Origin of the sequence: Citrobacter tructae (genome assembly GCF_004684345.1) — a bacterium.
Lineage (GTDB): Bacteria > Pseudomonadota > Gammaproteobacteria > Enterobacterales > Enterobacteriaceae > Citrobacter > Citrobacter tructae.
Window position 1 is genome coordinate 2,409,220 of the sequence record NZ_CP038469.1, and the last position, 115,343, is coordinate 2,524,562.

101 protein-coding genes, 3 tRNA genes, 3 rRNA genes and 2 pseudogenes (2 of these 109 only partly in view) are annotated in these 115,343 nt (G+C 51.3%); 49 read left to right on the plus strand and 60 right to left on the minus strand.

Features of this window, described 5'->3' with window-relative positions; genetic code table 11:
* Positions 1 to 858, plus strand: partial view of a nucleotidyltransferase family protein gene (locus E4Z61_RS12355; RefSeq protein WP_135323028.1) — the 3' portion only. It extends 195 nt beyond the left edge of the window; 858 of the gene's 1,053 nt are visible here — the last part of the coding sequence; the start codon falls outside the window, past its left edge; the stop codon is at positions 856 to 858.
* A complete protein-coding gene (locus E4Z61_RS12360) occupies positions 855 to 1,553 on the plus strand; it encodes an acylneuraminate cytidylyltransferase family protein (RefSeq protein ID WP_135323029.1) in 699 nt (232 codons plus the stop codon). Before E4Z61_RS12355 ends, E4Z61_RS12360 begins: the two co-directional genes overlap by 4 nt.
* 57 nt (positions 1,554 to 1,610) lie before the next feature.
* Here E4Z61_RS12360 and E4Z61_RS12365 read toward each other — a convergent pair whose 3' ends face one another.
* Genes E4Z61_RS12365 through E4Z61_RS12405 form a run of 9 tightly spaced genes read right to left on the minus strand, consistent with a single transcriptional unit; the run spans position 1,611 to position 11,424 of the window.
* Positions 1,611 to 2,744 (minus strand): hypothetical protein, encoded by a 1,134-nt coding sequence (locus tag E4Z61_RS12365; protein WP_135323030.1) that lies wholly within the window; start codon positions 2,742 to 2,744, stop codon positions 1,611 to 1,613.
* Positions 2,745 to 2,752: 8 nt separating this feature from the next.
* Positions 2,753 to 4,819 (minus strand): glycosyltransferase family 9 protein, encoded by a 2,067-nt coding sequence (locus E4Z61_RS12370; protein WP_135323031.1) that lies wholly within the window; start codon positions 4,817 to 4,819, stop codon positions 2,753 to 2,755.
* Positions 4,820 to 4,859: 40 nt separating this feature from the next.
* The gene (fliJ, locus tag E4Z61_RS12375; RefSeq protein WP_135323032.1) at positions 4,860 to 5,300 is read right to left on the minus strand and encodes a flagellar export protein FliJ; all 441 of its coding nucleotides are present in this window, start codon (positions 5,298 to 5,300) and stop codon (positions 4,860 to 4,862) included.
* Positions 5,301 to 5,302: 2 nt separating this feature from the next.
* On the minus strand, positions 5,303 to 6,643 hold the full coding sequence (gene fliI, locus E4Z61_RS12380; RefSeq protein ID WP_135323033.1) for a flagellar protein export ATPase FliI: 1,341 nt from the start codon (positions 6,641 to 6,643) through the stop codon (positions 5,303 to 5,305).
* Complete coding sequence (fliH, locus tag E4Z61_RS12385; RefSeq protein ID WP_135323034.1) at positions 6,636 to 7,346, minus strand: flagellar assembly protein FliH; 711 nt, start codon at positions 7,344 to 7,346, stop codon at positions 6,636 to 6,638. The genes fliI and fliH overlap by 8 nt, the downstream gene beginning before the upstream one ends.
* A 3-nt stretch (positions 7,347 to 7,349) precedes the next feature.
* Positions 7,350 to 8,366: a flagellar motor switch protein FliG gene (locus E4Z61_RS12390; RefSeq protein WP_135323035.1), complete on the minus strand. Its 1,017-nt coding sequence runs from the start codon at positions 8,364 to 8,366 to the stop codon at positions 7,350 to 7,352.
* The gene (gene fliF / locus E4Z61_RS12395) at positions 8,344 to 10,023 is read right to left on the minus strand and encodes a flagellar basal-body MS-ring/collar protein FliF (RefSeq protein WP_135323036.1); all 1,680 of its coding nucleotides are present in this window, start codon (positions 10,021 to 10,023) and stop codon (positions 8,344 to 8,346) included. Before fliF ends, E4Z61_RS12390 begins: the two co-directional genes overlap by 23 nt.
* 4 nt (positions 10,024 to 10,027) lie before the next feature.
* A complete protein-coding gene (fliE, locus tag E4Z61_RS12400) occupies positions 10,028 to 10,390 on the minus strand; it encodes a flagellar hook-basal body complex protein FliE (protein ID WP_135323037.1) in 363 nt (120 codons plus the stop codon).
* 47 nt (positions 10,391 to 10,437) lie between these two features.
* Positions 10,438 to 11,424: a sigma-54 interaction domain-containing protein gene (locus tag E4Z61_RS12405; protein ID WP_135323038.1), complete on the minus strand. Its 987-nt coding sequence runs from the start codon at positions 11,422 to 11,424 to the stop codon at positions 10,438 to 10,440.
* A 591-nt stretch (positions 11,425 to 12,015) separates the two neighbouring features.
* On the opposite strand from E4Z61_RS12405, the gene E4Z61_RS12410 reads away from it, so the two are divergent.
* Genes E4Z61_RS12410 through flhA form a run of 7 tightly spaced genes read left to right on the plus strand, consistent with a single transcriptional unit; the run spans position 12,016 to position 18,263 of the window.
* The gene (locus E4Z61_RS12410; protein ID WP_135323039.1) at positions 12,016 to 12,879 is read left to right on the plus strand and encodes a FliM/FliN family flagellar motor switch protein; all 864 of its coding nucleotides are present in this window, start codon (positions 12,016 to 12,018) and stop codon (positions 12,877 to 12,879) included.
* Positions 12,872 to 13,243 carry a FliM/FliN family flagellar motor switch protein gene (locus E4Z61_RS12415; RefSeq protein ID WP_135323040.1) on the plus strand — a complete coding sequence of 124 codons (372 nt, stop codon included), beginning with the start codon at positions 12,872 to 12,874 and terminating at the stop codon, positions 13,241 to 13,243. Before E4Z61_RS12410 ends, E4Z61_RS12415 begins: the two co-directional genes overlap by 8 nt.
* Positions 13,240 to 13,998 (plus strand): flagellar type III secretion system pore protein FliP, encoded by a 759-nt coding sequence (gene fliP / locus E4Z61_RS12420; protein WP_135323041.1) that lies wholly within the window; start codon positions 13,240 to 13,242, stop codon positions 13,996 to 13,998. The genes E4Z61_RS12415 and fliP overlap by 4 nt, the downstream gene beginning before the upstream one ends.
* Positions 13,999 to 14,000: 2 nt before the next feature.
* Complete coding sequence (locus tag E4Z61_RS12425; protein WP_045440110.1) at positions 14,001 to 14,273, plus strand: flagellar biosynthetic protein FliQ; 273 nt, start codon at positions 14,001 to 14,003, stop codon at positions 14,271 to 14,273.
* 1 nt (position 14,274) lies between these two features.
* Entirely contained in the window at positions 14,275 to 15,057 is a 783-nt protein-coding gene (gene fliR, locus E4Z61_RS12430) for a flagellar biosynthetic protein FliR (RefSeq protein WP_135323042.1), read from the plus strand.
* A complete protein-coding gene (gene flhB, locus E4Z61_RS12435; protein WP_135323043.1) occupies positions 15,047 to 16,186 on the plus strand; it encodes a flagellar type III secretion system protein FlhB in 1,140 nt (379 codons plus the stop codon). The genes fliR and flhB overlap by 11 nt, the downstream gene beginning before the upstream one ends.
* A complete protein-coding gene (gene flhA, locus E4Z61_RS12440) occupies positions 16,170 to 18,263 on the plus strand; it encodes a flagellar biosynthesis protein FlhA (protein ID WP_135323044.1) in 2,094 nt (697 codons plus the stop codon). The genes flhB and flhA overlap by 17 nt, the downstream gene beginning before the upstream one ends.
* A 38-nt stretch (positions 18,264 to 18,301) precedes the next feature.
* Here the strand turns inward: flhA and E4Z61_RS12445 are convergent, their stop codons facing one another.
* Complete coding sequence (locus tag E4Z61_RS12445) at positions 18,302 to 19,063, minus strand: C40 family peptidase (RefSeq protein WP_135323045.1); 762 nt, start codon at positions 19,061 to 19,063, stop codon at positions 18,302 to 18,304.
* Positions 19,064 to 19,411: 348 nt separating this feature from the next.
* Here E4Z61_RS12445 and dpaA point away from each other — a divergent pair, with 348 nt between their 5' ends.
* Positions 19,412 to 20,152, plus strand: coding sequence for a peptidoglycan meso-diaminopimelic acid protein amidase (gene dpaA / locus E4Z61_RS12450; protein ID WP_135323046.1), 741 nt, complete (start codon positions 19,412 to 19,414; stop codon positions 20,150 to 20,152).
* Here the strand turns inward: dpaA and E4Z61_RS12455 are convergent.
* A complete protein-coding gene (locus E4Z61_RS12455; RefSeq protein ID WP_135323047.1) occupies positions 20,123 to 20,890 on the minus strand; it encodes a class II glutamine amidotransferase in 768 nt (255 codons plus the stop codon). The genes dpaA and E4Z61_RS12455 overlap by 30 nt on opposite strands.
* A 284-nt stretch (positions 20,891 to 21,174) precedes the next feature.
* Positions 21,175 to 21,753 carry a D-sedoheptulose 7-phosphate isomerase gene (gene lpcA / locus E4Z61_RS12460; protein ID WP_135323048.1) on the minus strand — a complete coding sequence of 193 codons (579 nt, stop codon included), beginning with the start codon at positions 21,751 to 21,753 and terminating at the stop codon, positions 21,175 to 21,177.
* A 239-nt stretch (positions 21,754 to 21,992) separates the two neighbouring features.
* Between lpcA and fadE the strand changes: the two genes are divergently transcribed.
* From fadE to E4Z61_RS12475, 3 genes are all read left to right on the plus strand, one after another.
* Complete coding sequence (gene fadE / locus E4Z61_RS12465) at positions 21,993 to 24,437, plus strand: acyl-CoA dehydrogenase FadE (protein WP_135323049.1); 2,445 nt, start codon at positions 21,993 to 21,995, stop codon at positions 24,435 to 24,437.
* 110 nt (positions 24,438 to 24,547) lie between these two features.
* Positions 24,548 to 25,315: an amidohydrolase gene (locus E4Z61_RS12470; protein WP_135323050.1), complete on the plus strand. Its 768-nt coding sequence runs from the start codon at positions 24,548 to 24,550 to the stop codon at positions 25,313 to 25,315.
* A gap of 154 nt (positions 25,316 to 25,469) precedes the next feature.
* A complete protein-coding gene (locus E4Z61_RS12475; protein ID WP_135323051.1) occupies positions 25,470 to 25,880 on the plus strand; it encodes a Spy/CpxP family protein refolding chaperone in 411 nt (136 codons plus the stop codon).
* A 99-nt stretch (positions 25,881 to 25,979) separates the two neighbouring features.
* Here the strand turns inward: E4Z61_RS12475 and E4Z61_RS12480 are convergent.
* A tRNA-Asp gene (locus tag E4Z61_RS12480) sits at positions 25,980 to 26,056 on the minus strand.
* Positions 26,057 to 26,190: 134 nt separating this feature from the next.
* Positions 26,191 to 26,919: a DNA polymerase III subunit epsilon gene (gene dnaQ / locus E4Z61_RS12485; RefSeq protein WP_205746867.1), complete on the minus strand. Its 729-nt coding sequence runs from the start codon at positions 26,917 to 26,919 to the stop codon at positions 26,191 to 26,193.
* Between dnaQ and rnhA the strand changes: the two are divergent.
* Positions 26,873 to 27,449 (plus strand): annotated as a pseudogene (rnhA, locus tag E4Z61_RS12490) (ribonuclease HI). The gene dnaQ and the pseudogene rnhA sit on opposite strands and share 47 nt — an antisense overlap.
* Here rnhA and E4Z61_RS12495 read toward each other — a convergent pair.
* Positions 27,446 to 28,168 (minus strand): class I SAM-dependent methyltransferase, encoded by a 723-nt coding sequence (locus tag E4Z61_RS12495; protein WP_135323054.1) that lies wholly within the window; start codon positions 28,166 to 28,168, stop codon positions 27,446 to 27,448. The pseudogene rnhA and the gene E4Z61_RS12495 sit on opposite strands and share 4 nt — an antisense overlap.
* A 33-nt stretch (positions 28,169 to 28,201) precedes the next feature.
* On the opposite strand from E4Z61_RS12495, the gene gloB reads away from it, so the two are divergent.
* Both gloB and mltD read left to right on the plus strand, forming a co-directional pair.
* Positions 28,202 to 28,957: a hydroxyacylglutathione hydrolase gene (gloB, locus tag E4Z61_RS12500; RefSeq protein ID WP_135323055.1), complete on the plus strand. Its 756-nt coding sequence runs from the start codon at positions 28,202 to 28,204 to the stop codon at positions 28,955 to 28,957.
* A 71-nt stretch (positions 28,958 to 29,028) separates the two neighbouring features.
* Positions 29,029 to 30,387: a murein transglycosylase D gene (gene mltD / locus E4Z61_RS12505; RefSeq protein WP_135323056.1), complete on the plus strand. Its 1,359-nt coding sequence runs from the start codon at positions 29,029 to 29,031 to the stop codon at positions 30,385 to 30,387.
* A gap of 50 nt (positions 30,388 to 30,437) precedes the next feature.
* On the opposite strand, the gene E4Z61_RS12510 is transcribed toward mltD, so the two are convergent.
* The 3 genes from E4Z61_RS12510 to E4Z61_RS12520 all read right to left on the minus strand — a co-directional run bounded on the left by E4Z61_RS12510 (position 30,438) and on the right by E4Z61_RS12520 (position 33,392).
* Positions 30,438 to 31,208, minus strand: a complete 771-nt coding sequence (locus tag E4Z61_RS12510; protein WP_135323057.1) for a class I SAM-dependent methyltransferase — start codon at positions 31,206 to 31,208, stop codon at positions 30,438 to 30,440.
* Between the two features lie 76 nt (positions 31,209 to 31,284).
* Positions 31,285 to 32,085, minus strand: a complete 801-nt coding sequence (locus E4Z61_RS12515) for an endonuclease/exonuclease/phosphatase family protein (protein ID WP_135323058.1) — start codon at positions 32,083 to 32,085, stop codon at positions 31,285 to 31,287.
* A 131-nt stretch (positions 32,086 to 32,216) separates the two neighbouring features.
* The gene (locus tag E4Z61_RS12520) at positions 32,217 to 33,392 is read right to left on the minus strand and encodes an MFS transporter (RefSeq protein ID WP_135323059.1); all 1,176 of its coding nucleotides are present in this window, start codon (positions 33,390 to 33,392) and stop codon (positions 32,217 to 32,219) included.
* A gap of 104 nt (positions 33,393 to 33,496) precedes the next feature.
* Between E4Z61_RS12520 and yafC the strand changes: the two genes are divergently transcribed.
* Entirely contained in the window at positions 33,497 to 34,411 is a 915-nt protein-coding gene (gene yafC, locus E4Z61_RS12525) for a DNA-binding transcriptional regulator YafC (RefSeq protein ID WP_135323060.1), read from the plus strand.
* Between the two features lie 21 nt (positions 34,412 to 34,432).
* On the opposite strand, the gene dkgB is transcribed toward yafC, so the two are convergent.
* The 7 genes from dkgB to gmhB all read right to left on the minus strand — a co-directional run bounded on the left by dkgB (position 34,433) and on the right by gmhB (position 41,503).
* Complete coding sequence (dkgB, locus tag E4Z61_RS12530) at positions 34,433 to 35,236, minus strand: 2,5-didehydrogluconate reductase DkgB (protein ID WP_135323061.1); 804 nt, start codon at positions 35,234 to 35,236, stop codon at positions 34,433 to 34,435.
* A 164-nt stretch (positions 35,237 to 35,400) separates the two neighbouring features.
* Positions 35,401 to 35,477 (minus strand) — tRNA-Asp (locus tag E4Z61_RS12535).
* A 56-nt stretch (positions 35,478 to 35,533) separates the two neighbouring features.
* Positions 35,534 to 35,649, minus strand: a 5S ribosomal RNA gene (gene rrf / locus E4Z61_RS12540).
* 92 nt (positions 35,650 to 35,741) lie between these two features.
* Positions 35,742 to 38,651: ribosomal RNA gene (locus E4Z61_RS12545) — 23S ribosomal RNA — on the minus strand.
* Between the two features lie 217 nt (positions 38,652 to 38,868).
* Positions 38,869 to 38,944, minus strand: a tRNA-Glu gene (locus E4Z61_RS12550).
* Between the two features lie 85 nt (positions 38,945 to 39,029).
* Positions 39,030 to 40,569 (minus strand): 16S ribosomal RNA (locus tag E4Z61_RS12555).
* The 16S, 23S and 5S rRNA genes sit together here with 2 tRNA genes alongside, the layout of an rRNA operon.
* Before the next feature lie 367 nt (positions 40,570 to 40,936).
* Entirely contained in the window at positions 40,937 to 41,503 is a 567-nt protein-coding gene (gmhB, locus tag E4Z61_RS12560) for a D-glycero-beta-D-manno-heptose 1,7-bisphosphate 7-phosphatase (RefSeq protein ID WP_135323062.1), read from the minus strand.
* A gap of 189 nt (positions 41,504 to 41,692) precedes the next feature.
* Between gmhB and metN the strand changes: the two genes are divergently transcribed.
* The 6 genes from metN to proS all read left to right on the plus strand — a co-directional run bounded on the left by metN (position 41,693) and on the right by proS (position 47,288).
* A complete protein-coding gene (metN, locus tag E4Z61_RS12565) occupies positions 41,693 to 42,724 on the plus strand; it encodes a methionine ABC transporter ATP-binding protein MetN (protein WP_135323063.1) in 1,032 nt (343 codons plus the stop codon).
* Positions 42,717 to 43,370: a methionine ABC transporter permease MetI gene (locus E4Z61_RS12570; protein WP_003018471.1), complete on the plus strand. Its 654-nt coding sequence runs from the start codon at positions 42,717 to 42,719 to the stop codon at positions 43,368 to 43,370. Before metN ends, E4Z61_RS12570 begins: the two co-directional genes overlap by 8 nt.
* A 45-nt stretch (positions 43,371 to 43,415) precedes the next feature.
* Positions 43,416 to 44,231 carry a methionine ABC transporter substrate-binding lipoprotein MetQ gene (gene metQ, locus E4Z61_RS12575; protein WP_135323064.1) on the plus strand — a complete coding sequence of 272 codons (816 nt, stop codon included), beginning with the start codon at positions 43,416 to 43,418 and terminating at the stop codon, positions 44,229 to 44,231.
* Positions 44,232 to 44,347: 116 nt separating this feature from the next.
* Positions 44,348 to 44,752 carry an Rcs stress response system protein RcsF gene (gene rcsF / locus E4Z61_RS12580; protein WP_043018504.1) on the plus strand — a complete coding sequence of 135 codons (405 nt, stop codon included), beginning with the start codon at positions 44,348 to 44,350 and terminating at the stop codon, positions 44,750 to 44,752.
* Positions 44,749 to 45,456, plus strand: a complete 708-nt coding sequence (gene tsaA / locus E4Z61_RS12585) for a tRNA (N6-threonylcarbamoyladenosine(37)-N6)-methyltransferase TrmO (RefSeq protein WP_135323065.1) — start codon at positions 44,749 to 44,751, stop codon at positions 45,454 to 45,456. The genes rcsF and tsaA overlap by 4 nt, the downstream gene beginning before the upstream one ends.
* A gap of 113 nt (positions 45,457 to 45,569) precedes the next feature.
* The gene (gene proS, locus E4Z61_RS12590; RefSeq protein ID WP_135323066.1) at positions 45,570 to 47,288 is read left to right on the plus strand and encodes a proline--tRNA ligase; all 1,719 of its coding nucleotides are present in this window, start codon (positions 45,570 to 45,572) and stop codon (positions 47,286 to 47,288) included.
* A 45-nt stretch (positions 47,289 to 47,333) separates the two neighbouring features.
* On the opposite strand, the gene nlpE is transcribed toward proS, so the two are convergent.
* Genes nlpE through E4Z61_RS12605 form a run of 3 tightly spaced genes read right to left on the minus strand, consistent with a single transcriptional unit; the run spans position 47,334 to position 49,028 of the window.
* A complete protein-coding gene (gene nlpE, locus E4Z61_RS12595; protein WP_135323067.1) occupies positions 47,334 to 48,032 on the minus strand; it encodes an envelope stress response activation lipoprotein NlpE in 699 nt (232 codons plus the stop codon).
* A gap of 31 nt (positions 48,033 to 48,063) precedes the next feature.
* Positions 48,064 to 48,486: an alternative ribosome rescue aminoacyl-tRNA hydrolase ArfB gene (gene arfB, locus E4Z61_RS12600; RefSeq protein WP_135324935.1), complete on the minus strand. Its 423-nt coding sequence runs from the start codon at positions 48,484 to 48,486 to the stop codon at positions 48,064 to 48,066.
* Positions 48,486 to 49,028 carry a YaeQ family protein gene (locus E4Z61_RS12605; protein ID WP_135323068.1) on the minus strand — a complete coding sequence of 181 codons (543 nt, stop codon included), beginning with the start codon at positions 49,026 to 49,028 and terminating at the stop codon, positions 48,486 to 48,488. Before E4Z61_RS12605 ends, arfB begins: the two co-directional genes overlap by 1 nt.
* Before the next feature lie 188 nt (positions 49,029 to 49,216).
* On the opposite strand from E4Z61_RS12605, the gene E4Z61_RS12610 reads away from it, so the two are divergent.
* Both E4Z61_RS12610 and rof read left to right on the plus strand, forming a co-directional pair.
* Positions 49,217 to 49,417, plus strand: a complete 201-nt coding sequence (locus E4Z61_RS12610; RefSeq protein WP_096758222.1) for a YaeP family protein — start codon at positions 49,217 to 49,219, stop codon at positions 49,415 to 49,417.
* Positions 49,404 to 49,664 carry a Rho-binding antiterminator gene (gene rof / locus E4Z61_RS12615; protein WP_135323069.1) on the plus strand — a complete coding sequence of 87 codons (261 nt, stop codon included), beginning with the start codon at positions 49,404 to 49,406 and terminating at the stop codon, positions 49,662 to 49,664. Before E4Z61_RS12610 ends, rof begins: the two co-directional genes overlap by 14 nt.
* A gap of 54 nt (positions 49,665 to 49,718) precedes the next feature.
* Here the strand turns inward: rof and tilS are convergent, their stop codons facing one another.
* The 20 genes from tilS to rpsB all read right to left on the minus strand — a co-directional run bounded on the left by tilS (position 49,719) and on the right by rpsB (position 73,323).
* Entirely contained in the window at positions 49,719 to 51,011 is a 1,293-nt protein-coding gene (gene tilS / locus E4Z61_RS12620; protein WP_135323070.1) for a tRNA lysidine(34) synthetase TilS, read from the minus strand.
* Between the two features lie 61 nt (positions 51,012 to 51,072).
* Positions 51,073 to 51,462 carry a VOC family protein gene (locus E4Z61_RS12625; protein WP_135323071.1) on the minus strand — a complete coding sequence of 130 codons (390 nt, stop codon included), beginning with the start codon at positions 51,460 to 51,462 and terminating at the stop codon, positions 51,073 to 51,075.
* 65 nt (positions 51,463 to 51,527) lie between these two features.
* Positions 51,528 to 53,666, minus strand: a complete 2,139-nt coding sequence (ldcC, locus tag E4Z61_RS12630) for a lysine decarboxylase LdcC (protein ID WP_135323072.1) — start codon at positions 53,664 to 53,666, stop codon at positions 51,528 to 51,530.
* A 99-nt stretch (positions 53,667 to 53,765) separates the two neighbouring features.
* Complete coding sequence (gene accA / locus E4Z61_RS12635; RefSeq protein WP_135323073.1) at positions 53,766 to 54,725, minus strand: acetyl-CoA carboxylase carboxyl transferase subunit alpha; 960 nt, start codon at positions 54,723 to 54,725, stop codon at positions 53,766 to 53,768.
* A gap of 12 nt (positions 54,726 to 54,737) precedes the next feature.
* Positions 54,738 to 58,220, minus strand: a complete 3,483-nt coding sequence (gene dnaE / locus E4Z61_RS12640; protein WP_135323074.1) for a DNA polymerase III subunit alpha — start codon at positions 58,218 to 58,220, stop codon at positions 54,738 to 54,740.
* A 36-nt stretch (positions 58,221 to 58,256) separates the two neighbouring features.
* Positions 58,257 to 58,853 carry a ribonuclease HII gene (rnhB, locus tag E4Z61_RS12645; RefSeq protein WP_135323075.1) on the minus strand — a complete coding sequence of 199 codons (597 nt, stop codon included), beginning with the start codon at positions 58,851 to 58,853 and terminating at the stop codon, positions 58,257 to 58,259.
* Positions 58,850 to 59,998: a lipid-A-disaccharide synthase gene (lpxB, locus tag E4Z61_RS12650; protein WP_135323076.1), complete on the minus strand. Its 1,149-nt coding sequence runs from the start codon at positions 59,996 to 59,998 to the stop codon at positions 58,850 to 58,852. Before lpxB ends, rnhB begins: the two co-directional genes overlap by 4 nt.
* Entirely contained in the window at positions 59,998 to 60,786 is a 789-nt protein-coding gene (gene lpxA, locus E4Z61_RS12655; RefSeq protein WP_135323077.1) for an acyl-ACP--UDP-N-acetylglucosamine O-acyltransferase, read from the minus strand. Before lpxA ends, lpxB begins: the two co-directional genes overlap by 1 nt.
* Positions 60,787 to 60,789: 3 nt before the next feature.
* Positions 60,790 to 61,245, minus strand: coding sequence for a 3-hydroxyacyl-ACP dehydratase FabZ (fabZ, locus tag E4Z61_RS12660; protein ID WP_000210739.1), 456 nt, complete (start codon positions 61,243 to 61,245; stop codon positions 60,790 to 60,792).
* A gap of 104 nt (positions 61,246 to 61,349) precedes the next feature.
* The gene (lpxD, locus tag E4Z61_RS12665) at positions 61,350 to 62,375 is read right to left on the minus strand and encodes a UDP-3-O-(3-hydroxymyristoyl)glucosamine N-acyltransferase (protein WP_135323078.1); all 1,026 of its coding nucleotides are present in this window, start codon (positions 62,373 to 62,375) and stop codon (positions 61,350 to 61,352) included.
* 3 nt (positions 62,376 to 62,378) lie between these two features.
* Positions 62,379 to 62,864 (minus strand): molecular chaperone Skp, encoded by a 486-nt coding sequence (skp, locus tag E4Z61_RS12670; protein ID WP_096758233.1) that lies wholly within the window; start codon positions 62,862 to 62,864, stop codon positions 62,379 to 62,381.
* A gap of 120 nt (positions 62,865 to 62,984) precedes the next feature.
* Positions 62,985 to 65,399, minus strand: a complete 2,415-nt coding sequence (gene bamA / locus E4Z61_RS12675; RefSeq protein WP_135323079.1) for an outer membrane protein assembly factor BamA — start codon at positions 65,397 to 65,399, stop codon at positions 62,985 to 62,987.
* 29 nt (positions 65,400 to 65,428) lie between these two features.
* Positions 65,429 to 66,781 carry a sigma E protease regulator RseP gene (gene rseP, locus E4Z61_RS12680; protein ID WP_135323080.1) on the minus strand — a complete coding sequence of 451 codons (1,353 nt, stop codon included), beginning with the start codon at positions 66,779 to 66,781 and terminating at the stop codon, positions 65,429 to 65,431.
* An 11-nt stretch (positions 66,782 to 66,792) separates the two neighbouring features.
* Positions 66,793 to 67,650 (minus strand): phosphatidate cytidylyltransferase, encoded by an 858-nt coding sequence (gene cdsA / locus E4Z61_RS12685; protein ID WP_135323081.1) that lies wholly within the window; start codon positions 67,648 to 67,650, stop codon positions 66,793 to 66,795.
* A gap of 12 nt (positions 67,651 to 67,662) precedes the next feature.
* Positions 67,663 to 68,421, minus strand: coding sequence for a (2E,6E)-farnesyl-diphosphate-specific ditrans,polycis-undecaprenyl-diphosphate synthase (ispU, locus tag E4Z61_RS12690; RefSeq protein ID WP_135323082.1), 759 nt, complete (start codon positions 68,419 to 68,421; stop codon positions 67,663 to 67,665).
* Between the two features lie 312 nt (positions 68,422 to 68,733).
* Complete coding sequence (ispC, locus tag E4Z61_RS12695) at positions 68,734 to 69,930, minus strand: 1-deoxy-D-xylulose-5-phosphate reductoisomerase (protein ID WP_135323083.1); 1,197 nt, start codon at positions 69,928 to 69,930, stop codon at positions 68,734 to 68,736.
* A 110-nt stretch (positions 69,931 to 70,040) separates the two neighbouring features.
* Positions 70,041 to 70,598 carry a ribosome recycling factor gene (gene frr, locus E4Z61_RS12700; RefSeq protein WP_005132113.1) on the minus strand — a complete coding sequence of 186 codons (558 nt, stop codon included), beginning with the start codon at positions 70,596 to 70,598 and terminating at the stop codon, positions 70,041 to 70,043.
* A 139-nt stretch (positions 70,599 to 70,737) separates the two neighbouring features.
* Positions 70,738 to 71,463, minus strand: a complete 726-nt coding sequence (pyrH, locus tag E4Z61_RS12705) for a UMP kinase (protein WP_135323084.1) — start codon at positions 71,461 to 71,463, stop codon at positions 70,738 to 70,740.
* A 147-nt stretch (positions 71,464 to 71,610) separates the two neighbouring features.
* The gene (tsf, locus tag E4Z61_RS12710; RefSeq protein ID WP_135323085.1) at positions 71,611 to 72,462 is read right to left on the minus strand and encodes a translation elongation factor Ts; all 852 of its coding nucleotides are present in this window, start codon (positions 72,460 to 72,462) and stop codon (positions 71,611 to 71,613) included.
* Between the two features lie 135 nt (positions 72,463 to 72,597).
* Positions 72,598 to 73,323 carry a 30S ribosomal protein S2 gene (gene rpsB / locus E4Z61_RS12715; protein ID WP_103768347.1) on the minus strand — a complete coding sequence of 242 codons (726 nt, stop codon included), beginning with the start codon at positions 73,321 to 73,323 and terminating at the stop codon, positions 72,598 to 72,600.
* A 449-nt stretch (positions 73,324 to 73,772) separates the two neighbouring features.
* Here rpsB and map point away from each other — a divergent pair, with 449 nt between their 5' ends.
* The 4 genes from map (at position 73,773) to E4Z61_RS12735 (ending at position 78,653) form a co-directional block, all read left to right on the plus strand.
* Positions 73,773 to 74,567 carry a type I methionyl aminopeptidase gene (gene map / locus E4Z61_RS12720; RefSeq protein ID WP_135323086.1) on the plus strand — a complete coding sequence of 265 codons (795 nt, stop codon included), beginning with the start codon at positions 73,773 to 73,775 and terminating at the stop codon, positions 74,565 to 74,567.
* A gap of 61 nt (positions 74,568 to 74,628) precedes the next feature.
* Positions 74,629 to 77,301, plus strand: coding sequence for a bifunctional uridylyltransferase/uridylyl-removing protein GlnD (glnD, locus tag E4Z61_RS12725; RefSeq protein ID WP_135323087.1), 2,673 nt, complete (start codon positions 74,629 to 74,631; stop codon positions 77,299 to 77,301).
* Positions 77,302 to 77,332: 31 nt separating this feature from the next.
* Positions 77,333 to 78,157, plus strand: coding sequence for a 2,3,4,5-tetrahydropyridine-2,6-dicarboxylate N-succinyltransferase (gene dapD / locus E4Z61_RS12730; protein ID WP_135323088.1), 825 nt, complete (start codon positions 77,333 to 77,335; stop codon positions 78,155 to 78,157).
* 109 nt (positions 78,158 to 78,266) lie between these two features.
* Positions 78,267 to 78,653 carry a DUF3461 family protein gene (locus E4Z61_RS12735; RefSeq protein ID WP_096758245.1) on the plus strand — a complete coding sequence of 129 codons (387 nt, stop codon included), beginning with the start codon at positions 78,267 to 78,269 and terminating at the stop codon, positions 78,651 to 78,653.
* Between the two features lie 62 nt (positions 78,654 to 78,715).
* Here the strand turns inward: E4Z61_RS12735 and cdaR are convergent, their stop codons facing one another.
* The 3 genes from cdaR to dgt form a co-directional block, all read right to left on the minus strand.
* Positions 78,716 to 79,873: a DNA-binding transcriptional regulator CdaR gene (cdaR, locus tag E4Z61_RS12740; RefSeq protein ID WP_135323089.1), complete on the minus strand. Its 1,158-nt coding sequence runs from the start codon at positions 79,871 to 79,873 to the stop codon at positions 78,716 to 78,718.
* A gap of 151 nt (positions 79,874 to 80,024) precedes the next feature.
* Positions 80,025 to 81,458 (minus strand): serine endoprotease DegP, encoded by a 1,434-nt coding sequence (gene degP / locus E4Z61_RS12745; RefSeq protein ID WP_135323090.1) that lies wholly within the window; start codon positions 81,456 to 81,458, stop codon positions 80,025 to 80,027.
* Positions 81,459 to 81,587: 129 nt separating this feature from the next.
* Entirely contained in the window at positions 81,588 to 83,105 is a 1,518-nt protein-coding gene (gene dgt, locus E4Z61_RS12750; RefSeq protein WP_135323091.1) for a dGTPase, read from the minus strand.
* Positions 83,106 to 83,188: 83 nt separating this feature from the next.
* Between dgt and mtnN the strand changes: the two genes are divergently transcribed.
* Genes mtnN through E4Z61_RS12765 form a run of 3 tightly spaced genes read left to right on the plus strand, consistent with a single transcriptional unit; the run spans position 83,189 to position 85,339 of the window.
* Complete coding sequence (gene mtnN / locus E4Z61_RS12755) at positions 83,189 to 83,887, plus strand: 5'-methylthioadenosine/S-adenosylhomocysteine nucleosidase (RefSeq protein ID WP_135323092.1); 699 nt, start codon at positions 83,189 to 83,191, stop codon at positions 83,885 to 83,887.
* Positions 83,880 to 84,680: a vitamin B12 ABC transporter substrate-binding protein BtuF gene (gene btuF / locus E4Z61_RS12760; protein ID WP_135323093.1), complete on the plus strand. Its 801-nt coding sequence runs from the start codon at positions 83,880 to 83,882 to the stop codon at positions 84,678 to 84,680. Before mtnN ends, btuF begins: the two co-directional genes overlap by 8 nt.
* 35 nt (positions 84,681 to 84,715) lie before the next feature.
* Complete coding sequence (locus tag E4Z61_RS12765; RefSeq protein WP_135323094.1) at positions 84,716 to 85,339, plus strand: TRIC cation channel family protein; 624 nt, start codon at positions 84,716 to 84,718, stop codon at positions 85,337 to 85,339.
* Between the two features lie 43 nt (positions 85,340 to 85,382).
* Here the strand turns inward: E4Z61_RS12765 and erpA are convergent, their stop codons facing one another.
* The 3 genes and pseudogenes from erpA to clcA form a co-directional block, all read right to left on the minus strand.
* Complete coding sequence (erpA, locus tag E4Z61_RS12770; protein WP_003018581.1) at positions 85,383 to 85,727, minus strand: iron-sulfur cluster insertion protein ErpA; 345 nt, start codon at positions 85,725 to 85,727, stop codon at positions 85,383 to 85,385.
* Positions 85,720 to 85,785, minus strand: a pseudogene (yadW, locus tag E4Z61_RS23955) (small protein YadW). Before yadW ends, erpA begins: the two are co-directional and overlap by 8 nt.
* A 23-nt stretch (positions 85,786 to 85,808) precedes the next feature.
* The gene (clcA, locus tag E4Z61_RS12775; protein ID WP_135323095.1) at positions 85,809 to 87,230 is read right to left on the minus strand and encodes a H(+)/Cl(-) exchange transporter ClcA; all 1,422 of its coding nucleotides are present in this window, start codon (positions 87,228 to 87,230) and stop codon (positions 85,809 to 85,811) included.
* A 168-nt stretch (positions 87,231 to 87,398) separates the two neighbouring features.
* Here clcA and hemL point away from each other — a divergent pair, with 168 nt between their 5' ends.
* Positions 87,399 to 88,679 (plus strand): glutamate-1-semialdehyde 2,1-aminomutase, encoded by a 1,281-nt coding sequence (gene hemL / locus E4Z61_RS12780; RefSeq protein WP_135323096.1) that lies wholly within the window; start codon positions 87,399 to 87,401, stop codon positions 88,677 to 88,679.
* 36 nt (positions 88,680 to 88,715) lie between these two features.
* Here the strand turns inward: hemL and fhuB are convergent, their stop codons facing one another.
* The 6 genes from fhuB to hrpB form a co-directional block, all read right to left on the minus strand.
* The gene (fhuB, locus tag E4Z61_RS12785) at positions 88,716 to 90,698 is read right to left on the minus strand and encodes a Fe(3+)-hydroxamate ABC transporter permease FhuB (protein ID WP_135323097.1); all 1,983 of its coding nucleotides are present in this window, start codon (positions 90,696 to 90,698) and stop codon (positions 88,716 to 88,718) included.
* A complete protein-coding gene (gene fhuD / locus E4Z61_RS12790; protein ID WP_135323098.1) occupies positions 90,695 to 91,585 on the minus strand; it encodes a Fe(3+)-hydroxamate ABC transporter substrate-binding protein FhuD in 891 nt (296 codons plus the stop codon). Before fhuD ends, fhuB begins: the two co-directional genes overlap by 4 nt.
* A complete protein-coding gene (gene fhuC, locus E4Z61_RS12795; RefSeq protein WP_135323099.1) occupies positions 91,585 to 92,382 on the minus strand; it encodes a Fe3+-hydroxamate ABC transporter ATP-binding protein FhuC in 798 nt (265 codons plus the stop codon). The genes fhuD and fhuC overlap by 1 nt, the downstream gene beginning before the upstream one ends.
* A gap of 47 nt (positions 92,383 to 92,429) precedes the next feature.
* The gene (fhuA, locus tag E4Z61_RS12800; RefSeq protein ID WP_135323100.1) at positions 92,430 to 94,682 is read right to left on the minus strand and encodes a ferrichrome porin FhuA; all 2,253 of its coding nucleotides are present in this window, start codon (positions 94,680 to 94,682) and stop codon (positions 92,430 to 92,432) included.
* Positions 94,683 to 94,914: 232 nt separating this feature from the next.
* Complete coding sequence (gene mrcB / locus E4Z61_RS12805) at positions 94,915 to 97,452, minus strand: bifunctional glycosyl transferase/transpeptidase (protein WP_135323101.1); 2,538 nt, start codon at positions 97,450 to 97,452, stop codon at positions 94,915 to 94,917.
* 80 nt (positions 97,453 to 97,532) lie between these two features.
* Positions 97,533 to 99,962, minus strand: a complete 2,430-nt coding sequence (gene hrpB / locus E4Z61_RS12810) for an ATP-dependent helicase HrpB (protein WP_135323102.1) — start codon at positions 99,960 to 99,962, stop codon at positions 97,533 to 97,535.
* A gap of 73 nt (positions 99,963 to 100,035) precedes the next feature.
* Between hrpB and thpR the strand changes: the two genes are divergently transcribed.
* The 16 genes from thpR to panC form a co-directional block, all read left to right on the plus strand.
* Positions 100,036 to 100,566 (plus strand): RNA 2',3'-cyclic phosphodiesterase, encoded by a 531-nt coding sequence (thpR, locus tag E4Z61_RS12815; RefSeq protein WP_135323103.1) that lies wholly within the window; start codon positions 100,036 to 100,038, stop codon positions 100,564 to 100,566.
* 16 nt (positions 100,567 to 100,582) lie between these two features.
* A complete protein-coding gene (sfsA, locus tag E4Z61_RS12820) occupies positions 100,583 to 101,287 on the plus strand; it encodes a DNA/RNA nuclease SfsA (RefSeq protein WP_135323104.1) in 705 nt (234 codons plus the stop codon).
* 177 nt (positions 101,288 to 101,464) lie between these two features.
* Complete coding sequence (gene dksA / locus E4Z61_RS12825) at positions 101,465 to 101,920, plus strand: RNA polymerase-binding protein DksA (protein ID WP_003829221.1); 456 nt, start codon at positions 101,465 to 101,467, stop codon at positions 101,918 to 101,920.
* 72 nt (positions 101,921 to 101,992) lie between these two features.
* On the plus strand, positions 101,993 to 102,889 hold the full coding sequence (gene gluQRS / locus E4Z61_RS12830; RefSeq protein WP_135323105.1) for a tRNA glutamyl-Q(34) synthetase GluQRS: 897 nt from the start codon (positions 101,993 to 101,995) through the stop codon (positions 102,887 to 102,889).
* 71 nt (positions 102,890 to 102,960) lie between these two features.
* A complete protein-coding gene (pcnB, locus tag E4Z61_RS12835) occupies positions 102,961 to 104,358 on the plus strand; it encodes a polynucleotide adenylyltransferase PcnB (protein ID WP_205746898.1) in 1,398 nt (465 codons plus the stop codon).
* Positions 104,355 to 104,831 carry a 2-amino-4-hydroxy-6-hydroxymethyldihydropteridine diphosphokinase gene (gene folK, locus E4Z61_RS12840; protein WP_135323107.1) on the plus strand — a complete coding sequence of 159 codons (477 nt, stop codon included), beginning with the start codon at positions 104,355 to 104,357 and terminating at the stop codon, positions 104,829 to 104,831. The genes pcnB and folK overlap by 4 nt, the downstream gene beginning before the upstream one ends.
* A gap of 558 nt (positions 104,832 to 105,389) precedes the next feature.
* A complete protein-coding gene (locus E4Z61_RS12845; protein ID WP_135323108.1) occupies positions 105,390 to 105,959 on the plus strand; it encodes a fimbrial protein in 570 nt (189 codons plus the stop codon).
* Positions 105,960 to 106,042: 83 nt separating this feature from the next.
* Entirely contained in the window at positions 106,043 to 106,774 is a 732-nt protein-coding gene (locus E4Z61_RS12850) for a fimbrial chaperone (RefSeq protein WP_135323109.1), read from the plus strand.
* Positions 106,775 to 106,860: 86 nt separating this feature from the next.
* Complete coding sequence (locus E4Z61_RS12855; protein ID WP_135323110.1) at positions 106,861 to 109,452, plus strand: outer membrane usher protein; 2,592 nt, start codon at positions 106,861 to 106,863, stop codon at positions 109,450 to 109,452.
* Positions 109,453 to 109,475: 23 nt separating this feature from the next.
* A complete protein-coding gene (locus E4Z61_RS12860; RefSeq protein WP_105266796.1) occupies positions 109,476 to 110,039 on the plus strand; it encodes a fimbrial protein in 564 nt (187 codons plus the stop codon).
* A gap of 12 nt (positions 110,040 to 110,051) precedes the next feature.
* A complete protein-coding gene (locus E4Z61_RS12865; RefSeq protein WP_135323111.1) occupies positions 110,052 to 110,633 on the plus strand; it encodes a fimbrial protein in 582 nt (193 codons plus the stop codon).
* Positions 110,590 to 111,243, plus strand: coding sequence for a fimbrial-like protein (locus E4Z61_RS12870; protein WP_240703822.1), 654 nt, complete (start codon positions 110,590 to 110,592; stop codon positions 111,241 to 111,243). Before E4Z61_RS12865 ends, E4Z61_RS12870 begins: the two co-directional genes overlap by 44 nt.
* 9 nt (positions 111,244 to 111,252) lie before the next feature.
* Positions 111,253 to 112,533 carry a fimbrial protein gene (locus E4Z61_RS12875; protein WP_135323112.1) on the plus strand — a complete coding sequence of 427 codons (1,281 nt, stop codon included), beginning with the start codon at positions 111,253 to 111,255 and terminating at the stop codon, positions 112,531 to 112,533.
* A gap of 222 nt (positions 112,534 to 112,755) precedes the next feature.
* On the plus strand, positions 112,756 to 113,979 hold the full coding sequence (locus E4Z61_RS12880; RefSeq protein ID WP_135323113.1) for a fimbrial-like adhesin: 1,224 nt from the start codon (positions 112,756 to 112,758) through the stop codon (positions 113,977 to 113,979).
* Positions 113,980 to 114,251: 272 nt separating this feature from the next.
* On the plus strand, positions 114,252 to 115,043 hold the full coding sequence (panB, locus tag E4Z61_RS12885) for a 3-methyl-2-oxobutanoate hydroxymethyltransferase (RefSeq protein ID WP_135323114.1): 792 nt from the start codon (positions 114,252 to 114,254) through the stop codon (positions 115,041 to 115,043).
* Positions 115,044 to 115,054: 11 nt separating this feature from the next.
* Positions 115,055 to 115,343, plus strand: the 5' portion of a protein-coding gene (gene panC, locus E4Z61_RS12890) for a pantoate--beta-alanine ligase (protein ID WP_135323115.1). It continues 563 nt past the right edge of the window; the window shows 289 of its 852 coding nt (coding positions 1–289); the start codon lies at positions 115,055 to 115,057; its stop codon lies off the right edge, out of view.

Here is a 115,343-nt window from a genome sequence, read left to right on the forward strand (position 1 = left end):
GTAATGAATCGTCAACCGATAACCGTATCGGATAACACCCCCCATCAACAAATGCTAAAAATGATGCAAAAGCAAAGTATTCTGGCATTACCCGTGGTGGATCGTGAAGGACATATACTAGGGCTTGAAACCTGGGAGCAAGCAGTACAAAAGCCCATCTATGAAAATCCAATATTTATTATGGCCGGAGGATTAGGCACACGTTTACGTCCATTAACCAATGATTGCCCAAAGCCGATGCTAAAAGTCGGTAATAAACCAATCCTTGAAATATTACTCACGCAATTTATAAAGGCCGGGTTTAAAAACATCTATATATCGACATACTATATGCCAGAGAAAATCATTGACTACTTTGGCAATGGTTCTGCCTGGGGTGCAAATATAAATTATGTACATGAAGATATGCCACTGGGAACCGGCGGGGCATTAGGATTATTACCCCAGAACATCCAAAAACTACCATTAATTATGATTAACGGTGATGTATTGACAAATACCGATTTTGTCCGACTACTTGAGTTTCATATAGAACATAAACCGATTGCCACAATGTGCGTCAGGCAGTATGAGCACCAAATACCCTATGGAGTCATTAACAGTGATGGTAACCGTATTGTGGATATAAATGAAAAACCAGTGTATCAATATTTTGTTAATGCCGGGATTTATGTTATCAGTCCTGAGTTATACCTAAACGTCCCCAAATATCAAAAAATTGACATGCCTTCTTTGCTTGATAAACAAATCGCGGAATCACAGGACGTACTCATGTACCCACTTCATGAATATTGGTTAGATATCGGTCGCATGGACGATTTCAATAAAGCACAACATGATGTAAAGGAACTGGCATGACCACATTGAATATCGCCATTATTCCGGCCAGAGGGGGGAGTAAACGCTTACCCAACAAAAATATAAAACACTTATACGGCAAGCCATTAATTACCTGGACAATTGAAGCCGCATTAGCCAGTAATGTATTCGATTTCGTATTAGTCACCACAGATTGTCCGGAGATAGCAAACATTTCTCGCATCGCGGGTGCCAGCGTTCCTTTTTTACGCCCCGCAGAACTCGCCACAGACACGGCGTCAACCAATGATGTGATCAGCCATGCCGTCGCCTGGGTTGAAGAAAATATTGGTAACGTTTCTCGCGTGACGCTATTGCAACCTACATCACCTTTACGCAGTGCAAGTGACATTTCTCACGCAATGGCATTGTATGATGCTAAACAGGCATCGGCGATTATTTCAGTATGTCCAACTGACCATCCAATTCAATTTTGTAATACACTATCCGCAGATTTAAGGATGGATGGTTTCATCAAGACTTCTGATAACAAGCGAACTCAAGAACTGGAAACCACCTATCGATTGAATGGTGCCATTTATATTTTCGCCAGAATATACGCAGATAACATTGCAGGGATATACACAAAAAACACCTTTGCTTATATAATGAAAAGAGAAAACTCCATTGATATAGACCAGGAATTAGACTTTATATTAGCGGAAGCGATTATATCCCAGACCAAAATACAATAGCAAAACAGACAGTCGATTTTGTCGTCCAGTCTGCTTTACCATCTTAATTTTCAATTACTATATATAGACTATTTTATTGGTATCGAAAGCTTTATACTTATTAGCGATATTACAAAATATTTCATTAGCCTTATCGCTTTCCTCACCTTTCAATATAATAAATTCAGCATTAATATCTTCCATGCAAAAAAAAGTTGAACTAAATTCCCCACCAATTTTCCGTGGTAATAAATCAAAGGAACTCAAAAATTCGACAGGAATCTCATCTGGCACTCTGATAACATCTGAGCCTATCGCTAGACAAATTTCGTGATTTAATTTTCTATTCTCAGGGTGCCCTTTGAAAATCACTTTCGATGAGTCGGGTATTTTACCACTGGATTTTAATATGCTGATCAGCGTAATCAGTCGTTGATGATACGTCAGTACCTTCAGCGGGTCAGGACAATAGCTGGTAATAAATAACAACACATCCGGTTCTTTTTTTATTTTTTCCAACTTTTTATAAAGCTCTACAGGAAAACTGACCAGTTTTAGTAAAAGTGCTTTCTCTTTTACTGAATACTGTTCTTGTATATTAAAATTAGAATAGATAACATGTTGTTCTAATTTTTTATAAAATTCGTTCGTTGATATTCTTAATCGTGGGGGAATGAAGTAATACGTCACATCGAGAATATAATGCCAAATATAGTTATCAACAACATTCCATTCATATTCCTTCTTACTTCCCCTAGTCAAAACACCTAACAACTGCTCCCTGCGTTTGAGCATCAGTCGATCAAGTTCTCGCGAGTCTAGTGATTCAATCGCCGCACGCTCAATTAATGATCCGGAACCATCATCATAGAGATGCAACTTAATATCGACAAGCGAGAAAGATACCGCCAGCAACTTCATCAACGGAAATAGGATATCCCGTTCACGATGAATATTGGTATGAATCTCAATCAGCAACGGCTTAACCCCGTTGATAAACTCCGCTATCTTGATTAATTTTTCACTCAGACCAATATTTATATTATCAATAAAAGCAGTATTTTTCTTATTAATATAATCCATATTAAGTTTTAAACGTTGAAAAGCCACAATATTAATAACACTATCATCTTCATAACTTCTGATGTAATTCAAAAGCTGCTGAGTCAGCGGCAATGATGCAGGTTCAATATACAGTTTTACGGTTTTCATTGTATACTCTAGAGACAATCATAACGTTGATCGACAAATTTCTTTGACGCTACAAACTGATTAATTTCGCGATAAAAATCATCCACATTGTATTCTGTCATACAGGAATAAGTTTTATTGTTTGGACACCAGGCATCAAACGTACCACGGGTATCAGATAGATAATATTTAGCACAGTGCCCATACTGACAGGACAGATTTACCGCCAACGCATTCCAACCTAAAAAACCATGTCGATACGGTAGGCGATAGCGGCCCGGTACCACAGAATAAATAGCACAAATCGCAATATCAGTTGCGGCAGCCAACGCAACAGGCCCCGAGTCGCAGGCCACAAGCAGCGATGATTTCGTCATCAGATAGACGGTTTCAGCCATAGTAAATCGATCAATTGCATTGAATACTCTGCTATTTCCAATCTCTACCGTTTTTTTATGTGCATAAAAATTCTTATTAGCACCAATCAACACCACGGACCAACCGTCATTCAGGAACAATTCGATCAATTTTTCCCAAGATGTCTTAGGCCAGGTTCTGTTTGGAACCCCTTCATTAGGATGAATTAAGACCACTTTACCGGCTAATTTATTTGTCTCAATAAAGCTATCGACTTTGCTTTTATCTATATTATCTAAAGATAAAACAATTTCTTTTCTAGCATTACTGACATTTTTTCTTCCATAGTTTTCTAGAATTGAGTCAATTTGATGCCTGTCAGCGAAGATATGAGTTCCGGAACACGGGGTATGGTACTGTCCCAGCACTTTCGCGATATAGATATCCTCTTCCATTTTATTGTCCAGCTCATCATACGCCCAGACGGCGTCAACATATGGACACATGATTAGCAGTCCATGATAAATTTTCGGTGCCAGCAGAACAAATGCCCCAGAAAGTTCATGTCTAAGCTCATTCATACTGCCAATCGCAAAAAGTGCATCCCCCATCGACTCACCAATTGAGAAAATATGCTTCGCCGTTTTCTCTTTTTCTAGTAGATTCAGAGTTTCATTAATAAATATAAAAGGGATGCTATCACTGTGATGTGAACGAATGAAATGGCTCAGTTTAATATTAACAGGGAATCGTTTATGTTCATGAAAGAAAATTTTTTGCACTGCCGCTTTTGTATAAGAAAATAGCGCCAATGAACATATTCCATAAATAAATTTCGGAGACACGCCCGCAACTGACAATAAATCAAGAGTAAGAATATCAGGTAAGCGGATGAAATTTACACCTGGATGGCGTTTACTGTCCAGGTTTCCTGTATAATTGATTAAAAAAACAAATTCAAAATGCTGCTCAAGGATCTCTTTCATTAGGCAAGCATCTTTTCCCTCTTCACTCAAAGGAAAATCAACGCCATCGTCGATAAAGAAAAGTGTTTTCTTCTTTTCACCGATCTCCTTGATTAAATCCACTAAGCTCATTTTCAGCTCTAACAATGAAAACACTTTCATTATCAGTGAGCTATCATACATCGCAGCGCTTTTATTTATATACTGGAAATATGGCGCCGAGAATAATGTCGTATTAGCATTTATATAGAAATCGTCAAAAAAGTATTGTACATCAATTATTTCGCCCAAAAGGTAATTATAAACAGCATTCCATTCTTTGCTATCATTCGATACTTTTTTATTAAGATTTTTAACGTGTTCATGATAGTGCAAACCTTTGTTCAGAAGATTATTGAACTCTTGTCGATAAGCAATATCATTAAAATTAAATTCATAGAGATGAAATGATAACTGTAACCCCGTCAAGACATTCTGATGAAATGCTTTTATCAAGGGAAAGTTTATAGTCTCAGAATAGCTAATTGCTGAATGAACTCTCACTGATGTTGCCTCGATCTTACCGGCAATAGCATATATGACATCGACCCACGCAGGCGTTACATACGCGGGATAATCAAAGATATAAACATTTTTTTGATTGGATAATTCGCGAGGCTTTTTATTTAAAAAAAACAACGATACATCATTATCAGTTGAATTTTTTGCATAATCCATAAAATGATAAATGTTATATTTTTCATTGCCCCATATATAAATATTTAAGTTACGCAAAAATACCTCTGATATTATGTCTCAACCTTCATCGTAATGGCTACAGCCCCAGCATCTTCTGCCTTAACCAACACTGTGTTGCAACCTCATCCACCGCCTTCTGCTCCTTCGTGGAGACTTCATCCCGTAGATCGTGCCGTTTTTCATCGAGCGTCATGGCGACCACTTTTTCCTGACAGGCGGCAGCAATCAGGTTTTTCTGGATGCGAGTTTCTTTAATTTTAGCCAGCGTTTTCTCCTGCTCTTGCCAGGCAATAACCGTGCGCAGCGTGCCTTTGTATCCGGTCACGTTTTTGAGTGATTCAACAGAAGGGGTATCAACGCCGGTACCGGTTTTTTGAATGAGATAGCCGAGAGCTTTGATGTTATTTTCAAACCCCGTACAAACCTGCTGCTGCTTAGCCAACTGTACCGTCATGTCTTTGACTGATTTATCCCGCAGACGCTGCAATTGCGCCAGGGTATCAATAATTTGCCGCATGATTATTTACCTTCCGTTTTCTTTGCCAGCGGAAAAAGGGTCTGTAAACGACTTTGCACCAGCTCCAGAGAGGCGGGTTCACTGACTTCCTGGCGCAGAAAACGCTCAATGGCGGGGAACACTTTAACGGCCCTGTCGACGCCGGGGTCGGCACCTGCCACATATCCACCTAGCGGGATCAGCGGTTTAATTTCCATATAGGCGGCATAGTTTTGCTTGAGCAGTCGAGCCGACTGTTGGTGCTCATGGGGAGTCACCTGGGTCATACATCGGCTGATTGACTGCCCAATATCGATAGCCGGGTAATGGCCAGCCTCCGCCAGCTTGCGGGTCAGTACAATGTGTCCATCAAGTACCGCACGTGCGCAGTCAACGATCGGGTCCTGCTGATCGTCCCCTTCAGCCAGAACCGTGTAGATTGCGGTCATTGACCCTTCGCTTTCACTGTTGCCCGCGCTTTCCACCAGCTTCGGGATCATGCCAAACGCCGATGGAGGATAGCCTTTGGTCGCCGGTGGCTCACCCAATGAGAGGGCAATTTCACGCTGCGCCATGGCATAACGCGTTAACGAATCCACCAGCAATAGCACGTGATGACCACGGTCACGAAACCAGGCGGCAATCGAGTGACAAAGTTCTGTCGCTTTCAAACGCATGAGCGGAGATTCATCCGCTGGGGCAGCCACAACAATCGATTTTGCCAGCCCTTCCGCGCCCAGCGAGTGATCGATAAATTCTTTCACTTCACGACCACGCTCACCAATCAACCCAACGACGACGATATCTGCTTTAGTCTGGCGGGTGATCATCCCCAACAACACGCTTTTCCCCACACCGCTCCCGGCCATCAGCCCTACGCGCTGGCCCTTACCGATGGTCAGTAACCCATTGATCGCCTTCACGCCAACGTCCAGCGGCTGATTCACCGACCGACGCGTAAGAGGGTTGATAGACGGCGCTTGCGGTGGCAGTACGTCATTACCGGTCAGGCGTCCTTTGGCATCCAACGGTTCGCCCAAACCATTAACTACCCGACCCAACCAGCCTTCGCCTATCAGGATCTCTTGTGCTTTTTCTTCAGGAAATACGCGCGCCCCCGCCATTAAACCGACGGGGTGCTTGAAGGGCATCAGGTAGGTGATATCGCGGTTAAATCCCACCGCCTGCGCATCGATGAGCGTATGGTTGGCGCTTTCGACGCGGCACAACTGTCCGGTCATCAGCGGACAGCCCACGCTCTCCAGTAGAATGCCGTTCATCCTCACTAGTCGCCCGGCAACCCGGGCAAGCGGTATCGACTCAATAGAACGCAGCGCGTTGTCAAAGACGGAAAGGTCACTCACCCTGCGGCTCCGGGAGCAGTGTCTCTTTAAGTGCCGTCATGCATTGCTCAAGCCGATGTTCGCAGCCAATATCCAGTTCGGACTTATCGGTAATCACCCGGCACTCACCCGCATGCAAATCAGGTGATGGCGTCAGCCCCCATTCGGTAACCTTTTCCGGCGCGGCATCTTTGATACGGTTAAATTCTTCATTACTCAACAGAACCTGTAACGACTCGGGCGTGGTCGGAAAGGCCGAGATCGCCTCTTCTACCAGCGATAGTAACTGTGTCGGTTGCAGCGCCAGTTCACAGCGAATCACCTGACGGGTGACCTTTTCAACCAACTGCAACAGGTCTTCCCGCTGTTTACGCTGAATATGCGCCAGATAGTCATTCACTTTGCCGGAGATGCCGTCCAGAGGTTGTGCTGCCTGGGTAAACTGTTTACGCCCTTCCTGCTGACCCGCAAGGCTACCTTCGGTATATCCCTGGCGCGTACCCTCCTCGTGGCCCTTTTGATGCCCTTCCTGAAAGCCCTGCTCCTGACCTTCCGTCATGCCCTGTTCAAAGCCTTTTTGCAGCCCTTCCTGGAAACCGTCCATTAACTGACGTTGATAATCCGCCGGTGTAATCCCCGGAGTGAGCTGTTCAGCCTGCAGATGACGCTGACGCGGAGGAAAGCGGTGCAGTCGGTAACGACCACGAATGGTTTCAATCGCCATGCTTTACTCCGCCGTCTGTTCAGCAAAAAGCTGTAGCTGAATTTCACCCGCTTCTTCAAGCTCGCGGGCAATCCCCATAATTTCGCGGCGGATTTGTTCAATACGACTTACCGGGACTGGGCCCAGACGTGAAGTTATCGCCTCCAGCTGTTGTACCTGGCGCTTAGGCATCACCGCATAAATAGAACGACGTAACAGTGCTTCGGTACCTTTCAGCGCCACCGCCCAGTCTTCCATCGGCACTTCGTCGAGCAGACGGCGACGCACTTCGTCGCTTTGGCGACTCAAAATAAAGAAGTCGTACATTTCATCCTGAAGTTGCTCGAGGACGTCTTCATCGCGTTCGCGAAGCTGATCGAGGATCTGCTGTTGGTTGCCCTGGAAGCGGTTGACGATATCCGCCGCCTGCTTGATACCTTTCACCTTCGAGCCATGTTCGGACAGCACCGACAGCCCGCGTTCGATCAAACGATCCAGTTCATCCACGACATCACGGTTCACATCGTTCAGCTTGGCAACCCGATAGAGGATCTCGTTTTGCACCGACTCGCTCATATAAGACAGCACTATGGCGGAGATTTCCGGTGTCAAAAAGGCCAGAAATACGGCCTGCAGTTGCAAATGTTCTTCTGAGATCAATATCGCCAGTTGACGCGGCTCTACCCATTGCAAACGCGCCATTCGGGAGCGGATCTCATCGCCGTAGATCCCATTGATCACACTGCTTGCGATTTCGGTCCCCAGTGCTTTATTGAGGATCCCTTGCAGCATGGAGCGCGACGCACCGTTGATGCCGCTCTGCTCGCGAAACTCATCAAAAAAGTTATTGATCACTTTTTTCGCCATACTGGTTTTCACCCCAGACAGACGCGCCATATTTTCACTCAGACGAACCACCTCTTCGCGGCTGAGCTTCTGCATCACCGTGGCTGCCGCCTCCTCGCCCAGACACAGCAATAAAATTGCGGCCTGTTCCAGGTAGCTGTTGTTTCCGCCGTTACTTGTTGTCAATTCGCTCATTGCTGGTTATCCATTGTCTGAGAACTTCAGCTACGCGATCGGTGTCGCTCATCGCCAGTTTTTGCAGGAACTCCAGCTTCACTTCCAGACCGGAACTCTGCGAAGGCAGACTGTCGTCGCCAGGGAAAGAAGGCAGTTCGATATTTTTGCGTTCATCTTCAGCGACCGCAAAATGGGGTTTATCCGCCGGAATAGCGATCGGTACGGCATCCAGCGCCAGTTCTGGCGTCGACGTCCTGCGACGTTCTGCCGTCAGTCGTTTCATTACCGGGCGAACCACAAACAGAAGCAGCAGCAGAGCAAGCAGGCCACAGCCAATCAGACGAACCCATGACAGAATGCTGTCATCCTTCCAGAACGGGAGCACTGGCTCGACAGGGGTTGCCTGCACAACAAAACTGAGTAACGAGAGTGAAAGATTATCGCCACGCTTAGCATCAATCCCGGCGGCATTATTCAACAGCGCCGTCAGCTGTGTGGTTTGTTCCGGCTTCCAGTTTTTCAACGCTGGCGCGCTCTGGTTTAGCACCACCGCCACATTCAAGCGCTTAATATCAAATCCAGGATGTTGAATATGTTCGACGCTGCGATCCCAGGAGTAGTCGCGCTTGTTTTCACTGTGCTTCGACAGGGCAGCAGGTTCGCGAGGTTCCTCTGGTGCATTCGGATTGGCACCATTTCCGATCTGATTTGCCGCCAGCGGAGGACGGTTGCTCAGCGAGCCAGGAATGCCCATGGCGATTTGGTTGGTATCGCTATCGAGCACCGTTTCTTCACGATTAACCTTCGGCGTGTCACCGTAATGCTCCTGGGTTTCATCAATATTGCTCAGATCGAGATCCGGCATCACACTCACCCGATAATTTCCCGGTCCGACCAGGGAGTCGAGGACATTCGCCATGCTGGCACGGGTCTTATCCTGGATATCTTTCAGGATCTGATCGCGCTTACGCGTTGTCGCAGAAATCGCTTCACCTGCGCCAATGCCGTCGGACAGTAAATTTCCCGCCTGGTCGACAACGCTGACCTTCGAGGCATTCAGATTGGGTACGCTGCCGGATACCAGATGCACAATGGCATTAACCTGGTCCATATCCAGTTTGCTGCCATAATGCAGGCGAACAACAACCGAGGCGCTGTTTTGCGGCTCGTCGCTGACAACAAATGAGCTATCTTCATTCAGCGCCAAATGCACGCGGGCGGTTTCGACAGCATCCAGCGTCATGATGCTCTGCGCCAGTTCGCCTTCCAGGCTCCGCTTATAACGGATGTTCTGTACAAACTGACTGGCTCCCAGTACTTCATCTTTGTCCATCAGTTCATAGCCGCTAGGCAACATCGCCTGAACGCCTTTGGCTGCGAGTGCCATCCGCGTTTTGGACAGCGCGTCTTCCGGCACCAGAATTTGCCCACTTTCAGGGTCAATACGGTATTCCAGTTTTTCGCCATCTAGCACGGTGACGATCTGCGAAACCGGGAGATTCTCCTGGCGACCGTAAAGCGAAACATAGCCGTGGTTCCCATTCCACAGCACGCTGACAATAATCGCCGTGGCCGCAATAGCGGCTGCCGCCAGTAACGCCAGTCGTTTATTACCATCGAGTTTGAAAGAGAGCGACGGTAAAAACTGAGTGAGTTTTTTTATTAATTCATTCATAGCGTTAGACTGACATGCTCATCAGGTCATTGAATCCGGAAGCGACTTTATTTCGTACCTGCACCAGTGCGGAAAACGATAGCGATGCCTGCTGGCTGGCGATCATTGCTCCTGCCAGGTCATCGCTTTTCCCCATCTCAATGGCCGTTTGTTTTTGCTCAGCAACCTGTTGAAATTGATCAACATGATTGAGTGCGCCTTGCAGGACACGATCGAATGAGACCGGTGATGATGCCAACTGCGCGCCGACGGCGTTAATTTGCATCGGCGAAAGTACGGGTGCCTGGGCGACCGCTTGCATCTGCTGCATGTCCTGCATCATCTGCGTCTGCATCGTACTGGCTGGGGCTATCGTATTTATGCTCATGACCTACTCTTAAAATGAAAAATGCGCTCTCTGTACCACATACTGATTCAGGAGAAGATTTCGATTCCCTGTTTTCGCATTGACGCCAGACGATAACGAAGTGCGCGCGGGGTAATTCCTAATAAATCAGCAATTTTGGTTTTATTGCCCTGATATTTATGCATCAGGTCGGCGATATATTGATACTGTGCACTACGCCCATGCTGGCCCAGGTTGTCGCTTTGGGTAATTTTCAGACCTGGTTTAGGTTGCCATTCCGGTTCGCTCCAGGAATCCGATCCCACTGATGGCAGACCTAAAGTATCGGGATAAATCACCCCATCACGATTAAGGATCATTCCTCGTTGGATCGCGTTTTCAAGCTGGCGCACGTTGCCCGGCCATGCATAGCTGAGTAATGCACGGCGTGAGGACTCAGAGAGTTTGATATTCTTGACCAGCACCGTGGAGTATTTTTTTATGAAGGATTCTGCCAATGGAATAATATCTTCCATACGTTCACGAAGCGGTGGCATGGTTACAGGAATAACCGACATACGATAATAGAGGTCTTCTCTAAAACGACCCGCAGCAACTTCTTCCTCAAGATTTTTATTCGTACAAGCAATTAAACGGAAGTTAAGTTTTATTAACCGATTACTGCCTAAACGTTCAACCTGTTGTTCCTGCAATACACGCAATATCTTGGCCTGTAGCGCCAAAGGCATATCACCGATCTCATCGAGCAGTAATGTGCCATTATTGGCTAATTCCATTTTCCCCGGTACGGTAGCCACAGCCCCCGTAAATGCACCTTTGTCATAGCCAAACAAAGTCGCTTCTAGCATATTCTCAGGAATAGCGGCACAGTTAACACCAATATAAGGTGCGGATGGATCCTGTGCAAACGCAATAGAATGTATAAACTTTGCAACACATTCTTTACCTGTACCCGTTTCACCATGAATAAGGACAGGAACATTAAAATCGGCAATACGCCTGGCCAGCGCAAAGGCATTGATGCTGGAAGCCGCTTCGGCAATAAGTTCAAACATGATTATTTTACACTTAGAAGTAAAGTTAACATCCGTTACGAGAAATATACAAATCATTCCAAAGCACAATCATCGAATAATAGATATCGCCCGTGCCATGTTTTAATCCCATCCTTGCTCATGTTTTACCGTTATCTCAATAACGGCCCACTCAAGACTAAACTCAAGTAAGGTTTTTCCTAAAAAAATACTACCACTAGTACTGTTAACAATCTTAAATTAAAAGATAATAAAAATATTATCACATAAAAAACAATGACTTATAAAATAATGAGCATGAAAAACAAGCACAAAAGCGAGATAAAGGGGATAGCGCGAAAAGAGGGAGGCATCGCACTTACGCAATTAATTATTTTTTAATTACAGTTCAACACCATTAATAACTTGCAGAGCAACTGGACAAACTATCTAATATCCAGCCCTACATCAGAGAAGATCGTAGGCAACGCATTCCGTACCTAATGGACTCCAACAATATGAGAATAGCGTCAAGGATGAGCAATAAATTAAATGGATTTGTATTTACTTTGATAACTGCGGGATTTGATATCAATTCATCCGCCCCCAAAATTACAGCTGAGAAAGTGTACCATGCTGAAATATAGTCAAACGCCCGGGATCTTTAAACTTGAAGGAAACCGGCTTGGGCGTCCATATCATCGTTTACCGACTATGTTCACAGGTAATTTTGATACAATTGAATCACATCTCGGAAACTATTTTCTGAAAAAACATCGCACAAATATAACACTCCGAAAAATACATTGTGAGATGGATGTTATCAATAAAAGCGCTGAACTATTAGTTTCTCAGGTCGGCCATCTGGCCTTCGATATCGATCGCGCATTATTGTTAATGCTGTTAGGCAACTTTTATGGTTTAGCATCATCTCTTAGCGATGAAAATCCACAGGATGATTTACCGACTAAAACAGAAACCCGGTTGAAAAGTCGATTGGCTCAAGATATTAGCAATCTCATTTTTAATAAGAATACATCAGGCATTCCACTGACGCTCAAACCTGATAGCAGTACCGTCCAAACGCATTGGGCCTATCAACTAACATTTATATTAGGTGATGATGAAAATTGCAGTTTTAGGATCTTATTGGATGATTCACACACTGATTACATTCTGAACTTAATTCGTCGTAGCGAGCACGGTGATAAAAAAAAGCAGATTGATAAAACCAATGCCGATGCGCGTAAAAAAACGCTGATAAAAGAAATCATTAATACACTACCGCTGACAATGAACGTCAAGATTGCAGAGATCCCCTTAAACGTTGCCGACCTGACAACGATTAAGCCCGGAGACATTTTACCTATTGCGATGCCTGATAGTTTCCCTGTTTATATCGGGAAATCCGAACTATTTAATGCCCTGATCGTAGAAGATAAAGACAAACTGTTTTTATCCGAGTTAACGAATAAGACTGAGAAATCCTATGAGTAAGCAAGAAGATATTTTAGAGCAAGGTTTTGAATTAGCCCCTGAAGCCAGCTCCTCGCCAGCACCGTCGGTTACCGAAAAGCTGGTCGCACGGTTAGAGGATCGTTTTTCCGAGTCCATGTCGCTACTCAAACGCATTCCGGTGACGTTAACGCTGGAAGTCTCTTCAGTGGAGGTCATGCTGTCCGACCTGCTAAACATTGATGATGATACCGTCATTGAGATGGACAAACTCGCGGGCGAACCGCTGGATATTAAGGTGAATAATATCCTGTTAGGCAAGGCCGAAGTGGTGGTGGTCAATGAAAAATATGGCCTGCGCGTCCTTGAATTCAACACTCATGAAATCAACGATCTGGCACCATGAAAATCGCACCAAAACTCACTCTCATACTGGGTATCTCTATACTTCTACTGCCCCCTTTTGCCTGCGCGCAAGGGGGAGATATCCCGTTATTGAATGTGATCTCGCACGGTAACAGCCAGGAATACAGCGTCAAAATTCAGGTCCTGCTTCTGATGACGCTGGTAGGCATTCTGCCGACTCTGGTGCTAATGATGACCTGCTTTACACGTTTTATTATTGTTCTTTCTCTGCTGCGCCAGGCGCTGGGCCTGCAGCAGACACCGCCTAACCGCATCCTGCTTGGCATTGCGCTGTCCTTAACCATGCTGGTTATGCGCCCTGTTTGGCTCAACATTTACGATCACGCCGTAGTACCGTTTGAAAACGACCAGATCACGCTTCCTGACGCACTGAGCACCGCTGCCTCCCCCCTGAAGCGCTTTATGTTGGCGCAGACGAACAAAAAAGCGATCGCACAGATCATGACGATTGCCAATGTGAAAGGGAATGCCGCCGATCAGGATCTCTCCATTGTGGTTCCTGCCTATGTGCTGAGCGAGCTGAAAACAGCCTTTCAGATAGGCTTTATGATTTACATCCCGTTCCTCGTGATCGACCTGATCGTTGCTAGCGTGCTGATGGCGATGGGGATGATGATGCTATCGCCGCTGATCGTTTCTCTGCCTTTTAAGCTGATGCTCTTCGTGCTTATTGATGGCTGGGGGCTTACCGTCGGTACGCTCACCTCCAGTATTCGTGGTCTGGGCCTGGGATAAGTATGTTAACTATTGATGTAGCAGCTGATATTGTCGCCAGCGGTATAAAAGTCGTGATTATCCTGGTCTGCGTATTAGTCGTTCCCAGCCTGCTGGTCGGTATTCTGGTCAGCATTTTCCAGGCGGTCACGCAGATTAACGAACAAACGCTCAGCTTTTTACCCAGACTGATTGTTACCCTCGCGGTATTGGGGATTTGCGGGAAATGGATGATCGTCCAGTTGAGCGATCTCTGTGTGCATCTGTTCACTCAGGCCGCCATTCTGGTGCACTGACATGCGCGAAACAGACATTACGCAGCTAAGTAACCTGATCCTGGGCATGTGGTTTCCTTTCGTGCGCATTATGGCGTTTATTCGCTACGCGCCGGTACTGGATAACGCGGCACTGACGGTGCGTGTACGCATTATTTTATCGCTGGCGCTGGCTTTTATCATTACCCCATTGATCCCGCATCCCGTTCCCACCAGCCTGCTGTCGATGAACAGTATTATTCTGAGCGTGGAACAGATCCTGTGGGGCATGCTTTTCGGCCTGATGCTGCAGTTTTTGTTTCTGGCGCTGCAACTGGCGGGGCAAATCCTCTCGTTTAATATGGGGATGAGCATGGCGGTGATGAACGATCCCAGCAGCGGCGCATCGACGACGGTACTGGCGGAAATGATCAACATTTACGCGGTAATCCTGTTCTTTGCGATGGACGGGCATCTGCTGCTGGTGAGTATTTTATTCAAAGGCTTTACCTACTGGCCGATTGGCAATGCGCTGCATCCACAATCTCTTCGCACCATTTCCCTGGCGCTGGGCTGGGTGTTCGCCGCAGCCACACTGCTGGCGCTGCCAACCACCTTTATCATGCTGGTTGTACAGGGCTGTTTTGGCCTGCTTAACCGCATTGCGCCTCCGCTCAACCTGTATTCCCTGGGCTTTCCTATCAATATGCTGGCGGGGCTGGTTTGCTTTGCGACCTTGCTTTACAACCTGCCCGACCACTATTTGCACCTGGCGAATTTCGTCTTACAGCAACTTGACGCGCTGAAGGGCCACTATGGCAGATAGCAGCAGCGAAGAAAAAACAGAAAAACCCTCGGCGCAAAAACTTCGCAAGGCCAGACAAGAGGGGCAGATTCCGCGCTCAAAGGACATGGGGCTTGCCGCCAGTCTGTTTGCCGCGTTTATGGTGATCTCCAGCAGCTTCCCCTGGTATGAAGATTTCGTGCGCGAAAGCTTTATCAGCGTGCATCAGTACGCGCAGAACATTAATGACCCGGACATCATCGGTCAGTTCCTTGAACATCATTTGCTGATTTTAGCGAAATTTATCCTGACGCTGTTACCGATGCCGGTCGCCGCCCTGTTTGCCTCACTGGTACCTGGCGGATGGTTATTCCTGCCGAAGAAAATTTTACCGGACTTCAGCAAGTTAAGTCCGCTCAAAGGGATCGGGCGTCTGCTTTCAACCGACCACCTGGTTGATACCGGCAAGATGACGCTGAAGGCACTGGTCCTTTTGGTCATGTTGTGGATTAGCCTGCGCAATAACTTCGCGGCGTTTCTCGGGTTACAGGAGTTGTTCTTTAAGCAGGCGATTGTCGATGGTTTGTCGCTATATAGCAGCGTGATGCGCAATTTCGTCATCCTGTTTATTTTTTTCGCCCTGATCGACGTTCCTTTGGCTAAGAAAATGTTCACCAAAGGGCTGAAGATGACCAAACAGGAAGTTAAGGAAGAATATAAAAATCAGGAAGGTAAGCCGGAAGTTAAAGCCAGGATCCGCCGTTTACAGCGTCAAATGGCGATGGGACAAATTCGCAAAGTTGTACCGAAAGCCGATGTGGTGATCACTAACCCGACGCACTACGCCGTGGCACTTCAGTATGACCAATCGCGCGCCGCCGCGCCTTTCGTTGTCGCAAAAGGGACGGACGAAATTGCGCTGTATATTCGCCAGGTGGCGACAGAGAGCAAAATTGAAATCGTCGAATTTCCAAAGCTGGCACGTTCGGTCTATTACACCACCCAGGTGAATCAACAAATTCCGTTTCAACTTTATCGGGCGATTGCCCACGTTCTGACCTATGTCCTGCAAATGAAACACTGGCGTGACGGTTCACAGGCACGCCCTTCACTGAACAGACATATTTCCATTCCAAAAGAGGTTCTTAAACTGGATGCCGAAGACAACTAAGCAATTTCTGGCACTGCTGCGTAACGGTAATATCGGCGTGCCGCTGGTGATCCTGTGTATTCTGGCGATGGTGATCCTGCCGTTACCGCCTGCCCTGCTGGATATTCTGTTCACTTTCAACATCGTGCTGGCGGTGATGGTGCTGCTGGTGGCCGTTTCCGCAAAACGACCGCTTGAATTCAGCCTGTTTCCGACCATTTTGCTGATAACCACCCTGATGCGACTGACGCTGAACGTGGCGTCAACGCGCGTGGTTTTACTGCATGGGCATATGGGCGCAGGTGCAGCCGGTAAAGTGATTGAGTCCTTCGGTCAGGTGGTGATCGGCGGTAACTTTGTGGTCGGTTTTGTGGTGTTCATCATCCTGATGATCATCAACTTTATCGTTGTCACCAAAGGTGCGGAACGTATCTCCGAAGTGTCTGCCCGCTTTACCCTGGACGCCATGCCCGGTAAGCAGATGGCGATTGATGCCGATCTGAACGCGGGGTTGATTAACCAGGCTCAGGCGCAAACGCGACGTAAAGACGTGGCGGGTGAAGCGGATTTCTATGGCGCAATGGATGGTGCGTCGAAGTTCGTGCGTGGTGACGCCATCGCCGGGATGATGATTCTGGCGATCAACCTGATCGGCGGCGTGTGCATAGGGATCTTTAAATATGATTTAAGCGCCGAAGCCGCGTTCCAGCAATACGTACTGATGACCATCGGTGACGGCCTGGTTGCTCAGATCCCATCTTTGTTACTGTCGACGGCGGCAGCAATCATCGTTACCCGCGTGAGCGACAGCGGTGATATCGCGACTGATGTGCGTAGCCAGCTATTGGCCAGCCCTTCCGTGCTGTATACCGCCACCAGCATTATGTTCGTGCTGGCGGTTGTGCCCGGGATGCCTCACTTTCCGTTCCTGATTTTCACTGCTCTGCTGGGGTTTACTGCCTGGCGTATGAGCAAGCGCCCGAAAGTCGCCGAAACTGAAGAGAAAAACCTCGAAACGCTGACCAAAACCATCGTTGAAACCACCGAGCAACAGGTCAGTTGGGAAACCATTCCGCTGATTGAACCCATTAGCTTGAGTCTGGGATATAAGTTGGTGTCGCTGGTAGATAAATCCAAAGGAAACCCGCTGACCCAACGTATTCGTGGCGTGCGACAAGTTATCTCGGATAGCAATGGCGTTTTGTTACCTGAAATCCGCATCCGTGAAAACTTCAGGCTCAAGCCCAGCCAGTACGCCATTTTTATAAACGGCATTAAGGCAGATGAAGCAGATATCCCATCGGATAAGCTGATGGCACTGCCGTCCAGCGAAACCTATGGTGAGATTGATGGTGTTTTAGGTCACGATCCGGCATACGGCATGCCCGTCACCTGGATAGCCCCGGCGCAAAAAGCAAAAGCGTTAAATATGGGGTATCAGGTCATTGATAGCGCCAGCGTTATTGCCACGCATGTGAATAAGGTCATTCGCAGCTATATTCCCGACTTGTTTAATTACGACGATATTACCCAGTTGCACAACCGACTGTCTTCAATGGCCCCTCGGCTGGCGGAAGATCTCAGCGCGGCGTTGAACTACAGCCAATTGTTGAAGGTTTATCGGACGCTGCTTATCGAAGGCGTTTCATTACGCGATATCGTAACGATTGCAACTGTGTTGGTCGCCAGTAGCGCCATCACTAAGGATCATATTCTTTTGACGGCAGATGTTCGCCTGGCGCTTCGTCGCAGTATTACCCATCCGTTTGTGCGCAAAGATGAGTTGGCGGTATATACGCTCAATAACGAGTTAGAGAATTTGTTGGCAAACGTGGTCAATCAGGCGCAGCAAAGTGGCAAAGTGATGCTCGACAGCGTACCGGTCGATCCGAATATGCTTAATCAGTTCCAGACCAATATGCCGCAGATAAAAGAACAAATGAAAGCAGCAGGTAAAGAACCGGTATTGTTGGTCGCTCCGCAGTTACGTCCACTGTTAGCACGGTACGCACGCCTGTTCGCACCGGGGTTACAGGTGCTGTCTTATAATGAAGTTCCTGATGAGCTGGAATTAAAAATTATGGGGGCGTTGAGCTAACGCTGGATTAGGCGGCATTTTAGGTGCCGCCTTTTTTATTAAAGAATTGTATTTTCGGTAAGAATACGACGGGCACCGAGATAATGATCCTGCCAGAAAGGTTCGGACAACGTGCTTACCCGAATCGTTTCGCCGGTACGTGGCGATTCAATGAATTGTCCCTTCCCCAAATAGACGCCCATATGATCGGCAATATCCCGACTGTGAATATGGAAAAACAGTAAATCACCGCGACGCAAATCACGGTTAGCGACGATCGTCCCCCGCCGATAGTGATACATTTCATTCGCTGTACGGGGCAGTTTCGCCGCCAGGATTTTATTGTAGGCGTAGAACACCAGCCCACTACAATCAAAGCCGTCTTCAGGATTCGTCCCTCCCCACAAGTAGGGTTTACCCAGTTGCTGCTCAAGACGATGGATAGCCACTTCAGTGATGTTGTGCAAATGATCGCTACTAAGAAAATGATCGTTCTCAGCCAGTTCTTGCCAACGATGATCGCTGGCTTTTAACGGACCGGGGAACCATTCTGGGTGCTGCTTAATGAGGCTCCGGTTCTGTAGACGTAGCGCTTTTTTACTTTCCGCATTGCCTTCCACAATGTAACTCGCCTGCTTTTTTAACCGTGTGTGATACTGCTTCAACAGTCGGGCGCGGTTACGCATACGCTCATGCGCCGCATAGCTTACATGCGCGTCGGATAAGGAAGGCTGAACTTTGGCTACAGACGGTAGTGAAAACACAACACACAAAGACAGCAGACCCGGCAAAAGGCGTCGGGGTGCAGTGGCAAATGACATGAAAAAAGAATACCTGATCAAACACGTTCGCCGCAGTCTACCGCTATTACTGGGAGTTCCGTTTTAATATTCAATTATTAAATAATTAATTTTTTAAATTCAATACATTAGCCATTCTGCATTAATAAGAGGAAATGAAGTACGGCAACCAGCAAAATAGGCCAGTGTCTGACTGCCTTTAAGCGCAATTTTCCGTATAAAGAAAAACTAAAGTGTAAACGCTGCACGAGAGACTTGCGAAAAACTCTCTTGGTGCTAATGTGAGCGCTCCAAATCCAGATTTATCCGATTTGGGGACTCTATTTGCCGTCCTGGCGTGTGTAACCGTTTTATCAAGGAATAAGCAGTATGCGTAAAATCGCATTTTTTCTTGCGATGCTTTTATTACCGTGCGTTTCATTTGCCGGTTTGCTGAGCAGTAGCAGCCCAACCACGCCTGTCAGCAAAGAATATAAGCAGCAATTGATGGGTTCCCCTGTCTATATTCAGATCTTCAAAGAAGAACGCACGCTGGATCTTTACGTCAAGATGGGCGAACAGTATCAATTGCTCGACAGCTACAAGATCTGTAACTATTCCGGCGGGTTAGGACCAAAACAACGTCAGGGTGATTTTAAAAGCCCGGAAGGGTTTTACAGCGTACAGCGCGGGCAGCTCAAACCGGATAGCCGCTTCTATAAAGCGATTAACATCGGTTTTCCTAACGCCTACGACCGCGCTCACGGCTACGAAGGTAAATACCTGATGATCCACGGTGCCTGTGTTTCCGTCGGCTGCTATGCGATGACCGACAATGGCATTGATGAGATCTTCCAGTTTGTCACCGGTGCTCTGGTGTTCGGCCAGTCCAGCGTTCAGGTGAGCATTTACCCATTCCGCATGACTGACGCCAACATGCAACGCCATAAGTTTTCGTATTACAAAGAGTTCTGGTCGCAGCTAAAACCGGGATACGATTACTTTGAACAAACGCGTAAACCACCGACCGTTTCCGTCATCGATGGCCGTTACGTCGTCAGCAAGCCGTTGAGTCATGAAGTCGTCCAGCCGCAGCTGGCATCAAACTATACGCTCCCCGAGACAAAATAGCGCCCACTCACCAGGCATAATCTTTTGCCAGGTTTCATTGCCCGTCAGCGGTTGAGTGGCAATCACGGTGACCACATCATTGGGTGTGGTCTCTGAGCTAAAATCGATTTCCACATCCTGGTCCAGCAACGTTGCCACGCCGAATGGCGCACGACGCGTGATCCAAAACAGATTGGTCGAACAGAAGGCCATCACGTAGCGACCGTCGGACAGCAGCATGTTGAAGACGCCCTTCTCACGCAATTCCCCAGCCAGCACTGCAATATATTTAAACACCGCAGCCATGTTACCAGGCGTGCGCGGATACCGCTCAACCAGTTTATGTAGCAGCCAGCAGAACGCTTTTTCGCTATCGGTTTCACCGACCGGGCGGAAATTACCGGTTTCCAGCGATTTGTAGCCGCCGAGCTGTCCGTTATGGGCATAGGTCCAGTTGCGTCCCCACAGTTCACGTGTGAACGGATGGGTATTTTCCAGCGCCACTTCCCCCCGATTCGCCTGACGAATATGGGCAATCACGGAGCAGGATTTGATGGGATAGTCTTGTACCAATTTGGCGATAGGCGAATTAAAGCTGGGTTGCGGATCTTTAAACGTACGGCAGCCCTTACCTTCATAAAACGTAATACCCCAGCCGTCTTTGTGCGGCCCAGTACCTCCCCCACGCTGAACCAGCCCGGTGAAGCTAAAGCAGATATCGGTTGGCACATTGGCGCTCATCCCGAGCAGTTCGCACATACATCACCTCCACAAACGCCTTAAAGCGGGAAGGCGTAATTGTTGCAGCCAGTTTGGATTCAAAGTAGCAAATAAAACCGCCTCCTATACCCTAAATAATTCGAGTTGCAGGTAGGCGGCAAGGGAAGGACAAATTCGTCTGGAACGAATTTGAACAGCCAAAGGCTGCCTTCGGTGAGGGACATGGATGTCCCTCATTAAATCCCCAGGAGCATAGATAACTATGTGACTGGGGTTTCTGAGTGCAGCCAACGCACCTGCAGCTTGAAGTATGACGGGTATAGTTATTTAACCATCTCTTTTTCGATAAGCTGAATCAGGATATGGATAACTTTGATATGAATTTCCTGAATACGGTCAGCATAGCCAAAATGAGGGACACGAATTTCAATATCTGCGCTGCCGGCCATTTTGCCGCCATCTTTGCCGGTCAGGGTTATGACTTTCATTCCTTTCTCGCGCGCAGCGGCAATTGCTTTGATCACGTTTGCCGAGTTACCGGAGGTCGAAATGCCTAACAGAACATCCCCTTCACGCCCTACCGCTTCAACATAGCGAGAGAAAATATAATCGTAACCAAAATCGTTGCCGACACAGGAGATATGGCTAACGTCAGAAATGGCGATTGCCGGATAGCCTGGACGGTTTTCGCGATAGCGTCCGGTCAGCTCTTCAGCAAAGTGCATCGCGTCGCAATGAGAGCCGCCGTTACCGCAGGAAAGTACCTTACCACCAGCTTTAAAGCTGTCTGCCAACAGGACCGCCGCGCGCTGAATGGCGTGAATATTGGCGTCATCTTTAAGAAAATTAGCCAGCGTTTCCGCCGCTTCGCTCAGTTCGTTACGAATAAGATCCTGGTACATGAGGATATCCTTCAGCATGAATGTAAATGACAAGATGCAGTGTACCGGATAGCGCTACACGCGAGAAGCACAAGCCAACGGAATGCAGTGGGCTTTTGATTTTTTGTGCCGGTGAAAACAACAACAATGTGAGCGTTGTTGTAATTATTTTGTAAACACATTGCTAAAAGAATTCACATATACTACAACCATATCATCACAAGTGGTCAGACCTCCTACAAGCAAGGGAGCTTTTCGATATGATGATTTTGAGTATTCTCGCAACGATTGTTCTGCTCGGCGTCCTGTTTTATCACCGCGTGAGCTTATTTCTCAGCAGCGTAATTTTGCTCGCATGGACGGCGGCGCTTGGCGTCGCGGGCCTGTGGTCAGTCTGGCTGCTGGTTCCTCTGGCCATTATTCTGATTCCGTTTAACTTTACGCCGATGCGTAAATCAATGATCTCTGCGCCGGTGTTCCGCGGTTTTCGCAAAGTCATGCCGCCGATGTCGCGCACCGAGAAAGAAGCGATTGATGCCGGTACCACCTGGTGGGAAGGCGATCTGTTCCAGGGCAAACCTGACTGGAAGAAATTGCACAGTTATCCGCAGCCGCGCCTGACAGCAGAAGAGCAGGCTTTTATCGATGGTCCGGTCGAAGAAGCGTGCCGCATGGCAAACGACTTCCAGATCACCCACGAATTAGCGGATCTACCGCCAGAACTGTGGGCGTATCTGAAAGAACACCGCTTCTTCGCGATGATCATCAAGAAAGAATACGGCGGTCTGGAATTCTCCGCGTATGCACAGGCTCGCGTTCTGCAGAAACTCTCCGGCGTTTCAGGGATACTGGCGATCACCGTCGGCGTACCTAACTCATTAGGCCCAGGTGAACTGCTGCAGCATTACGGTACCGAAGAGCAGAAAAATCATTATTTGCCGCGTCTGGCGCGTGGTCAGGAAATCCCATGCTTTGCGCTGACCAGCCCGGAAGCAGGCTCCGACGCAGGGGCGATCCCTGATACCGGCGTGGTCTGCATGGGTGAATGGCAGGGCCAGCAGGTGCTGGGTATGCGCCTGACTTGGAACAAACGCTATATCACACTGGCACCTATCGCCACCGTACTGGGTCTGGCGTTTAAACTCTCCGACCCGGAAAAACTGCTGGGTGGTGAAGAAGATCTGGGCATTACCTGTGCGCTGATCCCAACCTCAACGCCGGGCGTGGAAATTGGTCGTCGTCACTTCCCGCTGAACGTCCCGTTCCAGAACGGCCCGACGCTGGGTAAAGATGTCTTTGTCCCTATTGATTACATCATCGGTGGCCCGAAAATGGCCGGTCAGGGCTGGCGTATGCTGGTGGAATGTCTGTCTGTTGGTCGCGGTATTACTCTGCCGTCGAACTCAACAGGCGGCGTGAAGTCGGTCGCTATGGCAACGGGTGCCTATGCGCATATTCGCCGCCAGTTCAAAATCTCTATCGGCAAGATGGAAGGTATTGAAGAGCCACTGGCGCGTATTGCTGGTAACGCCTACGTGATGGACGCTGCGGCGTCACTGATTACCTACGGCATTATGCTCGGTGAAAAACCGGCTGTTCTGTCCGCTATCGTAAAATATCACTGTACCCACCGCGGGCAGCAGTCAATCATCGATGCAATGGATATCACCGGCGGTAAAGGCATTATGCTTGGCGAAAGCAACTTCCTTGCCCGTGCTTATCAGGGCGCACCAATCGCCATTACCGTTGAAGGTGCCAATATCCTGACCCGTAGCATGATGATCTTCGGCCAAGGGGCGATTCGTTGCCATCCATACGTGCTGGAAGAGATGGCGGCGGCACAGAACAACGATGTGAATGCGTTCGACAAACTGCTGTTTAAACATATTGGTCACGTTGGCAGCAATAAGGTACGCAGTTTCTGGCTCGGCCTGACACGTGGCTTAACCAGCAGCACGCCAACCGGCGATGCGACCAAACGTTACTACCAGCACCTGAACCGTCTGAGCGCCAACCTGGCACTGCTTTCAGATGTGTCCATGGCCGTATTGGGCGGTAGCCTGAAGCGTCGCGAGCGTATCTCCGCTCGTCTGGGCGATGTGTTAAGTCAGTTGTATCTGGCTTCTGCCGTGCTGAAGCGTTATGACGATGAAGGCCGTAATGAAGCCGACCTGCCGCTGGTTCATTGGGGCGTACAGGATGCGTTGTATAAAGCGGAACAGGCGATGGACGACCTGCTGCAAAACTTCCCGAACCGTTTAGTTGCCGGGTTGCTGAATGTGGTTATCTTCCCGACCGGTCGTCACTATCAGGCTCCCTCTGATAAGTTGGATCATAAAGTTGCGAAGATTTTGCAGGTGCCGAGCGCGACCCGCTCACGCATCGGTCGGGGTCAGTACCTGACACCGAGCAAATACAATCCAGTCGGCCTGCTGGAAGAAGCTTTGCTGGACGTGATTGCCGCCGACCCTATCCACCAGCGTATCTGTAAAGAGCTGGGTAAAAACCTGCCGTTTACTCGCCTGGATGAACTGGCTCGTAACGCGCTGGCAAAAGGGCTGATTGATAAAGACGAAGCCGCCATTCTGGTGAAAGCCGAAGAAAGCCGTCTGCGCAGTATCAACGTGGATGATTTTGCACCAGAGGAGCTGGCGACCCAGCCGGTAAAGCTGCCAGAGAAAGTGCGTAAAGTCGAAGCCGCCTGACGCTTACGCACGACTTTTCAGCCCCGCTTAACGCGGGGCTTTTTATTGCCACATTTTCGCTAATGCTCATGCTACAGTGTAAAAATGCTGTTCAACGAGGAGCCTCGATCGTGCCAGGTTTGAAAATTTCGCTTCTGCAACAACCGCTGATCTGGATGGATGGCCCTGCCAACCTTCGCCATTTCGACAGACAACTGGAAACCATCACCGGACGTGACGTCATTATATTGCCCGAGATGTTTACCAGCGGGTTTGCGATGGAAGCGGCCAATACGTCGCTTTCGCAGGAAGAGGTTGTTGACTGGATGCACGCCAAAGCGCAACAGACGAACGCCCTGGTCGCGGGCAGCGCCGCAATCCAATCTGAACGCGGCCCGGTAAACCGCTTTTTACTGGTTGAACCCGAAGGTAATGTACATTTCTATGACAAGCGCCATCTGTTCCGAATGGCGGATGAGCATCAGCATTATCAGGCTGGTGAGGAGCGCGTTATCTTTGAATGGCGCGGATGGCGCATTCTGCCGTTAGTCTGTTACGACCTGCGTTTCCCGGTATGGTCACGCAACCGCAACGATTACGACCTCGCATTGTATGTCGCCAACTGGCCTGCGCCGCGTTCGCTGCACTGGCAGGTTTTGCTCGCCGCGCGGGCGATTGAGAATCAGGCTTATGTAGCAGGATGTAACCGTGTGGGAACTGACGGTAACGGCCATCATTATCGCGGTGACAGCCGGGTCATTAACCCACAGGGCGAGATTATTGCCACCGCCGAACCGCATCAGGCCACGCGGATTGATGCAGAGCTGTCACTTACAGCATTGCGCGAGTATCGCGAGAAGTTTCCTGCCTGGCAGGATGCCGACGCTTTCATGCTCTAGCTCCCCTCAGCTCTCCCGCTGCGGAGCGTTTTTCACGTGGCGGGATTGTTTCACTCCGTAACTAACCGCAAAACAAATTCGCGTGGCGACATGCCTCAGGCAACGTATTCTGATTAAGATAATCACACATAAATTTCCTTATCAGGATATCAAAATGAAGAAATTCGTACGCATGACTTTGCTGGCAGCGACCCTGGCAGGTGCCTCTTTTAGCACACTTGCAGCAAACGTATCCAACGTTCCGGCCCCGGCCCAGGATCCGGTGGTACAACACCTGAAACTGAGCAACGACCAAGTGGCACAGATCAAAAAACTGCACCAACAGTTGGAAACCAATGTCAGCCAGATCTCGGTGAACGACGTTAAAGACGGCGTACTGATTGACGTGATCAAGTCCGGAAAATGGGATGAAGCCGCCGTCAAGAAGCAACTTGCCGCATTTGGCAACATCGAACAGCAGGCGCGTTATTACCGTGTGAAATACTACTTTGACCTGAGCAAAGTCCTCACACCTGAGCAGCGTAAGCTGGTGCAAAAAGACATTGCACAGACGCTGGGCGAGTAATAACCAAAGCCCACAATTATGCTTAATTGCGGGCTTTTATTTTTGGCGAGCTAAAACGACGAAAGCCTGAATCATTGCTGATTCAGGCTTTCTGAATAGTGGCGGAATGGACGGGACTCGAACCCGCGACCCCCTGCGTGACAGGCAGGTATTCTAACCAACTGAACTACCACTCCGCGTTGTGTTCCGCTTGGGAACGAAGCGAATATTACGGATTGCCACACGCCTCGTCAACGCTTTTTCTCACGTTTTTTAATCGTTTGCTGCAAAAATCACCCGAATAGCCATTTCTTCATGCTAAACGCGCAAACTATGCTCGCCAGAGGCAACTTCCACCCTTTTTCTGTACCAGGTCGAGGCGCGACTCATGGGCCGCTAACTCTTCATCAGTGGCAAAAACAACACGTAGCTTGCTGGACTGACGGACAATACGTTGGATCCCGGTATCATTCTGCTGCTGGCTGTCGCCTTCCATTGAAAATGCCATGGTGGTCTGCCCGCCGGTCATCATCAGATAAACGTCGGCCAGAATCTGGGCATCGAGCAATGCGCCGTGCAATGTACGCTTGCTGTTGTCTATCTCATAACGCGAGCATAGCGCATCAAGGCTGTTACGCTTACCAGGAAACATCTTCCTCGCCAGCGCCAGGCTATCGGTCACTTTACAGAAGGTGTTGGTTTTCGGGATATCGCGATGGAGCTTAGCGAACTCATAATCCATAAAGCCGATATCAAACGATGCGTTATGGATGACCAGCTCCGCACCGCGGATATAGTCGAGAAACTCATCGGCAACATCAGCAAAAGTGGGTTTATCAAGCAGGAACTCATCCGCGATACCGTGTACACCAAACGCTTCCGGATCCACCAGCCGATCGGGCTTCAGGTAAACGTGGAAGTTATTGCCGGTCAGGCGTCGGTTCACCACTTCAACCGCACCGATCTCAATGATCTTGTGGCCTTCGTAGTGGGCGCCGATCTGGTTCATACCGGTGGTTTCGGTATCGAGGACGATCTGTCGTGTAATTCCAGTGCTCATAGCGGTCATTTATGTCAGACTTATCGTTTATATCGATCTCTAAAACAGGAAGTCTACCAGAGATGCTTAAACAGGTAGAAATTTTCACCGATGGTTCTTGCCTGGGAAATCCAGGGCCCGGCGGTTACGGGGCTATTTTACGCTATCGCGGACGAGAAAAAACCTTCAGCGAAGGATACAACCTCACCACCAATAATCGCATGGAGCTGATGGCGGCCATCGTTGCGCTGGAAGCCCTGAAAGAACAATGCGAAGTGGTGCTCAGTACCGACAGCCAGTATGTGCGTCAGGGTATTACCCAGTGGATCCACAACTGGAAAAAACGCGGCTGGAAAACGGCAGATAAAAAACCTGTCAAAAATGTCGATCTGTGGAAACGTCTGGATGCCGCGCTAGGGCCGCACCAAATCAAATGGGAATGGGTCAAAGGCCATGCGGGCCATCCGGAAAACGAACGCTGCGACGAGCTTGCGCGCACCGCGGCGATGAGTCCCACTCAGGATGACGTTGGGTATCAGCCCGAGGCTTAAGCGTCCGGTTTCCGGTATTGCCGGGTTGCACCAACGGCCTGGCGGATACGCGCTTTGCTTTTATTTTGTTTCATCGGGTTAAGCGTAAGCGGGATGGTTCGCTTGCGCGCGATAACCAATTGCATACATCCCAACGCCGGAATATGCGCACTTAACATTTTTCCCCCGTGCTTCTTCCAGGGTAAAACGTGAAAACGGCTGGAGTGCAGTACTTCAAAGTTCAACAAAGAGAGCCAATCCAGTTGGCGCATCAGCGTAAACATTCGACTGTTATAAGGTGACGTTTTACGTAATACCGGCACCAGTTTGCGCAATCCCATCAGGCTAACTGGGTTGAATCCGCTCAAAATTAACCAGCCATCGTCGATAAGCACACGATCGGCCTCGCGCAGTAACCGATGCGGATCGGAGCACCAGGGCAGCGTATGAGCCAGCAAGCAGACATCAACGGACTTATCGGCAAAGGGAAGATGCAGAGGATCCGCCAGCACCTGCATTGGCGTACCTTGCGAAGAAACATTTACCTGATGAGAAACCGCGCACGCTTCGGAATTGATTTCTGCGCTTAAATTACCAATCTTAAGCAGATGAAAACCGTACATTTTTGCGAACCACGGGTTAAGCTGATACTCCAGCGCCTCACGGTAGTGCTCGCCCCAGGGTAAATCATCCCAGCTAACGGGCGCTACGACAGTTTGAGGGATCCTTGCCGGTTTCATCACAACCTTCCGTTTCGCATTGAGAGGTAATTAATGAATCTTAACAGTATTCCCGCCTTTCAGGACAATTACATCTGGGTCCTGACAAATAATGAGAACCGTTGCTTGATTGTCGATCCTGGCGAGGCGACTCCGGTGCTGCAAGCCATTGCTGAGCACAACTGGGTGCCTGAGGCCATTCTCCTGACCCATCACCATCACGATCACGTGGGTGGCGTGAAAGAACTTGTGCAGCGCTTTCCACAAATAGTGGTATACGGTCCGGCAGAAACACAAGATAAGGGAGCGATGCACATAGTCGAAGATGGCGATACTGCACTCGTTTTAGGGCATGAATTTAAGGTAATTGCCACCCCGGGTCACACTTTAGGACATATCTGTTACTTTAGTCATCCTTATCTATTTTGCGGCGACACTCTTTTTTCTGGTGGCTGTGGCCGGCTTTTTGAAGGTACAGCATTACAGATGTATCAATCACTTAAAAAAATAAGTGCGCTTCCGGATGATACGTTAATTTGTTGCGCACATGAGTACACTTTAGCAAACATGAAGTTTGCCTTAAGCATCCTTCCACACGATTCGTTCATAAATGATTATTATCGTAAAGTTAATGAGTTACGTGTAAAAAAACAAATTACACTCCCCGTAACTCTGAAAAATGAGCGGAGAAATAATATCTTTTTAAGAACAGAAGATATTGATTTAATTAATGAAATAAACAAAGAAACAATATTGCAACAACCTGAGGCGCGTTTTGCATGGTTAAGGTCAAAGAAAGATACGTTCTGACAATTCCGGGTTGCCTTTTGAAAACTTCGCCGTTATGATCGGTCGTCTTTTAAGCAACTATTGACACACACATGAAGGCAAAAGCGATATTACTCGCCTCTGTCCTGCTTGTTGGGTGCCAGAATACTGGTAACGTCCAACAGCACGCACAGAGCCTTTCTGCAGCTGGTCAAGGGGAAGCAGGAAAGTTTACAAGCCAAGCGCGGTGGATGGACGATGGGACATCTATCGCTGCCGATCAGGATTTGTGGGCTTTCATTGGTGACGAGCTAAAGATGGGAATTCCGGAAAACAACCGGATTCGCGAACAGAAACAGAAGTATTTACGCAATAAGAGCTATCTCCACGATGTAACTTTACGGGCAGAGCCGTATATGTACTGGATAGCCGGGCAGGTTAAGAAACGTAACATGCCGATGGAACTGGTACTACTACCCATAGTGGAGAGCGCTTTTGATCCTCACGCAACGTCTGGCGCCAATGCCGCAGGTATTTGGCAGATCATTCCGAGCACGGGGCGCAATTATGGTTTAAAGCAGACCCGCAATTATGATGCACGTCGCGACATTGTGGCTTCCACCACTGCCGCGCTGGACATGATGCAGCGTCTGAACAAGATGTTTGATGGCGACTGGCTGCTGACCGTTGCCGCTTATAATAGCGGTGAAGGTCGCGTGATGAAGGCAATGAAAGCGAACAAATCTCGTGGCAAGCCCACCGATTTTTGGTCACTCCCTTTGCCTCAGGAAACGAAGCAGTATGTGCCCAAAATGCTGGCATTGAGCGATATTCTCAAGAACAGCAAGCGCTATGGTGTGCGTCTGCCAACTACAGACGAAAGCCGAGCGTTGGCACGTGTTCGCTTGAACAGTCCGGTTGAGATGGCTCAGGTTGCCGATATGGCGGGTATTTCCGTCAGCAAGCTGAAGACCTTCAATGCAGGCGTGAAAGGCTCCACGTTGGGTGCCAGCGGACCACAATACGTGATGGTGCCAAAGAAGCATGCAGAGAAGCTGCGTGAGTCTCTGGCTTCAGGCGAAATTGCAGCCGTACAGTCAACGTTAGTCGCGGATAACACACCACTGAACAGCCGTAGCTATAAGGTTCGCTCTGGCGATACGCTTTCCGGCATCGCTTCACGTCTTGGCGTGAATGCGAATGAGCTAAAGCAGTGGAATAATCTGCGTAGTTCGACCCTGAAAGTGGGCCAAAGCCTGACTGTCGGCGCAGGAACCAGCGCACAGCGACTGGCAAAAAACAGCGATAGCATCACCTATCGTGTACGTAAAGGCGATTCGCTTTCGAGCATTGCCAAGCGTCACGGGGTTAACATCAAGGATGTGATGCGCTGGAACAGCGATACCGATAATCTGCAGCCAGGCGATCAGCTGACGTTGTTTGTGAAGAATAACGGTATGCCGGACTCCTGATAGCAGCATAAAATATTAAGGCACTGGTTTCCCCCCAGTGCCTTTTTTATTTATTCCGCTTTATGTGCCTCAACCATTATCGTGTCACTGGTGAACGAACCGTCCTCCTGTAACGCGAAGTAGGCCTGCACTTCAGCAGATGCACTCTGCTGATATAAACGAATCGCCTCATCCAGCACCTCGGGGGTGCGCATTCGTGCTACCCATGACCTGAACTCCAGCGGCAGGCGATCGGTTAACAAAGCATCGGTAATCAGATTGGCGCCATTGATTAACGACAGCCACTCTCCGCTGGAATAGTTGCGTACGTGCGAGGTATCGCGTAACGCTTCCACGGTTTGCAACCAGATATCACGTACAGGATGGCCTGGCGACATCACATCCATCACAATCAGCACGCCGCCGGGCTTCAGAACACGATTCACTTCCCGCAGCGCACGCCCGACATCATGCCAGTGATGTGCGGAATATCGGCTAATCACCAGGTCAAAGGCATTATCTTCAAACGGCAGACTTTCGGCATATCCCTGTCGGGTTACGATATTATCTAACCCCTTATCTTTTGCCGCCCGTGCGACTACTTCAAGCATTTGTGCCGATAAATCATACGCCACAACCTGCTTTACGTTTTGCGCCGCCGTAAAACTGGCGTGCCCTGCACCGCATCCCATGTCGAGAACGCAGGCCAGTGGAAATGCAGACAATCTTTCCGCCAGGCGTTGTAAATCACGTCCAGAGGCGTGTACCGCGCTGGTTAAATAGGCATTAGCCTGAGAGCCAAACTGTTTTTCGACGTTGTCGTGATGAGAGCGTGTTGTCATTGTGTTGTCCTTCGGTTGTGGTGAAATATGAAGGGCAACCATCACAGGCCTGCCCTACGGCAGACCTGACACACCGTTATTGTTCAGGTTTGCCGGGACTGAATTCAACGAGTAGCGGGTTGTGATCGGATGCGCGGGTGACCAGCACAGAGGCTTCACTCACGTTCAGACCGCGATAGAACACAAAATCGAGAGGACGACCAAACGCGCGTCGGCGCTGATCGTCGGTAAAGCGCACCTGGCGCAGCGACATTTCACGTGCAAAACGGTACAACGCGTTCATCCGTCGACGGCTCCAGGCATTAAAATCGCCGGCCATAATCACCGGACCGCTGTGATGAGCAATCTGATCGCCAATGGGTAATAACTGCTTACTATAGACATCAACCCCGAGGCTGAAGTTAACCGCATGGATGTTCACCACCATCAATAAACGCGAGTCAGGCAGGGGGTATACCGTCACCAGAGCGGACTTTGCCAGCCGTAAAATAGGCTCACGCTCGCGCAGAGGACAACAGTAAACAGGATGGGCGGCGGAGAGCGTCATGACGCCAGAGGGATGCTGAGGCAGTACAAAGGCGGGAACCTGGTCGGCAGCAAGATAGTTAGTGGTCGCGAACTGCACCAGTTCAGGGGTGGTTTGCGCCTCCTGCAATAACACCAGATGCGCGTCTTTGCCAAAATTCTTCAGCACCGACAACCATTCTGCCCGCTGCTGTTTAAAAATATTCCATACCAGCACGCGAATACGGTCTTCGCTGCTTAACGGAACGCCGGCGGGTAATGCCTGGCCAATATGCGCGAACGACCCTGGCGGTAAAATCCGCTCAGCGGGTTGTCCGGCAACATAACGCATGGCATAGGTGTTTTTTCGCACTGTAGACTTTCAAACCTCTGTAACGTCAACCAGTCCGCAGCCGGACTGGTTCTTCTGTTATAGGGATTTTAGCACTCACTTTCAACGGACAATTGCAGTTTGTTTTGTAAGTGGGTACTTACATCAATGATTTATCCCAGCGCGATACGCGCAGGTTTATCAAGACGGCCACTGACGCCCATCAGTAAGAAAGCAGCCAGTACGATTAGCGCGCCAATCCACGGCGTCTGTGCCAGACCGTAATGCTCTACTGTTTGCCCACCAATCACCGACCCCAACGCAATACCAACATTAAATGCTGCAATGTTCAGTCCTGAAGCAACATCAACCGCATTGGGGGTAAATTGTTCCGCTTTCTGAACAACATAGACCTGCAATCCGGGTACGTTACCGAAGGCAAAGATCCCCATCACCAGAATGGTAGCCAGCGCAGCGTACTGCGTGGAGGCCGTTAACTGGAAGATCATCAGCAGAACAAACAGCGCGGCAAAAATGAATTTCAATGCCGGGACGGCACCATGTTTATCCGCCAGTTTTCCGCCCCAGATATTACCAATGGCCACAGAGACACCGTATCCGAGTAAAATCCAACTTACCGCTGTCGGTGAGAACCCAGCCAGATCCTGCATCATCGGAGCAAGGAAGGTAAACGCCGTAAAGACGCCACCATAGCCCAGCGCCGTTACCGCATAGATCAACAACAAACGAGGATGGGTTAAGACTTTCACCTGATCGCGAATGCTGGCAGCTGCCCGACCAGGAATATTAGCCGGAATCAGCAGTTGGCTACTGATCAGCGCAATCACGCCTAACATTGATACCGCAAGAAAGGTTTCGCGCCAGCCAAAATGCTGACCAATGAATGTGCCCAGCGGAACCCCCGTCACCAGTGCGACCGTTAAGCCGCCAAACATAATGGCGATAGCGGAAGCCGCTTTCTCTTTTGGCACCAGGCTTGTCGCGATGGTAGAACCAATCGAGAAGAACACGCCGTGTGCAAGGCCGGTCAGCAAACGGGCAATAATTAATGTCATATAGCCCGGCGCCTGCCATGCCAGCAAATTACCGGCGGTAAACAACACCATCAGCGCAACCAGCAACTGTTTGCGCGGCAGGCTCCCGGTCAGGGCGGTCAGTACCGGAGCGCCAATTGCCACGCCCAGCGCATAAATTGAAACCAGCATCCCCGCAGAAGGCAAAGAGATCGCCAGCTGTTCAGCAATGGTCGGCACCAGCCCAACAATCACAAATTCAGTCGTGCCAATAGCGAAGGCACTTATTGTCAGTGCAAATAAAGCGAGAGGCATAAATAACTCCATATCATCAGTAATCGGATGACACGCAGTATGCAGGGATGTTTTAATAACAAAAATATTCAAAATCTCAATATAATTTTGCTTCAGGTGCAAAGATGAAAGCAACCTCAGAAGAACTGGCGATTTTTGTGGCCGTTGTGGAAAGTGGCAGCTTTAGCCGCGCCGCTGAGCAGTTGGGACAGGCCAATTCCGCCGTCAGCCGGGCAGTAAAAAAGCTGGAGATGAAGTTGGGCGTCAGCTTGCTTAACCGAACTACCCGACAGTTAAGCCTGACAGAAGAAGGTGAGCGCTACTTCAGACGTGTGCAGCTAATACTGCAGGAGATGGCTGCGGCAGAAACGGAAATAATAGAGTCGCGTAATACGCCGCGCGGCTTGCTACGCATCGACGCCGCAACGCCGGTCATGCTGCATTTCCTGATCCCTCTAATCAAACCTTTCCGCGAACGCTATCCTGAGATGACGCTGTCGCTGGTCTCTTCAGAGACATTCATCAATCTTATTGAACGAAAAGTAGATGTTGCTATACGCGCTGGCACTCTGACTGACTCAAGTCTGCGCGCACGTCCACTGTTTACCAGCTACCGTAAGATTATTGCTTCACCCAACTATATTGCACAATTTGGTATGCCGGAGAGTGTAGAAGCGCTTAAACAGCACCTGTGCCTAGGTTTCTCCGAACCAGTTTCACTCAATACCTGGCCGATTGCCTGCCGCGATGGACAGCTTCATGAGGTTGAGTGCGGGCTGTCTTCTAACAGCGGCGAAACTCTGAAACAGCTTTGCCTGAGCGGTAACGGTATTGCCTGTCTTTCAGATTATATGATTGATAAGGAGATCGCGCGGGGGGAACTAGTCGAGTTGTTGGCTGATAAACGCCTGCCCGTAGAGATGCCGTTCAGCGCCGTTTACTACAGCGATCGGGCGGTAAGCACACGCATTAGGGCATTTATCGACTTTTTGAGTGAACATATAAGAACAGCTCCCGTAGGAGCTGTTAAAGAGGGTTAAAGGCTACAGAAGGTTCGGCAATTAGTCCCAGGAGGGGGCCAGACCTTCCGGGCTAACCAGACGATCATTGCGATCCAGTGCCGCGATCGCTTTTTTATCTTCGGCATCCAGATGCAGGTCCTGCGCCAGCAGGTTGCTTGCCAGGTTTTCACGCCTGGTAGATGAAGGGATCACGGAGTAACCTTTATCCATTGCCCACGCCAGAATAACCTGCGCCGAGGTCGCATTATGTTTGGCGGCAATGCGCGCAATCACTTCATCTTTCAGCGCCTTACCGTAAGCCAGCGTCATGTAAGAGGTGATGTGGATACCGTGCGCTTTTGCCCAGTCAACCACCTGGCAGCTTTGCAGGTACGGTGACAGCTCAATCTGATTGGTCGCAATATTCTCTGCGCCCACTACAGCAATGGCTTTTTCCATCAACGGGATGGTGAAGTTAGAGATACCTATTTCGCGGGTCAGTCCCTGCGATTTGGCTGCCAGTAACGCCTGCATAAACTCTTCAACAGAGACTGCATCGTTTGATGAAGGCCAGTGGATCAGCGTCAGATCAACATAATCGGTACGCAGTTTCTTCAGACTCTCTTTCAGGCTCGGGATCAGCTTATCTTTGCTGAGATTCTCAACCCAGATCTTGGTGGTGATGTACAGTTCGCTGCGTGGTACGCCGCTTTCAGCAATCGCCTGGCCCACAGCCGCTTCATTATCATAGATTTGCGCGGTGTCGACAGCACGGTAACCTAACTCAAGTGCCGTTTTAACAGAAGCGATAACCACGTCGTCTTTCAGGCGAAAAGTGCCTAAACCAAATGCAGGGATAGTCATAAAACTCCTCTTTTTAATCACAGTATTCGTTAACTGGGAGGAGTATGACCTTCTAATTTGTAGAGAGAAAGGGCGTAAAATGCAGAGGATTTTTGCGGATGGAGCAACAATTAAATCGCAGATAAAGAAAAAGCCCTGAGCGTTAGCTCAGGGCTTTTAATAAGTGGCGGAACGGACGGGACTCGAACCCGCGACCCCCTGCGTGACAGGCAGGTATTCTAACCAACTGAACTACCGCTCCACCGAATTTCTTTGTCACTACCCGGATTATTCATCCCGGTTACTGCTTAATTTGATGCCTGGCAGTTCCCTACTCTCGCATGGGGAGACCCCACACTACCATCGGCGCTACGGCGTTTCACTTCTGAGTTCGGCATGGGGTCAGGTGGGACCACCGCGCTACAGCCGCCAGGCAAATTCTGTCTATCAGACCGCTTTTGCGTTCTGATGTTATCTGTATCAAGCCGAATATCGTGTCTCTTCACCAAAACATCTTTGGCGTTGTAAGGTTAAGCCTCACGGTTCATTAGTATCGGTTAGCTCAATGTATCGCTACACTTACACACCCGACCTATCAACGTCGTAGTCTTCAACGTTCCTTCAGGACTCTCAAGGAGTCAGGGAGAACTCATCTCGGGGCAAGTTTCGTGCTTAGATGCTTTCAGCACTTATCTTTTCCGCATTTAGCTACCGGGCAATGCCATTGGCATGACAACCCGAACACCAGTGATGCGTCCACTCCGGTCCTCTCGTACTAGGAGCAGCCCCCCTCAATTCTCCAGCGCCCACGGCAGATAGGGACCGAACTGTCTCACGACGTTCTAAACCCAGCTCGCGTACCACTTTAAATGGCGAACAGCCATACCCTTGGGACCTACTTCAGCCCCAGGATGTGATGAGCCGACATCGAGGTGCCAAACACCGCCGTCGATATGAACTCTTGGGCGGTATCAGCCTGTTATCCCCGGAGTACCTTTTATCCGTTGAGCGATGGCCCTTCCATTCAGAACCACCGGATCACTAAGACCTGCTTTCGCACCTGCTCGAGCCGTCACTCTCGCAGTCAAGCTAGCTTATGCCTTTGCACTAACCTCCTGATGTCCGACCAGGATTAGCTAACCTTCGTGCTCCTCCGTTACTCTTTAGGAGGAGACCGCCCCAGTCAAACTACCCACCAGACACTGTCCGCAACCCGGATTACGGGTCTACGTTAGAACACCAGCCATTAAAGGGTGGTATTTCAAGGTTGGCTCCATGCAGACTGGCGTCCACACTTCAAAGCCTCCCACCTATCCTACACATCAAGGACCAGTGTTCAGTGTCAAGCTATAGTAAAGGTTCACGGGGTCTTTCCGTCTTGCCGCGGGTACACTGCATCTTCACAGCGAGTTCAATTTCACTGAGTCTCGGGTGGAGACAGCCTGGCCATCATTACGCCATTCGTGCAGGTCGGAACTTACCCGACAAGGAATTTCGCTACCTTAGGACCGTTATAGTTACGGCCGCCGTTTACCGGGGCTTCGATCAAGAGCTTCTCCTTACGGATAACCCCATCAATTAACCTTCCGGCACCGGGCAGGCGTCACACCGTATACGTCCACTTTCGTGTTTGCACAGTGCTGTGTTTTTAATAAACAGTTGCAGCCAGCTGGTATCTTCGACTGATTTCAGCTCCACGAGCAAGTCGCTTCACCTGGTATCAGCGTGCCTTCTCCCGAAGTTACGGCACCATTTTGCCTAGTTCCTTCACCCGAGTTCTCTCAAGCGCCTTGGTATTCTCTACCTGACCACCTGTGTCGGTTTGGGGTACGATTTCGTGTTACCTGATGCTTAGAGGCTTTTCCTGGAAGCAGGGCATTTGTTACTTCAGCACCGTAGTGCCTCGTCATCACACCTCAGCGTTTAATAAGAGTCCGGATTTACCTAAACTCTCCGCCTACATGCTTAAACCGGGACAACCGTCGCCCGGCTAACATAGCCTTCTCCGTCCCCCCTTCGCAGTAACACCAAGTACAGGAATATTAACCTGTTTCCCATCGACTACGCCTTTCGGCCTCGCCTTAGGGGTCGACTCACCCTGCCCCGATTAACGTTGGACAGGAACCCTTGGTCTTCCGGCGTGCGGGTTTTTCACCCGCATTATCGTTACTTATGTCAGCATTCGCACTTCTGATACCTCCAGCAACCCTCACAGGCCACCTTCAACGGCTTACAGAACGCTCCCCTACCCAACAACACATAGTGTCGCTGCCGCAGCTTCGGTGCACAGTTTAGCCCCGTTACATCTTCCGCGCAGGCCGACTCGACCAGTGAGCTATTACGCTTTCTTTAAATGATGGCTGCTTCTAAGCCAACATCCTGGCTGTCTGTGCCTTCCCACATCGTTTCCCACTTAACTGTGACTTTGGGACCTTAGCTGGCGGTCTGGGTTGTTTCCCTCTTCACGACGGACGTTAGCACCCGCCGTGTGTCTCCCGTGATAACATTCTTCGGTATTCGTAGTTTGCATCGGGTTGGTAAGTCGGGATGACCCCCTAGCCGAAACAGTGCTCTACCCCCGAAGATGAGTTCACGAGGCGCTACCTAAATAGCTTTCGGGGAGAACCAGCTATCTCCCGGTTTGATTGGCCTTTCACCCCCAGCCACAAGTCATCCGCTAATTTTTCAACATTAGTCGGTTCGGTCCTCCAGTTAGTGTTACCCAACCTTCAACCTGCCCATGGCTAGATCACCGGGTTTCGGGTCTATACCCTGCAACTTAACGCCCAGTTAAGACTCGGTTTCCCTTCGGCTCCCCTATACGGTTAACCTTGCTACAGAATATAAGTCGCTGACCCATTATACAAAAGGTACGCAGTCACCCTGATAAATCAAGGCTCCCACTGCTTGTACGTACACGGTTTCAGGTTCTTTTTCACTCCCCTCGCCGGGGTTCTTTTCGCCTTTCCCTCACGGTACTGGTTCACTATCGGTCAGTCAGGAGTATTTAGCCTTGGAGGATGGTCCCCCCATATTCAGACAGGATACCACGTGTCCCGCCCTACTCTTCGAGTTCACAGCATGTGTGATTTTGTGTACGGGACTATCACCCTGTACCGTCGGACTTTCCAGACCGTTCCACTACCACATATGCTGATTCAGACTCTGGGCTGCTCCCCGTTCGCTCGCCGCTACTGGGGGAATCTCGGTTGATTTCTTTTCCTCGGGGTACTTAGATGTTTCAGTTCCCCCGGTTCGCTTCATTACGCTATGTATTCACGTAATGATAGTGTGACGAATCACACTGGGTTTCCCCATTCGGAAATCGCCGGCTATAACGGTTCATATCACCTTACCGACGCTTATCGCAGATTAGCACGTCCTTCATCGCCTCTGACTGCCAGGGCATCCACCGTGTACGCTTAGTCGCTTAACCTCACAACCCGAAGATGTTTCGTAAAACATTTCGACTTGCGAAAATTTGAGAGACTCGAACACACCGCTTATCTGTTCTTATTACGGAGAACAGACACAGTGTGTCGTTTCAATTTTCAGCTTGATCCAGATTTTTAAAGAGCAAATATCTCAAACATAACTCAGGGAGTCAGTTTTGAGATATTGAGGTCGGCGACTTTCACTCACGAACCAGCAAGTGGCGTCCCCTAGGGGATTCGAACCCCTGTTACCGCCGTGAAAGGGCGGTGTCCTGGGCCTCTAGACGAAGGGGACACTGAAGTCTCAATCGCAAGACGCCTTGCTATTTACTTTTCATCAGACAATCTGTGTGAGCACTACAAAGAACGTTTCTTTAAGGTAAGGAGGTGATCCAACCGCAGGTTCCCCTACGGTTACCTTGTTACGACTTCACCCCAGTCATGAATCACAAAGTGGTAAGCGCCCTCCCGAAGGTTAAGCTACCTACTTCTTTTGCAACCCACTCCCATGGTGTGACGGGCGGTGTGTACAAGGCCCGGGAACGTATTCACCGTAGCATTCTGATCTACGATTACTAGCGATTCCGACTTCATGGAGTCGAGTTGCAGACTCCAATCCGGACTACGACATACTTTATGAGGTCCGCTTGCTCTCGCGAGGTCGCTTCTCTTTGTATATGCCATTGTAGCACGTGTGTAGCCCTACTCGTAAGGGCCATGATGACTTGACGTCATCCCCACCTTCCTCCAGTTTATCACTGGCAGTCTCCTTTGAGTTCCCGGCCGAACCGCTGGCAACAAAGGATAAGGGTTGCGCTCGTTGCGGGACTTAACCCAACATTTCACAACACGAGCTGACGACAGCCATGCAGCACCTGTCTCAGAGTTCCCGAAGGCACCAAAGCATCTCTGCTAAGTTCTCTGGATGTCAAGAGTAGGTAAGGTTCTTCGCGTTGCATCGAATTAAACCACATGCTCCACCGCTTGTGCGGGCCCCCGTCAATTCATTTGAGTTTTAACCTTGCGGCCGTACTCCCCAGGCGGTCGACTTAACGCGTTAGCTCCGGAAGCCACTCCTCAAGGGAACAACCTCCAAGTCGACATCGTTTACGGCGTGGACTACCAGGGTATCTAATCCTGTTTGCTCCCCACGCTTTCGCACCTGAGCGTCAGTCTTTGTCCAGGGGGCCGCCTTCGCCACCGGTATTCCTCCAGATCTCTACGCATTTCACCGCTACACCTGGAATTCTACCCCCCTCTACAAGACTCTAGCCTGCCAGTTTCGGATGCAGTTCCCAGGTTGAGCCCGGGGATTTCACATCCGACTTGACAGACCGCCTGCGTGCGCTTTACGCCCAGTAATTCCGATTAACGCTTGCACCCTCCGTATTACCGCGGCTGCTGGCACGGAGTTAGCCGGTGCTTCTTCTGCGAGTAACGTCAATTGCTGCGGTTATTAACCACAACACCTTCCTCCTCGCTGAAAGTACTTTACAACCCGAAGGCCTTCTTCATACACGCGGCATGGCTGCATCAGGCTTGCGCCCATTGTGCAATATTCCCCACTGCTGCCTCCCGTAGGAGTCTGGACCGTGTCTCAGTTCCAGTGTGGCTGGTCATCCTCTCAGACCAGCTAGGGATCGTCGCCTAGGTGAGCCGTTACCCCACCTACTAGCTAATCCCATCTGGGCACATCCGATGGCAAGAGGCCCGAAGGTCCCCCTCTTTGGTCTTGCGACGTTATGCGGTATTAGCTACCGTTTCCAGTAGTTATCCCCCTCCATCGGGCAGTTTCCCAGACATTACTCACCCGTCCGCCACTCGTCACCCGAGAGCAAGCTCTCTGTGCTACCGTTCGACTTGCATGTGTTAGGCCTGCCGCCAGCGTTCAATCTGAGCCATGATCAAACTCTTCAATTTAAGTTTGATGCTCGTGAATTAAACTTCGTAATGAATTACGTATGTTCACTCAGAGACTTGGTATTCATTTTTCGTCTTGCGACGTTAAGAATCCGTATCTTCGAGTGCCCACACAGATTGTCTGATAAATTGTTAAAGAGCAGTGCAACGCGGCTTTCGCTCACCGTTGCGAGGTGGCGTATATTACGCTTTCCTCTTTCAGAGTCAACCTCTTATTTACAGGTTTTTCTCTTCAACCGAACCGGCTGTTTGTGTGAAGTGATTCACATCCGCCGTGTCGATGGAGGCGCATTATAGGGAGTCGACTCAGGAAGACAAGCGGAAAAATGCATTTTTGTTTCAACCGCTCACCTTTTATCCACAACGCTTATTTTTGCTGCTTTTTTATCGCCAATGGCAGGTCTGCCAGGCTATTTATCACCAAATCAGCCGCATTTTCTGCTTCTGGCGTGACAGGCTTGCCCGTACGTACCAATACCTTCGTCCCTACGTTAGCAGCTGCAGCTGCCAGCATATCTTCTATTTTATCGCCCACCATATAAGAAGCAGCCATATCGATGTGCAGGAAATCTCGGGCAGAGAGCAGCATCCCTGGATGCGGTTTACGACAGTCGCAAACCTGGCGGTACTCTTCTACGGTACCTTGTGGGTGGTGAGGACAATAATAGATGCCATCCAGATCAACATCACGATCGGCCAGCGACCAGTCCATCCACTCCGTCAGCGTTTCGAACTGCGCTTCAGTAAATTTACCGCGAGCAATACCAGACTGGTTAGTCACGACGATAAGCGCATAGCCCATCTGTTTAAGTTCACGCATGGCATCAATAACGCCGTCGATGAACTCGAACTCGTCAATCTCATGTACGTAACCGTGGTCCACATTAATGGTACCGTCACGGTCGAGAAAAATTGCAGGTACAGACTTTGCCACCTTTTATAGCTCCTGAATAAGGCATGTTGCTCTAGTATCGCATGTTTCGGCAGGCAAGAAAGTGCTCATCTTGCAAAGCCCGATTGATTTAGACGTCTGGATGCCTTAACATCCATCTTATTAACAACGTCGACCGTACCAGACAGACGAAAATGCCACGGCTAACTTAATTACGATAATAAATAACCAATGATTAAACTTTCGAATATCACCAAAGTGTTCCAGCAGGGGACGCGCACTATTCAGGCACTGAACAATGTCAGCCTGCATGTTCCTGCAGGACAGATTTATGGCGTTATTGGCGCCTCAGGCGCCGGTAAAAGTACGCTAATCCGCTGCGTTAACTTACTTGAACGCCCAACGGAGGGCAGCGTACAGGTAGGCGGTCAGGAGCTAACCACGCTTTCTGAATCCGATCTGACCAAAGCTCGTCGCCAAATTGGCATGATTTTCCAGCACTTTAACCTGCTGTCTTCCCGCACGGTATTTGGTAACGTCGCGCTTCCGCTGGAGCTGGACAATACACCAAAAGAAGAGATCAAACGTCGCGTAACGGAGCTGCTGGATTTAGTTGGCCTTGGCGATAAACACGACAGCTATGCAGCCAATCTTTCAGGTGGCCAGAAACAACGTGTCGCCATTGCCCGTGCGCTGGCAAGTAATCCCAAAGTGCTGCTGTGCGATGAAGCCACCAGCGCGCTCGATCCGGCAACTACCCGTTCGATTCTGGAATTACTTAAAGACATTAACCGCCGTCTTGGGTTAACCATTCTGCTGATTACCCATGAGATGGACGTCGTAAAACGTATTTGTGACTGTGTGGCGGTTATCAGCGACGGTGAACTGATCGAACAGGACACAGTGAGCGAAGTGTTTTCACACCCGAAAACCCCGCTGGCGCAGAAATTTATTCAATCCACGCTACATCTGGATATTCCGGAAGATTATCTGGCGCGTTTAAAATCAGAGTCGACAGCCGACAGCGTCCCGATGCTGCGTATGGAATTCACCGGTCACTCGGTCGATGCCCCATTGCTCTCTGAAACGGCCCGTCGCTTTAATGTGAATAACAACATTATCAGCGCGCAGATGGATTACGCCGGTGGCGTCAAGTTCGGCATCATGCTGACTGAAATGCACGGTACGCAGGAAGATACACAAGCGGCCATCGACTGGCTGCAGGAACACCATGTAAAAGTAGAGGTACTGGGTTATGTCTGAGCCGATGATGTGGCTGCTGGTTCGCGGCGTATGGGAAACGCTGGCAATGACCTTTGTGTCCGGTTTTTTTGGTTTTGTGATTGGCCTGCCGGTCGGCGTGTTGCTGTATGTCACGCGTCCGGGGCAAATCATTGAGAACGCGAAGCTTTACCGTACGCTCTCTGCGCTGGTAAACATTTTCCGTTCCATCCCGTTCATTATTTTGCTGGTGTGGATGATTCCGTTCACCCGCATGATTGTTGGCACGTCTATCGGGTTGCAGGCCGCTATCGTCCCGCTGACCGTTGGCGCCGCGCCGTTTATCGCCCGTATGGTGGAAAATGCGCTGTTGGAAATCCCAACCGGGCTGATTGAAGCCTCCCGTGCAATGGGCGCTACACCGTTGCAGATCGTGCGTAAGGTGTTACTGCCGGAAGCATTGCCGGGTCTGGTAAATGCGGCGACGATCACCCTGATTACCCTGGTGGGCTATTCTGCAATGGGCGGTGCCGTCGGTGCAGGTGGTCTTGGGCAGATTGGCTATCAATACGGTTACATTGGATACAATGCTACCGTGATGAATACAGTGCTGGTATTGCTCGTCGTTCTGGTTTATTTAATTCAGTTATCCGGCGATCGCATCGTCCGGGCAGTCACGCACAAATAACGTTGCACACAACACAAAAAAACTCATTAAGAAAAGGAAATAAGCATGGTGTTCAAATTCAAAACCTTTGCGGCAGTTGGAGCCCTGATCGGTTCTCTGGCACTTGTGGGTTGTGGTCAGGATGAAAAAGATCCAAATCACATCAAAGTGGGCGTTATTGTTGGCGCAGAACAGCAAGTTGCGGAAGTCGCACAGAAAGTGGCGAAAGAAAAATACGGTCTGGACGTTGAGCTGGTCACGTTCAACGATTACGTCCTGCCTAACGAAGCGCTGAGCAAAGGCGATATTGATGCCAACGCCTTCCAGCACAAACCGTACCTGGATCAGCAGATCAAAGATCGTGGTTACAAACTGGTTGCTGCAGGCAACACGTTTGTTTACCCGATTGCGGGCTACTCCAAAAAAATCAAATCGCTGGATGAGCTGCAGGAAGGTTCTCAGGTAGCGATTCCAAACGACCCGACTAACCTCGGCCGTTCACTGCTGCTGCTGCAGAAAGTGGGCTTGATTAAACTGAAAGATGGCGTTGGCCTGCTGCCAACCGCGCTGGACGTGATTGAAAACCCGAAAAACCTGAAGCTGGTTGAGCTGGAAGCGCCGCAGCTGCCACGTTCCCTGGACGATGCACAAATCGCACTGGCGGTCATCAACACCACCTACGCCAGCCAGATCGGCCTGACGCCGGCTAAAGACGGTATCTTTGTTGAAGATAAAGACTCCCCGTACGTAAACCTGATCGTAACTCGCGAAGACAATAAAGATGCTGAGAACGTGAAGAAATTCGTTGAGGCGTATCAGTCTGACGAAGTGTACGAAGCAGCAAACAAAGTCTTCAACGGCGGTGCTGTTAAGGGCTGGTAATTTTAGGCTGTTTCCACAATATGTAATATCATCAGGACGGGCGCTTGCCCGTCTTGTCATTTATGCAAGCACCTGATTCAATATCTGACGTTTAGATTATTCATTGAGGAAATATTATGCGTGCTTTACCGATCTGTTTAGTAGCACTCATGCTGAGCGGCTGTTCTATGTTAAGCAGATCCCCTGTTGAACCCGTTCAAAGCACCGCTACCCCGCCGAAAGCGGAGCCGGAAAAACCAAAAGCACCGCGCGCTACGCCGGTAAGAATCATTACTAACGCTGAAGATTTAGTGGGCAAACCGTTCCGCGACCTCGGCGAAGTCAGCGGCGAATCCTGCCAGGCATCGAACCAGGATTCCCCTCCGAGCATTCCAACCGCTCGCAAACGCATGCAGATTAACGCCTCTAAAATGAAAGCAAATGCGGTATTGCTGCACAGTTGCGAAGTGACCAGCGGGACGCCGGGTTGCTATCGTCAGGCGGTTTGCATTGGTTCTGCACTGAACATTTCGGCGAAATGAGCCATTTTCAGTTCGAGCAAATAGGCGTTATCCGCTCACCTTATAAAGAAAAGTTCGCCGTTCCACGCCAGCCTGGTCTGGTGAAAAGCGCCAGCGGTGAGCTTCATTTGCTCGCACCCTATAACCAGGCTGATGCCGTTCGCGGCCTGGAAGCATTCAGCCATTTGTGGGTGATTTTTGTTTTTCACCAGACAATGGAAGGTGGATGGCATCCAACCGTGCGCCCTCCCCGTCTTGGCGGCAACGCCAGAATGGGCGTTTTCGCCACGCGTTCAACGTTTCGTCCTAACCCTGTCGGCATGTCTTTGGTTGAGCTACGGGGCATCCGCTGTCATAAAGAGCACGTCATTCTCGAGCTTGGTGGGCTGGATCTTGTCGATGGTACGCCGGTAGTGGATATAAAGCCGTATTTGCCGTTTGCCGAATCGCTGCCCGATGCGCGTGCCAGCTATGCGCAGGATGCGCCGCAGGCCAGCGTAAACGTGACGTTCAGTGAAGAGATCGCCGGGCAACTGCCTGGGCTTGAAAAACGTTATCCGCATCTTCGTCAGTTTATTGCCGAAGTGCTGGCGCAGGATCCACGTCCTGCCTACCGTAAAAACGAGGAAGAAGGCAGAACCTATGCCGTCTGGCTGCTGGACTTTAACGTCCGCTGGCGCGTCACGCAGTCAGGATTTGAGGTCTTTGCTCTGGAAGCCCGCTAATTTGCGTCGCGTACTCTTTTGACATCCCTTTCTCGCTGGTAAACTAAACCACTTTTGTTTTGTGCCAGGCTCGTTTTGAGCCTGTTCGATCGTCCAACTGGAACCGTAACAACATGCGTACTAGCCAATATCTGCTCTCCACTTTGAAGGAGACACCTGCCGACGCCGAGGTCATCAGCCACCAGCTGATGCTGCGCGCCGGGATGATCCGCAAGCTGGCCTCCGGGTTATACACCTGGCTGCCGACCGGCGTGCGCGTCCTGAAAAAAGTCGAAAACATCGTGCGTGAAGAGATGAACAACGCCGGTGCTATCGAGGTGTTAATGCCGGTAGTTCAGCCTTCTGAACTGTGGGAAGAGAGCGGCCGTTGGGAACAATACGGCCCGGAACTGCTGCGTATTGCTGACCGCGGCGATCGTCCATTCGTACTCGGCCCAACGCATGAAGAAGTCATCACCGATCTGATCCGTAACGAGCTCAGCTCTTACAAACAGCTGCCGCTGAACTTCTACCAGATCCAGACCAAATTCCGCGACGAAGTTCGCCCACGTTTCGGCGTGATGCGCTCCCGCGAATTCCTGATGAAAGATGCGTACTCTTTCCATACTTCTCAGGAATCGCTGCAGGAAACCTACGACGCGATGTATGCCGCGTACAGCAAAATCTTCAGCCGTATGGGTCTGGATTTCCGTGCGGTGCAGGCTGATACCGGCTCAATCGGTGGTAGCGCCTCTCACGAATTCCAGGTACTGGCGCAGAGTGGTGAAGATGACGTAGTGTTCTCTGACAGCTCAGATTTTGCCGCCAACATCGAATTTGCTGAAGCCGTTGCGCCAAAAGAAACACGCGCCGCCGCCACCCAAGAAATGACGCTGGTTGATACGCCAAACGCGAAGACCATCGCTGAGCTGGTTGAACAGTTCAATCTGCCGATTGAAAAAACCGTTAAAACCCTGCTGGTGAAAGCGGTTGAAGGTAGCAGCTACCCACTGGTTGCGCTGCTGGTTCGTGGCGATCATGAGCTGAACGAAGTTAAAGCCGAAAAACTGCCTCAGGTTGCTAGCCCGCTGACCTTCGCTACCGAAGAAGAAATTCGTGCCGTGGTGAAAGCAGGTCCGGGTTCGCTCGGTCCGGTGAACATGCCAATCCCGGTGGTTATCGATCGTACCGTTGCGGTCATGAGCGATTTCGCTGCAGGCGCCAACATCGATGGTAAACACTATTTCGGTATTAACTGGGATCGTGATGTTGCCACACCAGAAGTAGCAGATATCCGTAACGTAGTGGCCGGCGATCCAAGCCCGGATGGTAAAGGTACGTTGCTGATTAAACGCGGTATCGAAGTCGGTCACATTTTCCAACTGGGTACCAAGTACTCTGAAGCAATGAAAGCCGCTGTTCAGGGCGAAGATGGTCGTAACCAGACGCTGACCATGGGCTGCTACGGTATTGGGGTAACTCGCGTGGTTGCTGCGGCTATTGAACAGAACTTTGACGATCGCGGCATTGTATGGCCAGACGCTATCGCGCCGTTCCAGGTGGCGATTCTGCCGATGAACATGCACAAATCCTACCGCGTGCAGGAGCTGGCTGAGAAGCTGTACGCAGAGCTACGCGCGCAGGGTATCGAAGTGCTGATGGACGATCGTAAAGAGCGTCCGGGCGTGATGTTTGCCGATATGGAACTGATCGGGATCCCGCACACCATCGTGCTGGGCGATCGTAACCTCGACAACGATGATATCGAATACAAATACCGTCGTAACGGAGAGAAACAGCTGATTAAAACCGGCGACATCGTTGACTACCTGGTCAAAGCGATTAAAGGCTAACACCAGCAAAAGGCCCTGATTATCAGGGCCTTTTCACTTCATCGATTAATTACATGCTTTACCGGGTATAAATTTAGCGTCTTTATCCGCCATCAGTGTTTTTACCCTCTCACCCGTATCCGGGTTCGCCTCCTGCGTGAAATGTCCTTCAAGAGTCAGCAAGACTGATTGTCCCGTTTCTGTCCGTGCCGATAAATAGTCACGTTCAAGCTGGGCGTTATTCGCCACCGGCATACGTTTACCTGTTGCGCAGTCGGTAAAGATTGCCGCATCAGCCATGTAGAAATACATGCCCCGCATCGGCATTGGCGTGACTGGCAAACTGGCTGAAACCGGCTCAAGGGTATAGTTGAACTGCGATTCGATCGGATTACCTTCACGATCGAGCATTTCCAGCGCCTCGCCTTTTGCCCGGTAGTAAGACTTTTCACCTTTGCTGTCGGTCAGCACCAGCTTATCTGCCGTGCGCGCCCAGGTTCCATAAGAGGCAAAAGAAGACGGTTCATCCCGTACGCCCTGATAACGTTCGTTCATCACCCATGTTCCGTCTTTTTCCAGGAACAGCGAGGTTTCAATCCCTTCGCAGTCGGCACAGGGTAAGATGCCGCGCCAGCTTTGCTGCATCGGTTTTAATTCTGCCGCCCGCGTCGGCTGTAATGCTTCTACTTCAGTGCGATTATTACAGCCGATCAAGGAAAAGAGCGTGCATGCAGCGATTACTGACAATATTGCTGTTTTCACTATAAATTCCTTATGATTTTATTATTCCTGTTCGTCAGTCCTGAGAGCGACGAACTTTCCCACGCAGTGCCTTCACTGTGGATTTTTGCGCCTTCGATGACAACCTGCGCTCTTTCGAGGCGCGCGTAGGGCGGGTTGCCTGTCGGCTTTTTTGCACTGCGGTTAATTCTTTAATTACCGCCACCAGCCGGGCCAGGGCCGCTTCCCGGTTGAGTTCCTGGCTGCGGTATTCCTGTGCCTTGATAATAATGACACCATCGCTGCTGATTAGATGATGACTGGCAGCCAGCAGCCGTTCCTTGTAATACTCTGGCAGGCCAGAGGCCCGAATGTCAAAGCGCAAATGGATGGCCGTCGAAGTCTTATTAACGTGCTGTCCGCCCGCACCCTGCGCCCGAATCGCCGTGATTTCCAGCTCATTATCAGGGATAGAGACATTTCGGGAGATAACAATCATCAACGCTGCTGCCATGCGGACAGATGAATTTCCAGATTGTTCTGAGAGTCTGACAACCAGATAGCGCCATCCTGGATGGTCGCCTGCAGCGTCATGGTGCGACCGGCAAAATCGCTCAGTTGTGCCAGCTGTTCATCATCCAGATACCAGACGGTAAGATTTTTAAACTGGGCGCACTTACTCTGGTTTTGCTGCCACCAGATTTGCGCCGCCCGGCTGTTATAGGCAAACAGGGCAACTTCCGCCGACTGAGTGCAGGCTTTCTTAATACGGCGCTCATCGGGTAACCCCAGCTCAATCCACAGATCAACACCGAGGTGATCGTTGCGCAACCACGCTTCAGGTTCATCTTCCGCACTCAGGCCGCGCGTAAACTGCAGCCGTTCATTGGCATATTTAATCCACGCTAACAGGCGCAGCATCATGCGCTCTTGGGTTTCAGAAGGGTGACGCGCCAGCGTCAATGTCGCGTCAAGAAACTGGTTGCGGTCGAGATCCGCCACGTTGACAACGGCTTTATAAATTGTCGCTTTAAGCGCCATGAGAGAACTCCTTTCGAATCAGGCGCACATTGTAGCGAAAACTGCGCCAAAAGGCTGCTAACAGCTCTTCTATCAAGGCGCTGATATTGCTTGAATGAGTATGGTATAGTCACCTTGCTAAACAGAGTTTATCTTCGTAGGCTTAGACTTGCATCCACGGTTAAGTCAGAGTGCTGACAGGAGGGCATGTGGAAAAATATTGTGAGTTAATACGCAAGCGGTACGCGGAAATCGCCAGCGGAGACTTAGGGTATGTCCCGGATGCGCTGGGCTGCGTATTGAAAGTACTGAATGAAGTGGCGGAAGACAGCGCCCTTTCAGAGTCGGTCAGAGAAAAAGCGGCCTATGCTGCCGCGAACTTACTGGTGAGCGATTATGTCAATGAATGAAACGTATCAACCCATTAACTGTGATGATTACGACAATCTTGAGCTCGCCTGCCAGCACCATTTATTACTGACGCTGGCGCTGAAAGATGGCGAAGTTCTGCAGGCGAAAGCCAATGACCTGGTGTCACGCAAGAATGTGGAATATCTGGTTGCAGACGTCTCAGGTGAAACGCGTGAACTTCGTCTCGACAAAATTGCCAGCTTCAGCCATCCGGAAATCGGTACCGTGGTGGTTAGCGAATCATAACCCTTCTCGCACCTTATCAGGCCTGAATTCACAGGCCTGATAAGCGCAGTGCCATCAGTCATTCCACTCCAGACTCACACCGTTTTCCCCTTCCGCCAGCCCTTCCAGGGTAACAAAGACACCAGCCGCGGCAATCAGCGTTTCACCGTAAAATAGCAACGGAGTGGTATCTCGTCTCCAGGGGGGAATGCCCTGCTCCTGCCAGATTTTTTTGAGCTTACGCCCACCGTTACGCCCGACAATGTGCAATAAGCCGGGAGCTTTAAAGCGAATACTGACGGGTTCATCTGCTCGCGGCATGCGCAATTCACCGCCAGGAACTAACTGCATCGTTCCCAGCCCGTCAGGCAGTACCAGCGGAGCTTGCCAGCATGACCACGGGATCATCGTTTCACTTTGCCCAACGATAGATTTAACCCACCACAGCTGAGACTGATAACGGCGGACTTCGTACTCGCCCAAACGTAAACACGGCGAAGCATCTTCCCGCGCCAACGCCACTTCCTGCCAGATTCGCTCCAGCGCATCGCGAGAAGGCATCGGCGCATTTCGACCAGCCAGCCAACGCCGCAGCAATGCAGCACGCCGTACGTCACTCATCGTCATTAACGGCGCCAGCTGCAAGCTGCCTTGAGCGGTGACACACGCCGCTAAATCGTTATCCAGTAGTTCATCCAGCAAACTTTCCTGCTCAGCACACAGCGCCGCACTGCGGGCCGTCGCCTCGGCGAAGTGCGGCCAGCGCTGTTGCAGTTGAGGGAGAATGCGCAGACGCAAGAAATTGCGATCGTAGGTGTCATCCTGATTACTTTCATCTTCAATCCAGCGTAACCCATGCTCCCGCGCCCAGCGTTCAAGCGCGTCACGCGTTTGCGTCAATAGCGGGCGAATAAGCCGGGTTCCGGCAAACGGCGAACTTTCCCCCATCGCAGAAAGCCCGGCCGGGCCGCTGCCGCGTTTGAGCGCCAGCAGAAAAGTTTCACACTGATCATCAAGATGCTGGGCGGTCATCAGCACCTCATCTGGCAGCAACGTCTGGGCAAATGCCTGATAGCGCGCCCGACGTGCCTGAGCTTCTATACCCAGCCCTTCGTCCTGAAGATGCACCCGCTCAACCACCAGCGGCACCTGCCACTGCGCACAGACCGATTCACAGTGAGTCACCCATTCATCTGCGTGCGGACTCAAACCATGATGGATGTGGATCGCGCGCAAAGCGACGCCGGGGTGCTGTTTTCGCCACAGCACCAGCTGATGCAGCAGTACAGTGGAGTCCAGCCCGCCGCTAAAGGCGACCAGAATCAATTGAGAATTCAGCAGTGAAGTGTTCAGCGTGAGTGTCGTCATGATGGTTACTTACAATGGCATTGCCCGGCACGTTACCGGGCTAACGCCACAATGACAAGCCTTACAGCTCGTACAGTTCAAGCGGTAATCCGTCCGGATCGTTGAAAAAGGTAAAACGTTTACCGGTAAAGGGATCGATACGTACCGGCTCGCATTTCACATCATGGCTTTCCAGATGGGTTATCGACTTTTCCACATCATCTACGCTGAACGCCAGATGACGTAAACCACAGGCTTCCGGTCGGCTCGGGCGGCAAGGCGGAAATGGAAAAGAAAAAAGCTCAATCACGTACTGCCCGTTCAGCGCCAGATCGCCTTTCCAGGAATCGCGTTCTTCCCGGTAGACCTCGCTCATCAGCGTAAAGCCAAGCACATCACAGTAAAATGCCTTACTCACCGCGTAGTCCGTCGCAATAATGGCAATATGGTGAACCTGTTTTAATCCCAGCATAGCGTCTTTGCCTCTTCAATTTTCTTTTCGCACGTTACTTGTCCACAGTCGGTTCAGGCAAATTGTTATGCCATTTTTAGGACTCTCACTCGATACACGCCGTCCTCGCCCAGTTTGGCGCCATGGATATCCGTTTCAAACCCAGGATAATGATGGCCGACAGAACACAACATCAGCAGGAAATCCAGCACCGCCCGGCTTTCTTCGGTGATCATTTCCCCCGGCATCAGCAGCGGTACGCCGGGAGGATAAGGCAGGATCATATTTGCAGAAACGCGCCCCACCAGTTGATCGAGGGTCACGGTCTCCACTTCACCTTTGATCTGCCGCTGCCAGGCCTGATGTGGCGTCATTTTCATTTCCGGCAACGTGTCAAATGCCCGTAACATCAGCCCGGAGAGATCGTGCTGGCGGATCAGATTGTGGATCCCCTGCGCCAGATCCTGAATACGCATATTACGATAAAAATCAGGATCTTCAGCATACAGATCCGGCAGCATATTTTTCACGCGCAAATTCAGATCGTACGAACGTTTGAACTCTGTCAGCCCGCGCAGCAAGCCCATCGCACGGGTTTTATCAATCCCAATACTGAACAGAAACAACAGATTATACGGACCTGTTTTCTCGACGACGACACCACGCTCATCAAGGAATTTCGCTACCAGCGCGGCGGGGATCCCCTCTTCACTCATACTCCCTTGCTCATCCATCCCCGGCGTCAGAATGGTGACCTTCACCGGGTCGAGGAACATGTGGTCGGCGTCAGCATCGACAAATCCGTGCCAGTCTTCGTCAGGTGCCACTGGCCAGCACTCTGCTTCATCCACCCTTTCCGGCTGCCAGATATCAAAGAACCAGCCGTCCGACTCTTCCCGCAACCGCTGAACTTCCTTGCGAAAATGGAGCGCACGCTCGACGGATCGATTGATTAAGCGCTTACCTGAATTGCCACGCAGCATTGCCGCTGCCGTTTCTATCGACGCGACAATCGGGTAACTCGGTGACGTCGAGGTGTGCATCATAAAGGCTTCGTTAAAGGTCTCTTCATCGTAGTCGCCCTTAATGTGGATCAGAGAGGCCTGCGACAACGCTGCCAGCATCTTGTGGGTCGATTGGGTTTCAAAGAACACTTTTCCCGGCACCCGTTCACCGCTCATGCCGCTTTTCCCCTGGTAGATTGGGTGAAAATGGGTGTAGGGTACCCAGGCTGAATCAAAGTGGATAGAAGGCACGTCCAGCGTCTGCTTGATCCAGTTGGTGTTATACAACAGGCCGTCGTAGGTGGAGTTAGTGATCACCGCATGTACCGGCCACTGGGCCTGGGCAGTCTCCCCAACTTTGCGCTCAATACTCTCACGGGTAAATTCCCGACGAGGTATACCACCAAGAATACCCAGCGCATTGCGCGTGGGTTTCAGCCAGATGGGCACCACGTCACTCATCATCAGCAAATGCGCCAGTGACTTATGGCAGTTACGATCAATCAGTAGCGTACTTCCTGTCGGGGCGGCATACATGCCGACAATCTTATTCGACGTCGAAGTACCATTCGTCACCATATAGCTCTGCTCTGCACCAAAGGTGCGGGCAATATACTCTTCTGCCTCCAGGTGCGGACCGGTATGGTCTAGCAGCGATCCCAGTTCGGTCACGGAAATGGAGACGTCAGCTTTGAGCGTATTGCCACCAAAAAAGTCATAGAACAAGCAGCCCACCGGGCTCTTTTGGTACGCCGTTCCCGCCATATGACCCGGCGTACAAAAGGTATACTTCCCTTCTTTCACATAAGTGAACAGCGCTTTGGTAAACGGTGGTGTGATGTTATCGAGGTACTCACCGGTGTACTGGCGAATGCGGGTGGCAATATCTTCGGACTGACCAAGAGCATACTCAAAGAACCACAGCGCCATGCGCAGGTCGTGTGCGCTAACATCCATTGTCGAATGGGTATTGATAAAGGCGTAAAGCGGGAGATATTCGTTAAGCTGGTTGATGTCACTACACAGCTCAAGGCTGTATTCATCCCAGTCAAAAATGACGCCACAAATTCGCGGGTTATGCTCAATAAATTTCAGCAGGTCGACGCTATTCTGCGGCCAGATAATCTGAAATCCCTGCTGCTGCAGCGCACGCTCAAGTTCCTTGATGGGCTCATCTTTATAAAAGACGCCATGCGGTCCCATGATGGCAATGATATTCATGCGTTTCTCCTGGAAAAACCTTAGTTAATCATAGCCTGGTCAAACCGCAGGTAAAAAAAAGGGCCACTGCGTTGTGGCCCTTTTCAGAATAAATGCAGTTTACGCGTAACCGTAGCTCATCAAACGCTGGTAACGGCGGTTTTTCAGTTCTTCCGTGCTTAACACGTCAAGATCGGCCAGATCGGCCAGCAACTGTGCTTTCAGCGACGCAGCCATGACTTCTGGATTACGATGCGCACCACCCAACGGTTCCGGGACGATGGAATCGATAAGCTTCAGCTCTTTCAGACGCGGCGCAACGATACCCATGGCTTCAGCCGCCAGAGGTGCTTTATCCGCGCTTTTCCACAGAATGGACGCGCAGCCTTCCGGCGAGATAACGGAATAGGTGCTGTATTGCAGCATATTCACTTTATCGCCCACGCCGATCGCCAGCGCGCCACCGGAGCCACCTTCACCGATAACGGTACAGATAACCGGCACGCTCAGACGTGACATTTCACGCAGGTTACGCGCAATAGCTTCAGACTGACCGCGTTCTTCCGCGCCCACGCCCGGATAAGCCCCTGGGGTGTCAATGAAGGTAATGATCGGCATCTTGAAACGTTCGGCCATTTCCATCAGACGCAGCGCTTTACGATAGCCTTCCGGCGCTGGCATGCCAAAGTTACGACGGATTTTCTCTTTGGTCTCACGGCCCTTCTGATGACCAATGATCATCACCGGACGGCCATCAAGACGCGCGATGCCGCCGACGATAGCTTTATCATCCGCATAGGCACGATCGCCCGCCAGCTCATCAAATTCATCAAACGCCAGGCGGACATAATCCAGGGTGTACGGACGCTGCGGATGGCGTGCCAGTTGGGCTACCTGCCATGCGCCAAGATCGGCAAAGATTTTGCGCGTCAGTTCTACGCTTTTTTCACGCAGACGATGCACTTCTTCATCGATGTTAATATCCAGTTTCTCATCCTGACGGCTAACCGCAGTCAGAGAATCGATTTTTGCTTCCAGCTCTGCAATCGGCTGTTCAAAATCAAGGAAATTCAGACTCATAGTATTCCTGTATTAGTCAAACTCCAGTTCCACCTGCTCCGAACCAATAAGGCCACGGAGATCGTTTAGCAAACGATCGCTCGGAGAGACACGCCACGTCGCGCCAAAACGCAACCGCGCACGTGCATCCGCCCTCTGATAGTAGAGATGTACTGGAATTGTCCCCGAGCGGTGGGGTTCCAGAGACTGACGGAGTCGGTTTAAAAGCTGGTCATCAATTTGCCTGTCCGTCAGCGAGATAGCAAGCCCGCGAGCATATTTTTCCCGGGCTTCGTCAATATCCATGACTTCACGGGCCATCATTTTAAGCCCACCGCTGAAGTCATCAAAGCTGACCTGTCCGCTGACGATAAGTATGCGGTCTTTTTCCAGCAAATGCTGGTATTTATCCAGGGCCTCGGTAAACAACATCACTTCCAGACGCCCGGAACGGTCATCCAGCGTACAGATGCCGATACGATTGCCGCGCTTGGTGACCATTACCCGCGCAGCAATGACGAGCCCCGCAGCCGTGGTGACTTTACCACGTTCTGTCGGATGCATGTCTTTCAGCCTGTGGCCTCCGACATAGCGCTCAATTTCTTTTAAATACTGGTTGATGGGGTGTCCCGTCAGGTAAAGCCCTAACGTTTCACGCTCACCGTCTAATACCACCTGTTCCGGCCACGGCGTACAGTTGGCATAAGATTGTTCAATTTGTTCCGGTTCTTCCGCCAGTACACCAAACATATCGGCCTGACCGATAGCTTCGGCTTTTGCGTGCTGATCGGCAGCTTTAAGCGCATCGTTCAGCGAATTCATCAGCGCGGCGCGATGCGGACCAAGGCGGTCAAACGCCCCGGACATGATCAGTTTTTCCAGCACCCGACGGTTTAGCTTTTTAATATCCGTACGGGCACAGAGATCGAACAGCTCGCGGAAATAGCCACCTTTGTTACGCGCTTCAATAATAGCTTCAATAGGTCCTTCACCCACGCCTTTTATCGCGCCGATGCCATACACAATCTCGCCATCATCATTCACGTGGAAATGATACAGCCCGGAGTTGATATCCGGCGGCAGGATTTTCAGCCCCATGCGCCAGCATTCATCCACCAGTCCGACCACTTTCTCGGTGTTATCCATATCAGCGGTCATTACCGCTGCCATAAACTCGGCGGGGTAATGCGCTTTCAGCCATAGCGTCTGGTACGAGACCAGCGCATAGGCTGCGGAGTGCGATTTGTTAAATCCATAACCGGCGAATTTCTCCACCAGGTCAAAGATTTTCATCGCCAGTTCGCCGTCTACGCCGCGCTTCTTCGCCCCTTCTTCAAAGGTGCCGCGCTGCTTGGCCATCTCTTCCGGTTTTTTCTTACCCATCGCACGACGCAGCATGTCCGCGCCGCCAAGAGTATAACCAGACAGCTCCTGGGCAATCTGCATGACCTGTTCCTGATACAGGATAATGCCGTAGGTCGGCTCCAGAACCGGTTTCAGGCACTCATGCTGCCATTGTACATCCGGGTAAGATATCTCTTCTCGCCCGTGCTTACGGTCGATAAAGTTATCTACCATCCCCGACTGCAGAGGACCAGGACGGAACAGCGCCACCAGGGCTATCATATCTTCGAAACAGTCAGGCTGCAGACGTTTGATCAGATCTTTCATGCCGCGGGATTCAAGCTGGAAGACGGCAGTCGTCTCCGAGCGTTGCAGCATATCAAAACTTTTTTTATCGTCGAGCGGGATGGCGGCGATATCAATCGGCTCCAGCCCCTGCTTTGCCCGACGCGGGTTGATCATTTTCAGCGCCCAGTCGATGATCGTCAACGTACGCAGACCCAGGAAGTCAAACTTCACCAGCCCGGCGTATTCCACGTCGTTTTTATCGAACTGGGTTACCGGATGAAGACCTTCTTCATCACAATAAAGCGGGGCAAAATCAGTAATTTTAGTGGGCGCGATAACCACGCCACCCGCATGCTTACCGGCGTTACGCGTGACGCCTTCCAGCTTACGCGCCATGTCGATCAGCGCCCTGACCTCTTCGTCCGCCTCGTAGATTTCTGGCAGTTGCGGCTCAGCTTCAAAGGCTTTTGCCAGCGTCATCCCCGGATCGGGTGGTACCAGTTTTGAAATACGATCCACAAAACCGTACGGGTGGCCCAGTACACGCCCCACGTCGCGGATAACCGCTTTTGCAGCCATTGTACCGAAGGTAATAATCTGCGAAACCGCGTCGCGACCATACATTTCTGCCACATGTTCAATAACCTGATCGCGTTTCTCCATACAGAAGTCAACGTCGAAGTCGGGCATTGAGACACGTTCCGGGTTAAGGAAACGTTCGAACAGCAGATCAAATTCCAGCGGGTCGAGGTCGGTAATCTTCAGCGCATAGGCCACCAGCGACCCCGCACCGGAACCACGTCCCGGCCCTACCGGCACGCCGTTGTCTTTCGACCACTGGATAAATTCCATTACGATCAGGAAGTAGCCCGGGAAGCCCATCTGGTTGATAACCTGAAGTTCAATCTCCAGACGCTCATCATAGGGTGGGCGTTTCTCTTGACGCTCGGCTTCGTCCGGGAATAAAAACGCCAGACGCTCTTCCAGCCCTTCGCGCGATTTTGCCACGAGGAAATCCTCGGTGGTCATATCCCCGGTCGGGAACTGCGGCAGGAAGTACTCGCCCAGACGCACCGTCACATTACAACGTTTAGCTATCTCGACGGTATTTTGCAGCGCTTCCGGGATGTCGGAGAATAGATCGCACATCTCCTCTTCGCTGCGCATATACTGCTGCGGCGAATAGTTGCGCGGGCGTTTCGGATCATCAAGTGTGAAACCATCGTGGATCGCCACGCGGATCTCATGCGCGTCGAAATCTCCGGTTTCAAGGAAGCGAACATCGTTGGTCGCCACAACGGGCAAGCCCCGCGTTTCGGCCAGAGCCACCGCGGCATGCAGATAATTTTCTTCGTCTTGCCTGCCCGTGCGGATCAGTTCCAGAAAATAACTATTGGGAAAATGTTCTTCATAAAACGCCACGCACTCATCAACCAGTGCGCTGTTGCCGCGCAGCAGACTGCGTCCGACGTCGCCCATACGACCACCGGACAGCAAAATCAAACCTTCTTTTAACTCAACAAGCCAGTCTTTGTCGATGACTGGCCCTTCTGCGCCATAGCCGCGCTGATAAGCTTTTGAGATAAGCAGCGTGAGATTCTGATAGCCCGTATTATTGGCAGCCAGCACGGTGAGCTGCGTGAGTTCATCACCAAACTGTTCACTACGAACATGAAAATCAGCGCCAACAATTGGCTTAATGCCCGCACCGTGACCCGCTCCGTAAAACTTCACCAGACCACACAGGTTGGTGAAATCGGTGATCGCCAGCGCAGGCATGCCCAACGCGGCAGCCTTTTTCACCAGCGGCCCGGTTTTCGCCAGCCCATCAATCATGGAGTAGTCGCTGTGCACCCGCAGGTGGACGAAACGTGGTTCAGACATCTTCAGATTCCGGTTTACTTATTCTTGCCACAAGAATCAGGACGTGAGTCCCAGTGCGCGTTTGACAGGAGCAAAGCTGCGACGGTGATGCTCGATAGCACCGTGTTCAACTAGCGCAGCCAAATGAACAGCGGTTGGGTAGCCTTTGTGCTGCGCAAAGCCATACTGCGGAAAAACAGCATCCAGCGCCGCCATCTCAGCATCGCGAGTGACTTTTGCCAGGATTGACGCAGCGCTGATCTCCGCCACGCGACTGTCCCCTTTTACCACCGCCATCGATGGCATCGGTAAGGCCGGGCAACGATTCCCGTCAATCAGCACGTATTCTGGCGTAATATGCAAACCCGCTACCGCACGCTGCATCGCCAGCATGGTGGCATGCAGAATATTCAGCTCGTCGATTTCATGCGGTTCCGCACGGCCAAGACTCCAGCTTAACGCTTTTTCTTTGATTTCATCGTAAAGTGACAGACGACGCTTTTCAGACAATTTTTTGGAGTCGTTGAGACCAATAATCGGACGCGCCGGGTCAAGAATGACCGCAGCAGTCACCACGGCCCCAACCAAAGGACCCCGTCCTACTTCATCCACACCCGCGACTAAATGCGTATGTGGATAAACAAATTCAATCATTGTGCTAACTCCAGAACTGCATCCGCCGCCTGTTCATCGGCATTGCAACGGATCTGCTGGTGCAGGTCGCGGAACGTATCGTGCATCGCATGGCTGGTTTTGCCATTCGCCAGCAACGGCTGCAGCGCTTTCGCCAGCGCCTGAGGTTCGCACTCATCCTGCAACAGTTCTTTGACTAATTCTCTTCCCGCCAGCAGGTTCGGCAACGAAACATAATCGGTTTTCACCAGACGCTTCGCCAGCCAAAACGTGAAGGGTTTCATCCGGTAGCCGACAACCATCGGACACTTCGCCAGCATACATTCCAGTGCTGCCGTGCCCGAAGCCAGCAGCGCAGCATCGCTGGCAACCATCGCTTCGCGTCCCATCCCATTGAGCAGATGTACGGAAAGTTCCGGTGCAACTTCAGCTTTGATGCGCTCAAACTGTTCTCGCCGTTTGGCATTCACCAGCGGCACGACCACTTCAAGATCGGGATACTGTTGGCGTAACAGCTGTGCCGTTTTCAGAAAATCGGCGCTGAGCATTTCCACTTCTGCGCCACGGCTTCCTGGTAATAACGCCAGGCAGTGTGCATCATGGGGAATACCCAGCACATCGCGAGCCGCGTTTTTATCCGGATCCAACGGCATGGCGTCCGCCATGGTGTGACCGATAAAGCGGCACGGAACATTAAATTTGTCATAAAACGCTTTTTCGAAAGGTAGAAAGGCCAGCACCATATTGGTGGATCTACCTATTTTGAAAACGCGTTTCTGTCGCCATGCCCATACGGAAGGGCTGACGTAATGAATGGTTTTAATGCCCTGTTTTTTCAGGTTACCTTCAAGGGTAATATTGAAATCAGGTGCATCAATACCGACGAAAACATCCGGCTTGAGATCGGTGAAGCGGCGAGTCAGATCGGCACGAATATGCAGTAAATGGCGCAGACGTCCGAGCACTTCAACAATGCCCATCACCGCCAGTTCTTCCATTTCGTACCAGGCTTCGCAGCCTTCGGCCTGCATCAGCGGACCCGCCACGCCAACAAAGCGGGCATTGGGTACACGCGCCTTGAGCGCACGAATTAATCCGGCACCAAGAATATCGCCGGAGGTTTCTCCGGCGACAAGGGCAATCGTTAAAGGACGCTGTGCAGTCATTAACGAATCAGGCCACGCGTTGAGCGTTCAAAGAAATCGCTGAAAGCCTGAACATCGGGGTACTGCTTCGCCAGTTCGGCGATTTCCGGTTTCGCTTCTTCCAGCGTTTTGCCGCTGCGGTACAACGCTTTGTAAGCATTGCGGATCGCGGTAATCGCTTCGCGGGTGAACCCACGACGCTTCAGCCCTTCGATATTGACACCAAATGGCGTCGCGTGGTTGCCCTGGGCAATAACGTATGGCGGAACATCCTGAGCTACGCCAGAACAACCGCCGACCATCACGTGCGCACCGATGATGCAGAACTGATGCACCGCCGTCATCCCGCCAATGATAACAAAATCATCCAGTGAAACATGTCCGGCAAGCGTGGCGTTATTCGCCAGAATACAGCGATTACCAATCGTACAATCATGCGCGACGTGCGCGTTGATCATCAGTAAGTTATCGCTGCCCACCTTCGTCAACCCACCGCCCTGCACTGTGCCACGATGAATGGTGACGCTTTCGCGAATGCGGTTGCGATCGCCAATTTCCACACGGGTTGGTTCGCCAGCATACTTCAGATCCTGGTTTACTTCGCCGATGGAGGCAAACTGATAGATCTCATTATCGCGACCAATTTTAGTATGGCCATTCACGACAACGTGAGACTTCAGTACGGTACCCTCACCAATTTCAACGTGGGGTCCAACAATACAAAAAGGACCAATGTGGGCATTAGCACCAATACTGGCGCCCTCTTCCACAATGGCGGTCGGGTGAATAAAGGCGGATTTATCAATCACGTATCAGGCCTCCCGGCTACGGGCACACATCATCGTTGCTTCGCACACAACTTTACCGTCGACCAGCGCAACCCCTTTAAAACGGGTCAGGCCGCGGCGCGTTTTCTCGAAAGTCACTTCCATGATCATCTGATCGCCTGGCACGACAGGACGCTTGAAGCGTGCTTCATCGATACCTGCAAAATAATACAGCTCGCCCGGCTCCAGCTTTCCTACGCTTTTAAACGCCAGAATACCTGTTGCCTGCGCCATTGCTTCCAGAATCAGCACGCCAGGGAAAATCGGTTTACCCGGGAAATGGCCCTGGAAGAAAGGCTCGTTAACGGATACATTTTTCACTGCGCGCAGAAAACGACCTTCTTCAAAATCCAGCACACGGTCAACCAGCAGAAACGGAAAACGGTGCGGCAGAAGCTCTAAAATCTCTTCAATTTGCAGAGTATGAGTGTTAGTAGTCAAAATACTCTTCCTGTCAAAATATACTAAAAGGCAATAATAACACGGCCTGCCGCAATCGTATGAATGTGACAGGCCGTAAAGTCAGACATGCGTAAAACGATGCTTTAGTCTTGTTGATTAACCTTGCGTTCAATCGCCTTGAGACGCTTGCTCATATCATCAATATTCATCACCAGCGCCGCTGTTTTACGCCATACCTTGTTGGGTTGTAGCGGAATGCCTGAGGAGTAGACGCCCGGTTCAGTGATAGGACGCATCACCATACCCATGCCAGTCACCGTGACTTTGTCGCATATTTCCATATGCCCATTAATCACGCTGGCGCCGCCAATCATGCAGTAACGGCCAATCTTCAGGCTACCCGCCATAATGACGCCACCGGCTACTGCCGTATTGTCGCCAATCACAACGTTATGCGCAATCTGGCACTGGTTATCAATGATAACACCATTGCCGATCACGGTATCGTCCAGAGCGCCACGATCGATGGTCGTGCAAGCGCCGATCTCGACACGATCGCCAATAATCACGCGACCAAGCTGCGGGATCTTCACCCAGTTGCCACGATCGTTCGCATAGCCAAAGCCGTCAGAACCGACGACAGTGCTGGACTGGATCAGGCAATTTTCACCGATCTGGATGTCGTGGTAAATCGTCACATTCGCCCACAAGCGTGAGCCTGCACCGATTTTTGTATTTTTTCCGACGAAGCTTCCTGCACCAATAACCACGTTATCGCCCAGTTCGACGCCAGACTCGATGACCGCATTTGCGCCAACAGAGACATTCTTACCCAGCTTCGCCGTCGCATCAATTACTGCACTGGGTGCAATGTCCTGCGCCGGCTGAGGCGTGGTATCTAAAATTTGCGCCATTCGTGCATAGGTCAGGTAGGGATTATTCACTACCAGCGCGGCACTCTTAGCAAAAGGAAGATCGTCCTGCGTCATCACAACGGCAGAAGCCTGGCACAGGCTTAAGTGATCACGGTACTTAGGATTCACCATGAACGTGATATTGCCAGTTTGCGCAGATTGCATGGACGCTACGCCGGTGATGACGATATCGCCATCACCGTGTAATTCTGCATCCAACTGCTCTGCTAAATCAGCCAGTCGAATTGAAGGCATTACTTATTTAACCTGTTTCAGTACGTCAGCGGTGATGTCTTTTACATCGCTGCTGTTGTAAGCAACGGTGTTTGCGTCAACGACCAGATCGATACTCTGGCTGCTAGCGACAGATTTCACAGCAGTCTGGATACGTGTAACCAGTTTGCCACGTTCTTCGTTGGAACGACGTGCACGATCCTGCTCAAAAGCTTGCGCTTTCTGAGAGAAAGTCTGGCGCTGAGCCATAACGTCTTTTTCCAGCTTGGTACGATCGCTACCTGCTTTCATGGATTGCAGACGCTGCATTTTAGATTGCAGGTCGGATTCCATGCGCTGCAGTTCGCTGGCGCGGCCTTTGAACTCGTTTTCCAGCGTGCTAGAAACACCAGTCTTCTGCGCCACCTGTTGGAACAGGCTACCCATATTGACGATTGCAATTTTGTCAGCAGCCTGTGCGGACGTTGCCATCGCTAAACCGAGACCTGCAGCTAATAACCACTTTTTCACAATAAACTCCTTACCATCCCATTTGCACCCGAAGGTACAGTTCTTTGCGTGGCCAGACGATCCCGCAGGATCGCCTAAAGTCATCGCTACACTACCACTACATTCCTTTGTGAAGAACAATTACCAAGTTTTACCAATGTTAAACTGGAACTGCTCTGCTTTGTCTCCATCGTACTTTTTGAACGGCTGGGCGTAGGAGAAGACCAACGGCCCCAATGGGGACATCCATTGTAACGCGATACCAGCAGACATACGGATATTGCTCGGATCGCTGTAATCTGGATAACCAGAGTACTTAGCCGAATCCCAGTTGGTATCCCAGACGGTACCCATATCCCAGAAGAAGGAAGTACGGACCGAGTTGGCATACTTGTCGCTAATAAACGGCGTTGGGGTAATAAACTCCAGGCTGGCGACAGCCATGGCGTTACCGCCCACTGCATCGTCTGATTTACACGGTGACGTATTGGTGGTGTCACATTCGTTGTCATAATCGTCATCATTATTATAACGATTTGCTGGTAAATAGACGGCTTTTGGACCAATGGTGTTGGACTGGAAACCACGCACGGTACTGGAGCCACCGGCATAGAAGTTTTCATAGAACGGCATCTCTTTGCCGCCTATACCATCACCGTAGCCCCACTTGGTACGACCCAGAACAACCCACTTATGGTCGTCATCGATCGGTACATAGGTCGCGGTATCCAACGTCGCTTTGTAGTATTCGTTATCAGAACCCGGAACGGTGACTTTACCATTCAGGTTGACACGCGTACCTTCCGTTGGGAAATACCCACGGTCCAGCTTGTTATATGTCCAACCGTAGTTAAAGGTGAAATCGTCTGATTTGAAGCTATCAGCGTCAGGATTCTCACCCATGGAAACCAGATAACGTTGCATTGCAACCTGCGGATCCATGTTAGACAAGGAGTTGTGTACATAACCCAGGCCTGCACGCAACGTGTTGTATTCGTTGATCGGGAAGCCCAGCGTTACGTCTGTACCATAACTTTTGTTGGTATAGTCGGACAGGTCTGCGTCATCCGCTTCAAAGTCGTTATAGAAGACGCGGCCGCCAAGGCTCACACCATCAACAGTGAAGTACGGGTTGGTCACAGACAACTCAGTATAGGTCTGGTAATCGTTTTTGGTGCCGTTAATACCGACCGAATAGCCAGTACCTAACCAGTTATCCTGCTGAACGCCCGCCTGGAAGCTCACGCCGCTCTCGGTACCGTAACCGACGCCGAAGTTAAAGCTACCGGTGTTACGTTCCTTCACCTTGTAGACCACATCAACTTGATCCGGGCTGCCCGGAATACGTTGAGTATCGGTGTCTACAGTTTCGAAGTAGCCCAGACGGTTCAGACGCTCTTTACCCTGATCGACCAGATCGCTACCCAGCCATGCGCCTTCCATCTGGCGCATTTCGCGGCGCAGGACGGAGTCTTTAGAAGTATCGTTACCTTCAAAGCGGATCTTACGCACATAGAAACGGTTACCCGCATCGACGTTTACGCGTAATTTAACCGTCTTGTCGGCATCGTTGATTTCAGGCTGCGACTGTACGCGCGGATAAGCATAACCATAGCGACCCAGAAGCTTCTTAATATCATCTTCCATTTTGGTCACTTTAGTGCCGTTATAGAGTTCACCTGGTTCGATTTTCGTCAGGGTCTCAATTTCGGCAGAGTGTCCGGCCAGGTTACCGCTCACCTGAACCCCAGAAAGCTTGTACTGCTCGCCTTCTGTGATGTTGACGGTGATATAGATACCTTTCTTATCCGGCGTCAGGCTGACCTGCGTGGAGTCAATATTGAAGCGAGCATAGCCGCGATCCAGATAGTAGCTGCGCAGGGTTTCAAGGTCGCCCGCTAGTTTCTGTTTCTGGTATTTACGATCGCCCACTACGTTCCACCACGGCACTTCATCGCGCAACTGGAAGTGAGAGATAAGCTCGTCGGTTGTAAAGGCATGGTTGCCGACGATATTGATCTGTTGGATCTTCGCCGAGACACCTTCCTGGAACACCAGTTTGAGGTCAACGCGGTTACGCGGCAACGGTGTCACCACCGCTTTCACACTGGCGCTGTACTTACCGACGCTATAGTAGAAATCTTCCAGGCCTTTTTCGATATCGGCAAGCGTTGTGCGATCCAGAGACTCGCCAACACGCACGCCAGACGCCTCGAGGTTTTGCTTCAGCATGTCATCTTTCACCGATTTGTTACCGGAGAAAGTGATGCTGGCAATCGTCGGACGTTCTTTTACCTGAACCAGAAGGGTATCACCATCGCGCAGGACGCGGACATCCTCAAAGTTACCGGTGGCGAACAGAGCACGAATGGTATTACTGATATCTTCATCATTAACCGTGTCGCCTGTGCGCACCGGCATACTGAGGAGAGCCGCACCAACGGCGACTCGCTGTAGGCCTTCGAAATGAATGTCCTTCACGACGAACCCTTCAGCACCGTATACGGTGGCGCTGCTAAACAGCAGCGACGCTATGAGCAACTTTTTCATCGCCATCGTTATTATGCGTTCTTCCTAACACTCTCTTACAACCGAGAGAAATCATTGAAAAGTGCAAGCCCCATTAACAACACCAGCAAAATCGAGCCAATGCGATAACTAAAGTCTTGAACACGCTCGGATACCGGACCGCCCTTCAGCTTTTCAATCGCCAGGAACAGCAGATGCCCCCCGTCAAGAACGGGCAACGGAAACAGGTTAATTATCCCTAAGTTCACGCTGATAAGCGCAAGGAACATCAGGTAATAAATCACCCCGAACTCCGCTGACATCCCAGCCCCCTGGGCGATAGAAATCGGCCCACTGAGGTTGTTCAGTTTTACATCACCGGTAATCAATTTTCCCAGCATACTGACCGTCAACTTCATCAACTGCCACGTTTTATCCGAGGCTTCGAGGATGGCGCTGAATGGCCCATACTGGCGTACAGTCTTATACTCATCAGGCAGAGGAATAATTTTAGGCACGACGCCCGCAAAACCTTCTTCCTGACCGTTACCCGGTTTTGAGTCCGGAGTTAACGTCAAAGACAAGGAACTCCCCTGCCTTTCAATTTCTAGCGCTAACGGCTTATTCGGATTATCGCGTACCAGCGTCACAAACGTCATCCATTGCGTTAACGGCTGACCATTGACTTTAACGATCCTGTCGCCAGCTTGCAAACCCGCCTTACTTGCCGCGGAGTTAACCTGCACTTCTGACAGCACGGGTTCAATCTGCGGGCCACGTGGGCGAATCCCCAAACTCGTGACGGGATCCTGTTTGTCTGGCTCAAATGCCCATTGGCGCAAATCCAGCGTTTTGTCCTGTCGCTGGTTGCTGCCAAACGGCGCCACGCTGAGGATAGTCTGCTCATCGCCGATTTTGGAGACCAGCTGCAATCTCACGGTATCCCAATCAGGGGTTTCGATACCATCAACCGCTTTTAGTTCCGTGCCTGGCTGAATTTGCGCCTGTGCGGCAATCGAATTGGGTGTTATTTCACCAACAACCGGACGCACGCCAGGGACACCGATGATAAACACCAGCCAGTAAGCAAAAATAGCAAAAAGGAAGTTAGCAATCGGACCTGCGGCAATAATGGCGGCGCGTTGCCCGACTGTTTTATTGTTGAACGCATGGTGCCGCAGTTCCGGTATCACCGGCTCAGCACGCTCATCCAGCATTTTGACGTAGCCGCCGAGGGGAATCAGGGCGATGACGTATTCTGTGCCTAATCTATCGGTGCGGCGCCACAGCGCCTTTCCAAAGCCAATGGAAAAGCGCTCAACGCGGACTCCGCAGCGCCGGGCAACCCAGAAATGACCAAATTCGTGCACGGTTATAAGCACACCCAGTGCGACGATGAATGCAGCCAGATTCCAGAGAATACTCAGCATAAGACCATCCGTTAAAGCGTCCTGAATACCAGTAACAGCAGACAAGCAAAGACCGGTACCGCAGCCGTCAGGCTATCAATACGATCCAGAATGCCGCCATGCCCTGGAATTAAGTGACCACTGTCCTTAATACCTGCTTCACGCTTAAACATACTCTCAGTCAAGTCACCCAGCACAGAGGCCAGGGCTGCAACGATAGAGCAAATGAGCAAGGTGACAGGCGCGACATCAAGATTCGCCCACATGCCATAACCCCATGAGATCACGGCTGCAGTGGCGAGTCCGCCAATAAAACCTTGCCAGGTTTTACCCGGAGAGACCTTCGGCGCCAGCTTATGTTTGCCAAACAGCTTACCAAACATATACGCACCGGAATCCGCTCCCCAGACGAGGATCATGACATACAGCAGCCATACCGCGCCACTATAATGATTCTCATCATAATGCCAGGCACGTAGCACCAGCATTCCCCAAAAGAAAGGGACAATAGTTAACACGCCGAAAATTATGCGTAATGTTTTGGAATTACGCCAGACCGACGCAGAACCAGGATAAAACAGCACCAGCAACAGCGCGACACTCCACCAGCCCAATGACGCCCAAAGCGACACTTCTACCAGCGGCTGATGAATATTGTGATGATATTCAGGCAGTAAAAACAGCATCAGTGCCAGCAAAAGCCCGCACAGAACCGCCAGCCAGACTCGCTGTGTGCGAGTGGTGAAACCGCTTAACTGTCCCCATTCCCACGCGGCCAACATACACACGACCAGCGTAACAATGGCGAACCCCACCGGCGGCAGCAAAAACAGCGCCGCGATGACAACGGGTATTAAAACAAAAGCAGAAATCAGGCGATACTTCAGCAAAAGCGACCCCCATCAGGCTTTTTCTTCACCGGGTTCGGTGCCGCCGAAACGACGCTCTCGATTAGCAAAGGCATGCAGCGCACCTTCAAAGTCTTGTTCATCGAAATCGGGCCAGAGAACATCCGTAAAGTAAAGTTCAGCATAGGCAATTTGCCACAGCAAAAAGTTACTGATGCGATGCTCTCCCCCAGTCCTTATCACTAAATCCACAGGAGCCAGTTCATGCATACAAACTTGCTGACCAAGCATCTCTTCGTCAATTTGCTCAGGGCGCAGCAGGCCGTCTTGCACCTGTTGCGCCAGTTGCCTGACCCCCTGGACAATATCCCAACGTCCGCCGTAATTCGCAGCAATATTCAGCGTTAACCCAGTATTCTGGGCGGTAATCGCTTCCGACTTGCGAATCCGTTCTTGCAAACGTGAGTTAAATCGACTGATATCCCCGATAATACGCAGACGAACGTTATGGCGATGCAGGTTTTTCACTTCACTATCAAGCGCCCACACGAATAATTCCATTAACGCGCTCACTTCCTGCGCAGGTCGGTTCCAGTTCTCACTGCTAAAGGCATACAGCGTTAACGCATCTATACCGTTATTGGCAGCAAAAGAGACAGCCCGGCGGACGGATTTTGCTCCGGCCTTGTGCCCAAAGGCGCGAATCTTCCCTTGCTTTTTCGCCCAGCGGCCATTGCCATCCATAATAATGGCTACATGGCGACAGCCATGTGCTGGCAAATTTTCGCTTAATGGTTGAGTTGCAGACAACATAACGCGTTTTTAGTCCCTGAAAGGATTTAACGGTACTCAGGAATACTGAAGCCTTTGCGCTTCATCCTTCAGGCTGCCTCTTCGTTGGCTGTGTTCATTCGCCCCAGTCACATACTATTTGTATGCTCCTGGGAACTCATTCACTTGCCGCCTTGATGCAACCTGAATGATTTTGTGCATCCACAAAAAAGCCGTGTCAAACCACGGCTTACCCAACCGAAAAAATGCAAATACCTGCGATCGGGTGGCGCAGACTATATCACTGAAGCCCAACGCTAACAAATAGCACGATCCTCTGTAGAGGGATAATCATCAGCTTGAGAGTCGCATCACTTGTTTTCTGGCGACGTCCCGAGCAACGGCATCGACCCTCAGCACGTCATCAACGCTCCGGGGTTCCTGCAAATCCATCTTATCCAGTACGGATAAATTGAGCCCGGCAATATCGGTAAATCGAATTTGTTGCGCCAGAAATGCGGCAACGGTAATTTCATTCGCGGCGTTTAGCGCCGTTGTCGCCGCTTGCCCTTGCTCAAACGCGTCCATCGCCAGTTTCAGGCACGGATAGCGTTGGTAATCCGGTGCGGAAAACGTCAACGCACTGAGTTTGCAAAAGTCGACAGGCTTCACGCCAGACGTGACACGTTCCGGCCATGCCATCGTATGGGCAATAGGTGTGCGCATATCCGGCTCACCCAGCTGTGCCAGAACGCTACCATCCTGATAACGAACCATCGAATGAATAACCGACTGCGGATGAATCAGCACTTCCATCTGGCTTGCACTGGCATTAAACAACCAGCGCGCTTCAATGTATTCCAGACCTTTATTCATCATAGTGGCAGAATCGACGGAGATTTTTCGTCCCATCGACCAGTTCGGATGACGGCATGCTTGATCGGGGGTCATTGAAACCAGATCGTGCAATGGCGTTTCACGGAAAGGGCCACCAGACCCGGTAAGCAGAATGGACATGACGCCATTTTGCTCAAGGTCAGCGTATCCCAGATTGTGTTGAATCGGTTGAGGTAAACTCTGAAAAATCGCGTTATGTTCGCTATCTACCGGCAAAAGCTGCGCTTTGTGGCGCTTCACGTCATCCATAAACAAGCGACCACAGGTTACCAGCGACTCTTTATTCGCCAGCAAAATGCTTTTGCCTGCACGGATTGCCGCAAGCGTCGGCAACAGGCCCGCAGCACCCACAATCGCAGCCATAACCTGATCGACATCATCCAGCGCAGCCATTTCACAGGCCGCCTGCTGCCCGCTCATCACCTCGGTGCGACTTCCCTGCTCCTGCAGAGCAGCTTTTACCAACGCCGCGCTTTTTTCATCGTCCATTACCGCATAGCGGGGAGAGAACTCCAGACATTGCTCGACCATACGGGCAACATTTTTACCCGCAACCAGCGCAGCAACGCGAAACGTTTCCGGGTTATGGCGTACGACATCCAGCGTACTACAACCAATAGAGCCGGTTGAGCCGAGAATGGTTAATAGCTTCATCAGACATCCAGAAGAATTTTACCCTTTAAGGTATATAGACAGAATAAAGCAAAACGCCGCCCTCCAGCCTTCTCAGGCCTTCTAAGCGGCGTTTTAAGCGTACAGGCGAATCAGAACTGCATCAGTTCCGCTTCTTTCTCTGCCAGCGCCGCATCCACTTTCTTGATAGCAGCGTCAGTCAGTTTCTGTACGTCGTCCTGAGAACGGCGATCGTCATCTTCGCTGATCTCTTTATCTTTCAGCAGTGCTTTCACTTTGTCGTTGGCGTCACGGCGAACGTTACGCACAGCAACACGCGCACCTTCTGCTTCGCCGCGCACGATCTTGGTCAGATCTTTACGACGTTCTTCGGTCAGCGGCGGCAGTGGAACGCGGATGTCAGAACCCGCAGAGCTTGGGTTCAGACCGAGGTCGGAAGCCATAATCGCTTTCTCAACGGCCGGACCCATAGAACGGTCAAACACGTTGATTTTCAGGGTACGGGAATCTTCAACCGTTACACTTGCCAGCTGACGCAGCGGAGTTGGCGTGCCGTAATATTCCACGATAATGCCGTCCAGCAGGCTGGGAGAAGCACGACCCGTGCGAATTTTGCTGATTTGGTTTTTGAACGCTTCGACGCATTTGTCCATGCGTACTTCAGCATCTTTTCTGATATCGTTGATCACGTTACGAATCCTTGAAAGCTGGTTTCAGTCAGACCATACCCACCGCGCAAGATGTGACAAGTATAGTCTTGATTAATTTTGAGGGACGTATCCCGCGACATTAAAGCGGAATATTACCTGCATTTAGCCGCAACGGGAATTATTCCGTGATTAACGTGCCTTCTTTTTCACCCATCACAACGCGGCGCAGTGCGCCCGGTTTGTTCATGTTGAAGACACGAATCGGCAATTTGTGGTCACGAGCCAGCGTGAACGCCGCCAGATCCATTACTTTCAGCTCTTTATCCAGAACCTCTGTATAGGTCAGCTGTTCGTACATGGTCGCGGTAGGATCTTTCGCCGGATCGGCGGTAAACACGCCGTCCACTTTGGTGGCTTTCAGTACCACATCGGCTTCGATTTCAATACCACGCAGACAAGCTGCGGAGTCGGTAGTGAAGAACGGGTTGCCGGTACCGGCCGCCAGGATAACAACACGGTTGTTACGCAGCAGGCTAATCGCTTCCGCCCAGCTGTAGTTATCGCACACGCCGTTCAGAGGGATTGCGGACATCAGGCGAGCGTTCACATAGGCGCGGTGAAGCGCATCGCGCATCGCCAGACCGTTCATTACGGTGGCCAACATGCCCATGTGGTCGCCCACAACGCGGTTCATTCCCGCTTTCGCCAGACCAGCACCACGGAACAGGTTACCGCCACCAATCACTACGCCAACCTGAATACCCAGTTCAACCAGTTCTTTGATTTCCTGAGCCATACGGTCAAGTATGCTTGCATCAATACCGAAGCCTTCTGAACCTTGCAGAGCTTCGCCACTTAACTTAAGCAGAATACGTTTGTAGACGGGTTTTGCATTGGTAGCCATGTTTCTTTCCTGAGACTGTCAACGAATGAGATGAGTTAATACCAGCGACATTGTAAGTCGCTTTTCAGTGTCACCACTATAGCGGTTCACTGAATTTACAAGCCAGACACAAAAAGAAGCCGCCCTCAGGCGGCTCCTTTAGAAAAATTAAGACTGCTTGGACATCGCAGCAACTTCTGCTGCAAAGTCAGTCTCAACTTTCTCGATGCCTTCACCCACTTCAAAGCGGATGAAGCCAGTTACGTCTGCGTTGTGCTCTTTCAGCAGCTGAGCAACAGATTTGCTCGGATCCATAACGAAAGGCTGACCAGTCAGAGAAACTTCACCGGTGAATTTCTTCATGCGGCCTTCAACCATTTTCTCTGCGATTTCTTTCGGCTTACCGGACTGCATCGCGATATCCAGCTGAACCTGGTATTCTTTCTCTACCACTTCAGCAGACACGTCTTCAGGCTTAACGAATTCAGGCTTGCTTGCAGCAATGTGCATTGCCAGCTGTTTAACCAGCTCTTCGTCTGCGCCTTTAGCCGCAACCAGAACACCGATACGCGCACCGTGCTGGTATGAACCCAGTACGTCGCCTTCGATGGAAGCAACACGACGGATGTTGATGTTCTCACCGATTTTAGCAACCAGAGCAACACGTTCTTCTTCGAACTGTGCTTTCAGAACTTCAACGTCAGTGATTTTGCCCGCGATTGCAGCATCCAGAACTTTGTCAGCAAATGCCTGGAAACCACCATCTTTAGCAACGAAGTCAGTCTGGCAGTTAACTTCCAGAATGATACCGTAGTTGCCGTCGATTTTGGTTTTGATCACGCCGTCAGCAGCAACGTTGCCTGCTTTTTTCGCCGCTTTGATCGCACCAGATTTACGCATGTTTTCGATTGCCAGCTCGATGTCGCCATTAGCTTCAGTCAGTGCTTTTTTGCAATCCATCATGCCTGCGCCAGTACGCTCACGCAGCTCTTTTACCAGGGATGCGGTAATTTCAGCCATTCTAAAATCCTCGGAAGATTTGATCTGCCCGGCCATAACCGCACAGATTTAAAAGTGAAAAAGGGGGCCATTTACAGGCCCCCTAACCAAACGTGATACTACCTGGTCTATAAGGGCTCTAACGAGCGTGCCTTATTATTCAGCTTCTACGAAGCTTTCTTCCGCCTGGGAAGCCAGATCCTGAGAACGGCCTTCACGAACGGTTGCAGCTACAGCGCCCAGGTACAGGGTCACAGCACGGATTGCGTCGTCGTTACCCGGGATAACGAAGTCAACACCGTCCGGATCAGAGTTGGTATCAACGATAGCAAATACCGGGATACCCAGGTTGTTTGCTTCTTTGATAGCAATGTGCTCATGGTCAGCATCGATTACGAACAGAGCGTCCGGCAGACCGCCCATGTCTTTGATACCGCCCAGGCTGTTTTCCAGTTTCTCAAGCTCACGGGTGCGCATCAGCGCTTCTTTCTTGGTCAGCTTTTCGAAAGTACCGTCCTGAGACTGAGTTTCCAGATCTTTCAGACGTTTGATGGACTGACGAACGGTTTTCCAGTTAGTCAGCATACCGCCCAACCAGCGATGGTTCACGAAGAACTGGTCGCAGTTGTTAGCAGCTTCTTTCACCGCTTCGCTTGCAGCGCGTTTAGTACCAACGAAAAGGATTTTACCTTTACGAGCAGAGATCTTGTTCAGTTCAGCCAGAGCTTCGTTGAACATCGGTACAGTTTTCTCAAGGTTGATGATGTGAACTTTGTTACGCGCACCGAAGATGAAAGGCTTCATTTTCGGGTTCCAGTAACGGGTCTGGTGACCGAAGTGAACACCAGCCTTGAGCATGTCGCGCATGGAAACAGTTGCCATGATTAAAACCTCTATATATAAAAGTTGGGGTTAAGCCTCCACGCATCCCATATTACCGACCCCAAAGGGCACCCCGGAATATGTGCCGATACGTGTGTGTTGTTACACAAAGTGAGATTTGTCGCTCCCGCCCATCGTGTGTAGTCTTCGAATGGATCGGAAGTCCGGCGCGCTTTATACCACAAATACGCCATAGACACCAATAATTGTTGGCGGTCTGTGCTGAATGAACGATGGATTTCGTGTTACAGGAAGGCGGCAAATTTTTGAATCCCTGGGAGCTTACAGGACGTAAGCGACTGGGGTGAAAAAATACAGCCAACACACCTGTGGCACGAAAGGCGAAGTTCAGAATGATTCTCAATTTGGCAGGGTACGCCCCAGACTGATACCATTGGCAGCACTTACACAATTATTGTCGAAATCATCGACACTGATGGACAGAATTCATGGCTATCTCAATCAAGACCCCTGAAGAAATCGAAAAAATGCGCGTCGCTGGTCGTCTGGCCGCCGAAGTGCTGGAAATGATCGAACCATTCATTAAACCGGGCGTCAGCACCGGCGAACTGGATCGACTCTGTAACGACTACATCGTGAACGAGCAGCAGGCTATCTCCGCTTGCCTGGGTTATCACGGTTATCCAAAATCCGTCTGCATCTCCATCAATGAGGTGGTGTGCCACGGGATCCCGGACGACGCCAAGCACCTGAAAGACGGAGATATCGTCAACATCGACGTCACCGTGATTAAAGACGAGTTCCACGGTGATACCTCCAAAATGTTCATCGTCGGCAAGCCGACGATCTTGGGTGAACGCCTGTGTCGCGTGACACAAGAAAGCCTGTATCTGGCGCTGCGGATGGTAAAACCGGGCATTCGTCTGCGGACGTTGGGTGCGGCCATTCAGAAATATGCGGAAGGCGAAGGATTCTCTGTGGTACGCGAATACTGCGGCCACGGCATCGGTCGCGGTTTCCATGAAGAGCCTCAGGTTCTGCACTACGATGCAGACGATGGCGGCGTGGTACTACAACCGGGCATGACATTCACCGTTGAGCCGATGCTCAACGCTGGTGATTATCGTATTCGCACCATGAAAGATGGCTGGACGGTGAAAACCAAAGACCGTAGCTTGTCTGCGCAGTACGAGCATACTATTGTGGTGACGGAAAACGGCTGTGAAATTCTGACATTACGCAAGGATGACACCATCCCTGCGATCATCACACACGACGAATAAGATGAAGCCGGCGAATGCCGGCTTTTTTAATGCGATAATTTATTCTTATGGGTGGCGCACGATGAATACCCTTCCAGAACAGCACGCAAACACCGCCCTCCCCACCCTGCCCGGCCAACCGCAAAACCCGGGAACCTGGCCTCAGCACGATCTTAATTGTATCGGCATAAAAGCGCATATCGATACGTTCCAGAGCTGGTTAGGCGAAGCCTTTGACAGCGGTGTTTCCGCAGAACAGTTGATTGAAGCCCGCACCGAGTTTATTGACCAACTGCTACAGCGTCTGTGGATTGAAGCCGGTTTCGGTCAGATTGCCGATCTGGCGCTGGTTGCCGTCGGTGGCTACGGACGCGGCGAGCTGCATCCGCTTTCCGATATCGACCTGCTAATTCTGAGTCGTAAAAAACTGCCTGACGCGCAGGCCGAGAAAGTCGGTGAGCTGTTAACGCTGCTGTGGGACGTGAGACTGGAGGTTGGGCACAGCGTGCGTACGCTGGAAGAGTGTCTGCTGGAAGGGCTATCAGATTTAACCGTCGCCACCAACCTGATTGAAACACGCCTGCTGATTGGCGACGTGGCGCTGTTTCTTGAGCTACAAAAGCATATTTTTAGCGAAGGCTTCTGGCCCTCCGATAAGTTTTACGCCGCCAAAGTGGAAGAGCAAAACCAGCGCCACCAGCGCTATCACGGCACCAGTTACAATCTGGAGCCGGATATCAAAAGCAGCCCCGGCGGCCTGCGCGATATCCACACCCTCCAGTGGGTGGCCCGCCGCCATTTTGGCGCAACCTCGCTGGATGAGATGGTCGGTTTTGGCTTCTTGACGCTGGCAGAACGCGCCGAATTGAATGAGTGTCTGCACATCCTCTGGCGCATTCGCTTCGCACTGCATCTGGTGGTCACGCGTTACGATAACCGTCTGCTGTTTGACCGTCAGCTTAGCGTAGCCCAACGGCTAAACTACGGCGGTGAAGGCAACGAGCCGATCGAGCGGATGATGAAAGACTATTTTCGGGTCACGCGAAGGGTGAGCGAACTGAACCACATGCTGCTGCAGCTGTTTGACGAGGCGATCCTCGCCTTGCCCGCAGATGAAAAACCGCGCCCGATCGATGATGACTTTCAGCTACGCGGCACGTTAATTGATTTGCGTAACGACGATTTGTTTATCCGCGAACCGGAAGCCATTTTGCGGATGTTTTACACCATGGTGCGTAACAGTGCGATCACCGGTATTTACTCCACTACGCTGCGCCATTTGCGCCATGCCCGCCGCCATCTGACACAGCCGTTGTGCTACATCCCTGAGGCCCGCTCACTGTTTCTCAGCATGCTACGCCATCCGGGAGCGGTGAGCCGTGGCCTGCTGCCGATGCATCGCCACAGCGTGTTGTGGGCCTATATGCCGCAGTGGTCACACATTGTCGGCCAAATGCAGTTTGACCTGTTTCATGCCTATACAGTAGATGAGCACACGATTCGCGTGATGCTAAAGCTGGAAAGCTTTGCCAAAGAAGAGACCCGCCAGCGCCATCCGCTGTGTGTCGATCTCTGGCCGCGCCTGCGCCAGCCGGAACTGATTCTGATTGCTGCGCTGTTCCACGATATCGCCAAAGGCCGTGGTGGCGACCACTCGGTTCTCGGTGCTCAGGACGTCCTAAAGTTCGCCGAGCTCCACGGATTGAATTCACGTGAAACTCAGCTGGTCGCCTGGTTGGTTCGCCAGCACCTGCTGATGTCGGTTACTGCCCAGCGCCGCGATATTCAAGACCCCGAAGTTATCAAGCAATTCGCCGAAGAAGTGCAAACGGAACACCGCCTGCGCTTCCTGGTCTGCCTGACGGTGGCGGACATTTGCGCCACTAACGAAACGCTGTGGAACAGCTGGAAACAAAGTCTATTGCGCGAGCTGTATTTCGCCACCGAAAAACAGCTACGTCGTGGCATGCAAAATACGCCGGATATGCGCGAACGCGTGCGCCATCATCAGTTGCAGGCACTGGCGCTGCTGCGCATGGACAACATTGATGAAGAAGCACTGCACCATATCTGGTCGCGCTGTCGCGCCAACTATTTCGTGCGCCACAGCCCAAATCAGTTGGCCTGGCATGCGCGTCATCTGCTACAGCACGACATAAGCAAGCCGCTAATTTTACTGAGCCCACAGGCCACGCGTGGTGGAACGGAGATTTTCATCTGGAGCCCGGACCGTCCCTATCTGTTTGCCGCAGTCTGCGCCGAGCTGGACCGACGTAATCTTAGCGTCCACGATGCGCAGATTTTTACCACCCGCGACAACATGGCGATGGATACGTTTATCGTGCTGGAGCCTGACGGCAGTCCGCTGTCGTCAGACCGCCACGAAGCGATCCGCTCGGGGCTGGAACAGGCGATCACCCAACGCAGTTGGCAGCCACCGCAGCCACGTCGCCAACCGGCAAAATTACGTCACTTTACCGTCGATACTGAGGTGACTTTTCTGCCGACCCATACCGACCGAAAATCATTCCTTGAGCTTATCGCTCTCGACCAGCCGGGTCTGCTGGCGCGCGTCGGGCAGATTTTTGCCGATCTGGGAATTTCGCTGCATGGCGCCAGAATTACAACCATTGGCGAGCGAGTAGAAGATTTATTCATAATCGCGACGGCCGACCGCCGTGCCCTTAATAATGAGCTGCAGCAGGAAGTACATCAACGGTTGACAGAGGCCCTCAATCCAAACGATAAAGGGTGATGTGTTTATTTATTATGGAAAGAGTTTAACAATGCAGCAGTTACAGAACGTTATTGAGTCCGCTTTCGAGCGCCGCGCCGACATCACTCCGGCAAATGTAGATACCGTAACCCGTGAAGCGGTTAATCAGGTGATTTCTCTGCTGGATTCCGGTGCACTGCGTGTTGCAGAAAAGATTGAGGGTCAGTGGGTCACACATCAGTGGCTGAAGAAAGCGGTACTGCTCTCTTTTCGTATTAACGATAACCAGGTTATCGACGGCGCGGAAAGCCGCTACTTCGATAAAGTGCCAATGAAATTCGCCAACTACGACGAAGCACGCTTCCAGAAAGAAGGCTTCCGCGTGGTTCCACCAGCGTCCGTACGCCAGGGTGCCTACATCGCACGTAACACCGTACTGATGCCATCTTACGTCAACATCGGTGCTTACGTTGATGAAGGTTCCATGGTGGATACCTGGGCAACCGTCGGCTCTTGCGCGCAGATTGGTAAAAACGTTCACCTGTCCGGTGGCGTCGGTATCGGTGGCGTGCTGGAACCTTTACAGGCGAACCCAACCATCATCGAAGACAACTGCTTCATCGGCGCACGTTCTGAAGTGGTTGAAGGCGTGATCGTCGAAGAAGGCTCCGTGATTTCCATGGGTGTATACCTGGGACAGAGCACCAAAATCTATGACCGTGAAACCGGTGAAGTTTTCTATGGCCGCGTTCCGGCAGGCTCCGTGGTTGTTTCCGGCAATCTGCCGTCGAAAGACGGTAAGTACAGCCTGTACTGCGCGGTGATCGTCAAGAAAGTCGACGCTAAAACGCGTGGCAAAGTCGGGATTAACGAGCTGTTGCGTACCATCGACTAACAGTAGTTTGAAAAAGCGGGCTTAGCCCGCTTTTTTTACATCTGCGAGTGGCATAAACAGGGCTTTTCGTTAATTATTCAATGGTTATAGTGAGCTTAAGGGTACCGCTATGTATGACAATCTGAAAAGTCTGGGCATTACCAATCCTGAAGAGATCGATCGTTACAGCCTACGGCAAGAAGCCAACAACGATATCCTGAAAATCTATTTCCAGAAGGATAAAGGCGAGTTTTTTGCCAAGAGCGTTAAGTTTAAGTATCCCCGTCAGCGTAAAACCGTGGTTGCCGATGGCATCGGCCAGGGTTACAAAGAGGTGCAGGAGATCAGCCCGAACCTGCGCTATGTGATCGATGAATTGGATCAGATCTGCCAGCGCGATCGCAGTGAAGTCGATCTTAAACGCAAGATCCTCGATGATTTACGTCATCTGGAAAGCGTCGTCACTAACAAGATCAGCGAAATTGAATCCGATCTGGAAAAACTGACGCGTAAATAACATTACGATTGTTCGCGCCGGGTGACGGCTTCGCCTTACCCGGCCAACAACGTCTCTCTCGCCTAATGTTGTTCATCCAGTTGCAACGCCACATACAGCAGCAGTCGGTCGTCAAAATTCCCCAGATCCAGCCCGGTAAGTTCTGAAATACGGTTCAGACGGTACTCAAGCGTATTGCGGTGGATAAACAACGCTTTAGACGTCGCCAGCGGCTGCACGTTATGGCGAAACCACGCAGCTAAAGTCCGACGCAGTAACCCATTGTTATCCATTGCTTTCAGCCGCACCAACGGACGCGCCAGCTCGTTAGCTTGCCAGCCACCCCGCAGGCTATCCAGAAGCACCGGCAACATCAAATCCTGGTAGAAATAGCTGCGGCTTTCAGGCATACGCTGTTTACCGACCATCATTGTCGTGCGTGCTGTACGGTACGAACGAGCAATACTTCCCGGTCCGGTAAAGTAGTTACCCAGCGACACGCGAAAACGCAGCTGTCCGTTCTCTTTCATGCGGGCGATAAGCTGCTCCACGCGCTTGCGGTGATCTTCCGCATCCCAGCGGCCAAACTGATTGAGCGCAGGTTTCAGTACCACCATCTCGGTCAATGAAACAATCGCAATCAGGTTGTTGCGTTCCGGCGTGGTCAACGCATTCTGTAGCTGCTGCAGCTCTGCCATGGCGCTGTCGACACCCAACTGACCGCTATCGACTTCCACCACCGCCACCACACGCGGCTGGCTCAAATCAATGCCTAAACGCTGCGCCCATTCCATCAGCGCCGGGGTATTTTCTTCCGCCTGAATCAGGTTCATTACCAGCTCTTCACGCAGACGGCTGTCCTGTGCCAACAGGTGCATCAGACGCGACTGCTCCAGCATCATTTCGGCGGTCATGCACACCAGCTCGCCGTATTTACGCAGATGCTCCGGTTCGCCAGTAAGACCGATAACGCCAACAATTTCGCCTTCAAGACGTAGCGGCAGGTTTATCCCCTGTCGCACGCCGTGCAAATGCCTCGCGACCGCATCGTCAATGTCCACCACCCGGCCCTGCGAAAGCACCAGCAGTGCACCTTCGTGCAATTCACCAATACGCTCGCGATCACCGCTGCCAATGATCCGCCCACGGGCATCCATTACGTTGATATTGGTATCGATGATGCGCATCGTGCGCGCCACGATATCCTGCGCCATTTTGGTATCAAGATGCCAGCCAGCCATAAACCCCTCCTGTGAGCAGAGCTCAAGCATAGGGAAGATAATAATCGGCGGCATTGTGCAGATGCACAAACTGAAGGAGAGAAGTATGGAGTTGTGGGAGGGTTCACAAAAAGAAACCCCTCCCCGCTAACGGGAAGGGGTTTAGAGAGGCTTATTGCATCAACAGATAGATAGAGCTGTCACCACGCTGAATATTCAGCGCCAGAACAGCCGGTTTGCTGTCGAGGATTTTGCGCAGTTCGGCAATGTTTTTCACCGACTGCTGGTTAGCACCGATAATCACATCCCCTTTCTTCAGGCCAATCATCGCTGCCGGCGTATTCGGTTTCACATCGCTGACCACGACACCTTTGTCCTGGCCTTTGTTGCTCATATCCGCCCCTTCAATACCTTTGAAGATAGAGCTGGAATCAACCTGAGTCTGGCTGCTCTGCTGCAGTTCCAGATTCACAGTAACCGGCTTACCGTCACGCAGCAGGCCAAGGGTGATTTTGCTGCCTACCGGCATCGTACCGACCTGCGCACGCAGTGCGGCAAAACTGCTGATTGGCTTACCGTTCAATGAGGTAATCACATCACCGGCTTTAATACCCGCTTTCGCTGCGGAGGAGTTCGGCATCACCTGGCTGACGAATGCCCCACGCTGGGCATCCACTTTCATGGCTTTTGCCAGCTCAGAGCTCAGTTCAGTCCCCATAATCCCCAGCTCGCCGCGTTTCACCTGACCGAACTCAACCATCTGCGAGGTCAGGTTTTTCACCATGTTGCTAGGGATAGCAAAACCGATACCGATGTTTCCGCCGTCCGGCGCAAGGATCGCGGTGTTAATACCGATCAGTTCACCGTTCAGGTTGACCAGTGCGCCACCAGAGTTGCCGCGGTTAATCGCCGCATCCGTCTGGATAAAGTTTTCATAATTTTCCGCATTCAGGCCGCTACGACCCAGCGCAGAAACGATACCAGACGTGACCGTTTCACCGAGGCCAAACGGGTTACCAATCGCCACGGTATAATCCCCTACGCGCAGCGCGTCAGAGTCTGCCAGCTTGATTGCCGTCAGGTTCTTCGGATCCTGAATCTGGATCAGTGCGATGTCAGAGCGCGGATCTTTGCCGACCATCTTCGCGTCAAATTTACGCCCATCGCTCAGTTGGACTTTAATCACTGTAGCGTTATCCACTACGTGGTTGTTAGTCACAACATAACCTTTCGCGGCATCAATAATAACGCCGGAGCCCAGCGCCATAAATTTCTGCTGCTGGCCACCGCCATTGTCAGCGCCCGGTGCGCCGCCCTGGCAGAATGGAGAGCTCTGGAATGGAGAACCGTCCTGGCAGAACGGAGAGTTATCCCCGAAGAACTGCTGGAAATTACGCGGCATACGCGGCGTATTCACCGTCGTGCTCCCCTCGACGTTAATACTCACCACCGATGGCATCACTTTTTCAAGCATCGGGGCCAGGCTTGGCATCTGTTGAGCAGTCGTTGCTGAAGACGCTGTCTCAGCCGCCGTTGCAGACAGGGGGGACAACGCCAAACCTAAACTCAGAGCCAGTGCACTCATTGCTAATGTGGTTTTTTTCATGTGTTTCGTTCTCGATTAACAGATAACGCAAAATTGCTGTGTACGTCAGAGTCGTTTTATAGCGCTAAGTTCCAGAATAAACTTTAAGGAAAAAGTAAAATTTTATTGTCCGTCTTTACAAATGTGTGTTTATTGTTCTACCGCCATCAGTCGTCGATATTCATCCCAGGCATACAAGTCCGTCATCCCGCTGATATAATCTTGGATCAAGCGGCATCGATAATAATATTCGAGCACAGGGAACTCGGCAGAATCCGACGATATTTTACTGACCACTTCGACATAAGCAAGTCGATGACGGGTGGAGAGTTTCTGAAATAAACGCGACTCAATGGGAAACTGTTTTAATCTTTCATTTTCCACCAGTGTAGAAAAATCTGCGAGCGTCATCTTTAATAACGGCTGATAGATCTCCAGTAACCCGCTGATTACCCGATAACCCTGCAATTCCAGCTGTTCGACATCAGGATGGCTAAATACATGTTTCATCGCCACATTTTTATAGCCCCCCAGCAATCGGCTGAAGCTGCTGGCGTCTTCTAACAGGGCGTGATTAAAGCTGCCCTCAAAAATCTGGGGCAAATTATCAATAAAACGCTGCGCAGCGTAGGGCACCAATTTATTCAGCGTATTGACGCGCAAATACATGAAGAACTGATCTTCCGTACTGCGACTTAATGTATTTGAGCGCGATTTTTCCCACGCGTTCTCCACAACCTGACTAAACAGGGAACCTTTTTCATGTTGGCCCCAAGCCTCATACAGGTGATGATACAGTTGCTCGACGCTGAAGATCCTTTTCTCCACGGCATCTTCGAGATCGGCCACGCAATAAGAGATATCGTCGGCAGCTTCCATAATCCAGGTTAATGGAAAACGACTGTAAGGTGCTAATGATAATTCTTTACGCAACCGCTCAATATACGGCTCTTCGGAAAGGTAATAGCCCGGTTTTTTCATTAAATAGTTATGCGTCGCGGGCGTATCTCCACGCCACCACGCCGGACGGGTATATTTTAAAATACCGCCGACCTGCGCCCAGGTCAGATTCATTCGCATCAAGGTATGCACTAGGCGAATACCTTGCGCATTGCCTTCAAAATGACAGAGATCCTGACGCACCTTGCGGCGAATGTCATTGAGCGACTCTTCGCCTTCACGCAAACGTAGCGCAGCCACGTGGCAGCGATCGTCACTTAGAGGCTGGCTTTCCGCATCCGCAGGGAAAAGTCGCTGGCGAAACCAGTCGTTAATTGCCGCTTCACCAAAATGGCCAAACGGCGGATTTCCGATGTCATGCATTAGGCAGGACATTTCGACAATGCTTTCAAAAGGCCCCGTTAGCTCATCCAGGCCATACTGCTCCAGCAGCTTGAGCTCTTTCAGTCGGCTGAGGATCTCTTTGGCGATGTAGCGCCCGACTTGCTGAACTTCCATTGAATGCGTAAGACGCGTACGCACTGCAGCGTTACGCTCCAGCGGAAAGACCTGGGTTTTTTGCTGCAATCGGCGGATTGCCGGAGAATTGATAATACGTCCACGATCGCTTTCAAAAATTCGCAGGATCTCATGCTCAGACTTTACGCCCTGCGGCGAACGGTAACGACGATGCCAGTTTATTTTTTTTCGAAAATCGATCTGTGCCATGCCCTCTCCCGCCTGAGAAATGCGCTACCCCTTAAGCGCATGATAGACTATGCCCTCAAATCTGGCTTATCGCGAGTAAATCTATGAAAATCGGCATCATTGGTGCAATGGAAGAAGAAGTTACGCTGCTGCGTGACAAAATCGAAAACCGTCAGACAATCACCCTCGGCGGTTGTGAAATTTATACCGGCCAACTGAACGGTACTGAGGTTGCGCTACTGAAATCGGGCATCGGTAAAGTGGCTGCGGCGCTGGGTGCAACGCTGCTGCTCGAACGCTGCAAACCGGATGCCATCATTAACACCGGTTCTGCGGGCGGCCTGGCTTCAACGCTGAAAGTCGGCGATATCGTGGTTTCTGACGAAGCGCGTTATCACGATGCTGACGTCACCGCGTTTGGCTATGAATTTGGTCAGCTACCGGGTTGCCCGGCAGGTTTTAAAGCCGATCCAGCGCTTATCGCCGCGGCGGAATCCTGTATTGCGGAACTCAACCTGAACGCCGTTCGCGGGCTTATCGTCAGCGGCGATGCCTTCATTAACGGCTCTGTTGGCCTGGCAAAAATTCAGCATAACTTCCCGCAGGCCATTGCCGTAGAAATGGAAGCCACCGCAATTGCGCATGTTTGCCACAACTTTAACGTCCCGTTCGTGGTGGTTCGCGCCATCTCTGACGTCGCCGATCAGCAATCCCACCTCAGCTTTGACGAGTTCCTGGTTGTTGCCGCGAAACAGTCAAGCCTGATGGTTGAAACGCTGGTACAGAAACTGGCGCATGGCTAAATTACTCTCCAGGGCGCTGGTCGCCCTGCTTTTTACGCTTCCGGCGTGGCTTTACGCCGCACCGCGTGTAGTTTCCCTCTCTCCTGCTAACACCGAACTTGCCTTTGCCGCCGGCATAACGCCCGTTGGCGTCAGCAGCTACTCAAACTATCCGCCCGAGGCCCAAAATATTGAAGAGGTCTCCACGTGGCAAGGCATGAATCTGGAACGCATTGTGGCGCTCAAACCGGATTTAGTCATCGCCTGGCGCGGAGGCAATGCCGAGCGGCAGGTGAATCAGCTAACTGCCCTGGGGATTAAGGTTATCTGGGTGGATGCCGTCACCATCGAGCAAGTCGCTGATGCTCTACGCCAACTGGCAGCGTGGAGTCCGAAGCCTGAGCAGGCAAAACTGGCCGCGCAAACTTTGCTTGATGAGTATGCTTTACTAAAATCTCAGTATGCCAATAAACCGAAAAAACGGGTGTTTCTCCAGTTTGGGGCGAATCCTTTGTTTACCAGTGGAAAAGGTTCCATTCAACACCAGGTTCTTGAGGTATGCGGCGGAGAAAACATCTTTGGCGGCAGTCGGGTTCCCTGGCCGCAGGTCAGCCGCGAGCAGGTACTGGCAAGAGCCCCCCAGGCTATCGTGGCTACCGGAGGTTCGGGCGAAACTCTTAAAATTGAGCAATACTGGGGAGAACAGCTGAAAATCCCGGTTATTACCCTGAATAGTGACTGGTTTGAACGCGCAAGCCCGCGTATTATCCTCGCCGCAAAACAACTCTGTAATGCGCTTTCACAAGTGAAATAGAGCCTGCCTGTCGGGCTCTCAGTGGGGATTCGACAATGCTCGTCTATTGGCTCGATATTGTAGGCACTGCGGTATTTGCTATCTCTGGCGTATTACTGGCCGGGAAATTACGTATGGACCCGTTCGGCGTGCTGGTCCTCGGCGTTGTTACGGCTGTGGGTGGCGGTACGATCCGCGATATGGCGTTGGATAACGGGCCGGTGTTCTGGGTCAAAGATCCCACCGATCTGGTGGTGGCGATGATCACCAGCATGCTGACGATCCTGCTGGTGCGTCAGCCCAGACGTTTGCCTAAGTGGATCCTTCCAGTGCTGGATGCCGTCGGTCTGGCCGTGTTCGTCGGCATTGGCGTCAGTAAGGCGTTTCTCGCCGGAACCGGTCCGCTGGTGGCGATTTGCATGGGGGTCATTACCGGCGTCGGCGGCGGGATTATTCGCGACGTGTTAGCACGTGAAGTACCGATGATTTTACGTACAGAAATCTATGCCACGGCCTGCATTATCGGCGGCATCGTCCACGCAACCGCGTTTTATACCTTCGCGATACCGCTGGAAAACGCCAGTATGATGGGGATGGTTGTCACGCTGATTATTCGTCTTGCCGCCATTCGCTGGCACTTAAAGCTACCGACGTTTGCGTTGGATGATAACGGCAGATAGCAAAAAGCCGTGTCATGAACACGGCTTTTTCATTCTCGCATAATTAAATGCTGAAAGAAGAACCACACCCGCAGGTGCTTTTGGCGTTCGGGTTGGTCACCACGAAGCGGGAACCTTCCAGACCTTCGGTATAGTCAACCGCACCGCCCACCAGATACTGCAGGCTCATCGGGTCAACGACCAGGCCAACGCCCTGTTTCTCAATGGTCATATCACCATCGTTCACCTGATCATCAAAGGTGAAACCATACTGGAAACCGCTGCAACCACCGCCGGTGATGTACACGCGTAATTTCAGATTCGGGTTATCTTCGTCAGCGATCAGGCTTTTTACTTTATTGGCTGCTGCTTCAGTAAATTGCAGTGGCAGCGCTACATCATCACTCATATTTTGCTCCAAACGACATTGGCAATTGGGCAAATTATAACCCAATGGTTAAGGCCATTATCTAATACCCTGGTATTTCGTTCAAGTATTCTCGCCAGCGGCTGTGCTCTGGCTTTTCGCCGCCTGCTCCGCTTCCTGTTTAGCCAGCGTACGGGCAAGGATAGTCGAGTATAGCGGCTTTCCGCCCATAAATTGGGCTAATAGTGTTGCGCCAAGACAGGTAATAATCATTGGCAAAATGAGCTGATAGTTATCGGTCATTTCCAGCACCAGTACGATGCCGGTTAATGGCGCCCGTACCGACGCCGCCAACAGCGCCCCCATTCCGGCAATGGCAAACGTCCCGGCCTCCAGATGATACTGCGGAAAAGTGGCCGCCGCAGCCATGCCGAACGCGGTACCCAGTAATGTCCCTAGCGCCAGCATCGGGGCAAAGATCCCACCAGGCGCACCGGATGAAAAGCACAGCAGCGTAGTGATAACCCGGGCAATAAAAATAAACAGCAGAATGCCAACGCTAAAATTTCCTGCCGCGGCGATAGGGATCAGGTTAAACCCTCCACCCGCAGATTCCGGTTGAATTAAACCGAGGATCCCGCACAGGCCACCGATCGCACCGCCCATCAGCACCCATTTTTTAATTTCACCGCCATGAAACCGCTGAAACATATCCTGAGTGCGTAGCACCATGGTATTGAACAGCGGTCCAACGCAGCCAAAAATAATCCCGAGGATCAGATACAGCCACAGCGTATTCACCGGCGCGTTGGAGAGCTTCCCAACTTCAATGAGCGGGGCTTCGCCGTTGAAAACACGGAACACAATGCTCGACATGATAACGCCGGTAAACACGGCTTTGATCGACACGAGGTTGTAGCGAAACTGTGGGCGCATCTCTTCAATAATGAACAGGATCCCTGCCAGAGGGGCATTAAACGCCGCCGACAAACCGGCAGCCGCACCGGTTGCCAGCAGGGTATGTCGCGCTTCGGCGCTGCGCATACGGAATACATCCAGCACCATGCGCCCGATGTTACCGCCTATTTGCACCGTCGGCCCTTCGCGCCCAAGCACCATACCGGCCCCCAGCGTCCCCATACCGCCGATAAATTTCACCGGCAGTACGCGCCACCAGCGCACAGGCCGCAGCTCTTCCAGCGCGCCTTCAATCTCAGGGATCCCCGAGCCACCGGCTTCCGGCGCAAATTTACGCACCAGAAAATAGCCAACCATGGCCAGCAACGCCGAGAGAATAAACGCCAGCGGCCACACCAGAATGGCATGATCGGCAACCTGTACCAGTGCGCCGATGCGCAGGTTCTGTACCCAAGTCACGGATTTCTCAAACGCCACGCCCACCAGCCCGGTCACGGTTCCAACCACGGCCGCCATAAAAAGGATCGCAAGCGGTGTTTTGTCCCGATCAAGGAGTCGACGGATCTGATCCCTGCGCCGTAAACGCACAATTTGCTGTGCTTCAAAAGAGGGAGTGTCTGTTTTCATCAGATGATCATTAATTGGTAATACAAATACGGAGTCGGCATTCTACTCGTTCATTTTGTGAAAATCCCCTGCAAATCGTATTGTTTCAAATGCGCAAAACTTTCATAACCTTCGCTGAATAACTAGAATAGCCCGCATTCACTTTTTCTACGAACCAGGACCCCATCCATGAGTAAGTCTGAAAACCTCTACAGCGCAGCACGCGAACTTATCCCCGGCGGCGTTAACTCCCCTGTTCGCGCCTTCACCGGCGTGGGTGGCACTCCGCTGTTTATCGAAAAAGCCGACGGCGCGTATCTGTATGACGTCGATGGTAAAGCCTACATCGATTACGTCGGTTCCTGGGGCCCGATGGTACTGGGTCATAACCATCCGGCGATCCGCAATGCAGTGATTGAAGCCGCCGAGCGTGGTCTGAGCTTTGGTGCACCGACCGAGATGGAAGTGAAAATGGCGGCATTGGTCACCGAACTCGTGCCAACCATGGACATGGTGCGCATGGTCAACTCCGGTACCGAAGCGACGATGAGCGCCATCCGTCTGGCGCGTGGTTTCACCGGCCGCGATAAAATCATCAAATTTGAAGGCTGCTATCACGGCCATGCCGACTGCCTGCTGGTCAAAGCCGGTTCCGGTGCATTGACGCTGGGCCAGCCAAACTCTCCGGGCGTTCCGGCGGATTTTGCGAAGCATACCCTGACCTGTACCTATAACGATCTGTCCTCGGTGCGTGCGGCATTCGAGCAGTATCCGCAGGACATCGCCTGCATCATCGTCGAGCCGGTCGCGGGCAACATGAACTGCATCCCGCCGCTGCCGGAATTCCTGCCAGGCCTGCGTGCGCTGTGCGACGAGTTCGGTGCGCTGTTGATCATCGATGAAGTGATGACCGGTTTCCGCGTCGCACTGGCGGGCGCGCAGGATTATTACGGTGTCGTGCCGGACCTGACCTGTCTGGGTAAAATTATCGGTGGCGGAATGCCTGTTGGCGCATTCGGCGGTCGTCGTGATGTGATGGACGCGCTGGCCCCAACTGGTCCGGTTTACCAGGCGGGAACACTTTCAGGTAACCCGATTGCGATGGCGGCAGGATTCGCCTGTCTGAACGAAGTCGCTCAGCCGGGGATTCATGAAACATTAAATGACCTCACCACCCGTCTGGCGGAAGGTCTGCTGGAAGCCGCTCAGGAAGCCAATATTCCGCTGGTGGTGAACCATGTAGGTGGGATGTTCGGAATTTTCTTCACCGATGCCGAAACCGTGACATGCTATCAGGACGTGATGGCGTGCGATGTCGAGCGCTTCAAGCGTTTCTTCCATATGATGCTGGATGAAGGTGTTTATCTGGCACCGTCCGCGTTTGAAGCGGGCTTTATGTCCGTGGCGCACAGTGTAGAAGATATCAATAACACCATCGACGCCGCGCGTCGGGTGTTTGCGAAGCTGTGATCCATTCGCCTCGCCTGTTAAGGCGAGGCGTTTACATTACCGGCTCTGCTTTCTCAACAAATAGATAAAGTACGGCGCACCAATAAACGTCGACAGTAATCCCGCCGGGATCTGATACGGAAACAGCACCATTCTTCCGCACCAGTCGGCAAACACCAGCAGTACACCACCGGCCAGCGCCGAGATCACCATATGTGGCATCGTCCGCCGAAAACCTAACATCCGCGCAATGTGCGGTGCCATCAGCCCGACAAAGCTCAACGGCCCAATGGTCATGGTAGCCGTCGCGGTCAGTCCCGCAGCCAACATCAGCAAACCAACACGCGATGGTGTCAATGCCATTCCCACCGCCCGCGCCGTATCACCACCCAGCGGTAAAATCGTCAACCAACGACGGCACAATGGCGTGATCGCCAGCAGAATCACCATCACGATTCCGGTACGTAAAACCTGTTCGCCAGTGGCGTTGTAGGTTGAGCCGGAGATCCAGGTCAGCACGCTTGCCATACGAGGATCGCCGCTGGCCTGCAGCATCATCAGCAGCATAGTGAAAGCGGTACTGAGCGCCATCCCCGCCAACAGCATACGGTGTGGCGAAAAGCCACCGCGCCCTGCGGCAATCATAATGATAAGCAGAGTGACCGCAGCTCCGAGACTCCCTGCTGGCAACAGCCAGCCAAAGGCGTTGCCGGGCACCAGAAATAGCATCAGTACGACGCCAAACGCAGCACCGGAGCTAATCCCCAACACTTCCGGGCTGGCCATCGGGTTACCGGTCAGGCGCTGAATAATACAGCCCGCCACCGCCAACATCACCCCGGCAATCAGCGCCGCCAGAATACGCGGCCAGCGCCAGGGCATCAGTTCGTCCAGCATCGCGCCGCTGGCCCAGGTCCAGCCATAGGCATCGCGACCAAACGCGAGCGCCACAATAACGGTCAGCAGCAATATCGCGACTCCCGCCAGCGCAAACATCAGCACGTTCTGACGTTCAGCGGCAACGCGGTTACTGACATTCATATCCGGCGCACTCATGCTGCGCAATCGTGGCAACAGCCACAACAGCAGCGGCGCGCCAATCAGCGCAGTTACCGAACCGGTGGAAACTTCCATCCACACGCGGGTCAGCCACAGAATAATTTGATCGGAAAGCCAGAGGATAAGTGCACCAATCAGCGGGGCCAGCATCAGACGCGCCAGCAAACGCCGCGCGCCGAGCATTTTCGCCAGTAGCGGTGCAAACAGGCCGATAAAACCGATAATCCCCACCGCGTTTACCAGCAAGGCACTCAGCACAATCGCCAGCGTTAATGCCGCCAGTCGCGCCAGCGACAGCGCCAACCCGAGGTTACGCGCCACGCCGTCATCCAGCCCCATCAGCGTCATCGGGCGCAGTAACAGCAGCGTCAGCATCACGCCACCCAGCAGTTGCGGCCACAGACGCTGGACACTGGTCCAGTCGGTTTGCGTGAGTGTTCCGCTGCTCCACAAAAACATGCTTTGCAGCTGGTCATGGTGGAAAAGAACCATCAGTTGGTTAATCGCGCCGCAGTACAGGCTCACCACCAGACCAGCGAGGATCAGCGTCACGGGTGACAGACGCTTGCCCCAGGCGACGCCGAACACCAGCGCTCCGACGATACACGCCCCGGCCAGCGCCGCAAATTGCGTGGTCAGCGCGCCGGGGATCGCCCACAGCGTAGTGAGCGTAATGCCCAGTTGCGCTCCGGTTGCCACACCCAGTGTGGTCGGTTCTGCCAGCGGGTTACGTAATACCTGCTGAAATAACACGCCAACCAGACCCAGCCCTGCACCGACCAGTAACGCAATCGCCAGTCGCGGCAGCAGGCTGTAATGGAAAATCATCTGTTCAATGACATCGATATTTGGCGACCAGATAGCCTGTGACCACTGGCTGCGCGGCAGAGCAACGGAGAAGTTAACCCAGGTGAGCCAACAGGCCGCGATAAACAGAATCGTGAGCAGAAGTGCCGGGAACAGCGCAATACGTTTACTCACGCTTTGCCTCCCAGTGCATTATCAAGGATGCGCGCGAAGTGCATAGCCGATAGCGTGGCACCATAAAACCAGACGGCAGGAACGCGCTGAAAACGCCCGCTACGGACAAACGGCATCGCCTGCCACAACGGTGTAGACATCAGCGTTTGCATATCCTTGTTGTTACCGTGATCGAAGCACAGCACATCGGCATCTTTATAGGCCGCAAGCCGATCAATACCCACGACAGTGCTGCCCCAGAAGTTGGTTTCCCCTTGCCATGCATTGCGGATCCCGTACTCGTCCAGCACGTCCTGGAACAGACAGTTGGGACCAAACACCAGCACATGGCGAGGATCCAGCAAGGTCATCAGCAGTAAAGGTCGTTCCCCTCGCTGTACAAAGCGCGGTTTCAGGCTGGCGATAACGCTGTCATATTGCGCCAGATGATGTTCAGCCGCTGATTGTAGATTCAACAGTTGTGCCATCTCTTGTAGCGACTGTCGTGCAACCGCCAGCGGTTTTTTGCCGTCGCTAAAGCTAAATCCGCGTCCCGGCGCAATGCGCGCCAGCGTCTCGGGCGCAGGGCCATAGCCTGCGGACCAAACCATAAACGAGGGTTTCATTTCGGTCAGCAGCTCAAGGTTTGGCTCGGTGCGTAGCCCAACGTCAATCACCGAATCCGGCAGCGTAGGTTCATTAACCCACAGCTTGTAGTTAGGAACATCTGCGACGCCATAGGGGGTTATTCCCAGCGCCAACAGCAGCTCTACCGGTAACCATTCCAGCGCCACAATACGCTGCGGATCAACCGCCGCCGCACGCGCCGAATTCATCTGCCAGAGCAGCGGTGACAGCGCCATCGCCGTTAATAAACGTCGCCGGGTGATATGATGTAATCCGTCCATTAATAGACAAAACTCACGGGTGCGGCACCGGCCGGATGCGGCAAAATGCCCATCGGGATGCCGTAAATCAGTTCCAGTGTTTCACTACGCATCAGTTCCGCGGGCGTTCCCTGAGCAATCATTTCGCCACCACGCAACGCCACCAGATAATCGCAGTAGCGGGCCGCCATGTTGATATCATGCAGTACGGCAATCACTGTCAGTCCACGCTGCTGGCTTAAGCGATGCACCAGCGCCAGCACATCAACCTGATGCGCGATATCCAGCGCCGAGGTCGGTTCATCAAGCAGCAGACAGCGGCTGTCCTGCGCTACCAGCATGGCAATCCACGCACGCTGACGTTCGCCGCCGGACAAGCTATCGACCAGGCGATGCGCCAGTGGCTTTAACCCTACCAGCGTTATCGCCTCTTCCACTTTTTCTCTGTCAGCTACACCAAAACGTCCCAACGCACCGTGCCACGGGTAGCGACCAATCGCCACCAGTTCACGCACCGTCATCCCTTCCGCCTGCGGCAACTGCTGTGGTAAATAGGCAACCTTACGAGCAAACGCTTTGCTGCTCCAGTTCTCCAGCGGCTGCTCGTCGAGCAGAATATCGCCTTCTGAAGGAGGCTGATGACGTCCCAGCATTTTCAATAAAGTCGATTTACCAGAGCCGTTATGACCAATAAGACCGGTCACTTTTCCCACGGGAAACGTTAACGAGAGGGGATGCAAAAGCGTGCGACCAGGCACACGAAAGGAGACGTTACTCAACGCAAAAGTAGTATCGGGATGGGATCTGTTTTCCTGCATAGAAGCCAACTTGTAAAACGGGCACGAAAAACGTGCCCAAAGAGAAATTAGAAACGGAAGGTTGCTGTTGCAACGACCTGACGTTCTGCGCCCCAGAAGCAGCCATAGGTATTGAAGCAACTGGCGACGTATTCACGATCAAACAAGTTGTTCACATGCAGCGCCACGTTGGAGCCCGCCATACCCACGCGAGCCAGATCGTAACGTACCAACGCATCCACCAGCGTATAGCTCCCCACTTTGAAGGAGTTTGCCGGGTCGCCATAGCTGGAGCCAGTATAACGAACACCAGTACCCAACGTCAGCCCGGAAAGCGCACCATCATAGAGGGTGTAATCGCCCCACAGTGATGCCATGTGTTTTGGCACCTGAGCAGGCGTATTGCCTTTGTAGGTGGTGTCAGTGGTGTATTCCGCATCGGTATAGGTATAAGAGCCGACAACGTTAACACTGGCAGACAGTGCCGCTTTCGCTTCGATTTCCACACCGCGAGAACGAATTTCACCGCCTTCAACTGAGAAGAACGATGTGCCTGTCGGGTCAGCCATCAGGTTGTTGGTTTTGGTCAACTGATAGACAGCACCGGTGATCACGATCGGACGATCGCTCGGAACATATTTCACGCCCGCTTCGTACTGCTTACCTTTGGACGGAGCGAAAATATTCCCACTAGCCCCCGTCTGGGAAGCCGGTTCAAACGACTCGCTGTAGCTGAAATACGGGGTTACGCCGTTGTCAAACAGATAGTTAACACCGCCACGCCAGGTGAACTGCTTATCATCGCGGGAATCCGTAACGCCAGAAACACGGTTCAGAGAGTCCTGTTTAGCCCAGTCGTAACGACCGCCCAGAGTAACCAGCACTTTATCCCACTGCATCTGATCCTGCGCATACAAGCCAGTCTGTTTCTGTTTGTTCAGCACTTTGTAAGGACCAGAAGGACCTGGGTGTGAGCCAAAATCAAAGTCGCTGCGGTCAAGGTTATAGATATCGGACGGTGCAACAGAACCGGCATAACCAAACCAGGAGTCGATATCGTTACGCATGCGCATAAAATCAACGCCAGTCAGCAGCGTGTGATCCACATCGGCAGTCGCGAACTTGCTTTGCAGCTGAGTATCAACAGCGAAGTTCTGCAATTTCTCATTATCGATAACGTACTGACGAGTCAGCGTGTGATCCCAATCGGACTGAGGAACGCTGGCACAAGGACTGTTAGCCGGATCCTTGGTATAGAGCGGATCGGAGCACATACCGTAGCCATACACGCTGTTCTGCGAGACTTTATTTTGCGCGTAACGCAGATTCTGACGCACAGTAAAGGTGTCGTTAAATTCGTGATCGAAGCTGTAGCCCACCATCTTCTCGTTACGAGAGTAGGTATTGTTGTTCGCACCTTCATTGAAATCGGTAGGCAGACGCTTGCCGTTCGGCAGCTCAGTCACAGTCCCCTCTTTCGGCAACCAGCCGTAATAACCGGTCTCTGGCTCATTTTGGAAGTAAGAGAGGAAGGTGAAATTCGTCTTATCATCCGGACGCCAGCTGAAAGACGGCGCGATGGCATAACGCTGCTCTTCTGCGCCCTGCTGCTGGGCATTGGCGGAACGCGCCAGGCCAGTTAAGCGGTAAGAGTATACGCCGTCATCATCCAGCGCATCGCTGAAATCAAAACCAGTCTGGAACAGATTGTCCGTACCCATTTTGAACTGAATTTCTTTTAGCGGTTCTGTGGTTGGGCGCTTGCTGACCATGTTCAACAAACCGCCTGGGTTACTTTTTCCGTAGAGAACGGAAACCGGACCGCGCATGACTTCGGCGCGCTCCAACATATAAGGGTCGATCACAGCATCATTGTAGAAGTTACCCTGCATTTTCAGGCCATTCAGATAGTTATTCTGACTTTGGCCATCGGCAGCGAAACCACGAATGATCAGGTAATCATAAGTGTTCGATGCGCCACGGGTACCGACTGCAACACCTGGCGTGTAGCTGAGCGCTTCTTTTACTGATTTAGGCTGATGTAACGCCATCTCCTCAGCGGTAACAACAGATATAGACTGCGGGACTTTTTGAATCGGAGTGTCTGTTTTGGTCGCCGTAGCTGACTGACGTGCTGCAATGGTCGCCGCCGGTCCCCATGCGCTTTCTTGTGCGGCAGGTGCCGCGGTGACGGTGATGGTTTCTTCTTTCGGTTCAACCGCCGCCTGTGCATAGACAGACATGCCGCTAACCGCTGTGGCTACTACAACTGCAATTTTGCGCAGCGAAGAGGTTGGCTGAGCAGTTTTAAAACGCGCCATTGGTATATCTCTGATGAAAGTGAATGATAACGTAAACGAGAATTATTATTATAACGGAAGCATAATATTCGAAACGCTGGCGAGATAGCAAGCGATACGCGCCCCTACTAAAACTGAGGGGTTAAGAAATAACCAGATGAAAAAAAAGGGTTAATAAATTAGGCTGGAATGTTGTTTGTCCGGAACCTGATGCGGGAAAAGAAAAACCCGCCGAAGCGGGTTTTGGGAGAGATTAGTTACTGCCAAACATATCCTTGATCCAGCCAGCCACACCGTCGCCGTCTTTCTTCTCTGGCTGCGGCGGTTGCTGTTGTTGCTGCTGCTGTTGCTGCGGAGGCGTTGACTGATCAAACGGATTGCCCGACTGCTGCTGCATCTCACCTTGCTGACAAAGCGAATCCGGATCGCTTGTCCACACCGGGAGCGTACGCATCCCGCCGCTACACACAAAGTTACCGTCGTAATCCACGCCCATATCCACGATATCTTCCGGTGGCGTCAGCGTGAGCGGCGTTGGTGTCTGGTTTGCCAGATAACGCTGGTAAATCGACATCGCCCCGCTCGCACCGTACAGCTTGGTAGGCTGGTTGTTATCGCGACCCACCCAGGTAATGGTCACCTGACTACCGTCAATACCGGCGAACCAGGTATCCACGTTGTTGTTGGTGGTCCCGGTTTTCCCCGCCAGATGCAGTCCAGGATACTTCGCGCCAAGCTGACGCCCAGTACCGCGCTGAACAACCTGCTGCATGGTCCACAGCGTCATGTAGGCCGCCTGCGCCGGAACAGCGCGTTCAGCCTGCGGGAAGCTCTGGTACAGTACTGTGCCGTCTTCCGCAATGACCGAACGCAGCGCCGACAGCGTCGCACGATTACCGCCGCTGGCAATAGTCTGGAACGCCTGCGCGACTTCGATCGGCGTCAGGTTCAGCGCCCCCAGCAGCATGGCCGGAACCGGATTCAACTGATCTTTCGGCGCACCCAGTTTCACCCAGGTATCGGTGACGGCAGGTAAGCCCAGCGCCATCCCCAGATTGACTGTCGGCACGTTCATGGAACGTGTTAACGCATCCACCAGCATCACTTTGCCACTTTCGCTGTAGCGACGGTCATCGTTTTGCGGGGACCACACCTGACCGTTCGGCTGACGCAATGCAATCGGCGCATCGGCAATCCAGGTATTCAGGCGGTACAGCTTCGGCTGGCTCAAGGCGGTCAAATAGGTCGCCGGTTTCGCCAGAGAACCAATTGAACGACGCGCCTGCATCGCGCGGTTGTAACCAGCAAACTGCGGCTCTGCCCCGCCAACCATGGCGCGAACTTCACCACTGAAGCGGTCCACGACCACAATCGCCGTTTCCAGATCGCTCAACTTACGCTGCTTCTTCAGCACCGGAATGCCTTCCACCGCCGCTTTTTCTGCGGCGTCCTGCGCCACGGAATCAAAGGTGGTGAAGATTTTCACGCCGGAGAGATCTTTAACTTTATCGCCCAGCTTCGCCTGCAACTCCTGTCGCACCATCTGCATAAACGCGGGCTGCGGTGAAATCACCCCACCGCGTGGCTGCACGCCTAACGGACGCGCACTTAACATGTCATACAGATCCTGGTCGATAATCTGCTGCTGCTGCAGCAAACGCAGCACCAGGTTACGACGCTCCAGCGCCAGCTTCGGGTTACGCCATGGATTGTAGATCGACGCCCCTTTCACCATTCCCACCAGCAGCGCTTGCTGATCGAGACTCAGCTCTTCTACCGGACGACCAAAGTAATACAGGCTCGCCAGCGGGAAGCCACGGATCTCATTGTCGCCGCTCTGACCGAGGTACACCTCGTTCATGTACAACTCAAGGATCCGGTCTTTGCTGTAACGCGCGTCCATCAACAGCGCCATATAGGCTTCGTTGGCCTTACGCCAGTAGGAACGCTCGCTGGAGAGGAACAGGTTTTTCACCAGCTGCTGAGTCAGCGTACTGGCCCCCTGTACCGTACGGCCTGCCGTCAGGTTCGCCAGTACTGCACGCCCGATGGAATAGAGACTAACCCCATCATGCTCGTAAAAATGACGATCTTCGGTCGCCAGCAGCGTATCCACTAATAGATCGGGGAAACCGCTGCGTGGCACGAACAGACGTTGCTCGCCGTTGGGCGAAGAGAGCATGGTGATCAGGCGCGGATCCAGACGGAAGAAACCGAACTGGCGGTTGTTATCCAGATTCTCGATGGTGTCCAGATGACCGCCATCAAAGATCAGACGCGCGCGCACCTGGCCTTCTTTACTGTCCGGGAAGTCAAACGGACGACGGATCATCTCAATGCTGTTCGCCTGCACGGTAAACTCGCCGGGACGCGTCATCTTCGAGACCTGACGATACTGCGTAGCCTCCAGCAGCTTCACCATCTCATTTTTGCCGATGGGCATTTCTGGCTCAAGGTTAACCATCCGGCCATAGACGGCCGCAGGCAGTTGCCAGACTTTGCCATCAATACGGCTACGGATTTTTTGATCCAGATAGACGCCGTAAATGGCAATCAGCACTAAAAAGACAATCGACAGTTTTACCAACAGCCAGAACCAGCCGCGTTTACCACGAGGCTTACGCCCTTTGCCTTTACCCTTACGCGGCATCGGTTCTTCATCCTCATAGTCATCATCATCGTAATCGTCGTCATACTCATCATCTCTGAGTTGACGACGGCTCACCTTTTGTTTCACCGGACGCGTCGGTTTCCCTTTACGTCCAATTGGCTCGCGGTCATTCCCCGCCATGCTTTTTCTCCGCAACATTCAGGCGCAAAGGCCCGATTCTCTGTTCTTCCGTCAAACGACAGAAGAAGAAATCTCTCAATTTAGGAATACTTTTTCGTGCGCCGCGTTGGTGCCGTATTCGCCGGATCGTCCGGCCAGACATGTTTGGGATAACGCCCTTTCATCTCTTTTTGCACCTCACGGTACGCCCCCTGCCAGAACGCGCTCAAATCACGGGTGATTTGTAGCGGTCGCTGGGCGGGAGAAAGAAGTTCCAACACCAGTGGTACACGCCCCTGGGCGATGGTCGGTGTATTGGCTTCGCCAAACATTTCCTGCATCCTGACCGCCAGTGCCGGGGGGTTATCCTCATGATAGCGAATGGCTATCCGGCTTCCCGTCGGCACAGTGTAATGTGTGGGCAGTTCACTATCCAGACGTTGCAGCATTGACCAGTCCAGTAATCCACGCAATGCCTGACCCACATTTAATGCTTTAAGTGCGCGTAAAGAATGCACGCCGTTCATATGCGGTAGCAACCAGTTCTCCAGCGTCGCCAGCAACGACGCATCATCCACCGCAGGCCAGTCGTATTCCGGTAGCCATTTTACCGCACATTGCAGACGCAGCCGGAACTGTTCAGCTTCCGGCGTCCAGTTGAGCACACTTAGCCCTTTATCGCGAATACCATTCAGCATCGCCTGATGCAGCTCTTCTTCCGAGGGTTTAGCCAATGGCTGTACTTTTAGCGTCAACTGACCTATCTGCGTCCGGCGCCATGCCTTTAAGGTCCCCTGATTTTCATCCCATTCTATAGTGTCGGACAGCTGAAGTAATTCAGGTGACGTTTGTATCAGCGCATCGATATCCAGCGGCAGGGCCAGCAATATACGCGCATCCGGCGAGGCGCTGCCTTGCAGCAATAAAGGAGCGATAAGCCATTCATGACGCCCTGAGGCGTCGTCGGCATCCAGCATCGCCCCCATTCCGTTAGCCAACTGATAGCGCCCTTCCTGACCTCGACGCCGGGCAATACGATCGGCAAACGCCTGCGCCAACAATGGGGCTATCAGGGAGCCATCAGGCTGTCCCCCCTGGACGTTAAGCCGCTTCAGCAATTGCTGACTACGCTGCTGCCAGCCTGGATGGTTACGCGAAAAAGCGGCCATCAGATCGGTACTGCCACCGCGTGGAGGTTCTTCGAGAATCGCCGCCAGTTTTGCTGCCGTTGCCGCCGCGTTCTCACCGTTCGCGCGAACCAACATTGCTGCCAGACGCGGATCGTTGCCGAGCGCCGCCATTTTCTGCCCCATCGCACTGAGTCTGTCACCCTCAAGTGCGCCCAGCATGTGTAATAGCCGCTTTGCTGCCTGCAAATTGGCCGTCGGCGGCATATCGAGCCAGCTTAACTGCGCTGGGTTCGTGCATCCCCATTGCAGCAGTTCCATGAGCAAGCCCGACAGGTCACTTTGCAACATCTCTGGCTCACTCTGCGCCGTCGCTCTTTCAGCCTGCTCTTTCGCCAGCAGATGCAGGCAAATACCGGGTTCCAGACGGCCTGCACGCCCGGCTCGCTGAGTCATCGACGCCTGGCTAATACGCTGGGTAATCAGGCGCGTCAAACCGGTGCGTGCGTCATAGCGCGCCACGCGCTCCTGCGCGCAATCCACCACTAGCCGAATGCCTTCGATGGTTAAACTGGTCTCGGCAATATTGGTGGCCAGCACCACTTTGCGCGAGCCTTGCGGCGCGGGCAAAATCGCCTGACGCTGCTCGGCGAGCGATAGCGCACCGTACAGCGGGCATAGCAAAACATCACTGCCCACGCGTGAGGTCAGTTGTTCTTGCACTCGCAGGATCTCCCCAACGCCCGGTAAAAAGAGCAGCAGCGAGCCGCTTTCCTGGCGCAGTAGCTCCGCCGTTGCTATCGCCACCGCTTCGTCAAAGCGCTGATGCGCCGCCAGCGGCTGATAGCGTCGCTCTACGGGAAAAGCGCGGCCTTCTGACATAATCGTTGGCGCGTCGGGCAACAGTTGCTGCAAACGCCCGTTATCCAGCGTTGCCGACATGATCAGCAGTTTTAAATCATCCCGCAGCCCTTGCTGCACATCCAGCAGCAGCGCCAGCGCCAGGTCAGCCTGCAAGCTGCGTTCATGAAATTCGTCAAGGATCACCAACCCGACGCCTTTTAGTTCTGGATCGCGTTGGATCATGCGCGTGAGCACCCCCTCCGTTACCACTTCGAGCCGGGTCTGCGGCCCAACGCAGTGTTGAGCACGCATGCGGTAGCCCACCGTCTCGCCGGGCTTTTCGTTCAGCAACTCGGCCAGACGCTGCGCCACATTGCGGGCCGCCAGGCGACGCGGTTCCAGCAAAATAATCCGCCCCTGAATGCCATTGTGCGCAAGAAGCTGCAACGGCAGCCAGGTCGATTTTCCGGCCCCGGTCGGTGCGGTCAGCAGGACCTGCGGTGAGGTATCAAGGGCGGTAAGCAGTTCAGGCACTACGGCGGCAACGGGCAACGACGTCACAAATGACTCCAGAGGGTTAACATTCTACGCGCTGCATTGTAGCATCGCGTTAATTCATTACCGAGTATCCATCATGTCTGAGCCCAAAAGGCTGTTCTTTGCCATTGAATTGCCAACCGAGGTTCGGGAGCAGCTTATCCACTGGCGGGCCGCGCAGTTCCCTCCTGAGGCGGGTCGCCCGGTTGCTTCTGACAATCTGCACCTGACGCTGGCCTTTTTAGGCGAGATCAGCGCGGAGAAGCAGCAGGCGCTGTCACAACTGGCCGGGCGTATTCGCCAACCGGGTTTTACGCTAAAACTGGATGACGCCGGACAATGGCTGCGCTCACGCGTCGTCTGGCTGGGAATGCGCCAGCCACCTCGTGGGCTATTGCAGTTGGCGAATATGCTGCGGGCGCAGGCCGCGCGCAGCGGATGCTACCAAAGCCCACAGCCATTTCATCCGCATATCACGCTGTTGCGCGACGCCGGTCATGCGGTCGCTCTCCCTCCGCCAGGCTTTTGCTGGTCGTTTCCGGTTACAGAGTTTGCGCTTTACGCCTCTTCCTTTGAACGAGGCCGCACGCGCTACACGCCACTACAACGCTGGACGCTAGCCGAATAATAAAAAGGACATTTCCATGGAATTTTCTCCCCCACTTCAACGCGCAACGTTAATTCAGCGCTACAAGCGTTTTTTAGCGGATGTGATCACACCCGAGGGCACAACGTTAACGCTACACTGCCCCAATACGGGCGCCATGACCGGATGCGCAACACCAGGTGATACTGTCTGGTATTCAACGTCGGAAAATTCTAAACGGAAATACCCGCATACTTGGGAATTAACTCAAACCCAATCTGGGGCATTTATTTGTGTTAACACCCTGTGGGCCAACAGATTAACGAAAGAAGCCATTAATAATGCGTTAATTTCAGAACTTTCAAGCTACAGCGTATTGAAAAGTGAAGTAAAATACGGTGCCGAAGGCAGTCGCATTGATTTTTTGTTACAGGCGGATTCCCGCCCTGACTGCTATATTGAAGTGAAATCAGTCACGTTGGCGGAACAAGAACAGGGTTATTTTCCCGATGCCATCACTGAACGAGGTCAGAAACATCTTCGGGAATTGATGAGCGTAGCGGCTGAGGGCAAGCGAGCGGTGATATTTTTCGCGGTGCTGCACTCAGCAATTACACGATTTTCACCCGCACGCCATATTGATGCAAAATATGCGCAATTATTAGCCGAGGCGCGGCTTAAGGGGGTAGAAATTCTGGTATATAAAGCGGAACTTTCTGCCCACGGAATGACTCTTAAAGAGCCATTAGCCATTACGTTGTAATGGCGTATACAACGGGTTAATTAGTATTCTGGCCGCGTGCGCAAATACGCTTTTCCTCACAGGGTTGTCAAGTGTAACGTTTAGATAATTGCTATCCGGAAAAGCATCTGCTATTTATAGCGACCTGATTTTTCCCCCGAACATGGGGATCGATAGTGCGTGTTAAGGAGAAGCAACATGCAAGAAGGGCAAAACCGTAAAACATCGTCCCTGAGTATTCTCGCCATCGCTGGGGTGGAGCCGTACCAGGAGAAACCGGGCGAAGAGTATATGAACGAAGCCCAGCTGTCGCACTTCAGGCGTATTCTTGAAGCATGGCGTAATCAACTCAGGGATGAAGTCGATCGCACTGTGACTCATATGCAGGACGAAGCAGCTAACTTCCCTGATCCGGTTGACCGTGCCGCACAGGAAGAAGAGTTCAGCCTTGAGCTTCGTAACCGTGACCGTGAGCGCAAACTGATCAAAAAGATCGAGAAGACGCTGAAGAAAGTAGAAGACGAAGATTTCGGCTACTGCGAATCATGCGGCGTAGAAATTGGTATTCGCCGTCTGGAAGCGCGTCCGACAGCCGATCTGTGCATCGACTGCAAAACGCTGGCTGAGATTCGCGAAAAACAGATGGCGGGTTAATCCCGTCATTTGTACCACGTTTACTACAGGCGGGAGTTTCTCCCGCCTTCTTCTTTTATGTTATCCACCGACATGACTGACAAACGCTATATTGGCCGTTTCGCCCCTTCCCCTTCCGGCGAACTGCATTTTGGTTCACTCATTGCCGCCCTCGGGAGTTACCTGCAGGCTCGTGCACAGCACGGGATCTGGCGGGTGCGCATTGAAGATATCGATCCTCCTCGTGAAGTTCCCGGTGCTGCAGACACTATTCTGCGTCAGCTGGAACATTACGGACTGCATTGGGATGGCGAGATACTGTGGCAATCCCAGCGCCATGACGCTTACCGTGAAGCGCTTGCCTGGTTACAAAAGCAGGATCTGAGCTATTACTGCACCTGCACCCGCGCCCGTATTCAGAGTATTGGCGGTATTTACGACGGTCACTGCCGTACGTTACGCCACGGGCCGGAGCATGCAGCGGTGCGTATTAAACAACATCACCCCGTCATGAAGTTTAACGACCGACTACGTGGTGAGATTCAGGCCAATCCTCAGCTTGCGCGGGAAGATTTTGTCATCCATCGACGCGACGGGCTATTTGCCTATAACCTGGCCGTCGTGGTTGACGATCACTTTCAAGGCGTGACGGAGATCGTGCGTGGCGCGGATCTCATCGAACCTACAGTGCGTCAAATATCGCTGTATCAGCAATTTGGCTGGCCAGTACCAGACTATATTCACCTGCCGCTGGCGCTCAATGAACAGGGCGCTAAACTTTCCAAGCAGAATCACGCGCCTGCGTTGCCGCAAGGCGATCCGCGCCCTGTTCTCATCAACGCACTCAGCGTCCTTGGACAGAACACAGAGATACCATGGCAAGCGCTGAGCATTGAGGAATTGCTGCAATATGCGGTAAGAAACTGGACGCTTGCAACCGTGCCCGAATCGACTACTGTAAATCCGGCATTCTCAAATGACTCACGCTGAGCTATGATTAGCCGCTATTTTTACACAGCAACACTTGTCCTGATTGAAGTTTGACACTACCGAGGTGCACTATTTTTACCCGAGTCGCTAATTTTTGCCGCAAGGTGCTAAGCCGCGAGGAGCGCGAGGCTGAGCTTGCCACCGCCCGTCCCCATATGACGGTAATTCCGCGTGAGCAGCACTCTATCTCCCGCAAAGATATCAGTGAAAATGCCCTGAAGGTAATGTACAGGCTCAATAAGGCCGGATACGAGGCATGGCTGGTTGGCGGAGGCGTGCGCGATCTTTTACTGGGCAAAAAGCCGAAAGACTTTGATGTCACCACCAACGCAACACCGGATCAGGTGCGGAAGCTTTTTCGTAACTGCCGTCTGGTCGGCCGTCGTTTCCGTCTGGCCCATGTGATGTTTGGCCCGGAAATTATCGAGGTGGCAACGTTCCGCGGACACCATGAAGGTAGCGAAGCCGATCGCGCGACATCACAGCGCGGACAAAACGGAATGCTACTGCGTGATAACATCTTCGGCTCTATCGAAGAAGATGCTCAACGCCGCGATTTCACGATCAACAGTCTCTATTATAGTGTGGCTGATTTCACCGTTCGCGATTACGTTGGCGGGATGCAGGATCTGGAAGACGGCGTTATTCGCCTGATTGGCAACCCTGAAACACGCTATCGGGAAGATCCCGTGCGTATGCTGCGCGCCGTCCGCTTTGCAGCGAAACTCGACATGCGTATCAGCCCGGAAACCGCGGAGCCGATCCCGCGTCTGGCAACACTGCTTAACGATATCCCGCCTGCACGCTTGTTTGAAGAAGCCCTTAAGCTTTTACAGGCCGGCTACGGCTTTGAAACTTATAAAAAGCTGCGTGAGTACAGCCTGTTCCAGCCGCTGTTCCCAACCATTACCCGCTACTTCACTGAAGACGGTGACAGCGCAATGGAACGCATCATTGCCCAGGTTCTCAAGAATACCGATACCCGCATTCACAACGATATGCGCGTAAATCCGGCATTCTTGTTCGCCGCAATGTTCTGGTATCCATTACTGGAAACCGCACAAAAAATTGCGCAGGAAAGCGGTCTGGCATACTACGACGCGTTCGCGCTAGCGATGAACGACGTACTGGATGAAGCATGTCGCTCACTGGCTATCCCGAAACGTCTGACGTCGCTGACCCGAGATATCTGGCAGCTTCAGCTACGCATGTCCCGTCGGCAGGGTAAACGGGCCTGGAAGCTGATGGAACATCCGAAATTCCGCGCGGCATACGATTTACTGGCCCTGCGTGCCGAAGTTGAAAACAATGCTGAATTGCAACGTCTGGCGCAATGGTGGGGTGAATTCCAGGTTTCAGCTCCGCCAGAACAAAAAGGTATGCTGAACGAACTTGATGAAGAACCCGATGCACGCCGTCGTCGCCATCGTCCACGTAAACGCGCCCCGCGACGTGAGGGAACGGCGTGACCGTTGCGTATATTGCAATTGGCAGCAATCTGGCCTCTCCGCTCGACCAGGTGAATGCGGCAATTCAGGCACTTGGGGAAATCCCGGGAAGCCGAATTGTCGCCCTCTCCTCTTTCTACCGCACCACACCTCTGGGGCCGCAGGATCAACCCGATTACCTGAATGCCGCAGTGGCGCTGGAAACAACGCTGGAAGCAGAAATCCTGCTCAACCATACTCAACGTATCGAATTACAGCAGGGGCGCGTGCGTAAAGCCGAACGCTGGGGTCCGCGTACGCTGGATCTCGACATCATGTTGTTTGGCAATGACGTGATTAACACCGACCGCCTGACCGTTCCGCACTACGATATGAAAAACCGCGGCTTTATGCTGTGGCCGCTGTTTGAAATCGCCCCTGATCTGGTATTTCCCGATAACCAGCCGCTGCGAACGCTCTTATCCAACCTTTCCCCCTGCCCTTCTCACTGGTAAGCCTCTTCGCTGACACGCAAATATTCAAATCATCATTTAAATTTATATTAATGATGAATTCATTCACACACCTTTAAATCGTAACCAACAATATGCTTTTCATTATTTAATGAAAACCACAGGCAGCATCCATTTTGATTCAAATCAAAACAGCAAAACATTAAATTTTCTACAAACAGAAATTAATAAATATAATGAACATAAAGCATGGCATGACTATATATTAGACAAAAATATTACATTTAGTGATATTAACATCATAAATAAGACTAAAAAAACCAACAAATTCAAAGCGATAAACCAGTAATAGAATCATTAATAAAAAAAGTTACCCACTCCGTTTAAATAATATTAAACAAGTTCATAATCAATTCATAAAATCATGAAAAAAATACAAATACATTCAGAAAATAAATGTTATTTGTAAAATCACTGTTTACACTTTAATAATTTATTACATCTATTTTTCTATTTTAGCAACCCGTGCTAAATTGCCCGCCGCAATAAACATTGCAGAGTAATTATTATTGTTGTTTATGTATTAAATGGAGAATTCTAATGAATAAAAAGCTTTTGGCAGTCGTTCTGGCAGCGTCCTTTTTTTCTGCTGGTAATGCAATGGCTGTGGATGGTGGTGAAATCAATATCAACGGTCTGGTTTCTGATGAAACCTGCCCGGCAACCGTTAACGGTGGCAGCAACGACGTTAACATCACCCTGAAAACCGCGAAACCAACTGACATTGTAGCGCTGAATGACAAAGCGCTGGGTGCATACCCGGCAGCAATCAGCATCTCAGTAAACTGCTCCAATGCAGCCGCAAATAAAACGGCAACAATGAGCTTTACCTCTACTTTCCACAGTTCCACCCAGGGCACTCTGGAAAACGACAACTCCATCAGCGGCCCAGCTAAAGGTGTCAACATCGCACTTCACGATGTCTCCGCCGCCACCCCGGCACTGGTTAAAGTGAACGATCCTTCAAGCAAAATCTCTTCTGCTATCAATTCAACCAGCCATATCGCCAACTTCAGCTATATGGCGTCCTATGTGAAATCTTCATCGACCGCAACCGTCACCAGCGGCCCGGTGAAAACCAACGCAACCTATACCCTGACTTATCAGTAATAGCGTTACCGTTGTAAAAATCACAAGGGGATGTGTTTACATCCCCTGTTTCAGGATTTAGAGGTGTTTCAGGGAGAGATAACATGTTGAGTTATAACAAGACTATCGCAGCTATCGTCGTCGGTGCAACGCTTACGGCATTCAGCCCCATAACCCAGGCCGATATCGTTATCAACGGCACGCGCATCATCTATAAAGAAAGCGACAAAAAGATCTCTGCTCGTCTGGAAAATAAGGGTTCTCGCCCGTTGCTGGTGCAGTCCTGGCTTGATACCGGTGATGACAATGTAGACCCGGCCTTGATCAAAGTCCCGTTTAACGCGACCCCACCGGTCTCACGCATAGACCCGAAAAAAGGCCAAACCGTTACCATCACCTATACCGGTACGCAGGCATTACCGAAAGACAGAGAAAGCGTGTACTGGTTTAACGTGCTGGAAGTCCCACCCAAAATGCAGGCAAAAGAAGCTGAAAATAAAAACGTCCTGCAACTGGCTTTCCGTACCCGTATCAAACTGTTCTATCGCCCTGATGGATTAGCAGGTGAGCACTTCAAAGCACCAGATCAATTAACCTGGCGCTGGAATGGCAATAAAATAAAAGTGACGAACCCAACGCCTTATTACGTTTCCTTCTCGTCTGTCGATATACAGTCGGGAAATAAAAAATATAACGTAGACGCCACAATGGTTGCGCCAAAAAGCGATACCGAATTTACGGTACAGGGTCTGAACAATTCCCTTGGCGGCGCTAAATTACACTATTCAGCCATTAGTGATTACGGCAGTGAAATAAAAGGCGAAGCTAATATGTAATCTCACGGATTACATTATTCTCTGGGTAAATGTCTTGAATTAATTATTGACTGAATGATTACAGCGTCGAGCATAAGAAAAAACAGATGACTCATTGTAAACTGACACGGATTGCCGTTATTTTTGCCTGCATTTATGGCCACGCCGCCAATGCGGCAGAAAGTATTGAATACGATCCCAGCTTCCTGATGGGGAGTTCTGCCCGGGGGATTGACCTGTCGCGCTACGCCGAGGGTAACCCTGCTATGCCCGGCAGCTATGACGTGAAAGTCTACGTCAATGAAAATGCCGCAACGAGCATGACCGTAGAGCTTATTGATACGGGTAAGAAAAGTGCCGACGCCTGTATTTCCCGTAAAATGCTTAGTCAGTTGCATATTAAGCAGCCGGAGCTTAAAGACGGGGAAGCGGTATTACGCAAAGGCGAAGCGGAAGCAGATGATTGTCTCGATCTGGCGCGGGCGATCCCGCAATCAGAAGTCTATTTCGATACTAACGATCAGAAGCTGGATATCACGGTTCCGCAGATCTGGATCCTCAGTAATTACCAGGGATATATCGACCCATCGTTATGGGAAGACGGCATCAGTGCCGCCATGTTGTCCTACCGTATGAACGGCTGGCGCAACACGAGCCAGGGTAATGAAACTCAGTCGTTCTATACTGCGCTAAACGCGGGGATTAACCTCGGGAACTGGCATTTCAGAAGCAACGGCAACTATAGCTGGCAGCAGGATGTCGGCGGTAATTTTGATATCCAGAACAGTTATATGCAGCGCGAACTGCCATTTATTCGTTCTCAACTCGTGGTCGGGGAAACCTACACCACCGGGGAAACCTTCGACTCTGTCGGCATTAAAGGCGCACGCCTGTACAGCGACGACCGCATGTTACCGCCTTCCATGACCAGTTTTGCCCCAGTGATCCGCGGCGTAGCGAACAGTAACGCCAAAGTCACCATCACCCAGGGCGGCTATAAAATTTACGAAGGAACCGTACCGCCTGGCGAATTCGCCATTGATGACATTATGCCCTCTGGCTACGGTAACGATCTGGTGGTCACCATTGAAGAAGCCGACGGTTCACGCCGGACGTTCTCACAGCCGTTCTCCTCGGTTATGCAAATGCTACGTCCGGGAATCGGGCGTTGGGATCTCAGCGGCGGGCAGATCGATCGCGACGATTTGCACGAAGACTATAACTTGCTGCAAGGGTCATTCTACTACGGTATCAACAACACCTTTACCGGCTATACGGGTATCCAGCTCACCGATGCCGACTTTATGGCCGTGCTGCTGGGGCTGGGCGTAAACACCAGCATCGGCGCAGTATCGCTGGACGTCACTCAGTCGCAGGCGAGTATCTACAACGATCAAACCTACACCGGGCAAAGCTATCGTATTTCGTGGAACAAAATGTTCAGTGCCACCAATACCTCGCTAAACCTGGCCGCCTATCGCTATTCCACCAGTAACTACCTGGGGTTGAACGATGCCCTGACGTTACAGGATGATGCCAGACACAGCTCTCCCGACGAGCAGCGCACGATGGGGAATTATCAGCGTGCCCGCAATCAGTTCACCGTCAGTCTCAACCAGCCGTTGCTTTTCGAAGAGGTCGATTACGGCTCGTTTTATCTTAATGGTAGCTGGACGGATTACTGGAGCGGAACCCATAGCCAAAGCACGTACTCCATGGGCTACAGCAAAGGGACGAGCTGGGGAACCTGGAGCGCCACGGTACAACGCACCTGGAACGAAGACGGAGAGCAGGATGACAGTTTCTACCTGAGCTTCAGCATTCCGCTGGAAAATTTACTGGGCGGTAAACGTCGCGAAAGCGGCTTCAAGTATCTCGACAGCCGTATGAGCACTGACTTTAACGGCAGCCATCGTTTGAGCGCCAGCGCCAACGGCAGCAGCGGCGATGGGAAATATAACTACAGCGTGAATACCAATTACGCCACCAATAAGCAGAGTTCCAATCTGGCGGATATTGGCGGTTATCTCAGCTATGAATCGCAATGGGGTACATGGTCTGGCTCAGCATCGGCTGACACTGACCACACCCGTCAGATGTCGCTCAGCACCGATGGCGGCTTCGTCCTGCACGGTGGCGGGCTGACATATACCAATCACAGCTTTAGCGATACCGATACGCTTGTCCTGGTGAAAGCCCCCGGGGCGCATGGCGCACGAATCAACTACAGCAGTAACACCATTGACCGCTGGGGTTATGGCGTCGCCACGTCCGCCTCGCCGTACCGTGAAAACAACATCACGCTCGATATTCAGGAGCTGGAAAACGACGTAGAGCTTAAGAGCACCAGCTCACAAACGGTTCCGCGCTACGGGGCAATTACCATGACCAATTTCGAAACCGATCAGGGCCGCTCGGCGATGATCACGATGCGTCGTAGCGATGGCGAACCTCTGCCATTTGCCGCAACTATCACCAATGATCAAGGGCAGTCTCTGGGCTACATCGGCCAGAACAACCAGGCCTTTGTGCGCGGTATCGAAGATAACGGCGTGTTGCGGGTGAACTGGTCCGATAAGGACAACGTTTCACAGCACTGCATCGCGCGCTATCAGGTTCCGGCATCCGCTGCTGACCAGCGCGGGAACCAGACCCTGTCACTGGATAACGTACTCTGTACGGTATCTGCAACTCACTAAAATCCGCGAGATATGGATAACCTATGACACGGAAAAATATTCCTCTGGCACTCGCCATGCTGACGCTCTCAGCCTCGGCACTGGCCGTTGATGTCAACGTTAAATTCAGGGCCGATATTATACAGCCGACCTGTGATATCAAACTGGAAGGAACCGGTACTTCTAAAACAGGTACTGATGCCTATAAGCTGGTCATTCCTGATATCAGGCTGGACCAGTTACGCGCGAAAAGCGCCGAAACGGTAGGTGAATTTACCTTAAAAACGGAAAACTGTACGGGCAGCCCGAGCAAAATCGTTTCTACCATCATGGCTGAGAAAAAAACCGGTGTCGCGGGGATGAACCTGGCGATCCCTCTCGCAACTGGGGCAGGGTTAACGGGCAGTATCGGTGTCGGTTTCCGTCGGGCCAGTACGTCAACTGACACATTTTTTAAAGTCCAGAACGATGAAAAAATCACGTGGACTGCCAATGAAATCACCAAGGATGGGTTAAAACTGGCTGCCGTAATGCGAGAAACCCAGACTGATAAGGGCACAATCGGTGATTTCAGCGCCAAAGTCACGTTTAACTTCACCTATGAATAACGGGGTAGCACAATGAAAAAAACAACTTTAGCCTGCTACGTCGTCAGCGCCATGGCATGCTTCAGCATTGGGATGAATACCGCCAATGCCACCACGGATTCCCTGGATCTTACCGTCGTGACAAAAGTCACAGCGGGAACCTGTAGCGCCGAACTACAAGAAAACTCAAAGACAGTTACCGACATTGATTTTCAGGATGTTTTCATCCCGGAAGTGATCAGCGGAAACAAAGCAAAATCATTCAATCTGATACTCAGCAACTGCGCAGCAACGCCCAGCGCTGAGTTGACATTGAAACCGGCCAGTGGTTCAACCTGTGATGGTGCAGCAGGCGCGGGAGAAGCATTTGCCAACTCCTCCGTTGCAACCCCGAAAGCAGCAGCGGTCGCCGTTGAAGTCTGGGGGTCAGCAACCCCTAAAAGCGGCACACAACTGAAGTGTAAATCCGCCAACGCGTTCCCTGTCACGATAGTCGGCAAAAGCGTGACCGTGCCGCTCAGCGCACGGCTAATCCGCGATAGCGGTAAGGCTGACACGGACGTCACTGCCGGTGAGTTTTCCAGCCAGGCAGTATTTGATATTACCTATAAGTGATTTACAGCGCAGCCTGTGTAAAAGGGACGTTATGAAAAAGCACGGTTTATCTACCACTCTTATCATTGGTGCTGCGCTATTTAGCGCCAGTACATTGGCTGATGTGAGTGTCGACTTTAACGCAAAAGTGCTGAGCACCACCTGCACGATATCCGTTAGCAACAACGGGACGGTCGATTTAGGTACGGTGAGCCTGGGTTATTTCGCCAGCGGCATTACGGCGGAGCAATATTTTTCTGGGGGTCAGGAATTCTTTATCAATTTGTATAACTGTACCGGGAGTGCCCCAACAGGGACCACAAATTTGCATCTGGATTTCAAACCTAAAAACGGCGCTTTTGCAGCAGGCTCGCAACAAGTTTTTCCGAATGAGGAAAGTAATGGCGCCAAAAATGTTGGCGTGGTGATTTTTTCAACGCACGATCGCAGCAATATGTTTAACGTCTGGTCTCCAGCGGGTATTTCACGGTCGACATATACGGTTAATGCACAGAGTATGAATAACTCAACCTGGGCTTTTTATACCCGAATGCAAAAAATTGATAATATTGCCTCTGTCACTGCCGGAAAAGTGGCAACCAGTGTACTGGTAGATACCTGGTACGATTAATTCAATGGAATGAAAGATAAAGAGTGGATTCAGATGATCATAAAAAAAATGGGTAAATTAGCCACAGGAATCGTGTTATTACTGGGTACAAGTCTCGCGTCTTCTTCTTGGGCGGGTTCACAGATTTACTATGGCAAAAATAGCGATGATGAAAATACCCATCTTTTTATTTTTCCTCATGGCTCAGTGCCTGCCTCTGCCGGGAAAGTAACCGGTGGGATTATCAAACCGTTAGGTGTTACGCTGCTATCAAGCTCTTCATCTGGCTCGGTTCACTGCAAGGACCTCCCTGTATTGCCATTAAATCAAACCGACTCTGAAATTTACCACAACCTAATTAATTCAGGTAAATCATATGATGGCAAACCTTTATTTGAAACATCGATTGAAGGCATCTACATAACGGTCGAAGTCCTTAATTACAGTAGCCCAGGTATGGAATTTACCCCTTCATCGTTTACCCTTCCAGCAACAGGGAACATTATTATCGCTGGTAAAATTACCGATGCGTCACAGTGTAAGGCTGATCAACCGATCAGTTTTCAGGTCAGAACCACATATTACCTTGCTGATAACTACGTTCCCGCTATATACGATGGTACCGTCTCCGAAGCCTATAATCCATTCATGGCAAATATCATTCGAAATGACACTCTTAAGACCCGTGGCTTTGGCAGTACAAATGCCCCCGGCTTTAGTGTCAGAGCCTCAACGCAAGGGCTAGGGTATTATCTGACCGTTGAGTTTAACTCAATTGCCCTGATGGTCACTGCCCCAACCTGTTATACCAATACCATTGCGGGTACAAATGTTAAAGGCAACACCGTCGATTTCGGCAATGTTTTAACCACGGATATTAGTAACGGGACCAGTAATTCCAAACGTCAGTTCCAGATAGCATTAAAAGACTGTGTGGGTATTGGACACATAGTAACGAAACTGTCCACCACAAAAACCGGGAACAGCGTCAGGATATTGGGCAACCAGCAGACATACAATGCAGCCGGAGGAATTGGGGTAAAAATTACCGGCTTGAACGATTTCGTGACCGGTCAAGTGGAACAGCTTTATCCTAACAATCCATATTCCGTTTATACAGAATATGAGTCGGCGACAAACTCTGACGGTTGGACTGACATTAATGCCAGCGATGTGACGCACCCTGGGGTCGAACATACCCTGAGTTTCGAAGCGCAACTGGTTCCCGATTTCGTGCAGGATCAACCTGCCCCGGTGATCACCGCGGGTGGATTTGAAGCAACAGGTACATTCTCTATTACCTATCCCTGATTTTACTTACTGCCAGGTGCGCACTGCGCCTGGCAGATAGCGGTATGTGCAACATAACCACACTGATAAATTAATAAATTAATAAATTATAACTCTATATCATTTCTATTATATTAATAAATGATGTTAGCTACGCAAAAGGGAACCAGCATTATGCTGATTAAATCTTACTATCACTAAATATCAAATACTCATGCAATGAGTGTCTGAAATGGAGTGCGTATGAAAACTACTCTACAATTTATTATTTTTACCATTCTTATCTTTATTAATTCCGTCTGTAACGCAACCGTCGATTTTATTGTTGGCGCAGGACCTGACGGTGTACCGCCGGAGAGAGATGGCCGCGCAAGTTTCCAGTATTCTGGGAGCAGTAATAACCTCGTATTTTACCACCCAACTCAACTCGGTCCGACTGGGGTACAATTACGCTGGCCTAATCAAGATACCCATGACAGTGGCAGTGTATATTGTACAGCACATTCCAGTGCTACTGGTGGCCCTATCACCGTCAGAAATAAAATGGTTGATTCAGGACTCGTTTACGGGGGGCATAAATTATTCAAAACATCCGTTACAGGACTGTATTATACATTAAAAATATCAACTATATGGACAGCTTATAATACAACCGCTGACGTCCCAGATATATTTATAGGGGACGCATCAACACAAACTTTCCACTTTAGATTCCATGACGCTGATCTGCAACGAGCCTGTGAGCAACGGGATGGCAGGTGGACTCCAAAATTTTTTAGAATAGGTGGAATTTTTCAAGACTTTACTGTTGAATTTTATTCAGATACGACATTTAACCCTACAGTCAGCCAAAAAATAACGTTACTCAGCAGCAGCGATTACCTTTACAGTTTTAAGGCCGAGAATGCGGGTGGAACGGTTCAAGGGTACAGTGGGAGTATCTTTTTTAACTTTAATTTAGCGAATGTTACCTTATCACTTCCGACCTGTTTTTCCTCAGTTGTTACAGGAAAAACAGCCAAGGGAACGACTGTTGAACTTGGCAGCTATACAACCGGTCAGATCAAAAATGGTGCAACTCCAGTACCTTTTCAAATAGCCCTACAAAACTGTATTCGTGTGCAAAATATTGAAACCAAAATGTCCTCTGGAAACATTGGGGTGCAAAACAAAAAATTAATCACTAATACGTTGACAGGCGCCAATGCCGCAGAAGGCGTCGGTGTTCTGATCGAAGGGCTAAAAAACCGTGTGAGTGAAAAAATGGTTCTCGAACCTAACGTGGGAACCTCTGTGTATAAAGCATATGAAGATGAAATTGATACTTCAGGTGGCATCTACCCAGGCAAAGGCCAAGGAACAACACAGGTGCTTGAGTTTCAGGCAACATTGCAACAAGACGGTAACGCGACTATCAAGGGAGGCGCTTTCGAGGCCACCAGCAGATTCCAGATAACTTATCCTTGATAGACAGATCAGATTGCTGGAAAAGTGTTCGTTGTTACATGCCGGATGCGACGCGAACGCTTTATCCAGCCTATAAAATTGTGAAAAAATTCAATAAATTGTGATGCGCCATGTAAGCCTGATAAGCGTAGCGCATCAGGCAATTTTGCATTCGTCATCAGTCTCAGCTCATATCATCAGTTAACTGGTGATATGAGCGTACCGAAATGATTGCCCCACCCGATATGGCTGCTAGAATGCCAATAATTGCACCTTAGCCATCAGGATACGTTATGAAACCGACGACTATTTCGCAGCTTCAGAAATACAAGCAGGAAAAAAAACGCTTCGCAACCATTACCGCGTACGACTACAGCTTCGCCAAATTGTTTGCCGATGAAGGGCTCAATGTCATGCTGGTCGGTGACTCGCTGGGGATGACAGTGCAGGGGCACGACTCTACCCTACCGGTCACCGTTGAAGATATCGCCTATCACACCGCCGCTGTCCGTCGCGGTGCGCCAAACGCCCTGCTGCTGGCTGACCTGCCTTTTATGGCTTATGCCACGCCGGAGCAGGCATTTGAAAATGCCGCAATTGTGATGCGTGCGGGCGCGAACATGGTCAAAATCGAAGGCGGTGAGTGGCTTGCCGACACAGTCAAAATGCTTGCCGAACGTGCTGTGCCGGTGTGTGGCCATCTGGGGTTAACCCCGCAGTCGGTCAACGTCTTTGGTGGTTATAAAGTGCAAGGGCGTGGCAATGCAGGCGACCAGTTGCTGAGCGACGCGCTGGCACTGGAAGCCGCAGGCGCGCAACTGATCGTGCTGGAATGCGTGCCGGTTGAACTGGCGAAACGCGTCACTGAAGCGCTCTCTATTCCGGTAATCGGCATTGGTGCTGGCAACGTCACTGACGGGCAAATCCTCGTCATGCATGACGCCTTCGGTATTACCGGCGGGCATATCCCGAAATTCGCCAAAAATTTCCTCGCGGAAGCGGGCGACATCCGCGCCGCCGTGCGGCAGTATATGGCTGAAGTCGAGTCCGGCGTCTACCCGGGCGAAGAACACAGTTTCCATTAAGGAGTCTTGTTGTGCTTATTATCGAAACCTTGCCGCTGCTGCGTCAGCATATCCGTCGTCTGCGTATGGAAGGCCAGCGCGTTGCGCTGGTGCCGACGATGGGCAATCTGCACGACGGTCATATGAAGTTGGTCGACGAAGCGAAAGCGCGTGCGGACGTGGTGATCGTCAGCATTTTCGTCAACCCAATGCAGTTTGACCGCCCGGAAGATCTGGTGCGTTATCCGCGAACGCTGCAAGAAGATTGCGAAAAGCTGAACAAACGCAAAGTTGATTTTGTCTTTGCTCCGGCAGTGCAAG

What these genes read in the sequence shown, in the direction of transcription:
- E4Z61_RS12360 (WP_135323029.1), top strand. Translation starts at nt 855, where the DNA reads ATGACCACATTGAATATCGCCATTATTCCGGCCAGAGGGGGGAGTAAA.
- E4Z61_RS12365 (WP_135323030.1), bottom strand. Translation starts at nt 2,744, where the DNA reads ATGAAAACCGTAAAACTGTATATTGAACCTGCATCATTGCCGCTGACT.
- fliJ (WP_135323032.1), bottom strand. Translation starts at nt 5,300, where the DNA reads ATGCGGCAAATTATTGATACCCTGGCGCAATTGCAGCGTCTGCGGGAT.
- fliH (WP_135323034.1), bottom strand. Translation starts at nt 7,346, where the DNA reads ATGGCGATTGAAACCATTCGTGGTCGTTACCGACTGCACCGCTTTCCT.
- E4Z61_RS12390 (WP_135323035.1), bottom strand. Translation starts at nt 8,366, where the DNA reads ATGAGCGAATTGACAACAAGTAACGGCGGAAACAACAGCTACCTGGAA.
- fliF (WP_135323036.1), bottom strand. Translation starts at nt 10,023, where the DNA reads ATGAATGAATTAATAAAAAAACTCACTCAGTTTTTACCGTCGCTCTCT.
- fliE (WP_135323037.1), bottom strand. Translation starts at nt 10,390, where the DNA reads ATGAGCATAAATACGATAGCCCCAGCCAGTACGATGCAGACGCAGATG.
- E4Z61_RS12405 (WP_135323038.1), bottom strand. Translation starts at nt 11,424, where the DNA reads ATGTTTGAACTTATTGCCGAAGCGGCTTCCAGCATCAATGCCTTTGCG.
- E4Z61_RS12410 (WP_135323039.1), top strand. Translation starts at nt 12,016, where the DNA reads ATGCTGAAATATAGTCAAACGCCCGGGATCTTTAAACTTGAAGGAAAC.
- E4Z61_RS12415 (WP_135323040.1), top strand. Translation starts at nt 12,872, where the DNA reads ATGAGTAAGCAAGAAGATATTTTAGAGCAAGGTTTTGAATTAGCCCCT.
- fliP (WP_135323041.1), top strand. Translation starts at nt 13,240, where the DNA reads ATGAAAATCGCACCAAAACTCACTCTCATACTGGGTATCTCTATACTT.
- E4Z61_RS12425 (WP_045440110.1), top strand. Translation starts at nt 14,001, where the DNA reads ATGTTAACTATTGATGTAGCAGCTGATATTGTCGCCAGCGGTATAAAA.
- fliR (WP_135323042.1), top strand. Translation starts at nt 14,275, where the DNA reads ATGCGCGAAACAGACATTACGCAGCTAAGTAACCTGATCCTGGGCATG.
- flhB (WP_135323043.1), top strand. Translation starts at nt 15,047, where the DNA reads ATGGCAGATAGCAGCAGCGAAGAAAAAACAGAAAAACCCTCGGCGCAA.
- flhA (WP_135323044.1), top strand. Translation starts at nt 16,170, where the DNA reads ATGCCGAAGACAACTAAGCAATTTCTGGCACTGCTGCGTAACGGTAAT.
- E4Z61_RS12445 (WP_135323045.1), bottom strand. Translation starts at nt 19,063, where the DNA reads ATGTCATTTGCCACTGCACCCCGACGCCTTTTGCCGGGTCTGCTGTCT.
- dpaA (WP_135323046.1), top strand. Translation starts at nt 19,412, where the DNA reads ATGCGTAAAATCGCATTTTTTCTTGCGATGCTTTTATTACCGTGCGTT.
- E4Z61_RS12455 (WP_135323047.1), bottom strand. Translation starts at nt 20,890, where the DNA reads ATGTGCGAACTGCTCGGGATGAGCGCCAATGTGCCAACCGATATCTGC.
- lpcA (WP_135323048.1), bottom strand. Translation starts at nt 21,753, where the DNA reads ATGTACCAGGATCTTATTCGTAACGAACTGAGCGAAGCGGCGGAAACG.
- fadE (WP_135323049.1), top strand. Translation starts at nt 21,993, where the DNA reads ATGATGATTTTGAGTATTCTCGCAACGATTGTTCTGCTCGGCGTCCTG.
- E4Z61_RS12475 (WP_135323051.1), top strand. Translation starts at nt 25,470, where the DNA reads ATGAAGAAATTCGTACGCATGACTTTGCTGGCAGCGACCCTGGCAGGT.
- dnaQ (WP_205746867.1), bottom strand. Translation starts at nt 26,919, where the DNA reads ATGAGCACTGGAATTACACGACAGATCGTCCTCGATACCGAAACCACC.
- E4Z61_RS12495 (WP_135323054.1), bottom strand. Translation starts at nt 28,168, where the DNA reads ATGAAACCGGCAAGGATCCCTCAAACTGTCGTAGCGCCCGTTAGCTGG.
- gloB (WP_135323055.1), top strand. Translation starts at nt 28,202, where the DNA reads ATGAATCTTAACAGTATTCCCGCCTTTCAGGACAATTACATCTGGGTC.
- mltD (WP_135323056.1), top strand. Translation starts at nt 29,029, where the DNA reads ATGAAGGCAAAAGCGATATTACTCGCCTCTGTCCTGCTTGTTGGGTGC.
- E4Z61_RS12510 (WP_135323057.1), bottom strand. Translation starts at nt 31,208, where the DNA reads ATGACAACACGCTCTCATCACGACAACGTCGAAAAACAGTTTGGCTCT.
- E4Z61_RS12520 (WP_135323059.1), bottom strand. Translation starts at nt 33,392, where the DNA reads ATGCCTCTCGCTTTATTTGCACTGACAATAAGTGCCTTCGCTATTGGC.
- yafC (WP_135323060.1), top strand. Translation starts at nt 33,497, where the DNA reads ATGAAAGCAACCTCAGAAGAACTGGCGATTTTTGTGGCCGTTGTGGAA.
- dkgB (WP_135323061.1), bottom strand. Translation starts at nt 35,236, where the DNA reads ATGACTATCCCTGCATTTGGTTTAGGCACTTTTCGCCTGAAAGACGAC.
- metN (WP_135323063.1), top strand. Translation starts at nt 41,693, where the DNA reads ATGATTAAACTTTCGAATATCACCAAAGTGTTCCAGCAGGGGACGCGC.
- E4Z61_RS12570 (WP_003018471.1), top strand. Translation starts at nt 42,717, where the DNA reads ATGTCTGAGCCGATGATGTGGCTGCTGGTTCGCGGCGTATGGGAAACG.
- metQ (WP_135323064.1), top strand. Translation starts at nt 43,416, where the DNA reads ATGGTGTTCAAATTCAAAACCTTTGCGGCAGTTGGAGCCCTGATCGGT.
- rcsF (WP_043018504.1), top strand. Translation starts at nt 44,348, where the DNA reads ATGCGTGCTTTACCGATCTGTTTAGTAGCACTCATGCTGAGCGGCTGT.
- tsaA (WP_135323065.1), top strand. Translation starts at nt 44,749, where the DNA reads ATGAGCCATTTTCAGTTCGAGCAAATAGGCGTTATCCGCTCACCTTAT.
- proS (WP_135323066.1), top strand. Translation starts at nt 45,570, where the DNA reads ATGCGTACTAGCCAATATCTGCTCTCCACTTTGAAGGAGACACCTGCC.
- arfB (WP_135324935.1), bottom strand. Translation starts at nt 48,486, where the DNA reads ATGATTGTTATCTCCCGAAATGTCTCTATCCCTGATAATGAGCTGGAA.
- E4Z61_RS12605 (WP_135323068.1), bottom strand. Translation starts at nt 49,028, where the DNA reads ATGGCGCTTAAAGCGACAATTTATAAAGCCGTTGTCAACGTGGCGGAT.
- rof (WP_135323069.1), top strand. Translation starts at nt 49,404, where the DNA reads ATGTCAATGAATGAAACGTATCAACCCATTAACTGTGATGATTACGAC.
- tilS (WP_135323070.1), bottom strand. Translation starts at nt 51,011, where the DNA reads ATGACGACACTCACGCTGAACACTTCACTGCTGAATTCTCAATTGATT.
- E4Z61_RS12625 (WP_135323071.1), bottom strand. Translation starts at nt 51,462, where the DNA reads ATGCTGGGATTAAAACAGGTTCACCATATTGCCATTATTGCGACGGAC.
- ldcC (WP_135323072.1), bottom strand. Translation starts at nt 53,666, where the DNA reads ATGAATATCATTGCCATCATGGGACCGCATGGCGTCTTTTATAAAGAT.
- accA (WP_135323073.1), bottom strand. Translation starts at nt 54,725, where the DNA reads ATGAGTCTGAATTTCCTTGATTTTGAACAGCCGATTGCAGAGCTGGAA.
- dnaE (WP_135323074.1), bottom strand. Translation starts at nt 58,220, where the DNA reads ATGTCTGAACCACGTTTCGTCCACCTGCGGGTGCACAGCGACTACTCC.
- rnhB (WP_135323075.1), bottom strand. Translation starts at nt 58,853, where the DNA reads ATGATTGAATTTGTTTATCCACATACGCATTTAGTCGCGGGTGTGGAT.
- lpxB (WP_135323076.1), bottom strand. Translation starts at nt 59,998, where the DNA reads ATGACTGCACAGCGTCCTTTAACGATTGCCCTTGTCGCCGGAGAAACC.
- lpxD (WP_135323078.1), bottom strand. Translation starts at nt 62,375, where the DNA reads ATGCCTTCAATTCGACTGGCTGATTTAGCAGAGCAGTTGGATGCAGAA.
- bamA (WP_135323079.1), bottom strand. Translation starts at nt 65,399, where the DNA reads ATGGCGATGAAAAAGTTGCTCATAGCGTCGCTGCTGTTTAGCAGCGCC.
- rseP (WP_135323080.1), bottom strand. Translation starts at nt 66,781, where the DNA reads ATGCTGAGTATTCTCTGGAATCTGGCTGCATTCATCGTCGCACTGGGT.
- ispU (WP_135323082.1), bottom strand. Translation starts at nt 68,421, where the DNA reads ATGTTGTCTGCAACTCAACCATTAAGCGAAAATTTGCCAGCACATGGC.
- ispC (WP_135323083.1), bottom strand. Translation starts at nt 69,930, where the DNA reads ATGAAGCTATTAACCATTCTCGGCTCAACCGGCTCTATTGGTTGTAGT.
- pyrH (WP_135323084.1), bottom strand. Translation starts at nt 71,463, where the DNA reads ATGGCTACCAATGCAAAACCCGTCTACAAACGTATTCTGCTTAAGTTA.
- tsf (WP_135323085.1), bottom strand. Translation starts at nt 72,462, where the DNA reads ATGGCTGAAATTACCGCATCCCTGGTAAAAGAGCTGCGTGAGCGTACT.
- rpsB (WP_103768347.1), bottom strand. Translation starts at nt 73,323, where the DNA reads ATGGCAACTGTTTCCATGCGCGACATGCTCAAGGCTGGTGTTCACTTC.
- map (WP_135323086.1), top strand. Translation starts at nt 73,773, where the DNA reads ATGGCTATCTCAATCAAGACCCCTGAAGAAATCGAAAAAATGCGCGTC.
- glnD (WP_135323087.1), top strand. Translation starts at nt 74,629, where the DNA reads ATGAATACCCTTCCAGAACAGCACGCAAACACCGCCCTCCCCACCCTG.
- dapD (WP_135323088.1), top strand. Translation starts at nt 77,333, where the DNA reads ATGCAGCAGTTACAGAACGTTATTGAGTCCGCTTTCGAGCGCCGCGCC.
- E4Z61_RS12735 (WP_096758245.1), top strand. Translation starts at nt 78,267, where the DNA reads ATGTATGACAATCTGAAAAGTCTGGGCATTACCAATCCTGAAGAGATC.
- cdaR (WP_135323089.1), bottom strand. Translation starts at nt 79,873, where the DNA reads ATGGCTGGCTGGCATCTTGATACCAAAATGGCGCAGGATATCGTGGCG.
- degP (WP_135323090.1), bottom strand. Translation starts at nt 81,458, where the DNA reads ATGAAAAAAACCACATTAGCAATGAGTGCACTGGCTCTGAGTTTAGGT.
- dgt (WP_135323091.1), bottom strand. Translation starts at nt 83,105, where the DNA reads ATGGCACAGATCGATTTTCGAAAAAAAATAAACTGGCATCGTCGTTAC.
- mtnN (WP_135323092.1), top strand. Translation starts at nt 83,189, where the DNA reads ATGAAAATCGGCATCATTGGTGCAATGGAAGAAGAAGTTACGCTGCTG.
- btuF (WP_135323093.1), top strand. Translation starts at nt 83,880, where the DNA reads ATGGCTAAATTACTCTCCAGGGCGCTGGTCGCCCTGCTTTTTACGCTT.
- E4Z61_RS12765 (WP_135323094.1), top strand. Translation starts at nt 84,716, where the DNA reads ATGCTCGTCTATTGGCTCGATATTGTAGGCACTGCGGTATTTGCTATC.
- erpA (WP_003018581.1), bottom strand. Translation starts at nt 85,727, where the DNA reads ATGAGTGATGATGTAGCGCTGCCACTGCAATTTACTGAAGCAGCAGCC.
- clcA (WP_135323095.1), bottom strand. Translation starts at nt 87,230, where the DNA reads ATGAAAACAGACACTCCCTCTTTTGAAGCACAGCAAATTGTGCGTTTA.
- hemL (WP_135323096.1), top strand. Translation starts at nt 87,399, where the DNA reads ATGAGTAAGTCTGAAAACCTCTACAGCGCAGCACGCGAACTTATCCCC.
- fhuD (WP_135323098.1), bottom strand. Translation starts at nt 91,585, where the DNA reads ATGGACGGATTACATCATATCACCCGGCGACGTTTATTAACGGCGATG.
- fhuC (WP_135323099.1), bottom strand. Translation starts at nt 92,382, where the DNA reads ATGCAGGAAAACAGATCCCATCCCGATACTACTTTTGCGTTGAGTAAC.
- fhuA (WP_135323100.1), bottom strand. Translation starts at nt 94,682, where the DNA reads ATGGCGCGTTTTAAAACTGCTCAGCCAACCTCTTCGCTGCGCAAAATT.
- mrcB (WP_135323101.1), bottom strand. Translation starts at nt 97,452, where the DNA reads ATGGCGGGGAATGACCGCGAGCCAATTGGACGTAAAGGGAAACCGACG.
- thpR (WP_135323103.1), top strand. Translation starts at nt 100,036, where the DNA reads ATGTCTGAGCCCAAAAGGCTGTTCTTTGCCATTGAATTGCCAACCGAG.
- sfsA (WP_135323104.1), top strand. Translation starts at nt 100,583, where the DNA reads ATGGAATTTTCTCCCCCACTTCAACGCGCAACGTTAATTCAGCGCTAC.
- dksA (WP_003829221.1), top strand. Translation starts at nt 101,465, where the DNA reads ATGCAAGAAGGGCAAAACCGTAAAACATCGTCCCTGAGTATTCTCGCC.
- gluQRS (WP_135323105.1), top strand. Translation starts at nt 101,993, where the DNA reads ATGACTGACAAACGCTATATTGGCCGTTTCGCCCCTTCCCCTTCCGGC.
- E4Z61_RS12845 (WP_135323108.1), top strand. Translation starts at nt 105,390, where the DNA reads ATGAATAAAAAGCTTTTGGCAGTCGTTCTGGCAGCGTCCTTTTTTTCT.
- E4Z61_RS12850 (WP_135323109.1), top strand. Translation starts at nt 106,043, where the DNA reads ATGTTGAGTTATAACAAGACTATCGCAGCTATCGTCGTCGGTGCAACG.
- E4Z61_RS12855 (WP_135323110.1), top strand. Translation starts at nt 106,861, where the DNA reads ATGACTCATTGTAAACTGACACGGATTGCCGTTATTTTTGCCTGCATT.
- E4Z61_RS12860 (WP_105266796.1), top strand. Translation starts at nt 109,476, where the DNA reads ATGACACGGAAAAATATTCCTCTGGCACTCGCCATGCTGACGCTCTCA.
- E4Z61_RS12865 (WP_135323111.1), top strand. Translation starts at nt 110,052, where the DNA reads ATGAAAAAAACAACTTTAGCCTGCTACGTCGTCAGCGCCATGGCATGC.
- E4Z61_RS12875 (WP_135323112.1), top strand. Translation starts at nt 111,253, where the DNA reads ATGAAAGATAAAGAGTGGATTCAGATGATCATAAAAAAAATGGGTAAA.
- E4Z61_RS12880 (WP_135323113.1), top strand. Translation starts at nt 112,756, where the DNA reads ATGAAAACTACTCTACAATTTATTATTTTTACCATTCTTATCTTTATT.
- panB (WP_135323114.1), top strand. Translation starts at nt 114,252, where the DNA reads ATGAAACCGACGACTATTTCGCAGCTTCAGAAATACAAGCAGGAAAAA.